At 49.9% G+C, this 115,343-nt stretch carries 110 protein-coding genes (2 of these 110 cut by a window edge); 90 read left to right on the top strand and 20 right to left on the bottom strand.

Annotated elements, in window-relative coordinates:
- A protein-coding gene (locus JJQ72_RS03775) for an endonuclease MutS2 (protein WP_208202883.1) crosses the window boundary here: on the bottom strand, positions 1–1,530 show its 5' portion. The gene continues 423 nt to the left of window position 1, outside the view; the window shows 1,530 of its 1,953 coding nt (coding positions 1–1,530); its start codon is at positions 1,528–1,530; its stop codon lies beyond the left edge, outside the window.
- Between the two features lie 697 nt (positions 1,531–2,227).
- On the opposite strand from JJQ72_RS03775, the gene JJQ72_RS20415 reads away from it, so the two are divergent.
- Positions 2,228–3,088, top strand: a complete 861-nt coding sequence (locus JJQ72_RS20415) for a C40 family peptidase (protein ID WP_243895847.1) — start codon at positions 2,228–2,230, stop codon at positions 3,086–3,088.
- 53 nt (positions 3,089–3,141) lie between these two features.
- On the opposite strand, the gene JJQ72_RS03765 is transcribed toward JJQ72_RS20415, so the two are convergent.
- Complete coding sequence (locus JJQ72_RS03765) at positions 3,142–3,417, bottom strand: GNAT family N-acetyltransferase (RefSeq protein ID WP_233281187.1); 276 nt, start codon at positions 3,415–3,417, stop codon at positions 3,142–3,144.
- A 153-nt stretch (positions 3,418–3,570) separates the two neighbouring features.
- On the opposite strand from JJQ72_RS03765, the gene JJQ72_RS03760 reads away from it, so the two are divergent.
- From JJQ72_RS03760 to JJQ72_RS03715, 10 genes are all read left to right on the top strand, one after another.
- On the top strand, positions 3,571–3,909 hold the full coding sequence (locus tag JJQ72_RS03760; RefSeq protein ID WP_138225643.1) for an LSm family protein: 339 nt from the start codon (positions 3,571–3,573) through the stop codon (positions 3,907–3,909).
- Positions 3,910–4,156: 247 nt separating this feature from the next.
- Positions 4,157–5,167, top strand: a complete 1,011-nt coding sequence (locus JJQ72_RS03755) for a PstS family phosphate ABC transporter substrate-binding protein (RefSeq protein ID WP_347880717.1) — start codon at positions 4,157–4,159, stop codon at positions 5,165–5,167.
- A gap of 86 nt (positions 5,168–5,253) precedes the next feature.
- On the top strand, positions 5,254–6,171 hold the full coding sequence (pstC, locus tag JJQ72_RS03750) for a phosphate ABC transporter permease subunit PstC (protein ID WP_397330940.1): 918 nt from the start codon (positions 5,254–5,256) through the stop codon (positions 6,169–6,171).
- Positions 6,172–6,181: 10 nt separating this feature from the next.
- Entirely contained in the window at positions 6,182–7,069 is an 888-nt protein-coding gene (gene pstA / locus JJQ72_RS03745; RefSeq protein ID WP_138227719.1) for a phosphate ABC transporter permease PstA, read from the top strand.
- A gap of 18 nt (positions 7,070–7,087) precedes the next feature.
- Positions 7,088–7,840, top strand: coding sequence for a phosphate ABC transporter ATP-binding protein PstB (pstB, locus tag JJQ72_RS03740; RefSeq protein WP_138225645.1), 753 nt, complete (start codon positions 7,088–7,090; stop codon positions 7,838–7,840).
- 107 nt (positions 7,841–7,947) lie between these two features.
- Positions 7,948–8,271, top strand: a complete 324-nt coding sequence (locus JJQ72_RS03735) for an ArsR/SmtB family transcription factor (RefSeq protein ID WP_138225646.1) — start codon at positions 7,948–7,950, stop codon at positions 8,269–8,271.
- A gap of 211 nt (positions 8,272–8,482) precedes the next feature.
- Positions 8,483–9,781: an arsenic transporter gene (locus JJQ72_RS03730; RefSeq protein ID WP_208202817.1), complete on the top strand. Its 1,299-nt coding sequence runs from the start codon at positions 8,483–8,485 to the stop codon at positions 9,779–9,781.
- A gap of 27 nt (positions 9,782–9,808) precedes the next feature.
- Complete coding sequence (gene arsC / locus JJQ72_RS03725) at positions 9,809–10,228, top strand: arsenate reductase (thioredoxin) (RefSeq protein ID WP_138225648.1); 420 nt, start codon at positions 9,809–9,811, stop codon at positions 10,226–10,228.
- Positions 10,229–10,471: 243 nt separating this feature from the next.
- A complete protein-coding gene (locus JJQ72_RS03720; RefSeq protein ID WP_138227720.1) occupies positions 10,472–11,113 on the top strand; it encodes an HAD family hydrolase in 642 nt (213 codons plus the stop codon).
- Positions 11,114–11,135: 22 nt separating this feature from the next.
- Positions 11,136–12,761, top strand: coding sequence for a glycoside hydrolase family 9 protein (locus JJQ72_RS03715; protein WP_208202816.1), 1,626 nt, complete (start codon positions 11,136–11,138; stop codon positions 12,759–12,761).
- Between the two features lie 179 nt (positions 12,762–12,940).
- Here the strand turns inward: JJQ72_RS03715 and JJQ72_RS03710 are convergent, their stop codons facing one another.
- Entirely contained in the window at positions 12,941–13,423 is a 483-nt protein-coding gene (locus JJQ72_RS03710; protein ID WP_208202815.1) for a pilus assembly protein, read from the bottom strand.
- A gap of 435 nt (positions 13,424–13,858) precedes the next feature.
- Positions 13,859–14,179, bottom strand: a complete 321-nt coding sequence (locus JJQ72_RS03705) for a cupin domain-containing protein (RefSeq protein WP_208202880.1) — start codon at positions 14,177–14,179, stop codon at positions 13,859–13,861.
- 283 nt (positions 14,180–14,462) lie between these two features.
- Here JJQ72_RS03705 and JJQ72_RS03700 point away from each other — a divergent pair, with 283 nt between their 5' ends.
- Genes JJQ72_RS03700 through JJQ72_RS03665 form a run of 8 tightly spaced genes read left to right on the top strand, consistent with a single transcriptional unit; the run spans position 14,463 to position 22,986 of the window.
- Positions 14,463–16,004 (top strand): phytoene desaturase family protein, encoded by a 1,542-nt coding sequence (locus JJQ72_RS03700; protein ID WP_481856816.1) that lies wholly within the window; start codon positions 14,463–14,465, stop codon positions 16,002–16,004.
- Positions 15,995–17,515, top strand: coding sequence for a phytoene desaturase family protein (locus JJQ72_RS03695; protein WP_208202813.1), 1,521 nt, complete (start codon positions 15,995–15,997; stop codon positions 17,513–17,515). The genes JJQ72_RS03700 and JJQ72_RS03695 overlap by 10 nt, the downstream gene beginning before the upstream one ends.
- Positions 17,494–18,369, top strand: coding sequence for a phytoene/squalene synthase family protein (locus JJQ72_RS03690; protein WP_208202812.1), 876 nt, complete (start codon positions 17,494–17,496; stop codon positions 18,367–18,369). Before JJQ72_RS03695 ends, JJQ72_RS03690 begins: the two co-directional genes overlap by 22 nt.
- Positions 18,366–19,118, top strand: a complete 753-nt coding sequence (locus JJQ72_RS03685; RefSeq protein WP_233281189.1) for a carotenoid biosynthesis protein — start codon at positions 18,366–18,368, stop codon at positions 19,116–19,118. The genes JJQ72_RS03690 and JJQ72_RS03685 overlap by 4 nt, the downstream gene beginning before the upstream one ends.
- Positions 19,087–19,845 (top strand): lysophospholipid acyltransferase family protein, encoded by a 759-nt coding sequence (locus JJQ72_RS03680; RefSeq protein ID WP_208202811.1) that lies wholly within the window; start codon positions 19,087–19,089, stop codon positions 19,843–19,845. Before JJQ72_RS03685 ends, JJQ72_RS03680 begins: the two co-directional genes overlap by 32 nt.
- Positions 19,818–20,975, top strand: a complete 1,158-nt coding sequence (locus JJQ72_RS03675) for a glycosyltransferase (RefSeq protein ID WP_208202810.1) — start codon at positions 19,818–19,820, stop codon at positions 20,973–20,975. The genes JJQ72_RS03680 and JJQ72_RS03675 overlap by 28 nt, the downstream gene beginning before the upstream one ends.
- Positions 20,972–22,444 carry a phytoene desaturase family protein gene (locus JJQ72_RS03670; RefSeq protein ID WP_208202809.1) on the top strand — a complete coding sequence of 491 codons (1,473 nt, stop codon included), beginning with the start codon at positions 20,972–20,974 and terminating at the stop codon, positions 22,442–22,444. The genes JJQ72_RS03675 and JJQ72_RS03670 overlap by 4 nt, the downstream gene beginning before the upstream one ends.
- 26 nt (positions 22,445–22,470) lie before the next feature.
- The gene (locus tag JJQ72_RS03665) at positions 22,471–22,986 is read left to right on the top strand and encodes a DinB family protein (RefSeq protein WP_208202808.1); all 516 of its coding nucleotides are present in this window, start codon (positions 22,471–22,473) and stop codon (positions 22,984–22,986) included.
- Positions 22,987–22,999: 13 nt separating this feature from the next.
- On the opposite strand, the gene JJQ72_RS03660 is transcribed toward JJQ72_RS03665, so the two are convergent.
- The 6 genes from JJQ72_RS03660 to JJQ72_RS03635 all read right to left on the bottom strand — a co-directional run bounded on the left by JJQ72_RS03660 (position 23,000) and on the right by JJQ72_RS03635 (position 26,286).
- Positions 23,000–23,728 carry a DUF6199 family natural product biosynthesis protein gene (locus JJQ72_RS03660; RefSeq protein WP_208202807.1) on the bottom strand — a complete coding sequence of 243 codons (729 nt, stop codon included), beginning with the start codon at positions 23,726–23,728 and terminating at the stop codon, positions 23,000–23,002.
- 79 nt (positions 23,729–23,807) lie between these two features.
- Positions 23,808–24,086 carry a YxcD family protein gene (locus JJQ72_RS03655; RefSeq protein WP_208202806.1) on the bottom strand — a complete coding sequence of 93 codons (279 nt, stop codon included), beginning with the start codon at positions 24,084–24,086 and terminating at the stop codon, positions 23,808–23,810.
- A 2-nt stretch (positions 24,087–24,088) separates the two neighbouring features.
- Complete coding sequence (locus tag JJQ72_RS03650) at positions 24,089–24,526, bottom strand: hypothetical protein (RefSeq protein WP_208202805.1); 438 nt, start codon at positions 24,524–24,526, stop codon at positions 24,089–24,091.
- Positions 24,527–24,609: 83 nt separating this feature from the next.
- Complete coding sequence (locus tag JJQ72_RS03645) at positions 24,610–25,161, bottom strand: PadR family transcriptional regulator (RefSeq protein WP_138225661.1); 552 nt, start codon at positions 25,159–25,161, stop codon at positions 24,610–24,612.
- Between the two features lie 174 nt (positions 25,162–25,335).
- A complete protein-coding gene (locus JJQ72_RS03640; RefSeq protein WP_208202804.1) occupies positions 25,336–25,905 on the bottom strand; it encodes a beta-class carbonic anhydrase in 570 nt (189 codons plus the stop codon).
- A gap of 45 nt (positions 25,906–25,950) precedes the next feature.
- On the bottom strand, positions 25,951–26,286 hold the full coding sequence (locus JJQ72_RS03635; protein WP_208202803.1) for an iron-sulfur cluster biosynthesis family protein: 336 nt from the start codon (positions 26,284–26,286) through the stop codon (positions 25,951–25,953).
- A 125-nt stretch (positions 26,287–26,411) separates the two neighbouring features.
- Here JJQ72_RS03635 and JJQ72_RS03630 point away from each other — a divergent pair, with 125 nt between their 5' ends.
- From JJQ72_RS03630 to JJQ72_RS03530, 21 genes are all read left to right on the top strand, one after another.
- Positions 26,412–27,929 (top strand): carboxypeptidase M32, encoded by a 1,518-nt coding sequence (locus JJQ72_RS03630; RefSeq protein ID WP_208202802.1) that lies wholly within the window; start codon positions 26,412–26,414, stop codon positions 27,927–27,929.
- Between the two features lie 181 nt (positions 27,930–28,110).
- Positions 28,111–29,115 carry an ABC transporter substrate-binding protein gene (locus JJQ72_RS03625; RefSeq protein WP_208202801.1) on the top strand — a complete coding sequence of 335 codons (1,005 nt, stop codon included), beginning with the start codon at positions 28,111–28,113 and terminating at the stop codon, positions 29,113–29,115.
- A 38-nt stretch (positions 29,116–29,153) separates the two neighbouring features.
- The gene (locus JJQ72_RS03620) at positions 29,154–29,930 is read left to right on the top strand and encodes an ABC transporter ATP-binding protein (RefSeq protein ID WP_208202800.1); all 777 of its coding nucleotides are present in this window, start codon (positions 29,154–29,156) and stop codon (positions 29,928–29,930) included.
- Between the two features lie 68 nt (positions 29,931–29,998).
- Positions 29,999–30,778 (top strand): ABC transporter permease, encoded by a 780-nt coding sequence (locus tag JJQ72_RS03615; protein WP_243895863.1) that lies wholly within the window; start codon positions 29,999–30,001, stop codon positions 30,776–30,778.
- Positions 30,779–30,860: 82 nt separating this feature from the next.
- A complete protein-coding gene (locus JJQ72_RS03610; protein WP_138227724.1) occupies positions 30,861–31,826 on the top strand; it encodes an aromatic acid exporter family protein in 966 nt (321 codons plus the stop codon).
- Positions 31,827–31,933: 107 nt separating this feature from the next.
- Positions 31,934–32,497 (top strand): outer spore coat protein CotE, encoded by a 564-nt coding sequence (locus JJQ72_RS03605; protein WP_138225667.1) that lies wholly within the window; start codon positions 31,934–31,936, stop codon positions 32,495–32,497.
- A 135-nt stretch (positions 32,498–32,632) separates the two neighbouring features.
- Positions 32,633–33,883, top strand: coding sequence for a putative amidoligase domain-containing protein (locus JJQ72_RS03600; RefSeq protein WP_208202798.1), 1,251 nt, complete (start codon positions 32,633–32,635; stop codon positions 33,881–33,883).
- A gap of 57 nt (positions 33,884–33,940) precedes the next feature.
- The gene (gene mutS, locus JJQ72_RS03595; RefSeq protein WP_208202797.1) at positions 33,941–36,625 is read left to right on the top strand and encodes a DNA mismatch repair protein MutS; all 2,685 of its coding nucleotides are present in this window, start codon (positions 33,941–33,943) and stop codon (positions 36,623–36,625) included.
- 33 nt (positions 36,626–36,658) lie between these two features.
- Entirely contained in the window at positions 36,659–38,647 is a 1,989-nt protein-coding gene (gene mutL, locus JJQ72_RS03590; protein ID WP_208202796.1) for a DNA mismatch repair endonuclease MutL, read from the top strand.
- Positions 38,648–38,664: 17 nt separating this feature from the next.
- Positions 38,665–39,441, top strand: a complete 777-nt coding sequence (locus tag JJQ72_RS03585) for a class I SAM-dependent methyltransferase (protein ID WP_208202795.1) — start codon at positions 38,665–38,667, stop codon at positions 39,439–39,441.
- Entirely contained in the window at positions 39,434–40,393 is a 960-nt protein-coding gene (gene miaA / locus JJQ72_RS03580; RefSeq protein WP_208202794.1) for a tRNA (adenosine(37)-N6)-dimethylallyltransferase MiaA, read from the top strand. Before JJQ72_RS03585 ends, miaA begins: the two co-directional genes overlap by 8 nt.
- Before the next feature lie 40 nt (positions 40,394–40,433).
- Positions 40,434–40,673 (top strand): RNA chaperone Hfq, encoded by a 240-nt coding sequence (gene hfq, locus JJQ72_RS03575; protein WP_138225673.1) that lies wholly within the window; start codon positions 40,434–40,436, stop codon positions 40,671–40,673.
- Positions 40,674–40,823: 150 nt separating this feature from the next.
- The gene (locus tag JJQ72_RS03570) at positions 40,824–43,559 is read left to right on the top strand and encodes a transglycosylase domain-containing protein (protein WP_208202793.1); all 2,736 of its coding nucleotides are present in this window, start codon (positions 40,824–40,826) and stop codon (positions 43,557–43,559) included.
- Between the two features lie 168 nt (positions 43,560–43,727).
- Entirely contained in the window at positions 43,728–44,285 is a 558-nt protein-coding gene (locus JJQ72_RS03565) for a ribonuclease FAU-1 family protein (protein ID WP_138225675.1), read from the top strand.
- Between the two features lie 28 nt (positions 44,286–44,313).
- A complete protein-coding gene (locus tag JJQ72_RS03560) occupies positions 44,314–44,973 on the top strand; it encodes a YdcF family protein (RefSeq protein ID WP_208202792.1) in 660 nt (219 codons plus the stop codon).
- Between the two features lie 74 nt (positions 44,974–45,047).
- On the top strand, positions 45,048–46,019 hold the full coding sequence (locus JJQ72_RS03555) for an AAA family ATPase (RefSeq protein ID WP_138225677.1): 972 nt from the start codon (positions 45,048–45,050) through the stop codon (positions 46,017–46,019).
- Positions 46,020–46,073: 54 nt separating this feature from the next.
- Entirely contained in the window at positions 46,074–47,360 is a 1,287-nt protein-coding gene (gene hflX / locus JJQ72_RS03550) for a GTPase HflX (protein WP_208202791.1), read from the top strand.
- A gap of 95 nt (positions 47,361–47,455) precedes the next feature.
- Positions 47,456–48,709, top strand: a complete 1,254-nt coding sequence (locus JJQ72_RS03545) for a methionine gamma-lyase family protein (protein WP_208202790.1) — start codon at positions 47,456–47,458, stop codon at positions 48,707–48,709.
- 83 nt (positions 48,710–48,792) lie between these two features.
- Entirely contained in the window at positions 48,793–49,203 is a 411-nt protein-coding gene (locus tag JJQ72_RS03540) for a MerR family transcriptional regulator (protein WP_138225680.1), read from the top strand.
- Between the two features lie 27 nt (positions 49,204–49,230).
- Entirely contained in the window at positions 49,231–50,559 is a 1,329-nt protein-coding gene (gene glnA / locus JJQ72_RS03535; RefSeq protein ID WP_138225681.1) for a type I glutamate--ammonia ligase, read from the top strand.
- 932 nt (positions 50,560–51,491) lie between these two features.
- Positions 51,492–52,100 (top strand): hypothetical protein, encoded by a 609-nt coding sequence (locus tag JJQ72_RS03530; protein WP_208202789.1) that lies wholly within the window; start codon positions 51,492–51,494, stop codon positions 52,098–52,100.
- A 128-nt stretch (positions 52,101–52,228) separates the two neighbouring features.
- On the opposite strand, the gene lexA is transcribed toward JJQ72_RS03530, so the two are convergent.
- A complete protein-coding gene (gene lexA / locus JJQ72_RS03525; protein ID WP_138225735.1) occupies positions 52,229–52,855 on the bottom strand; it encodes a transcriptional repressor LexA in 627 nt (208 codons plus the stop codon).
- A 179-nt stretch (positions 52,856–53,034) separates the two neighbouring features.
- Between lexA and JJQ72_RS03520 the strand changes: the two genes are divergently transcribed.
- The 6 genes from JJQ72_RS03520 to JJQ72_RS03495 all read left to right on the top strand — a co-directional run bounded on the left by JJQ72_RS03520 (position 53,035) and on the right by JJQ72_RS03495 (position 56,654).
- A complete protein-coding gene (locus JJQ72_RS03520) occupies positions 53,035–53,409 on the top strand; it encodes a LysM peptidoglycan-binding domain-containing protein (protein WP_208202788.1) in 375 nt (124 codons plus the stop codon).
- A gap of 199 nt (positions 53,410–53,608) precedes the next feature.
- Positions 53,609–53,812 (top strand): DUF896 domain-containing protein, encoded by a 204-nt coding sequence (locus JJQ72_RS03515; RefSeq protein ID WP_138225737.1) that lies wholly within the window; start codon positions 53,609–53,611, stop codon positions 53,810–53,812.
- 39 nt (positions 53,813–53,851) lie between these two features.
- Positions 53,852–54,373: a hypothetical protein gene (locus tag JJQ72_RS03510; RefSeq protein ID WP_208202787.1), complete on the top strand. Its 522-nt coding sequence runs from the start codon at positions 53,852–53,854 to the stop codon at positions 54,371–54,373.
- 35 nt (positions 54,374–54,408) lie between these two features.
- Positions 54,409–55,209, top strand: a complete 801-nt coding sequence (locus tag JJQ72_RS03505; protein WP_208202786.1) for an HAD family hydrolase — start codon at positions 54,409–54,411, stop codon at positions 55,207–55,209.
- 178 nt (positions 55,210–55,387) lie between these two features.
- A complete protein-coding gene (locus JJQ72_RS03500) occupies positions 55,388–56,032 on the top strand; it encodes an SDR family oxidoreductase (protein ID WP_208202785.1) in 645 nt (214 codons plus the stop codon).
- Between the two features lie 187 nt (positions 56,033–56,219).
- A complete protein-coding gene (locus JJQ72_RS03495) occupies positions 56,220–56,654 on the top strand; it encodes a FixH family protein (RefSeq protein WP_208202784.1) in 435 nt (144 codons plus the stop codon).
- 96 nt (positions 56,655–56,750) lie between these two features.
- Here JJQ72_RS03495 and JJQ72_RS03490 read toward each other — a convergent pair whose 3' ends face one another.
- Positions 56,751–57,284 (bottom strand): cupin domain-containing protein, encoded by a 534-nt coding sequence (locus JJQ72_RS03490; RefSeq protein ID WP_138225742.1) that lies wholly within the window; start codon positions 57,282–57,284, stop codon positions 56,751–56,753.
- A gap of 179 nt (positions 57,285–57,463) precedes the next feature.
- Here JJQ72_RS03490 and metH point away from each other — a divergent pair, with 179 nt between their 5' ends.
- From metH to JJQ72_RS20705, 21 genes are all read left to right on the top strand, one after another.
- Positions 57,464–60,904, top strand: coding sequence for a methionine synthase (metH, locus tag JJQ72_RS03485; protein WP_208202783.1), 3,441 nt, complete (start codon positions 57,464–57,466; stop codon positions 60,902–60,904).
- 93 nt (positions 60,905–60,997) lie between these two features.
- Positions 60,998–61,927, top strand: a complete 930-nt coding sequence (gene rnz, locus JJQ72_RS03480; protein WP_208202782.1) for a ribonuclease Z — start codon at positions 60,998–61,000, stop codon at positions 61,925–61,927.
- A gap of 150 nt (positions 61,928–62,077) precedes the next feature.
- On the top strand, positions 62,078–62,884 hold the full coding sequence (locus JJQ72_RS03475; protein ID WP_208202879.1) for a TIGR01457 family HAD-type hydrolase: 807 nt from the start codon (positions 62,078–62,080) through the stop codon (positions 62,882–62,884).
- Positions 62,885–62,911: 27 nt separating this feature from the next.
- Positions 62,912–63,724, top strand: coding sequence for a DNA-formamidopyrimidine glycosylase (mutM, locus tag JJQ72_RS03470; RefSeq protein ID WP_208202781.1), 813 nt, complete (start codon positions 62,912–62,914; stop codon positions 63,722–63,724).
- A gap of 6 nt (positions 63,725–63,730) precedes the next feature.
- A complete protein-coding gene (locus tag JJQ72_RS03465) occupies positions 63,731–64,591 on the top strand; it encodes a deoxyribonuclease IV (protein WP_208202780.1) in 861 nt (286 codons plus the stop codon).
- Positions 64,592–64,604: 13 nt separating this feature from the next.
- Positions 64,605–64,943, top strand: a complete 339-nt coding sequence (locus JJQ72_RS03460) for a cyclic-phosphate processing receiver domain-containing protein (protein ID WP_208202878.1) — start codon at positions 64,605–64,607, stop codon at positions 64,941–64,943.
- Positions 64,940–65,290: a thioredoxin family protein gene (locus tag JJQ72_RS03455; protein WP_208202779.1), complete on the top strand. Its 351-nt coding sequence runs from the start codon at positions 64,940–64,942 to the stop codon at positions 65,288–65,290. The genes JJQ72_RS03460 and JJQ72_RS03455 overlap by 4 nt, the downstream gene beginning before the upstream one ends.
- Complete coding sequence (locus JJQ72_RS03450) at positions 65,287–66,060, top strand: ABC transporter ATP-binding protein (protein ID WP_208202778.1); 774 nt, start codon at positions 65,287–65,289, stop codon at positions 66,058–66,060. Before JJQ72_RS03455 ends, JJQ72_RS03450 begins: the two co-directional genes overlap by 4 nt.
- A 50-nt stretch (positions 66,061–66,110) precedes the next feature.
- Positions 66,111–67,136, top strand: coding sequence for an SAM-dependent methyltransferase (locus tag JJQ72_RS03445; RefSeq protein WP_208202877.1), 1,026 nt, complete (start codon positions 66,111–66,113; stop codon positions 67,134–67,136).
- Positions 67,137–67,308: 172 nt separating this feature from the next.
- Positions 67,309–68,790, top strand: coding sequence for a serine/threonine-protein kinase (locus JJQ72_RS03440; protein WP_243895844.1), 1,482 nt, complete (start codon positions 67,309–67,311; stop codon positions 68,788–68,790).
- Positions 68,791–68,809: 19 nt separating this feature from the next.
- A complete protein-coding gene (locus JJQ72_RS03435) occupies positions 68,810–69,898 on the top strand; it encodes an SAF domain-containing protein (protein ID WP_208202777.1) in 1,089 nt (362 codons plus the stop codon).
- Between the two features lie 25 nt (positions 69,899–69,923).
- Positions 69,924–70,631, top strand: coding sequence for a hypothetical protein (locus tag JJQ72_RS03430; RefSeq protein ID WP_208202776.1), 708 nt, complete (start codon positions 69,924–69,926; stop codon positions 70,629–70,631).
- Entirely contained in the window at positions 70,628–71,461 is an 834-nt protein-coding gene (locus JJQ72_RS03425; RefSeq protein ID WP_208202775.1) for a hypothetical protein, read from the top strand. Before JJQ72_RS03430 ends, JJQ72_RS03425 begins: the two co-directional genes overlap by 4 nt.
- Positions 71,461–73,254 (top strand): ATPase, T2SS/T4P/T4SS family, encoded by a 1,794-nt coding sequence (locus tag JJQ72_RS03420; protein WP_208202774.1) that lies wholly within the window; start codon positions 71,461–71,463, stop codon positions 73,252–73,254. The genes JJQ72_RS03425 and JJQ72_RS03420 overlap by 1 nt, the downstream gene beginning before the upstream one ends.
- Positions 73,251–75,323 (top strand): hypothetical protein, encoded by a 2,073-nt coding sequence (locus JJQ72_RS03415; RefSeq protein WP_243895843.1) that lies wholly within the window; start codon positions 73,251–73,253, stop codon positions 75,321–75,323. The genes JJQ72_RS03420 and JJQ72_RS03415 overlap by 4 nt, the downstream gene beginning before the upstream one ends.
- Positions 75,324–75,343: 20 nt before the next feature.
- Positions 75,344–75,802 (top strand): ABC transporter permease, encoded by a 459-nt coding sequence (locus JJQ72_RS03410; RefSeq protein WP_138225754.1) that lies wholly within the window; start codon positions 75,344–75,346, stop codon positions 75,800–75,802.
- A gap of 51 nt (positions 75,803–75,853) precedes the next feature.
- Positions 75,854–76,210 carry a hypothetical protein gene (locus JJQ72_RS03405; protein WP_208202772.1) on the top strand — a complete coding sequence of 119 codons (357 nt, stop codon included), beginning with the start codon at positions 75,854–75,856 and terminating at the stop codon, positions 76,208–76,210.
- A gap of 10 nt (positions 76,211–76,220) precedes the next feature.
- A complete protein-coding gene (locus JJQ72_RS03400) occupies positions 76,221–76,769 on the top strand; it encodes a hypothetical protein (protein WP_208202771.1) in 549 nt (182 codons plus the stop codon).
- Positions 76,756–77,748, top strand: a complete 993-nt coding sequence (locus JJQ72_RS03395) for a hypothetical protein (protein ID WP_208202770.1) — start codon at positions 76,756–76,758, stop codon at positions 77,746–77,748. The genes JJQ72_RS03400 and JJQ72_RS03395 overlap by 14 nt, the downstream gene beginning before the upstream one ends.
- Positions 77,749–77,865: 117 nt before the next feature.
- The gene (locus JJQ72_RS03390) at positions 77,866–79,416 is read left to right on the top strand and encodes an ABC-F family ATP-binding cassette domain-containing protein (RefSeq protein WP_138225758.1); all 1,551 of its coding nucleotides are present in this window, start codon (positions 77,866–77,868) and stop codon (positions 79,414–79,416) included.
- Positions 79,417–79,592: 176 nt separating this feature from the next.
- Positions 79,593–80,297 carry a response regulator transcription factor gene (locus tag JJQ72_RS20705; RefSeq protein WP_208202769.1) on the top strand — a complete coding sequence of 235 codons (705 nt, stop codon included), beginning with the start codon at positions 79,593–79,595 and terminating at the stop codon, positions 80,295–80,297.
- A gap of 94 nt (positions 80,298–80,391) precedes the next feature.
- On the opposite strand, the gene JJQ72_RS03380 is transcribed toward JJQ72_RS20705, so the two are convergent.
- Both JJQ72_RS03380 and JJQ72_RS03375 read right to left on the bottom strand, forming a co-directional pair.
- On the bottom strand, positions 80,392–80,898 hold the full coding sequence (locus JJQ72_RS03380) for a C40 family peptidase (RefSeq protein ID WP_208202768.1): 507 nt from the start codon (positions 80,896–80,898) through the stop codon (positions 80,392–80,394).
- A 256-nt stretch (positions 80,899–81,154) separates the two neighbouring features.
- Positions 81,155–81,799, bottom strand: a complete 645-nt coding sequence (locus JJQ72_RS03375) for a thiamine diphosphokinase (RefSeq protein ID WP_208202767.1) — start codon at positions 81,797–81,799, stop codon at positions 81,155–81,157.
- A gap of 152 nt (positions 81,800–81,951) precedes the next feature.
- Here JJQ72_RS03375 and JJQ72_RS03370 point away from each other — a divergent pair, with 152 nt between their 5' ends.
- A complete protein-coding gene (locus JJQ72_RS03370) occupies positions 81,952–82,590 on the top strand; it encodes a trimeric intracellular cation channel family protein (RefSeq protein WP_138227733.1) in 639 nt (212 codons plus the stop codon).
- Positions 82,591–82,646: 56 nt separating this feature from the next.
- Positions 82,647–83,111 (top strand): low molecular weight protein-tyrosine-phosphatase, encoded by a 465-nt coding sequence (locus JJQ72_RS03365; protein ID WP_138225762.1) that lies wholly within the window; start codon positions 82,647–82,649, stop codon positions 83,109–83,111.
- 167 nt (positions 83,112–83,278) lie between these two features.
- Here the strand turns inward: JJQ72_RS03365 and JJQ72_RS03360 are convergent, their stop codons facing one another.
- Positions 83,279–84,007 carry an alpha/beta hydrolase gene (locus JJQ72_RS03360; protein ID WP_208202766.1) on the bottom strand — a complete coding sequence of 243 codons (729 nt, stop codon included), beginning with the start codon at positions 84,005–84,007 and terminating at the stop codon, positions 83,279–83,281.
- Positions 84,008–84,262: 255 nt separating this feature from the next.
- Between JJQ72_RS03360 and pdhA the strand changes: the two genes are divergently transcribed.
- The 8 genes from pdhA (at position 84,263) to JJQ72_RS03320 (ending at position 94,934) form a co-directional block, all read left to right on the top strand.
- Positions 84,263–85,330 carry a pyruvate dehydrogenase (acetyl-transferring) E1 component subunit alpha gene (pdhA, locus tag JJQ72_RS03355; RefSeq protein WP_138227734.1) on the top strand — a complete coding sequence of 356 codons (1,068 nt, stop codon included), beginning with the start codon at positions 84,263–84,265 and terminating at the stop codon, positions 85,328–85,330.
- A gap of 82 nt (positions 85,331–85,412) precedes the next feature.
- Positions 85,413–86,390 (top strand): alpha-ketoacid dehydrogenase subunit beta, encoded by a 978-nt coding sequence (locus tag JJQ72_RS03350; protein WP_208202765.1) that lies wholly within the window; start codon positions 85,413–85,415, stop codon positions 86,388–86,390.
- Between the two features lie 29 nt (positions 86,391–86,419).
- Entirely contained in the window at positions 86,420–87,745 is a 1,326-nt protein-coding gene (locus tag JJQ72_RS03345; RefSeq protein WP_138225765.1) for a dihydrolipoamide acetyltransferase family protein, read from the top strand.
- Positions 87,746–87,748: 3 nt separating this feature from the next.
- The gene (gene lpdA / locus JJQ72_RS03340) at positions 87,749–89,170 is read left to right on the top strand and encodes a dihydrolipoyl dehydrogenase (RefSeq protein ID WP_138225766.1); all 1,422 of its coding nucleotides are present in this window, start codon (positions 87,749–87,751) and stop codon (positions 89,168–89,170) included.
- 184 nt (positions 89,171–89,354) lie between these two features.
- Positions 89,355–90,149 (top strand): thymidylate synthase, encoded by a 795-nt coding sequence (gene thyA, locus JJQ72_RS03335; protein WP_208202764.1) that lies wholly within the window; start codon positions 89,355–89,357, stop codon positions 90,147–90,149.
- Between the two features lie 59 nt (positions 90,150–90,208).
- Positions 90,209–90,706: a dihydrofolate reductase gene (locus JJQ72_RS03330; protein ID WP_208202763.1), complete on the top strand. Its 498-nt coding sequence runs from the start codon at positions 90,209–90,211 to the stop codon at positions 90,704–90,706.
- Between the two features lie 311 nt (positions 90,707–91,017).
- Positions 91,018–92,505: a glutamate synthase subunit beta gene (locus JJQ72_RS03325; protein WP_138225769.1), complete on the top strand. Its 1,488-nt coding sequence runs from the start codon at positions 91,018–91,020 to the stop codon at positions 92,503–92,505.
- 137 nt (positions 92,506–92,642) lie between these two features.
- The gene (locus JJQ72_RS03320; RefSeq protein WP_208202762.1) at positions 92,643–94,934 is read left to right on the top strand and encodes a type IA DNA topoisomerase; all 2,292 of its coding nucleotides are present in this window, start codon (positions 92,643–92,645) and stop codon (positions 94,932–94,934) included.
- 79 nt (positions 94,935–95,013) lie between these two features.
- Here JJQ72_RS03320 and JJQ72_RS03315 read toward each other — a convergent pair whose 3' ends face one another.
- Entirely contained in the window at positions 95,014–95,763 is a 750-nt protein-coding gene (locus tag JJQ72_RS03315) for an HAD family hydrolase (RefSeq protein WP_138225771.1), read from the bottom strand.
- 49 nt (positions 95,764–95,812) lie between these two features.
- The gene (locus tag JJQ72_RS03310; protein WP_208202760.1) at positions 95,813–96,739 is read right to left on the bottom strand and encodes an ArsR/SmtB family transcription factor; all 927 of its coding nucleotides are present in this window, start codon (positions 96,737–96,739) and stop codon (positions 95,813–95,815) included.
- A gap of 147 nt (positions 96,740–96,886) precedes the next feature.
- Between JJQ72_RS03310 and JJQ72_RS03305 the strand changes: the two genes are divergently transcribed.
- The 6 genes from JJQ72_RS03305 (at position 96,887) to JJQ72_RS03280 (ending at position 102,955) form a co-directional block, all read left to right on the top strand.
- Positions 96,887–98,062, top strand: a complete 1,176-nt coding sequence (locus JJQ72_RS03305; RefSeq protein WP_208202759.1) for an MFS transporter — start codon at positions 96,887–96,889, stop codon at positions 98,060–98,062.
- An 81-nt stretch (positions 98,063–98,143) separates the two neighbouring features.
- The gene (locus tag JJQ72_RS03300; protein ID WP_208202758.1) at positions 98,144–98,863 is read left to right on the top strand and encodes a phosphonate ABC transporter ATP-binding protein; all 720 of its coding nucleotides are present in this window, start codon (positions 98,144–98,146) and stop codon (positions 98,861–98,863) included.
- 53 nt (positions 98,864–98,916) lie between these two features.
- On the top strand, positions 98,917–100,230 hold the full coding sequence (locus JJQ72_RS03295; RefSeq protein ID WP_243895842.1) for a hypothetical protein: 1,314 nt from the start codon (positions 98,917–98,919) through the stop codon (positions 100,228–100,230).
- A gap of 3 nt (positions 100,231–100,233) precedes the next feature.
- Complete coding sequence (locus tag JJQ72_RS03290; protein ID WP_208202756.1) at positions 100,234–100,932, top strand: response regulator transcription factor; 699 nt, start codon at positions 100,234–100,236, stop codon at positions 100,930–100,932.
- Positions 100,929–102,395 carry a sensor histidine kinase gene (locus JJQ72_RS03285; RefSeq protein ID WP_208202755.1) on the top strand — a complete coding sequence of 489 codons (1,467 nt, stop codon included), beginning with the start codon at positions 100,929–100,931 and terminating at the stop codon, positions 102,393–102,395. Before JJQ72_RS03290 ends, JJQ72_RS03285 begins: the two co-directional genes overlap by 4 nt.
- A 32-nt stretch (positions 102,396–102,427) precedes the next feature.
- Positions 102,428–102,955 (top strand): GNAT family N-acetyltransferase, encoded by a 528-nt coding sequence (locus tag JJQ72_RS03280; RefSeq protein ID WP_208202753.1) that lies wholly within the window; start codon positions 102,428–102,430, stop codon positions 102,953–102,955.
- Positions 102,956–103,029: 74 nt separating this feature from the next.
- Here the strand turns inward: JJQ72_RS03280 and JJQ72_RS03275 are convergent, their stop codons facing one another.
- Positions 103,030–104,244, bottom strand: a complete 1,215-nt coding sequence (locus tag JJQ72_RS03275) for a glucose-1-phosphate adenylyltransferase (protein WP_243895841.1) — start codon at positions 104,242–104,244, stop codon at positions 103,030–103,032.
- Positions 104,245–104,486: 242 nt separating this feature from the next.
- Here JJQ72_RS03275 and glgB point away from each other — a divergent pair, with 242 nt between their 5' ends.
- Both glgB and glgA read left to right on the top strand, forming a co-directional pair.
- The gene (glgB, locus tag JJQ72_RS03270) at positions 104,487–106,409 is read left to right on the top strand and encodes a 1,4-alpha-glucan branching protein GlgB (protein ID WP_208202874.1); all 1,923 of its coding nucleotides are present in this window, start codon (positions 104,487–104,489) and stop codon (positions 106,407–106,409) included.
- 46 nt (positions 106,410–106,455) lie between these two features.
- Positions 106,456–107,892 (top strand): glycogen synthase GlgA, encoded by a 1,437-nt coding sequence (gene glgA, locus JJQ72_RS03265; protein ID WP_138225779.1) that lies wholly within the window; start codon positions 106,456–106,458, stop codon positions 107,890–107,892.
- Between the two features lie 81 nt (positions 107,893–107,973).
- On the opposite strand, the gene JJQ72_RS03260 is transcribed toward glgA, so the two are convergent.
- Entirely contained in the window at positions 107,974–109,731 is a 1,758-nt protein-coding gene (locus JJQ72_RS03260; protein ID WP_208202750.1) for an alpha-glycosidase, read from the bottom strand.
- Between the two features lie 305 nt (positions 109,732–110,036).
- On the opposite strand from JJQ72_RS03260, the gene JJQ72_RS03255 reads away from it, so the two are divergent.
- The 3 genes from JJQ72_RS03255 (at position 110,037) to JJQ72_RS03245 (ending at position 112,984) form a co-directional block, all read left to right on the top strand.
- Positions 110,037–111,461, top strand: a complete 1,425-nt coding sequence (locus tag JJQ72_RS03255; RefSeq protein ID WP_208202873.1) for an ABC transporter substrate-binding protein/permease — start codon at positions 110,037–110,039, stop codon at positions 111,459–111,461.
- Complete coding sequence (locus JJQ72_RS03250) at positions 111,448–112,170, top strand: amino acid ABC transporter ATP-binding protein (RefSeq protein ID WP_208202749.1); 723 nt, start codon at positions 111,448–111,450, stop codon at positions 112,168–112,170. Before JJQ72_RS03255 ends, JJQ72_RS03250 begins: the two co-directional genes overlap by 14 nt.
- A 145-nt stretch (positions 112,171–112,315) precedes the next feature.
- Complete coding sequence (locus JJQ72_RS03245) at positions 112,316–112,984, top strand: 3D domain-containing protein (protein WP_208202748.1); 669 nt, start codon at positions 112,316–112,318, stop codon at positions 112,982–112,984.
- A gap of 72 nt (positions 112,985–113,056) precedes the next feature.
- Here JJQ72_RS03245 and JJQ72_RS03240 read toward each other — a convergent pair whose 3' ends face one another.
- Entirely contained in the window at positions 113,057–113,761 is a 705-nt protein-coding gene (locus JJQ72_RS03240) for a polysaccharide deacetylase family protein (protein ID WP_243895859.1), read from the bottom strand.
- Between the two features lie 234 nt (positions 113,762–113,995).
- Between JJQ72_RS03240 and JJQ72_RS03235 the strand changes: the two genes are divergently transcribed.
- Both JJQ72_RS03235 and JJQ72_RS03230 read left to right on the top strand, forming a co-directional pair.
- Positions 113,996–115,027, top strand: coding sequence for an NADH:flavin oxidoreductase/NADH oxidase (locus JJQ72_RS03235; protein ID WP_208202871.1), 1,032 nt, complete (start codon positions 113,996–113,998; stop codon positions 115,025–115,027).
- A gap of 98 nt (positions 115,028–115,125) precedes the next feature.
- Positions 115,126–115,343, top strand: the 5' portion of a protein-coding gene (locus JJQ72_RS03230; RefSeq protein ID WP_138225782.1) for a PspA/IM30 family protein. The gene runs 457 nt beyond the window's last position; the window shows 218 of its 675 coding nt (coding positions 1–218); it begins with the start codon at positions 115,126–115,128; its stop codon lies off the right edge, out of view.

Raw genomic sequence — 115,343 nt, 5'->3', positions numbered from 1 at the left:
TACCTGATGGCTGCTGCGAAGTTCAAGCGATCTGGTAATAATGTCCTTCGAGATGCCAAGCCGGGCCGCTATGATTAGTGCATAGCTTTCTCCGGCTTCGCCAATGCGCAGCCTGTACGTTGGAGCGAGTGTATGGAGATCAAATTCCATTCGTGCGTTCTGAAAGCCGTGCGTATTTGCGGCAAAATGCTTAAGCTCATTAAAATGAGTAGTCGCCATAATAATACAGCGTCGTCGATGAAGCTCTTCTAATATCGCGATGGACAACCCGATGCCTTCTCCAGGATCGGTTCCGGAAGCCATTTCATCTAGCAGAATCAAAGAACGATGATCTGCCGAGTCGAGGATCCGCTTCATCTGTGCCAAATGGGCAGAAAAGGTGCTCAGTGCATGCTCCAGGCTCTGTCCGTCTCCAATGTCTACAAAAATTTCACGAAATATACTGCACATACTGCCTTCATCAGCAGGGATGAATAAACCGGATTGAGCCATTAATGTGACGAGGCCGACCGTTTTGAGTGTCATCGTCTTGCCGCCGGTATTGGGTCCGGTAATGATGAGAGCGCGGCAGGTGCCGCCCATTTCAACATCTAACGGAATCATACTGTTATGAAGCAAGGGGTGACGAACTTGGCGTAAGGAGATCACGCCCTCATCATTTAGCTTTACGGGTTGACCTCCGATTGACAATCCGTATTTACCGCGGGCCAGGATATAATCGTATTGTCCGACCGCCTCTGCATTGTGAGCCAGCTCCGTCAGATGCGCTTCTGCTTTGGCGGTCAATAGACTTAATATTATATTTTCCTCTCTAGCTTCATCCGCTTGCAGCAAGCTAAGCTCCCCGCTGAGCGCCGCGGCATCGGCCGGTTCGATGTACACGGTCTGTCCGCTGGCTGATTCATCCATAACGACACCCGGGATCAGGCGGCGATGCTCTTTTTTGACCGGAATGACGTATTTACCATTTCTTTGACTGACGAGGCTTTCCTGGAGGAGCTCCCGGTGCTTAAGCAAGAGAGAACTGAGCTTTCGCTTTAGTTTATCTTCGGTAAGCAGAAGCTTTTTACGAATCTTGGACAGCTCCTTGCTGGCGTGATCCTGGATACGTCCGGCATAAATACATCGCTCAATTTCCATGAGCAGCCCAGGCAGCTCCGACATGGATGCGGCATAGGAGCTGATCACCGGCGCAATTCCGCGCTTTGTCTCCATGTACCGAAGCAGCTGCTTGACGCTTCTGAGAAACTGCTGCAGCTGCATCCAGTCTCCTTCTTGCAAAATGTATCCTGTGCCTAGCAGCTGTAAAATCTGTTCCATTCCTTCCATAGCCGGCAGCGGTACGCTGGCCCCGGACTTGAGCAGAGCAGCGGCTTCTTCGGTTTCCTCCATGACATTCTTTGCTGCCCGAAGGTTTTGCTGGGGTGACATTGCCGTTACATATTGTGCACCGCGATAAGATTGAGCGTAACGCAGAACTTCTTCCTTCATCTGTTCGTATTGCAGGGCTTGATTGGTGGTGATTGTCATCATAGATCCTCCTTAATTTAATCATTGAGCTAGTCTTAACCGATATTTAGACAACAAAAAAAGGGCAGAGAAATGAACAAAGGTTCATTTTCTGCCCTCTCGGTTAAGGATTCCAATCAGCAGCTGTCCGTTGACTCCGCTCCTGAAGAAGGAGCAGGGGGTACAAAAAATCCGCACTGCTAAGCAGCACGGATGGACAATCTGCCAGATTAAAACACACCTTCCTGGCTTCAATGGGTTTCCGTTGTTCTTAACTACATTGCACAGCTCATCAGAATGGAAAAACAAATACAGCCTGTCCCAAAGGGCACAAGCGCCATGTTAATTCATCAGAGCATATGAAATTGGGTTAGTTAAGAACATTCACCAACATTAAAATCTCTCCTTAAAGAAGGTTTGGTCAATATTTTAATTCCTGGGTTCTGCCAAGTCAAGGGCTGTCTATCTCCAAACTTATCCAATGAATTTCCAGTTGTTTCAAAATAGTATCAAAATGAATCATAAAGGTTACAAAACATTCATTAATTCACTATTTAGACACATTTGAAATCTGCACACCTAATCCCCGTATGTTACTTTAAGTGGGTAGACTTGGTTAAAAAGAGCTGGAACCATACATACAGCACGTATGGTACAGGGACTCCATCATTTACTGCTGGAGCTGCCTGGAAGCTGCGGGGGAGGATTTTTTAAAACGATGAATAAGTGGTTCAAGCAAGTGATGGTTGCAGGAACGATTGCTGTAACCAGTATGTCACTATTACCTAACACAACACATGCTGCAATGTCATCTATACAGGTACAAATCAACGACGCATTGGTTTCATTTACGGGAGTGGGACCTTTCGTTGATGATCAGGGCTTCACCCAGGTTCCGATTCGAATGGTTGCGGAGGATCTAGGAGCCGAGGTTCATTTTGAGAAGAGTCAAGAGCTGACGAAAGTGACCATTGTCAAAGGCGATTGGAAAGCCGTCTTGCACGCGGGCTCCAGCTATGCACAGATCGGATCTGACAAGGTAAAGATGGATACGATGATGCGAATTGTAAACGGAGTGACTTACGTGCCGGTTCGGTTTGTATCGGAGGCCTTTGGACATGAAGTGTCCTGGAATGCAGCCAATCAGATTGCCATGATCAATACCGATGGAGGCAGCTACAAGCCGGCCTATATTGCACCTGAGCCGGAAGCATCCAAGGGAGCCGAGGTCATCTCTATTTCCAAGCAGTATTTGGGAACGAAATATGTGTGGGGAGGAACCTCTCCGTCCGGATTCGACTGCTCAGGGTTCGTTCAGTATGTATTTGCCAAGCAGGGGATCTCCTTGCCGCATAGTTCACTTGGAATGCATAAGAATGTAGGAACGCCTGTAGCTAAAAGCGATCTTCAGCCAGGAGATCTCGTATTCTTTATTACAAATAAGGTTTCAACATCGCATGTTGGCATTTATATTGGAAATAATCAGTTTATTTCTGCAGCCAGCAGCGGAGTCAAAGTGGACAGCCTCGGCAGTTCATATTGGGGACCGAAATATAACGGTGCTAACCGGATCTTATAGTAGAGTCAAAGCTGTTTCTCAGCCCTCAGAGGCGAGAGACAGCTTTTTTTGTGTCAGGAGTGAAGCACGTCCTGGTCCTGCGGATGAGTTTCAAAATGATGCTGCGCATAAGCACAGGCAGGAATAATCTTCAGATGATTCTTCCGGGCATGCTGAATGACCTCCTGTATGAGCTTTCCTGCGAGACCTTGTCCCCGAAATTTCGGGTCTACATAAGTATGATCAATGCTGATTGTTCCTTCTCCCTGAGAAGAGTAGGTTACCTCTGCTTGAGTCATATCTTGATCATGGATCGCAAAGCGACCCTCTTCGGCGATCATGTCAGCCATAAATATCCCTCCCGTTGTATAAATGACAGATGGTTAGGCAGATGAATCATTACCCTCCATAAACAAAAACGAAACCTTAATCACATAGGCATTCACCCTATGGAGGCTAACCGCATACAATGCCCACATAGGAAACTTGAAGGAGTGATGTTCATGTCTACACATACCGGCCATCAACTGCTGTATCAGTGTGACCAGCACATGGCGCAGCAAATGAAGCAGCACAAGTCCAAGGTTCATCATGCGCTGCAGAATGCTGTAAACCGTAAGGTTCGTATTGAAACGGTGGATCAAGAGGTGCTGGAGGGGACACTGGTCGGTTATGACAAAACGTTTATTTACATTAGTATGGAGCCGGTTCAATCCCGCGGCTATTATCCGTATCCGGGAGGCTATTATCCGCCTAGACCCCGGCCGCCCTATTACCCTTCGAATGTGATTTTGCCGTTAGCGCTTTTTGACCTGCTGACGTTGACGCTGCTCCTTGTCTGAGTTGGTCTGAGTAAAACTGCATCTATAATGGGATGTATGACATGTCCGCATAGCAGCAAAAACACACTGTTCCCGGTACAGTGTGTTTTTGCTGCTATGAGCTAGACAAATGCTGTTCGCTTTCGAGCCCCTTCAACATTAAATTCACAATTTACATAACGTTAACAAAAGTATGGATTGTCGCTAACATAAACGTTCGATAATGGGACATGTAGATAGCAATTAAAAATATTTAGGAGTGATGGGGATCGTGAAGAAGGGGAAACGGTTTTACATGGTAATGCTGCTGGCTGCGGCGGTGTCGCTGACTGCATGTTCAGAGGGGACAGAAAGTACAGAGAGTACTGGAGGTACTAACACGAACACAGAGAGCACGGGTACTGCCAATACCGAAACAACTAAAGTTGAAGAACCTGCAAAACTGTCTGGTACCATTGAAATTGACGGTTCCAGTACCGTATATCCGATCACTGAAGCTGTTGCAGAGGAATTTGGTAAAGAGAACGGCGACGTACGTGTAACTGTAGGTGTATCCGGAACTGGCGGCGGATTTAAGCGCTTTGCCAACGGTGAAACAGCAATGAACAATGCTTCCCGTCCAATCAAGGATGAAGAGGCTGAAACTGCTAAAGCTCAAGGCGTTGAATACGTAGAGCTGGAAGTGGCATATGACGGCTTGTCCGTACTCGTGAACCCGCAGAACGACTGGGTAGATCACCTGACTGTCGAAGAGCTGCACAGCATCTTCAAGCCAGGCAGCACAGTAACCAAGTGGAGCGACGTTCGCAGCGAGTGGCCTGCTGAAGAGATCAAAATCTTTTCTCCAGGTGCTGACTCCGGAACCTTCGACTATTTCACAGAAACGATTAACGAGGAAGCACAGCAAAGCCGTAACGACGCACAGGTGACATTCAGTGAAGACGATAACACCCTGGTACAAGGCATCGCTGGTGAAAAGTATGCACTGGGCTACTTCGGATTCGCTTACTACGAAGAAAATAAGGACAAGCTGAAGGTTGTTCCAATCGACGGCGGCAGTGGTCCAATCGAACCTACACACGAAACGATTAATGATGGCTCATATGCACCGCTCTCCAGACCGTTGTTCGTTTATGTAAACAAGGAAATGCTGGAGAAGCCAGAGCTGAAAGCATTCATCGAATACTACTTGAACAACGCTGCAGAATTGTCCGAAGAAGTAGGATACATTCGACTGCCTGAAGAAATGTACCAGGAGAACCTTGCGAAGTTAAAGTAAATCGGTAACTTAAAACGTGTGTGATCTCTCTTGGCGACAAGAGAGCTGTCACACACGCTTTAGTTTTTTTGAAGAGGAGAGCTATGATGAATAAGGAATTGTCAGGAGAGCATCCATTTCGCTCGAACAAGCCTAGATCTATTGAGTATGCTATGCCTGTTTTATTATTTTTATGTGCACTCGTATCTATTTTTACCACAATCGGTATCGTCTACACGCTTGTGACAGAATCTGTTGCCTTTTTTAAAGAAGTCAATGTATTCAAATTTCTGTCGGGCACCACTTGGGCGCCGTTGATCCAGCCTGTCAGCTTCGGAGTCATTCCGCTGTTGTTCGGTACGCTGCTGGTAACGTTGATAGCCTGCTGTATTGCTCTGCCAGTAGGTTTGGCAACTGCGATTTATTTGAGTGAATATGCTTCCCCGAAGGTTGCCAAGATCGTCAAGCCGGTTCTGGAGGTTCTGGCTGGAGTGCCGACGATTGTATACGGTTATTTCGCTTTAAGCTTTATTACACCGGTGCTTCAAACCTTGCTGCCGGGTACGAGCCTGTTTAATGCACTTAGTGCCGGGATCGCGGTCGGTATTATGATTATTCCGATGGTTTCCTCCTTGAGCGAGGACGCCATGAAGGCTGTACCGAAAAGCTTGAGACACGGAGCCTATGCTTTGGGAGCGACTCGATTCGAGGTAGCGATTCAGGTTGTATTGCCGGCCGCGCTGTCCGGGATTATCTCCTCCTTTGTTCTGGCTTTCTCACGGGCAATCGGTGAAACGATGATCGTTACAGTTGCAGCGGGGGCGACACCTCAGCTGACTGCAAGTCCCTTGGAGAGTATCCAGACGATGACCGCTTACATTGTACAGGTCAGCCTGGGAGATACACCGCATGGCTCACTGGCATACGGCTCGATTTTTGCAGTCGGTCTTACCTTGTTTGTTATTACACTTCTGCTGAATATTGTTGCTGCAGCAGTATCTAAACGATTTAGGGAGGTTTACTAACATGGCCGGCATGGCATTGCAACCGGGCGGACAGCCTTCTAAAGCACATCAGCAGGTACGCGGAAGAAAGAAAAGAGATCAATGGACCAAGATCCTGTTTCTCGGAGCCACCTCAATCGGAATATTGGCACTGATGGTCTTGATTATTGATATTTTAATAGACGGACTGGCTACGCTTCGTCCCGAGCTGCTCACGAATTATCCTTCTCGCCGAGCATCCGGCTCCGGATTGAAGTCGGCACTCATCGGAACGTTCTATATGGTTTGTATCATGGCGCCGATATCCTTCCTGATTGGGGTAGGAGCCGCCATCTTCATGGAAGAGTATGCGAAGAAAAATAAGCTGACACGGCTCATTCAGCTGAATATCAGCACACTTGCTGGCGTCCCATCCATTGTTTACGGTATTCTGGGTCTTGCCATTTTTGTCAGAGGGATGAATCTGGAGCGTAGTTTGCTTTCCGGCGCACTGACAATGACCCTGCTTGTGCTTCCAGTTATTATTGTATCGGCGCAGGAGGCCATTAAGGCAGTTCCTTCTTCCCGCAGAGATGCTTCATTGGCATTAGGAGCAACGAAGTGGCAAACCGTACAGCGGTCTGTGCTGCCATCTGCGTTTCCTGGTATTTTGACCGGTATTATTTTGGCTATTTCACGCGCAATCGGAGAGACGGCTCCGCTCGTCATGATCGGTGCGTTAACCTATGTTGCCTTTTTGCCGAACAGCTTGCTGGATCAATTTACAGTGCTTCCGATTCAGATTTATAACTGGATTTCTAAGCCGCAAACCGAGTTCCATGATCTGGCTGCGAGCGGTATCATCATTTTGCTAATTATGCTGCTGAGCCTGAACATGCTGGCGGTTGTGCTGAGAAATAGATTCCAGAAAAACCTGTAAGATAAGGAGATTCATACTATGAGTGCCATCGAGATGAAAGATTTGATTGTTTCCTACGGGCAGCAGCCCGCGGTCAAAAGCGTCACTATGGATGTTCCCAAGCAGTCAATCACAGCGTTTATCGGACCTTCGGGCTGCGGTAAATCGACGCTGCTGCGAACCATTAACCGGATGAACGATTCCATTGCGGATGTAAATATTACAGGCAGTATTCGCATTATGGGTCATGAGATTTATGATGATCAGATTAGTGTGGAAATGCTGCGCAAACGGGTTGGTATGGTGTTTCAGCAGCCCAATCCGTTCCCTAAGTCCATTTACGATAATATTGCTTACGGTCCTCGGCTGCATGGCATTACGAAGAAAGCGGAATTGGATCAGATTGTCGAGAGCAGCCTTAAATCGGCGGTGCTGTGGGATGAAGTTAAGGATCTGTTGAAAAAGCCGGCGCTTCAGCTTTCAGGTGGACAGCAGCAACGGCTATGCATTGCCCGTGCTCTGGCTGTCAATCCTGATATCCTGCTTATGGATGAATCCACCGCTGCTCTCGATCCGTTATCGACGCTCAAGATCGAAGAGCTGGTTAAGACACTGCGTCATACGTATACGATCGTCATGGTGACGCACAACCTGCATCAGGCTGCACGTGTTTCTGATCAGTGCGGATTTTTTCTCAACGGAGAATTGGTGGAGTATGATCAGACGGAGAAGCTGTTCCGAAATCCGGAAGACGAAAGAACCGAAAGATACATCGAAGGTCGCTTCGGTTAATCTTATTGTTGATTTTCATCCCGTTCATCTTGTAGTATATAATCATACGCTTATAAGTCTTGTGGAGCTAGCGGTTTTAGTTCCCTGCAAAAGAGGGGGGATGAGACATGGAGTCCATCGAACAAATGGCTGACCGAATCAAGCTGCTCGGAGACAAAACACGTCTGACAATGCTTATTCTCCTGAAGGAGAAGGAGTGGTGTGTGTGCGATTTGGTGGATTTACTGGACGTCTCCCAGCCCGGCATCAGCCAGCATCTCCGCAAGCTGAAGTCTCAGGGCATTGTCAGTGAGGCACGTCGCGGCCAATGGGTACACTATTCCCTCAATGTGGAAGATAAGCCGTATCTGAAAGCTGTGCTCGATCAAATGCCGGATTATGAAGCGGTTATGTCATCTCTCGGCAAGAAAGAACCCAGCTCTCAATGCTAATACAACCATGCAAGACAGCAGGACCATCCGGAAACTGGAGGCGCTGAAGGCTAAGAATAGTGCTCAGTGTATGCTTCCTTCGTCCAGGGTTCTGAACGCCCTACGTATAAGTATATTATGATATGGTAATTTAGGAGACCGCATACGTGAGGGTAAACAGGTACAAATTAATGTTGGAGGTACGGGGATTACAAACTAGGGGGAAAGCATTGTGTTATCTGTTGTTCTGGCAAGTCTCATCTTTATCATTACGCTAGTCCTTATTATTTGGCAGCCTAAAAATCTGTCGATCGGCTGGTCCGCCTGTGGTGGTGCGGTGCTGGCGCTTTTGGTCGGTGTGGTTGATTTTCACGATGTTTGGGCCGTCACTCAAATTGTCTGGAATGCGACATTGGCTTTTATCGCGATCATTATCATTTCCTTGATCCTGGATAAAATCGGATTCTTTGAATGGGCAGCGCTCCATATGGCGAGAGCGGCCGACGGCAGAGGCATCCGGATGTTCGTATATGTAACATTGCTTGGCGCGGTGGTAGCCGCCTTTTTCGCCAATGATGGTGCTGCTCTGATCCTGACCCCGATTGTCCTGGCGATGGTGCGGGCATTGAACCTGGATGAAAAGAATGTATTTCCATTTATTATCGCGAGTGGATTTATCGCCGATACCACCTCCTTGCCGCTGGTAGTCAGCAACCTGGTCAACATTGTGTCTGCTGACTTTTTCGGGATAACGTTCATCGAATATGCCAGCCGAATGTTTGTGCCAAATCTGTTTGCGCTTGGAGCCAGTATTCTCGTGCTATATTTGTTCTTCCGCAAAAGTATTCCGCGTACCTTTGACGGCACACAGCTGAAATCACCAGCGTCTGCTATACAGGACCCGGCAATGTTCCGGTTATCCTGGATCGTATTGAGCGTGCTCCTGGCCGGATATTTTGTATGTGAATTTATAGGGATTCCGGTATCCATTGTAGCGGGCTTTATCGCGATCTTCTTCCTGCTGATGGCTTCAAAAAGTCCGGTTGTACAAACCAAAGAAGTGATCAAAGGAGCACCATGGGCGATCGTGTTTTTCTCCATCGGTATGTATGTGGTCGTATACGGCCTGCGCAATGTCGGTTTGACGGATGTGCTGGCGCAGCAGATTCAAGGCATTGCAGATCAGGGATTGCTCGCGGCAACGTTCGGCATGGGCTTCATTGCAGCGATTCTATCTTCCATTATGAATAACATGCCTACTGTTATGATTGACGCACTGGCGATTGAGGCCACGAACACCACCGCGGCAATCAAGGAAGCCTTGATTTATGCTAACGTTATTGGCTCGGATTTGGGTCCGAAGATCACGCCGATTGGCTCGCTCGCAACGCTGCTCTGGCTGCATGTGCTCTCCAGCAAAGGAGTCAAAATCAGTTGGGGCACGTACTTCAAGACGGGGATTACATTGACCATTCCGACCTTGTGCATTACCCTTTTGGGATTATGTATATGGCTAGCTATACTTCAATGAAATAAGACATGTGAAGGAGAGAGTAAAATGGATAAGAAAACACTTTATTTTTTATGCACAGGTAATTCCTGCAGAAGTCAGATGGCAGAAGGCTGGGCGAAAAAGCATCTCGGAGAGGAATGGAATGTGTACAGCGCAGGCATTGAGGCTCATGGCCTGAATCCCAACGCAGTCAAAGCTATGGCTGAAGTCGGAATCGACATCTCGAATCAAACCTCAGATATTATTGATATGGATCTCCTTAACCGTGCCGACTTCGTTGTTACCTTATGCGGGGATGCTGCGGATAAGTGCCCCATGACGCCTCCGCATGTCCGCCGTGAGCACTGGGGCTTTGATGATCCTGCCAAGGCACAGGGGAATGAAGAAGAGAAATGGGCGGTATTCCAGCGTGTGCGCGATCAGATCGGCAGCCGTATTCAGCAGTTTGCAACAACGGGTCAATAAAAACAGACTTAAGAAGCGGGGAGCTATTCCCTGCTTTTTTTTTCGGTCAAAAAACGCTCGTAATTATAGATGTTGAAACAGAGAAACGATAATGATTACTAGCAATCCATAGTACAATGGATAGTAAAGAAACAAGACCTTCAGTTATAGGAGTCACCACTTTTGCAATGCTTTGTCAGGTTTATAAAGGATACAGAGTTGAACCCATGGTAACATATTAGGAGAGAGGATGAAAAAAAAGTGATGCATGGCCAAGGCATTATATTTGATATGGACAATACCTTATTGCAATCCCGGATTGATTTTGAGTCCATGAAGTCTCACACCTACCAATTCTGTGTGGAGCAGGGGCTGTTATCCCCGGAATGCCTGTTATCAGAGCATACAACCTCTACACTGATTGAGGAAGCCAAAGCATCCGGCTTGATGACGGAAGAGCGGTTAGCGGCGCTATGGGGCATTGCGGAGCGTTATGAGACCGAGGGAATGCTGCAGGCTGAATTGGAGCCGGGGGCGAAGGAGCTCCTGCAGTCCTTGAAAGGGAAATATCACCTGGTCGTCGTTACAAATAATGCAACACAGGCGGCGATAAAGGCTTTGAAAAATTATGAGATCCAGGTAGAATTTGAATATGTTGTGGGAAGGGAATATATGGAGGCCTTAAAGCCTGCACCCGGTGGATTTCAGTATGTGCTGAACCAATATCATCACCTGAAGCCTTCCGACTGGCTCTCGGTTGGAGACAGCTGGATTGATGGAAAAGCTTCGCAGGCAGCTGGTATTCCTTTTGTGGCCTACCGCAGCGATCCTGTTCAGCTAAAATCCAAGGGCGTGCTTCCGCTTGGCGTGATTTCCCATCTTGCCGAGCTTCCGCAATGGCTGTAAAGAAGATGAAGGAGGGCTCATCATGTCCAAGGTAAAAAGTAGAGGGATTCTCGTGAACCAGATTGGATATGCCGCGCATCATGTAAAAGGCTTGTTGCTTACCGGCCCGGAGCCGACGTTTCACATTTATAACGAAATGACGGAGGAGCTTGTCTATTCCGGTGAAGCAGAAGGACCGGTGCAGGACGATGACAGTGGGAGTGTAGTGTTTCAAGGAGATTTCACGGAGCTGCAGACGCCTGGCCGATATTATGCCGTCGCATCGGGAATGGAGCGTTCCGCTTCTTTTATTATTGAGGAGAAGCCGTATGAAGAGCTCCAGCAGGGCTTATTAAAAGCGTTCTATTATTTTCGCTGTGGCACGGAGCTGGAAGAGGAATTCGCCGGACCTTGGGGACATCCAGCATGTCACACCGAGCCAGGGGTGATCTATGATCAAGCGTCGCAGAAGCTGGATGGGAATGGAGGATGGCATGATGCCGGAGATTATGGCAAATACGTCGTTCCCGGGGCTAAGGCGGTCGCGGATCTGCTGCTTGCCTTTGAGCTGTATCCGGCAGCCTTTACAGCTGCTCTGCCTCTTCCGGAAAGTGACAGAATCATGCCGGATGTGCTTCATGAATGCAAAGTAGAGCTGGAGTGGCTGTTCAAGATGCAGAATCAAGAAAGTGGCGGCTCCTATCATAAACTGACCACTCGCAGCTTTCCCGATCTGCATGTGATGCCGGAAGAGGATGAAGGAGAGCTGGTATTCTCACCGATCAGCGCCACAGCTACAGCGTGTCACACTGCTGTTATGGCTCTGGCTGCCCGGCTATATCAGCCTTATGATGCTGCCTTTGCTATAGAATGTCTTCGCTCCAGCTTGAGCGGCTATCGGTGGCTGGACAACCATCCGCAAGCTCCGGGGTTTACCAATCCCGAAGGGATTACAACCGGTGAGTACGGCGACGATCAGGATGTCGATGAACGTTTCTGGGCCGCAGCCGAGCTTTATCGAACAACAGGCGATGAAATGTATCATAAGCAGCTGCGGAAGCTGGCGGAAGAGGAATTCTCCAAGACGGAGCTGGGCTGGGCGGATATGGGTGGATATGGCACCTTCAGCTATTTACTGAACGGGGAAGGCGGAAGCGATCCTCAAGTATACGCTCTTCTGAAACAGCAGGTGCTAGCTGAGGCAGATAGGCTGCTTAAGGTGGCGAGCCATAACGGCTATCAGATTGCTATGGAGGAACAGGATTATATATGGGGCAGCAATATGGTGCTGATGAATAGAGCAATGTTCGTGCTGCTTGCCTGCGAGCTTGAGCCTGATTTGCGCTATATTGAACTGGCCGATTCCCACTTGCACTATCTGCTGGGTCGTAATGTGCTGGATGTTTGCTATGTCACCGGATTTGGTGATCGGCCGATTCTTTATCCGCATCATCGTCCTTCTGCTGCAGATGCAGTAATAGAGCCGGTTCTGGGGCTCGTATCCGGTGGCCCGAACAGACATTTGAATGACGAATGCTTAAAAGAGCAAGTTTCCGGTCAGCCTGCCGCAGCTTGCTTTATCGATCATGAGGCCAGCTACGCGGGTAATGAGGTTACGATTTATTGGAATTCGCCGGCTGTTTTTGTAACAGCAGGCATGAATCGCTGACATCAGGAATTAGTGATGAATAATGTAACATTTGTCACCGTAATCAACAATGGAACTTCTTACGGTCGCTTTGCTGACATTGAACTCGATATCGGATGACTTCGGAACAGAAAGAGTATAAGGCCCCAAGTTTAACTGGGACCTCCTTAGTGGGAAACAGCAAAATTTTCAAAAGTTTTTTAAAAATCGCTCGTGCTGGAAGCCAGTTTGCCAAATGTTTCTCCATTAACGTTATATGAGCCACCGATCCATTGAAGTACATAGTTGCCGCCGCGCATGCCTTGCGGGTATCCTTCATCAAAATCCTTCCAATCCAGAGAACCGCCTGCAGGAATAGTTTTGGTGAAATATACCAAAGTACTATCTAGGTGCGTTAAATTGACAGTCACTGAATTACTACTGTAGTTCTTCATAAACAGTTTAAGATGGCCGTATCCCGCATTTACGCTAAAGTATTGAGGTACATTTGCACCTCCAATTGCCTTAGCATTCCAAGTCTTATCAACATTAAAAGGAGTGATGCCCCCATCTTCCTTAGTATCACTCGCCTCCACAGGCTGGTCAGATGATTCTTGATGGGTGCTTGAAGAAGCCAAAGCTGTCATCGCCGTTGTTGCTAAAGCTAAAGATAGAATCACAGAAAGAGCCACTTTCTTTTCCATACACTAGTGCCCCCTAAATATTGGAAAATTTTTCTACATTGTGGCTTGCTGTTTCCCAATATTTATAACAATTTAAAAATATAAAAGCTACATTTATTTTTGAAAACACGATTCTTCCAATCCTATAAATTGTTCTTACACCCGAAGAGGTCGAATCCATCGTCCAAACGGTGGGCTACGTAGATAAGGCGCGAAATTCACGCTCTATCATTTGTTTGAGTATTGGTGCGTTGAAGCCAGAGAAGAATGGTCAGGGCACCGTTTCGGTGCGGATCATGCCGCTTGTAGCGGCTTGTCTCAAGTTCACATCACGCGGTGACGATGCTTGGAGCGACACTGAGGCGTTCCAAGCTGGCAGGTGATATTGAAGCTAATCATCCCCATGCCGCTGGCATCAGGAGTCTTATATCCTGGTGCCGCGGCATTTTAATTTTGTTAGGAACGCAGGAGGTCTTCCCGGATCGGTGTAAACGCATCCAATAGTGCAGAATCCTCTTCCAAAGCTGTAACGCCATGCTTGGCATGACTTGGAATGGCAATGGATTGTCCCGCAGACAAGCGATGAACTTGTCCCTCTATGACAAAGTCAAAGCTGCCCTTAAGGCAGTAGCTCATCTGCTCATGGGGATGGCTATGCTCATACCCTTGAGCACCTTCCTTAAAATGAACCTCCATCATCATCAAGCTTCCTTCAGCGTTTAAAATGCAACGTTTCACGCCAGGCTCCGCATCTTCCCAAATCCCGATTTTGCTCATCATAATCCCTCCAGTTCCATTATTTTCTGGCAACGCTAAAAATAGCTTACCTGTTCCCAAAAGGGAATTCAATGGGTAGATTGATTATATTCATCATGCATGTAATTATTACAGGTAATGAAAAATTCACAATAGTTAAGAAAAAAATCGGTCGCAAGGCCAACATTACGCAAACCTTACCATTTGCAAACCTTATACAAATAAAGTATAATGTTTGTAAATTTACCGATGGGTTAATTATATTATATCTTATGTTGGGTTTTATTTATATGGAGGGATGATCTTGACTTCAAAACGAAAAGCGATCGTGATCGGCGCAGGTCCTGGTGGACTCGCATCTGCTATGCTTCTGGCCGGAGGGGGCTATGATGTGGCCGTGTATGAGAAGCAGCCGTACATCGGCGGCAGAACATCCCGACTGGAGTTTGAAGGCTATGCATTTGATCGGGGAGCGACCTTCCTGATGATGCCGCAGCTGCTGGAGGAGCTGTTCGAATCTGTCGGACGCTCATTGCACCAATATGTTGATTTAGTGGAGCTCGATCCTTTATATCAGCTCCGGTTTGGGGAGACCCGGATGGACGCTACCCGTAATAGAGAAGTCATGAAAGAGCGGATTGAGGAGCTGTTCCCAGGTAACGGCGAAGGCTATGTGCGTTTCATGAAAGAAGAGAAGCTCAAGTTTGATGCCATTGCACCGCTGTTGAAGCGTCCGATATCCAGAATTACGGATTACATACGGACAGATGTTGTAAAAGCATTACCCAAACTGAACGCTTTCGACACGGTGTACGGACGGCTGTCGAAATATTATAACGATGAACGTCTAAAATACGCATTTACGTTTCAAGCGAAGTATCTCGGAATGTCTCCATGGGAGTGCCCGGGCACCTTTTCCATATTGTCTTATCTGGAGCACGAGTATGGTCTGTTTCACCCGATCGGGGGCGTCAATGCCGTCTGTGAAGCCATGGCTGCCGTTGTTCAGGAATACGGCGGTACGGTCAATACTTCGACAGGCGTGAAGAAAGTATTGTCTCAGCATGGCCGAGCCAACGGTGTATTGCTGGAGAATGGAGAGAAGATTGAAGCTGATCATGTGGTCATCAATGCCGATTTTGCGACCGCGGCAAGCAAGCTGTTTGAAGATGGACAACTGAAGAAATACACACCGGAGTACATTTCGTCGCGAAAATACTCCTGTTCGACCTTTATGCTGTACCTGGGCATTGACGGTGCTGTTGATCTCCCCCATCATACGGTCGTGTTCTCCGAGGATTATCCGAAGAATGTTGATGAAATCACCCGCCAGGGCGTACTGTCCGCAGATCCATCCATTTATGTGCATAATCCGAGCGCTCTTGATCCCACACTGGCCCCGGCCGGACAATCTGCACTGTATGTGCTGATGCCCGTTCCTAATCTGGCAGGAGTCAGCAACTGGGAAGATATTCAACAGGAAATTCGCAGCTCTGTCCTATCCAGGCTGGAGCAGGAGCCGGAGCTTGCCGGGCTGTCCTCCCGCATACGGGCCGAGAAGATGATTACGCCTTTGGATTGGCAGGAGCAATATCATGTGTATCGGGGAGCCACGTTTAACCTGGCTCATTCCCTGGATCAAATGATGCACCGCCGTCCGCACAACCGCTTTGAAGAGCTGGAGCACTGCTGGCTTGTTGGCGGCGGCACGCATCCCGGCAGTGGTCTGCCAACCATTTGGGAATCGGCGCGGATTAGTGTCAAGCTATTGATGGAGCAGGATGTTAGTGAAGGCGTCAAGATGGCACCAAGATATTCAGCACAGGAGGTGCCGGTATGGAAGTAGGCATTATTGGATCAGGCATCGGCGGTTTAACGGCAGCGCTGCTGCTGTCCCAACGCGGCGTAGATGTTACCGTGTATGAGAAGGCAGAGCGACTGGGCGGAAGGCTCGCTTACCAGAGAGATGAGGATGGACATTTCCAGATTGATCAAGGACCGACGATTGTACTGCTGCCCAACATGCTGCTGGACATTTTAGAAGAGGGCGGTATGGATCCAGCGGAGCTGCCATTGATGGAATGTGATCCGCTGTATGCGATTCATTATGCGGACGGCACCGTGTTCAAGAAATACCGGCAGCTGGATCTTCAGCTCCAGGAGCTGGACCGGGTGTTCCCGGGGGAGAAGAACGGGTTTCTGAGATATATGTCTGATATGGAGCAGGCGTTTGAGCAAGGCGTTCATTCGTTCCTGAAACAACCCTTCTTTCGCAAAGGACAGTTCTACACCTGGAGTAATATGAAGCTGCTGATGAAGATGAAGGCTTACAAAAGTGTACGCCGGCTGGCGGCGGATTATTTTCGGGATGAACGTCTGCAGGACGCCTTCTCGCTTCAGACGCTGTACATTGGAGGAGCGCCCTTCAGCGCCCCTGCGCTGTATACGCTCATTCCCTACGCAGAGCATGCATTCGGTGTATGGTACCTAAAAGGAGGCTACGCAGGCCTTGTGGACCGGCTGCAGTCCATATTGGAGAGCCGTGGTGTCAGGTTCGTAACCGGGTGTAAAGCGGAACAGCTGCTGATCGAGGGCGGGAGCTGCACCGGCTTTGTTTCGGCAGAGGGAGCGGTATATAGGCATGAGTCCGTCGTCTTTAACGGAGATTTCCCGCATCTTGTGAATCTGCTGCCGGCGGGACAAAGCTCGAAATCTGTCACCCATTCTGTTGAAATATCTGATAAAATACGCAATAAGGAATACGAGCCGTCATCCGGATGCTTTTTGATTTATCTTGGCTTAAACAAACGCTATGAGCATGCCAATATCCACCAGTTCTTTCTGCCATCCTCTTTAAACCAGGGTCTCAAGCAATTGTTTACGGAGCAGAAGGTTCCTGACGAGCCTTCCTTCTACACGTTTTATCCGACTGCCTTGGATGCTAGTGCCGCACCGAAGGACCAGAGTGTGATGTATATTCTGGTGCCAGTGCCGCCAGCGGGAGAGGTGAACTGGAACGAGCTTAAATATAAGCTCGCAGACAAAATAATGGCTGAAGCGGAGGAACGTGGCTTTGATGGATTGCGGGAATCGGTGCTCTGGATGGATATTCGCACTCCGGATGACGCTGTGAACGACGGCTTGTACCGGGGTGGAAGCTTCGGAATCGCACCGAGCCTGAAGCAGTCTGCTGTCTTCCGGCCGCAGATTGTACCCTTTCCGGAGCTGAGCGGCTTATACAGTGTTGGAGCTTCAATACACCCTGGGGGCGGCATTCCCATCGTAATGCAGGGGGCTAAACTCCTTGCCGATCATCTGACAAAGGAGAGAATCGAATGCATGCCACAAACTGTTTAGTCCAATGTGAAGAAATGATTCGTGAAGGCTCCTCTACCTTTTACAAAGCTTTTGGATACTTGCCTTCACCACGAAAAGAAGCGGTTTATGTCATTTATGCGTTTTGCCGTATGATTGACGATTCGGTCGATGAGCCTGAACGCTCGTTATACAGCATTGATGAGCTGGAGCATCATCTGGATGAGCTGGCCACGGCTGAGGGGCATTTTATCTGGCCGGCGCTTCGCTGGCTGTTTCAGCAGTTTCCGAATTTACAGAAGGCTCCCTTTTACAAGCAGATGGAAGGGCAGCGCCGGGATCTTGTTCAAACGGAATACAACACGATGGAAGAGCTGGAGCATTATTGTTATCTTGTAGCGGGTACCGTCGGTGAAATGCTGCTGCCCGTGCTGCATGAGTCACCCGATGAGAAGGTCGTGGAATCGGGAGTATATCTCGGCAAGGCCATGCAGATTGTGAACATCGTGCGGGATATCGGAGAGGACAAAAGACGTGGACGCCGCTATGTTCCGCTGGATTGGATGCAGGAGTGCGGATACAGTGAGGAATGTTTTCAGGCTGAGGACGTTAATGAAGGACTTAAGCAGCTGATTCTCAAGCTGGAGCAGAAGGCGAAGGAATGGTTCGCGCTTGGCCTTCGGGATTTGGATACGTATCCGACATCCAGCGCATTCAGCGTGGAGCTGGCAGCGCTTTTCTACGGCAGTATTCTCGACGCTGTAAAAAGCAATGAGTATCAGGTATTCAGAAAGCGCGCCTATGTCAGCGGCGTTCAGAAGGCGTCCATGCTGCTTTCCATAATGAGGAGATATAATATGAACAACCATAAAGCCGAAAGCAGTGCAGTCTCATGAAAATGGGTTATTTGTTCTGGGGCTGGTACACCATTGGATTGATCCTCATGCTGACCTATGAGGTACCAGATCTCCTTCATTTCTCCAACGGACTTTTTCTTGTTTTCTTCGCCATGTACGCGTTGACACTAGAACGTCAGGAGCTTCGCTCCAAAAATTTGCAAAGACATGCTTCGCTCTCGATCTGGGCTCGAGCTGGCATCGTAGCGGTGTCCACTTATATTCTGGAATGGTTTGGAACCGAAACAGGATATCCGTTTGGAACCTATGAGTACACGGACACGCTGAGCATTTTTGGAGAGGCTGTCCCGATTGCGATCGGCTTTGCCTGGATTGGAGTCATGGTCATGTCGGTGCTGATGTCTACAGGCAAGACCCTGCTGACCCGGGCGCTGCAAACCGGCTTCTGGGCCATGCTGCTAGATTTGGTACTGGATCCTGCTGCTTTCGCGAATGAGTTCTGGCTGTGGAGCGGAACTGGCTTTTATGCCGGAATTCCACTGCAGAATTTCATCAGCTGGTTCGGGGCTGCATTCCTGCTGTCCTTTTTATTTCCACTCTATCATGAGGGCCGTGACAGCCGTCCGTCCCGTTCTACCGTTTTTCTATATCAAGGGATGCTGGCGATGTTCGGTCTCTTGTCTCTGAAGGAGGGCCTGGTCGTTCCAGCTCTGATCTCTGTCTTGGGGATCGCAGCCGCGGAGGGGGTGCACCGGTATGCTTCAAGCCCGAAAAAGCAAATGGTTTAATGCTCTTTTTCACGCTTATAATAAGCACTATTTGCTTCCCCGGCACTTTGATCAAATTTTGCTTCGGGGAGAGCTGGATCCACCGGATCTCCGCCGGCCGGCCCTTTATGCCATGAATCACAGCTCCTGGTGGGACGGATTGCTGATGTATCATGCGGTCAAGGAGCGCTCAGCTGGTGATCATTTCATCATGATGGATGAGCGGCAGCTTAGCAAATTCCGTTTTTTTCAGAAGCTGGGCGCATTCTCGATACATAAGCAATCGATGAAAGGGATTCTGAGATCCCTTCACTATGCCTCTGAGCTGATGGAGCAGGGGAAGAGCGTCTGGATCTTTCCACAGGGCGACATTTATCACAATGATGTCCGGCCGCTGCATTTTCAGCCGGGCATCGGTTACTTGCTCTCACGCTCCCCCTCTCCCATTGTGATTCCGGTAACGACGGTGTTCTCGATGACCTATGTACAGAAGCCGGTGGCTACGATGTGGGCAGGCACCCCGATTGAAGAGGATTGGTCTTCTACAAGGCGCAGAGAGTCCTCAGCTTGGCTGGCGGCGCGGCTAGAGCAACAGCTGGACCGTCATAAGGCTTTGGTGGTCGAGGATCAATGTGGTCCCCAAAGCGGCTTTAACTCGATTCTAAAAAAAAGCTCCTCCACGGATGCTTTGTTTGAGGACTTCCAGAGGAGGACACAGTGGTGGAAACGTTTCTTCAAATCCTCTTAATTATACTGATGGTGCAATTTTTGTACGTCTTGTGGAACGGCTGGGGCTGGTTCACTTCCGGCTTAAGCAGCGTCAGCCGCCGGGATGCCAGTGCTGCGCCCGCTGCTCTCATCTCTGTTCTGATTCCTGCCCGTAATGAGGAACGCAACATAGATGATGCCTTGCGATCTGTACTGGCAAGCGATTATCCCCATCTGGAAGTGCTCGTGCTGGATGACCGCTCGGAGGATGGTACAGCAGAGGCTGTTCGAAGAATAAGCGGCATGGATTCGCGCGTTAAACTTCTTGAGGGCAAAGAAATGCCAGACGGCTGGAGTGGAAAAGTTCATGCCTGCCATCAGCTATCGGAAGCAGCGGCAGGGGAATGGTGGCTGTTTATGGATGCCGATGCCCGTCTGAAGCCAGGTGCCCTGACATGGGCTATGCAGGTCGCAGAGCGACAGGGAAGAGGAATGATTACAGGATTTCCGTTTCAGGTCGTTGGAACCTGGATGGAAAAACTGATTGTACCGCTGATGACCTTTACAATTTTATGCCATTTGCCCATACGCTGGATCAAGCGAACCTCGCATCCGCTGCTTGCTGCTGCACATGGCGCCTTTATCTTGGTGGAGCGGGACAGCTATCAGCGGGTCGGCGGTCATCTCGGAATCCGAAATGAGCTGGTCGACGATATGGCCCTCGTCCGCAGCTTCAAGCGAGGCAAGGAGCCGGTTCAGCTTGCGGATATTCATCGACATGTGACCATGAGAATGTATCATACCAGTGCCGAGGTCTGGAGCGGCTACCGCAAAAATATTTTTGAAGGACTGGGCAGAAGCATTCCCTTACTGACAGCCATGAGCTTGTTCTATTTTATTCTGTATGTATTTCCTGTCTTGATGCTGGCTTACAGTCTCATTCTTGCAGGTACAGACTTGGGATCATCAGAGCTTATGATATGGTCCGCCTGCTGCGTACTGACTGGGATGACAGTCAAAATGGCAGCGGATGTGAATCAAGGCCAGCCGGCCTGGCTGTCTATTTTCCAGCCGATCAGTATGCTGCTGGTTATACTTCTGGCACTGGACTCATGCCGAACCGCTTACACCAGCCGGGGCTACCAATGGAAGGGACGTTATTATTCATGAAAAGAACAGCCATTATTGTAGGCGCTGGACTAGGCGGACTCTCCTGCGCAATCAAGCTTGCGTCTTCCGGCTACCAGGTTACGGTTCTGGAGCAGCAGGACCAGGTTGGCGGAAAGCTGCAGCGTGTGCAGGAGAACGGATATTATTTTGACCGTGGTCCCAGTACAATAACGATGCCACAAGCCTTTGAACGGGTGTTTGCGGACAGCGGACGAAAGATGGAGGACTACCTTCAGCTCATTCCGCTGGATCCGCACACCCGTAATTTTTTTGCAGACGGATTGACTGTAGATATGACCTCAGACATTGCGAGCCTGGAGCAGCAGATCGCCAAGTACAGCCCGGAAGACGCTTCCCGGCTGAGAGGATTTCTGTCTGAATCTGCGGCTCTTTATCATCAGGCGGATCGGCATTTTCTAAATACGCTTATGCTGGATACCTCATCGAAGCTGTCGCCCTCCCTGGTCTCAGCCTTCCTTAGAATCCGGCCGCTGACCTCGCTGCAAAAGCTTCTTGCCCGTTACTTCCGTCATCCCAATACGTTAATGATGTTCGGAAGATATGCGACCTATGTCGGGGCATCTCCATATCGGGCGCCAGCGATCTTTGGCATGATGGCCCATCTGGAAGGCATGGGGGTTTATGGAGTCAAGGGCGGAACCTACAGCATTCCACAGGCCTTTCGCAAGGTTGCCGAAGAGCTCGGCGTTGATATCGCGACGGGCGTCAGGGTTCAGCAGCTGATCATCGAGGGTAAACGTGTTACAGGAGTGGAAACGGAAGAGAAGACATACAGGGCAGATGTTGTTGTGATGAATGGAGACGTGCTCAGTGCGTGCCGGGATTTAATTCCAGAACTACAGCGTCCAGGAATGCGGAATGCGCGGATTGCTTCCTATGAGCCCTCCATTTCCGGTCTTACGGCGCTCATTGGCGTGAGGCGCAAATATGATCATCTGCTGCATCATAATGTGTTTTTTCCAGAACGGTATGCAGCAGAGTTTGAGCATATTTTTGACCAGAGGAAGCCGCCTCAAGAGCCTACAGCATATATTTGCTATTCTGGCTATACGGAGGCCGGGATGACCCCGGAAGGAGGCAGTAACCTGTTTCTGCTGCTGAATGCTCCGTACACCTCTCCCGAATGGAGCTGGGAGCAGGATGGCAAGGCATATCAGGCCTCCATACTAACGCGGCTGGACTCGCTGGGCTTGGACGGCATCCAGGAGGCGGAGGTGCTGCGCTGGTATACGCCGGAGGACCTGGAGCGAGATACCAGCGCATTCCGGGGCGCTATTTATGGCATTTCGTCTAATTCAGCGAGACAGACCTTTGCTCGTCCATCCAATCGGTTGAAGGGACTAGATTGTCTCTGGTTTGTAGGAGGAACGACCAACCCGGGTGGAGGGACGCCTCTGGTTACCCTATCGGGGCAGCTTGTCGCACAGGAGATCATCAATCAAGGCTGACTACATGGTTGAAGGAGGAGACATAGATGAAGGGAAGACCACAGGCTAAGGATTATCCGGAATATTATGAGAAATATATTGGGCTCATTCAAGAACCCCAAATTGTTGAGGTGCTGGCAGCACAGCAGGCTGAAGCTGCAGAGCTGTTCGGTGCACTCAATGAGCATCAGGCTAATGGCTGTTATGAGGAGGGAAAGTGGACCGTTAAAGAGGTGTTTGGTCATATCTTTGATCATGAACGCCTGTTAAGCTATTGGCTGTACCGGTTTGCACGAGGGGATGCCATGCCTTTGACGAGCTCCGATCGGGAAAGCTTCGTGAAGCTGGCAGATTACAAGCATAGAGAGCTTGACTCCATGATCGACGAATATAAAGCTGTTCGTCAGTCCACGATTCAGCTCCTTAAGGGGCTTCCTGAAGAGGCTTGGGAACGCCATGGCTTCGCAGGTGAGGTGCTACTCTCTGTGCGGGCGATGGCATACATTATTGCAGGTCATGAAAAATATCATTTAAAGATCATCCGGGAGCGGTATCTATCCTAGTGCATACCGTGAACTACAGCGATTTATAGAACATCACAAATGAGACTGCAACGGTAAATATACCTCCCAACTTGGTACAGAAGTAGTAGAAATCACTCGGTTGAGGGTTTTTGACATAAATCCATTCAAAGGACATCCAGAACCAAAACGTCTGATAACGCTCGAATAAAAAGAGACAGCAGCCATGAATCAGCAATAGAATGGAGAGCACATACAGCCATCGCTGGCCTTGTAACGGCTGATGCTTCTCGTACGCGGCCTGAACGAATGCTACGGGATGATAGTACGGCTCGTCTTCTGCCAGCTTTCTGACACCGCCAATATAAACGCTATGTCTGTTGACTGTATTGCCGTAAGAGTCCTCAGCAGTTAATCGGCCCGCAGACTCGCTGACTCTGTAGACTTCACCGTCAGGGTATGTTACGAGGTACTCGGCGCTGCTGTCTTCTTGAGAGTCAGGGCTGTCCGTATGTTCGAAAAGCTTCTCTACCACATATTCTTCTTTAGCGATGGTAATTTGAACCTGATCATCCTGCCCGGGTTGTACTTCAATAAGTGGACCAGTGCTTGATATGTATTGGAGACGGTTAGGATGTGAAGCAGATGACAGCTTGTATTTGTGATCTGCTGCGTGAAAAATATGCTGACTATAATATGTAGCTCCAAATATCCAAACGGCCACAATGCCAGCCATAAGCAAAAGCACAATGATCATAGGTTTGTAGGATCGAAGCACGCTCATTCACACCTCTCTGACATTGCAGATATTATAAAAGGCGCTCACCGACAACGTCTAGTGAGCGCCTTAGCTATGCTGTAGTTTATTGCGATACTACGGCAATAATTTCGTCTTCCAGCTCCAGGCGTACCTGTTCCCGGTAGGCCCGGATGTTGTACTCGGAGTTGAGGTAGCGCAGAATAGCCTCCATAAGGTTGGCTTCGATCAGATACTGACTGCGATCATGCACCCATACCTCAGCAGTGTAGCCGGTGTCTTCGTCCCATCTGAGTTCAACAATAACGTCTGTAGGCTTTACGCCTTTACGTTCAGCCTGGTGAAGACATACGGCATTGATAATCTCGTCCATGCTTAAGACCATAATTAGTACCTTCTGTTACGATCGTCCACGTCAGTGTCTACGTTGCGGCGGCGATGCTTAACAGCTCTCACTACAGCCATCACAATCATAATCAAAGCCCATACGGCAATCAGGTTAATCAGAAGTCCCATGATTTCACCCATGAAGCCCATACCAGCGAACATCCCGCCGAAGAGCAGACCTGCCAGGCCACCGATCATAAGACCTTTCATAAGGCTGCCGCCGCTGAAGAAGCCGCGGTTCTGTGTAGCTGCACCCGTTGTGTTATTCGTGTTGTTCGTCGTGGATTTCTGTACATTATTGTCCGCTTTCTTCGGCGTGGACTGGAAGCTTTTCTTACTTGAGCTAAATCCGCCGCTTCTTCTTGCATCTACAGAATCCGGAGCAATGGTTACCAGAAACATGGTAAGCACGACTAAGATCGCGAGTAGTTTTTTCATCGTGTTCTTTCGAACCTCCCAAAAATAAAATTAGTGATCATACTTTAGTATACGGACTAGCTCATGATTCGTTTCAAAAATATTTACTCACGTCCGGCAGCAGCGTAGCTGTGCTCAGTCAGCAGCTTCAGGACCCAATCACACCACTTCAGCTCGGCATCGACTGTCATTAAGGCTTTGGTAGCCAAAATATAACTGCCGAACTCTTTGGAGCCGGGGTGGCACTGTCCTTGCGGAATGCCTGCCAAGAGCTCTTCATAATACCGCTTCTTCTCCGTATAAAGCTCCCGGCGTTCCTGGTAAATCTCAACGGATACGCCAATCTCGCTTAACCAGAGTGAAAAGGTTCGAAGAGACAGCTCATCCTTGGTGACAGAGGGAGCGATCGGCTGATGCATCCATTCCCGGAGTTTGCTTATACCGTCTTCCGTGATGGCATAAATCTTCTTGTCAGGCTTGTCGCTCTGCTGAACCCAGTAGGAGCTGAGTAGGCCTTTCTCTTCCATTCGGGCAAGCAGCGGATAAATCTGACTATGCTTTGCCTGCCAGAAGGGCTGAATTCGAAGCATCAGCTCGTAGCCGGAGGATTCCTTCCGGGCGAGTAAACCAAGCAGGCCGTATGACAACGTATTCATGTTCATGACCCCTTTTGGAACTGTATCAGTGAGCCGAAAGCCAGGTGCTCCCGTCTTCCGGGTCCGTTCATTAAAAGTGTACACCATGACTGTATGGTTTGACAAATAAGTCACAGAAAATACAAAAAAACATGAGCCGCAGTGCGGCTCATGCCAGGGGATGAAAGATACTGATCAGGGTGCGCTGTAGCCTTCAACGACCAGATCAAGAGCGCCTGTTGCCGGATGGATCACCATTCCATGAACTGGGGTGTTTCGTGGCAGCAGCGGATGATTCTTGATCAGGCTGACTGTATTCTCAACCGCAGAGGTTACGTTATCGAAGCCGCGCAGCCATTCATCCAGCTTGATTCCGGAATGATCCAGGGTGGAGAGCACTTCATCGGAAACGCCGCGCTCTTTCATGGAGCTGACCATTCGTTCGGAATTGAGAGAGGCCATACCGCACTCATGATGTCCAACGACGATGACTTCCTCAACATTAAGCTCATAAAGTCCTACTAGAATGGAGCGCATCGCGCTGCCAAACGGGTTGGAGACAATGGCGCCTGCCGTCTTGATGATCTTGATGTCGCCATTCTTGAAATTCATAGCTTTAGGAAGCAGTTCAACCAAACGAGTGTCCATACAGGTTACGATCAAGGTTTTCTTGTCGGGAAGCTTGCTCGTTTCGTAAGCTTCATACTGCTTGTCCTGAACAAATTTGCGGTTGTGCTCCATAATACTGCTAAGCTGAGTCGTCATGATACAATTCCTCCTTGATAATAGATAATGTGCTGGGCATGTAACCTACGCCTTCAGGCGGCGGTCCACAAGCTTGACGTTCGTGCTGTAGGTCTGGCCCGTGCTTGACAATCGGAAATGAAGTCCGCTCGAATTCAGGTCCAGCATCAGCGCTTCCTCGAAAAATACCTCATGATTGCGGCTCATGTAAATAGGGTAAGAAGCTTTCGTGTCCAACGCGACGTCATTCTCGCCCGGTTGTTCGATAATTTCCAGCCCCGGAACGGCACTCATCACACAGCCGCAGCCTTCAGAGTCGTGGATCAGCCTGATGACGCCGGGGGAATGGCTAAGCTTTCCTTTAAGTTTCTGTTCTGCTGCCTCGGTCAGTTGGATCATCATGGCTGTAACACACTCCTTTTGCTATGTAAACACAGATGTGCCTTCTCAAAAGTTGATTATAAACCTGAAGAAAAGTATCATCAAGTAGAAGGTGTAAACCATATTTAAAAAGCAGGTGAAGTTCGATGGAAAAACAATGGAGTGAGGAATGGTCACGCTTTGAAGCGTTATTCCGCCAAATTTCCAGTTATAATGAAGCGGTCGGGCTGCTCGCTTGGGATCTGCGCACCGGAGCTCCCAAGAAAGGAGTTGCTTCCCGGTCAGAAACCTTGGGCATGCTCTCTACGGAAGCTTTCAAGCTGTTGACCTCCGCTGAGATGGGAGAGCTGATCCAAGCGCTGTCCGCTCCAAGCGTTCAAGAGCAGCTAAATGAGCTGCAGCGCCGAATGGTTCAGGAAGCGGGCAAGGAGTATGACCGCAACAAGTCTTTGCCAGCAGAACGCTTCAAGGAGTATACAGTACTGGCGGCTCAATCGGAATCGATGTGGGAGGACGCCAAGAAGAATGACGATTTTGTTGGCTTTGAGCCTTACTTGAGCCGCATTGTGGAGTTCAAAAAGGAGTTTATCGGTTATTGGGGTGCGAAGCAGACTCCCTATGATACCCTGCTGGATATGTATGAACCGGATATGACCGTGGCGGAGCTGGATGATGTGTTTCAGCGCCTGACCGCAAGGCTTGTTCCGCTGGCTCAAACCATCAGAGAACGTGGCAAGCAGCCAGAAACGGCGTTTATGCATCAATTGTTCGATGTAGGTCAGCAGGAAAAGTTCGGCCTGTTTATTCTGGAGCAGATGGGCTACGATTTTGAAGCCGGCCGTCTGGACGAGAGTGTTCACCCGTTTGCCATCGGGCTGAACAACGGTGATGTCCGGATTACAACTCACTATTTACAGGATGAAGTGACGAGCGCGGTATTCAGCTCGCTGCACGAAGGCGGTCACGCTCTCTATGAGCAAAATATTGAAGCTGCGCTGCACGGCACTCCGTTATCCGGCGGCACCTCAATGGGTATTCATGAATCCCAATCCCGCCTGTGGGAGAATATGATTGGCCGCAGCCGCGCCTTCTGGAAGCGGTATTTCCGCGATCTACAGCAGCATTTTCCGCAGCAGTTTGGAGATGTCGAGGCAGAAGCCTTCTATCGTGCAGTCAATCGCGTGGAGAATTCGTTCATTCGCATTGAAGCCGACGAGCTGACCTACAATCTTCATATCATTATCCGGTATGAAATCGAGAAGATGCTGTTTAATGAAGGCCTCTCCGTAAAGGAGCTCCCGGAAATCTGGAATGCGAAGTACAAAGAATACCTTGGAATCATGCCGCCTGATGACCGGATGGGTGTTCTGCAGGATGTTCACTGGTCCGGTGGAGATTTCGGATATTTTGCCTCCTATTCGCTTGGAAATATGTATGCAGCACAATTTATGCACACGATGCGTAAGGAAATGCCAGACTTGGATCAGCTTATTGAGGAAGGGAATCTGACGCCCATCAAGGAGTGGCTGACGGACAAGATCCTCCGCTACGGCAAAAGCGAGAAGCCTTCCGAGATTATTGTCCGTGTAACTGGTGAACCGCTGAATCCGGATTATTTGGCCGATTATTTGGAAGCGAAGTATAAGGACGTTTATCAGCTTTAATAGAATAGAATTTGATATGGGCTTTACGCCTGACAGCCGAAAGGTGATCAGACGTAAAGCCCTTTTTTTCATGGGCGTCCTAAGACTGTGTTGGTATGGGCCCTCAAGGCCTTTAACCATCCTCACGGCTGCTGCATAAATTAGGGAAAGAAAAGAATCATTCACAGGTGGAGGGGTAGCGATGATAAGAAAAGGCTGGTTCATGACCCTGTCCATCCTGATGGTATGTACGCTAGTACTGTCCGGATGCAGCGGAAAGAGTGAAACGATGAAGGTCAAGATCGGCGAGGTCACGCGTTCGGTGTTCTATGCACCGCAGTATGTCGCGATGGAGAAAGGCTTTTTTGAAGATCAGGGACTGGAGGTAGAGCTGCAAACGACCTTTGGCGGGGACAAAACGATGACTGCACTGTTATCAGGGGGCATTGATGTCGCGCTGGTAGGATCTGAGACCTCGATTTATGTGTATCAGCAAGGTGCGGAGGATCCGGTCATTAACTTCGGGCAGCTGACACAAACAGACGGGACCTTTTTGATGGCAAGAGAGTCCTCGGGAGCCTTTGAATGGGATCAATTAAAAGGAAAGGTGTTCCTGGGCCAGCGCAAGGGCGGTATGCCGCAGATGGCGGGCGAGTTTGCATTGCGGGGCAAAAGCATTGATCCCAGGCAGGATCTGGAGCTGATTCAGAATATCGACTTCGCCAATATCGCATCTGCTTACGCTTCGGGGACCGGAGAATATGTGCAGCTGTTTGAGCCGCAGGCATCCATCTTCGAACAGGAGGGCAAAGGAAAGGTCGTCGCCTCCTTCGGGGTAGAGAGCGGCCATCTGCCTTATACCGTGTTTATGACAAAAGAAAGCTATATGAATGAGAATGCTGATACGGTCCAGCGGTTTACAAATGCTTTGTACCAAGCTCAGCAGTGGGTAAACACGCATTCACCGGAAGAGGTGGCGGAGGTCATCATGCCGTTTTTCAAGGATACAGATCCCGAAATTGTCATTTCTTCCGTCAAGCGCTACATGGAGCAGGGCACGTACGCTACGGACCCCATTGTAGATGATCAGGAGTGGAATAATTTGCTGGATGTCATGGAGCAGGCGGGCGAGCTCAAAGAGCGGGTGGCTGCAGAGGAAATCGTCAATAATCGTTTTGCAGAGCAGGCAAAGCGGAGCGGAGAATGAACCAAGACGGCCGCCTGCCGGGGAAGGAGGAATCAGGAATGAAGCCGGCTGTGGAGCTGAAGCAAATTACACATGCTTATGTTAGTGACCGGGAAGCTTCCTTGGCTATTGAGGACATTAATCTCACCGTTCATCCTGGTGAATTTGTCAGTCTCATCGGGCCTAGCGGCTGCGGCAAAACGACCCTTTTGTCGATCATTGCCGGGCTGCTGCAGCCTTCAAAGGGCACAGTAACCGTGAACGGCCATGCGGTAGAGGGAACCTCCCCCGAGGTAGGCTATATGCTGCAGCAGGATTATCTGTTCCCTTGGCTTAGCATTCAGAAGAATGCGCTGCTCGGACTGGAGCTGACAGGCGGACTGAATGAGGCTTCGGCTGTGCTGACCGAAGAGCTGCTGAAGGAGATGGACTTGGCGGGCTACGGTAGCTTTTATCCCCAGCAGCTGTCCGGCGGGATGCGTCAGCGTGTGGCCCTGGTCCGCACGCTGGCTGCCGATCCATCCTTGCTGCTTCTGGATGAGCCGTTCTCTGCGCTGGATTACCAGACAAAGCTGAAGCTGGAGAACCTCATCGTCAAAACGCTGAAGGAGCGCCGCAAAACGGCTGTGCTGGTCACGCATGACTTGTCGGAGGCCATTGCTATGAGTGATCGGGTGGTGCTGTTAAATCGAAACCCGGGCCGGGTTCACTATGTGTTTGACGTCCCTGAGCCTGTGCGCAGCACGGAGCCGTTTCTGGCCCGGAAGGAGCCGGGCTTTAACGAGCTGTTTCATAGCATATGGCACGAAATGGAGAAGATCAGCGGAAAGGAGTGAATGCCGTGGGAGAACCGGGAAAAGGAGCTTTCTCGAGCCAGGAGAACGGCGGGGCCTGGCTTGATGATATGCATGCCGTGCATCTGCGGCGGAAACGAAAAGAGAGCCGTCTGGTGCTGGCAGTGCAGCTTTTGCTGCTAGCCGTCTTCTTTGCCCTGTGGGAGGTGGCCGGAAGGCTTAGCTGGATTGATGTGCTTCTCTTCAGCTATCCCAGTAAAATTGCGCTCTATCTTTCTCAGCAGGCAGTGACCTTGGAATGGTGGGGGCATATCGGAGTAACTGTAGGCGAGACCGCGGTAGGATTTCTGCTGGGAACGCTGGCGGGGACACTGCTGGCAGTGCTGATCTGGTGGTCCCCTTTTCTGTCGAAGGTGCTGGACCCGTATATGGTCGTGTTTAACAGCATGCCCAAGGTCGCGCTGGGACCGATCTTTATTGTCATGTTTGGAGGCGGCTTTACAGCGATTGTCATGACGACGCTCTCAATTACGGTTATTGTTACTACACTGGTGGTCTATAACAGCTTTTCTGAGGTGGACCCCAATTATGTCAAGGTCGTCCGCACATTCGGAGGAAGCAAGGCCCAGAGGTTTAGGCGGGTCATTCTGCCCGCCTCATTCCCGGCCATAATCTCCACCTTGAAGGTCAATGTAGGGATGGCCTGGGTAGGCGTGATTGTGGGAGAATTTCTCGTTGCGAAATCAGGTCTTGGCTATTTGATTATGTACGGATTTCAGGTGTTTAACTTCACCATTGTGCTCTCCAGTCTGCTCGTAATTGCAGTGGCGGCCACAGGCATGTATCAGCTGGTCGTCTATATAGAAAAGCTGCTGCTTCGCTCCCGTTGAGCCCATGTCAGGTTGTCTCCCCTCCAAAAATGGGATACGATAAATCTGTAAGTTCATCGGGAATGACAGGAGACTGGATATGATGGGATTCCGCGTGATCAAAACAGCGATTGCGGCCTTGCTAGCCATTGTAATTACAGATGCATTAGAGATTCCGGGAGCAACCTCAGCCGGTCTGCTGGCGATACTGGGTGTGGATGTAACGCGCAAGCGCAGCCTGCACTCCGTATCGTCGCGTTTTTTTGCGTCACTGCTCGGTCTTGTGTTTGCGTCAGTGCTGTTTCAGCTGCTGGGCTATCATTACTGGGTACTGGCATTATACATATTGATTGCGTTCCCGGCCATTTCCAAAGCACATTTAAAGGAAGGTATTGTCACGAGCTCTGTGGTCGTATTCCGCGTATTCAGCGGGCAGGAGCTGGACATTCACATTTTTTGGACCGAGGTGCAGCTGCTTATGATCGGGCTGGGCTCGGCGATGGTCGTGAACATGATCTACATGCCCAAGGGTGAGGGGCAGCTGGGTCAAATCAGGCGGCAGGTGGACGGGCTATTCTCGCAGATTTTCACCCAGATTTCCCGCACGCTGCGGGAGCCGTCTCATCTGTGGGATGGCAAGGAAATGATTCAGGCCGGTAAAATGGTCGAGCGCGGCATTGCAGAGAGCAACCGCAATCTGGAGAACCAGATGCTGCACCCGGATCTGGCGTGGAACGTTTACTTCTATATGCGGAAGGAGCAGCTGGACCATATTGCCGCCATGATGCATCTGGTGTCCCAGATCTATGAGAAGCTGCCCACAGGCATTTTCGCCGCCGAGCTGTTCGATCAGATCAGCCAGGATGTGATCGCAGAGGAATACACAGGCAAAACCGAGAAGCTGCTGACAGAGGTCCAAGCCAAATTCCGGGAAATGGAGCTGCCGAAGACCCGGGAGGAGTTCGAGGTCAGGTCGGCGATTTTGCAACTGAGCAAAGAGCTGGAGGATTTCTTGAAAATTTCAAAGCGAAGCAAGGCGCCGACCAGTAAGGTCGCTAAACGCGCTTAGCATCACTATTTTTAGCATAAAGACAATTTATTTGGACCACTTCATTCAACATTCGCCCATGTCGTGCATACACTTGTAGGGAATGATTGTATGGAGGAGGTTCGAAGATGTCATTAAGCAGTAAACACCAATGTAGAGAAATTATCACCAAGGCGATCTGCGGCAAAGGGCGCAAATTCTCTACCGTAACACATACCGTGACTCCGCCCAATAATCCGACCAGTATTTTAGGGGCCTGGATTATACAGCATCAGTATGAGGCGGTGGCCGCCGGAGACGGAATCGAGGTTGTAGGTACTTATGATTTAAACATCTGGTATTCCTATGACAAAAATTCGCAGACCGATGTGGCCAAAGAAACGGTGTCGTATGTAGAGCGCGTGCCTCTCTCTTATCTGGATCCCAAGCACCGTTCCTCCACCGTAGAGGTATCGGCGGAAGCAACCCAGGAACCAAGCTGTGTGGAAGCCAGTGTATCTTCCAACGGGAAAAGCGTAATTTTGAGAGTGGAGAGAGAGTACTCCGTTGAGCTGGTCGCCGAAACCAAGGTGCTGGTGCTGGTGGGTCAAGCAAGTGATCTGGAGGACAAAGAGTTTGAATTTGCCGGGGGAGACAGCGGCGACAGCGATTATGAGGATCTGGAGTTTGACGATCTGGAGGATGAGCTGTAAACCAACCCTGCTGATTCCCATGTTACAAGATAGTCTATGCAGTAGGGGGCGGCTTTGCAGAGGGCAAACGCCCTCTTTTGTTGAAAGCTCCGAGTGCCGGGGCTTTTTTTGTTGGCGTGGAAAGGGTGGTGGATCATGAAGCTGGATGAGGTCGAATGGAAAGGGAGTTCCGGGAATGTGGAGCAGCCGCTCCAAATGAGTCTTGAAGACATTCATCATCGACTGGAGCGTTCCGGCATTCCAAGCCGGATCAAAGGTCCGCTGGAGGGAGATGCCTTGAGCATGCCGTCCAGGTATGCTGCCAGCTACCTGGTGACCGTTTATAGCCTGGAAGACGCAGAGGTCTGCAAGCTGATGGCTTCGAACGCCGGTTATTTGCAGACTTCAATGCAAGGTATGGAGCATTCCGGATCAAGTGATGGCCTCCACGCCCGGCTGTGCCGAGCCGCTATACGGACTCTGTACGTCTTGGGGCTGGAGCGCGGGGAGGTCACAATCTCTTTGCTGCCGGGGCGACGTTACGTTGTGGAGCACATCGCCCGGCGGTCTCATTCCGGTGATGGTAAGCCGAGGCAAGACAGCAGCCTGAAGCCTCAAGGCCCCGGCGCCCCCGTCTTGTTGGGCATGGACCCGGAATTTATTCTGGTGGACCGGGAGGGGAGGGTGGCTGATGCCTCTCAATTTCTGGACCGATATGGCCGGGCGGGCTGTGATGCAGTTCGGATTGGCGAGACCGTGACCTATCCGCTGGCGGAGCTTCGTCCTGAGCCTAAAGCGGAGCCGGAAAGTCTGCTGCTGGAGATGAGAAGGGTGTTCCGCGACGCATGGAGCTTGATCACGGACCGGACGCTGGAGTGGAGAGCGGGCGCCATGCCGGCAGACGGCTATCCGCTGGGCGGGCATCTGCATTTCAGCGGTATTCCTCTCTCGCTTGAGGTGCTGCAGTGCCTGGACAACTACCTTTCACTGCCTTTGGCCGCGCTTGAGGATCCGCGGGGACGCTCCCGCCGTCCGAGATATGGAAGCCTCGGCGATTTCCGTCACCAGAGCCATGGCGGCTTTGAATACCGGACACCCCCCAGCTTTCTCGTGTCTCCTCTGATTACGCGCGGGGTGCTCCACATGGCATATCTGATTGCGCATCATTATAGTGAGCTGAATCTTCGGCCGCTCTCCTATAACGAAGTGCACCGGGCTTATTACGAAGGTGACCGCAGCGTTCTATCTGCATGGGCTGTGCGGCTTCATCAGGATTATGGGAAGCTGAAGGCTTATGAGGCTCACCGGCAATGCATCGACCGATTGTTTAAGCAGATTTATTCCGGGAAAACCTGGAATGAATCGAGGGATATTCGCAGACTTTGGAATCTTCCGGTACTCCCGTGACCTTAACTCGATTTTTGGTATAATAGAGTTCAAGCTGAACACGGCATGGAGGTAAATATGGCAAAATACACGCCGATGATTGAACAATACTTAGGCATTAAAGAACAGGCGCGGGATGCGTTTCTTTTTTTCCGTTTAGGAGATTTTTACGAGATGTTCTTTGACGATGCCATTCTGGCATCCAAAGAGCTGGAGATTACATTAACCGGCCGCGAAGGCGGGGGCGGCGACAAGATTCCGATGTGCGGCGTTCCCTTCCACTCGGCCGAGGGCTATATCGTACGTCTGATTGAAAAAGGCTACAAGGTCGCCATCTGCGAGCAAATGGAGGACGCTTCGGTGACCAAGGGGATGGTGCGGCGGGAAATTGTCCGCGTCGTGACGCCGGGCACCATTATGGAAGGGAAGACGGTCGCCGAGAAGGCGAATAACTACATGGTCTGTATCACGTCTCAGGATGCATTAATGGCAATTGCGGCCTGTGACCTATCCACCGGGGAGCTCTATGTGACCTCCATGCCGGCTTCGGAAGAGTGGCTGCGGGACGAAATCGGAATCTATGAGCCTTCTGAAATTATTGGTGATGAGTCGCTGCTCAGCGCTGTGGCTTCAAGTGTGCTTCCTTCCGGCCGGCCCGTGCTCTATACGTCCTGGGAACGGAGACAGGATGATCTGGTCTCGGCACAGTTCGGGGACTCCACATGGGCCCGGCTGGATCAGGAACGGCAGAAATGCGTGTCGCTGCTTATCTCATACCTGAATGAGACGCAGAAACGAAGCATGGGACAGTTAACCCGGATATCCTCATATGAGCCCGGTCAATTTATGGTTCTGGATCCGTTCACGCGGAGAAACCTGGAGCTGGTTGAAACGGTCCGGGAGCGCTCCAAGAAGGGCTCGCTCCTGTGGCTGCTGGACCGGACGGAGACCTCCATGGGAGCGCGTCTGCTTCGCCGGTGGATCGATAAGCCGCTGCGCTCGCGCAGCCGTATTGAAGAACGTCTGGAGGCTGTAGAGCGGCTGTATCAGCAATATATTGTCCGGGAGGATCTGCGGGCCGCTCTGAAGGAAATTTATGACCTGGAGCGGCTGGTCGGCAGAATTGCCTTTGGCAGCGCCAATGGCAGGGATATGAACGCCCTGAAGCTGTCTTTGCAGCAGATTCCCACATTGAAAGAGCTCTGTCAGGATTCAGGCTCGGAGACATTGCAGCGGCTCGCCCAAAGCATGGATATCTGCGGTGATTTATGCGCCCTGATCGGGGACGCCATTGCGGATGATCCTCCGGTGTCTCTGCGTGATGGCGGCATGATCAAGCCAGGCTATCATGAGCGGCTGGACGAGCTGCGCGAGGCAAGCCGGAACGGCAAGCAGTGGATCGCCGAGCTGGAAGCCAGAGAACGTGCGGCGACAGGCATCAAGTCGCTTAAGATCGGCTTCAATAAAGTGTTCGGGTACTATATCGAAGTGACCAAATCCAATCTGTCTGCGCTGCCTGAGGGGCGGTATGAACGGAAGCAGACGCTTGCGAACGCGGAGCGTTACGTGACTCCGGAGCTGAAGGAGAAGGAAGGCCTTATTCTGGAAGCCCAAGACAAGATGGTGGATCTGGAGTATGCCTTGTTTACAGAGCTGCGTGAAGCGGTCAATGCCGAGATTGCCCGTCTGCAGAAGCTCGCAGAGCAGGTCGCGGAGATGGACGTATACCAATCTCTTGCTGCAGTCAGCGCAGATCAGCGTTATGTCAAGCCGGAGCTGAGCGATGGCTATGATATGAACATTGAGGCCGGCCGGCATCCGGTCGTCGAAGCGGTTATGAAGGATTCTGCCTTTATTTCAAATGGAACCAGTCTCCAGAAGGACGGCTCGTCCATACTGCTGATTACCGGACCGAATATGGCTGGAAAAAGCACCTATATGCGTCAGGTCGCGCTGTTCTCCATCATGGCTCAAATCGGCTGCTTTGTACCTGCAGAGCGGGCTGTGCTGCCGCTGGTGGATCGTATCTTTACGCGGATTGGGGCGGCAGATGACCTGATTGGCGGTCAAAGCACATTTATGGTGGAAATGGCAGATATACAGGTCATGACAGAGAAAGCGACACCGAACAGCCTGATTATCATCGATGAGCTGGGACGAGGCACGTCAACGAGTGAGGGTATGGCGATTGCGCAGGCCGTGATTGAGTATGTACATGATGTCATACGCTGTAAAGCTTTGGTCTCCACGCATTTTCATGAGCTTGCCCATTTGGCGGACAGCCTGGACGGTCTCGTCAATTATTCAATGGCCGTGCAGGAGAGCGGGGATCAGGTTCATTTTCTGAGAAAGCTGGTTTCAGGTGCGGCAGACAGCAGTTATGGAATCTACTGTGCCAGATTGGCTGGCCTGCCCGGCAGCATCATTGACCGTGCCTACGGGCTGCTGCAGGATCTGGAGAAGGCCTCTCTGCATGCTGTAGCAGGAGAAGCGGCTGCTTCCCTGGAGACAGCATGGAAGCGGGATCAAACCAAAGAAAGCCGGGATGTATTCCAGCTCTCGATGTTCGGTGAGGAAGAAGAGGCTTCTACCCGAGCGATGGCCGCAGGCAAGCCTGAGTCCGCCGTGAAGGCGTCGATCCCGGACCCTATGAAGGAGCAGATTCTGGAGGATATAAGGTCAGCCGATATTATGAACATGACCCCGCTGCAGGCCATGCAGCTCTTGAACGAGCTGAGAACGAAAGCGAAGCAATTACTATAATGTAAATCAGCAACAACGATGGAGGTAGAAACGATGGCCAAAATACACATATTGGACGAGCATATCGCAAACCAGATCGCTGCCGGTGAAGTTGTGGAGCGGCCGGCCTCCGTCGTCAAGGAGCTAGTTGAGAACGCGATGGACGCCGGGAGTACCGTGATTGAGGTTTCCGTAGAAGAAGGCGGCCTGCACAGCATTCGCGTCACCGACAACGGCTCCGGCATTGAGCCTGACGATTGCGAAACCGCCTTTTACCGCCATGCTACCAGCAAAATTTCTCAGGGTAGAAATCTGTTTCAGATTACGAGTCTCGGCTTTCGCGGAGAGGCTCTGCCGTCCATTGCAGCTGTGTCCAAGGTGACATTGAAGACATCGAGCAATACTGACGGACGGGGACGAAGGATTGTTATTGAAGGCGGGCAGCTGAAGGTGAACGAGGATACGGCGGCGCCGCGTGGCACAGATTTCATCGTGAAGGAATTGTTTTACAATACGCCGGCAAGGCTGAAATATATGAAAACGATCCAGACCGAGCTGGGCCATATCTCGGATTATATGTACCGCCTCGCCCTGTCTCGGGCCGATATTGCGTTTACGGTGCGGCATAACGGCAATGTGCTGCTTCAGACGATGGGCGGTGGAGATACGCGCAATGTCATTGCAGCGATCTACGGGACGGGTACAGCGAAAGCGATGCTGCCCATTGAAGCGGAGGACATGGATTACCGCATTAGCGGCTTTATCAGCCGGCCGGACTGGACAAGAGCGAACCGCAATGCAATGTCCTTTATTGTGAATGGACGGTATATCCGCAGCTACGCCCTCACACAGGCTGTTCTGCGAGGGTATCATACGATGCTCCCGATCAACCGCTACCCGCTTATGGTCATGAAGCTGGACATGCATCCATCTCTGGTGGATGTCAATGTTCATCCTTCCAAGCTGGAGGTGCGTTTCAGCAAGGAGGCAGAACTGACAGCTCTGATTCAGGAGGCTGTGCAAAAGGTGCTGATGCAGGAGGTGCTAATCCCGCGTCCGGCCAAGCAACATATTGGCAAAGAGGGAACGGCTTATATCCAGGAGCAGCTGTCGTTTCCAAGACAAGGCATGGGTGATCCGCAAGCTGCTGCTCCCCATCACGCAGCCAAGCCTTTTGAACCTGCTGAGGACAGGTCAGTGAAAGAGGCTAAGGCGACCCCATCGAAGCTGCCGGAAGCCACACGGCAGGAGGCGGGGCCCCATGCTCCCGAGCTTCGCGAGGCCGCCGCCGCTTCTTATGACGTACAGAAGCCAGCTTCACGAAGCAGCTCTGGCATGCCGGCTTCAAGCGGACAGAATTTCAAGCATGGAGGGCAAAGAGAGTCGTCGTTATCGCCAGCGGCGAGACAAGTGTCCAAGGACTGGCTGCAAACTGGGGGCGGTGCGGCACCGGAAATCCCGGCTTTTCCCGAGCTGTCTTGGATCGGGCAGCATCACGGAACGTACTTGATTGCCCAAAACGACACCGGACTGTACCTTATTGATCAGCATGCTGCCCATGAGCGCATTAATTATGAGGATTATTTCGAGAAATTCGGCAGGCCGGCGGACGCTTCACAAGAACTGCTGCTGCCGATTACCTTGGAATTCACGCCTTCTGACGCCTTGAAGCTGAAGGAACGTCTGCACTGGTTTGAGCAGGTAGGTGTCTATTTGGAGCATTTCGGCGGTCAGACGTTTCTCGTCCGTTCCCATCCCTACTGGTTTCCCAAGGGGGAGGAACGAGATCTTATCATCGAAATGGCGGAGTGGGTGCTGCAGGAGCGCAATATTGATCTCTCCAAGCTGCGGGAGGCTTCGTCGATTATGGCCTCCTGCAAGGCTTCGATTAAGGCGAACCAGAAGCTGACAGAGGCTGAGTCCGTGAAGCTGCTGGACCGTCTTGCGGCCTGCAAACAGCCGTATACGTGTCCTCATGGACGGCCGATCGTCATTTCTTTTTCAACCTATGATCTGGAAAAATTGTTCAAACGAGTGATGTAACGAAGCAGGAGGATACGATGATTATTACAACAGGTGAGGCTGAAGCGGCACATTTAGTAAGCCGGGCTCAGTGTATTGCAGCAGAAACGGGATGCAGGTACGTGCCCCGCAGCGGACGCTCCTTAGCCCGTCTCGCAGCCAGTAGTGGCGATGAGGATATATTGATACTTCTGGAAGGGCATGTGCGGCTTGGGGGACCCGGGAAGGAAATGCTGGAATTCCATCCCAGCATGGGATTTGTTCGTCTCAAACGCGTCATGCGGGGGGAGGCGGACCTTATGCTTCAGGCAGCGCGGATGGAGGAAGGAGATTCTGTTCTGGACTGCACCGCGGGTCTTGGTACGGATGCCCTCGTGTTTTCGTTTAAAGCAGGGCTTTCCGGGCATGTAACGGCTCTTGAAAGCTCTCATCCATTATATGTGCTGTTGAAGGAGGGCCTGAAGACCTATACTAGTCATTTGGCACGGAGTGATGAAGCGATGCGGCGCATTGAGGTCAAGCATAGCGGACATCTGGAATATTTGCAGAGCCTTCCGGACAAGAGCGTGGATATTGTGTATTTTGACCCCATGTTTCGGGATCCATTGACAGATTCGGCTTCTATTAATCCGCTGCGGCATTATGCAAATGGAAGTGCACTGGATCAACTCAGTGTTCAGGAAGCGGTACGGGTGGCCCGTAAGAGTGTTGTGATGAAAGAAAAGCGGAATAGTCCTGAATTCGAACGTCTCGGGTTTGAGGCAATGGCGCGCGGCAATTCAAAAATAACGTACGGAGTGATTTACATTGACTAGTGCTGCGAGACCCAAATTGCTGGTTCTGATCGGCCCGACAGCTGTCGGAAAAACGAAGCTGAGCATTGAGCTTGCGAAAGCCTTGAACGCCGAGATCATCTCCGGCGATTCCATGCAGGTGTACCGGGGCATGGATATCGGGACGGCCAAAATTACGGCAGAAGAGATGGAGGGCGTCCCGCACCATCTCATTGATATTCATGAACCGGATTATCCCTATTCCGTAGCGGAATTTCAAGAGGAGAGCGTCAGGCTCATCCATGAGATCAGCGCCCGGGGAAAGCTGCCGTTTATAGTGGGCGGCACGGGGCTGTATATCGAGTCGGTGTGTTACAATTACCAGTTCAGTGAGACAGGCTCTGACGAAGCCTTCCGGCAGGAAAAATTTCAATTTGCCAAGCAGCATGGCGAAGCGGCCCTGCATCAGCAGCTGGTCGAGGCAGACCCTCTGAGCGCGGAGAGGCTGCATCCCAATGATGTCCGCCGCGTGGTGCGGGCTCTCGAAATTGTTCATCTGACCGGGGTTCCTATGTCTGCTTCGCTGCAGCAGCAAAAGAAAGAATCTCCCTATGAGCTCTGTTTGATCGGTTTGACAATGGACCGCCAAATGCTATATAACCGTATTGAGGAACGAATCGATATCATGCTGCGACAAGGGCTTGTTGAAGAGGTTGCGGCATTGATGGACCGAGGCTTTGAACCCGGAATGGTGGCCATGCAAGGGCTGGGTTATAAGGAAATGGTGTCGTACTTACGCCATGAGCTGACGTGGGAGGAAGCTGTCACCCTGCTGAAGCGGGATACCCGCCGATTTGCCAAACGTCAGCTGTCCTGGTTCCGCCATATGAAGGATATCCAGTGGGTCGATGTGGGAGAAGCCGGAAATTTTATTGAAAGCTATGAAAAAATCCATGCTATAATAGCAGGAAAGCTTCACATTCATATGGAATAACATGATAACAATCTAATTGAACCATTGGGGGTACGGCTAAATGAACAAGTCCATCAACATCCAAGATACGTTCTTGAACCAGCTTCGCAAAGAGAACATTCCCGCTACCGTTTACTTAACGAACGGCTTCCAAATCCGCGGAACCATCAAGGCTTTTGACAACTTTACGATTGTGATCGACAGCGACGGCCGTCAGCAAATGGTGTATAAGCATGCGATTTCAACCTTTATGCCGCAGCGCAATGTTTCTCTGATGCAGGAGCAGCAGGGAGAGCAATAAGATTGGCTTCATGTTTAAGCTGAAACTTTTTGGTGTATATTTCGTTTAGTTGTATAAGAAGTGTGGAGGACAACCTGAGAAGGTTGTTCTTTTCTTTCCGAAGAAGTCTTCACATTTCCACAGTACCAGGGAGTCAGGAGGGGGCCGCATATGGCTGGCAAGGATAATAACGGAATTTCAAGGGTAAACAAAAATAACAATGCCCGAAAAACAACGAAGCCCGCAGGCAAATCCAAGAGCAAGGGGAAAAAAGTGTGGTGGATCTTATTTTTTACCGGCGTTTTTGCCGTGTTCTGTGCGCTGGCGGGATACCTGTTTATCATGGTCAGCGGCGAGAGGCTGCTGGAGGAGAACAAAGACAAATTAACGGCATACGGCACATCTAAGGTTTATGATCGTAACGGGCAGCTTATGGGTGAGCTCTCCATTCAAAAGAGTGATCCGGTCGACATTGATCAGATCCCGGAGCTGCTGCAGCAGGCATTTATCGCCACCGAGGACAAACGCTTTTATGATCACAGCGGCGTGGATATTTGGTCGATCGGGCGCGCTGCCGTGAAGGATATTATGGCAAGAGCGATGGTTGAAGGGGGAAGCACCATTACCCAGCAGCTGGCCAAAAATATTTTCCTTACCCGGGATAAGACTTTCTTCCGAAAGGCCACAGAGGTTTCCATTGCGCTGGCGCTGGAGCGTCAGCACACGAAGGACGAAATTATGGAAATGTACCTGAACCGGATCAACTTTGGCGGCCCTTATTATGGAATTAAGGCTGCGTCGCAGCATTATTTCGGCAAGAGTGACTTGAATAAGCTGGAGCTCTGGGAAATGGCGACACTCGCTGCAATGCCCAAGGGACCTTCCAAATACAATCCGATTCGAAATCCGGAGCTCAGTATGGAACGCCGAGCAGTCGTGCTGACGCTGATGGAGCAGCAGGGCTATATCAGCGCGGCGGATGCCGAGAAAGCCAAAAATGTTGAGTATACCTACGAGCCGCCTGCGACACAGCAGAAATATACCGCGTTCATTGACTATGTCATCGAGGAAGCCGAGGAGAAATACGGCCTGACCGAGGATGACCTGAATGTTGGCGGCTACTCTATTTATACCACGATGGATGCGTCTGCTCAGCAGGCGGTTGAAGATGAATTCAATAATGACAGCAACTTTGAAAAAGGTGTCGGTGAAGACATTGTGCAGGGCTCTATGGTGATTATGAACCAGCATAATGGCAGCATCGTAGCCATTGGCGGGGGGCGGAATTATCAGCGCGCCAGCTTCAACCGGGCTTTTGACAGTAAGGTGCGGCAGCCGGGATCTTCACTGAAGCCGGTAGCTGTGTACGCTCCCGCACTGGAGAGTGATCCCGAACTGTCAAAAGACACCAGGATCACAAATGAAAAGCAGTGCTTCGGGGAGTATTGCCCGAACAACCTGAATGGATACTCCAAAAGTGTCAGCATGGCAGAAGCAATTCAGCGTTCTGAGAACATCCCGGCTGTTTGGATGCTGAACAAGATCGGGGTCAAGACCGGCTTTCAATTTGCTCAGAAGCTGGGCATCAGTGTGAAAGAAAGCGATCAGAATCTGTCTCTGGCTCTGGGAGCAACGGGCACCAATACCTTTGAAATGGCACGCGCCTTCACGGCCTTTGCCAATGGCGGTGAGCTGAAAGAGGCTTATGCTATCAAGCAGATTAAGAACAGCAATGGCAAAGTGGTTCATGAGAATAAGGGGATGACATCGGAGCGTGTCATGTCACCGGAGACGGCATCGGAGATCACAGATATGATGCAGCTGGTGGTGAATGAAGGGACTGGCCGAAACGCGAGAATCAGCCGCCCTGTTGCCGGCAAGACGGGCACGACGCAGAGCGGGATAACCGGGGTCAGCGGAATCCGGGATGTATGGTTTGTGGGATATACCCCGGAGCTGACTGCAGCAGTCTGGATGGGGTACGATGAACCCAGCGCTGAACGCATGCTGAAGCAGAGCAGCCCGATGGCTGCGGCACTGTGGGGCAAGATTATGGACAAGGCCGTTCAGAACTATGATCCGCAAAGCTTCCCGGTTCTGGATCAGCCCCAGGCGCCCGTTGAGCCGGAGCAGCCGGAGTTGTCCGCAGTCCGGAATGTATCCGGTTATTACAATGAAGAGGGGAATGCAGTTAACCTGACATGGAGTGCTTCCGAGGTTAGCGGAGCAGAGTACCGTGTGTACCGGAAGGAAGCGTCAGAAACAGATTATACCCGGATTATGAATGAGCTGGCCGGCACGTCTACCGATGATATCAGCGTGCTTGCAGGTCTGACCTACAGCTATTATGTCACCGCATATGATCCGGAAAGCGATCAGGAAAGTGAGCCTTCAAATACTGTTGAGGTGGTCATTACCGGTCCGGCACCACCAGAGGAGGAGCCGGAAGCGGAACCTAATGATGAGAACGAGCAGGAAGAGGAAGATCGCGAGGAGAGTGATCAGGAAGAAGACAATGCGGAAGAGAATGAGGAGCCTGGCAACGGGGAAGGAAATTCTGGCAGCGGGAGCGGTTCGGGTCAAGGAAATGGCTCAGAGCAGCCGAGTCCGGGTCAGAACGGTACCTCGAACAGACCAGGCGGTGAGAGTGGAGAAGGCGAAGGCGCTGGCGAAGAAGATGAAGGGGAGGGCGATTCGGGAGAAACAGCACCCAGCGGTGACACCGGCAGCACGCCTGTCCCAGGCGGCACTGAAGGCCGCAGCAGTACAGGCACCGGCAGAAACGGCATGGGCACGGGTACTACAGGTGAAAGCGGAGGCAGCGGTGGGAACACATCTGTCCCTGGCACCACAACGCCTCAAAGCAGTCCATCTTCAGGCAATAATACGGCACAGCCTCAGCCTTAGCACAGTCCTGTCAGGCAGCAGGCACCTTATACTACCGTATTCAAGCAGCTGCTGCAGCAGCTTAGCAGGCGCGGCTGAGATCTACTCTCGGCTGCGCCTGCTTTGTTTATTTTGAGTGTATTTAACAAATGTGGTAAGCTGAATTTACGATATGGGGAGGAAAATTCCATGAAACGTAAATTCGGAGACCGGGCGAATTGGCGGCGCATTACGAGGCGGCATTTCACTTCCCGGTATGTGGAAGGAGAGCAGTTCACGGGATATCTCACCTTATACACCATCTACGGTTTGAAAGAGCCTTTGTGGAAGACGTATGGAAGGCATACATACCGTATTGCGGATCGAGGCTATTCGTGGCTGCAGTATTACCCGAAGGACAGCCATTTTATTGTCACGGCGATGTTTGATGAGAAGCGGAGAATTGTACAGTGGTACATCGATATCTGCAAGAAGCAGGGGGTTACGGACCAGGGTGTGCCGTGGTTTGATGATTTATACCTTGACGTCGTCGTGAACAAGGATGGGGAAGTCTTTTTGCTGGACGAGGATGAACTGGAGGATGCGCTTCGGCGCAGCGACATTACCCGCGATGATTACAGGCAGGCCAAGGTAACGGCCCGCGAAGTGCTGAGAGCGATTGATGCTCATGAGTTTCCTTACTTTATGATGTCGCTGGATCATCGAGACCGGCTGTTTCATAATGGAGAGTTTCGCAGGAAACGCTAACAGGTGAAGAAGGAGAGGATGAAGTAATATGTGGGAGTCGAAGGCTGTACAGCCCTCGTCTGCTCGTCCTCGGCATCTAAGACTTCACATGAAGATATGGACGCGCTTGGGTCTGGTTGTGATCCTGCTGGGAGTGATATGGTGCGGTTATGTTTACACAAGAATTGGCCAAGCCGAATCTACACTGGATGACACTGTGGAGGTTGGAATTATTCTGGGAGCCTCAATGTGGGGAGAGAAGCCGAGCCCGGGACTGAAGGAGCGACTTGATTATGCCCGAACGCTGTATGATCAGGGGTACTTTGAGGAGTTTATCGTGACGGGTGGATTGGATGCGCCAGAATATCCTTACACAGAGGCAGAAGGCATGCGCAACGATTTAGTAAGTCAGGGGATCCCTGAGGAGAACATCCACCTGGAGAATGAAGCGACCAGCACGTACGAGAACTTGCTCTTTAGCCGCGCAATCATGGAAGAGCAGGGCTGGGAGCAGGCTGTTATCATCACTCATGATTACCATGGTGCCCGTGCTATGGAAATCGCTGAGGTTCTGGATTACAGAAACCCCAAGCTTGCAGTCACAACCTCGAACGTGCTGCCGCTGACTCAGCAAAAGGGCCGCGAAATTCTAGCGTTCAGCAAATGGAGACTAGACCGGATGCTGCTTGCTATGGGATGGAAGGAATAAGTCTTCTAATAACCGAAGTCCAAAGAGAATACATATGAAGGGATAGTGAGCCCTTTGGATTGAGGTGAGGAGCAATGAACGGGAGAACTAACGCTGCCGGCAGCCGATCGGAGTCGAGGCCTTCGAGACAAATTAATGTCGTGCTCCGAAGCAGCGAGGCCCCGCTGGTCAGCAGTGCCGTACCCGCAAGTGAGCCGGCAGCCTTGAATACGCCGGTACAAGGCCTGTTTCAGGAGATTCAGAAGGAGCTGGACCAATTGGTCGGGCTGGAGCAGATTAAAGAGCTCGTTTACGAGATTTATGCGCTGCTTCAGGTGGCAAGAATGCGATCAGACGCCGGGCTCCATAGCGGCGGTCAGGTTTTTCATATGATTTTCAAAGGCAATCCGGGGACCGGAAAGACGACGGTAGCCCGGATCGTTGCGAAGCTGTTTCAGAAGATGGGTGTGCTGAGCAAAGGACATCTTGTCGAGGTAGAACGTGCAGATCTGGTTGGTGAATACATCGGACATACGGCCCAGAAAACGCGGGATCTGGTTAAGAAAGCGATCGGTGGGATTCTGTTCATTGACGAAGCCTACAGTCTAGCCAGAGGCGGGGAGAAGGATTTCGGTAAGGAAGCTATCGATACCCTGGTCAAAGCGATGGAAGACCATAAGAATCAGTTTGTTCTGATTCTCGCCGGTTATTGTGATGAAATTGATTTTTTTATGTGCAGTAATCCCGGGCTGCATTCCCGATTTCCGATCCAGATGAATTTCCCGGACTATAACCTGGATCAGCTGATTCAGATCACTGAGCTCATGGCAAAGGAACGGGATTATATTCTGATGCCGCAATCCATGAGCCGGCTGCGTGAGCATCTGCAAAGTGAGAAAGAGGACGGCAGTCATGCCTTCAGCAATGCGAGATACGTGCGAAATTTAATAGAGAAGGGTATCCGGAATCAGGCTGTGCGTTTGCTAAATCAATATGTTACCGGGAATCCGGGCAAGCTGGAATTGATGACGCTGCGGCCTGAGGACTTTCGTATGCAGCTTCCTTAAATGATTTTCTACAGATTTGATGCAATTACCTAACCTCTAAAAGGAGTACTATCTATGGCAAATCATTTACATGAGACGAATTCAGAGATGAAGGATCGGGCAATATTGGTCAGCCTCGTAACAGATCAGGTAAAGCGCTCCGGTCTGAATACCGAGCATTCTCTGCAGGAGCTGGTTCAGCTGTCAGAGACGGCTGGCGTCGAGGTGCTGGAGGTGATTACCCAGAATCGCGAGACCCCGGACTCCCGGTGGTTTATCGGCAAAGGCAAGGTCGAGGAGCTACGCATGGCTATTGACGGTCTGGGAGCAAACACCGCTATTTTTGATCAGGAGCTGTCGGGTGCTCAGGTTCGCAATCTGGAGGAGACGCTGGACGTCAAAATTATCGACAGGACTCAGCTCATTCTTGATATTTTTGCTCAGCGAGCCAAGACGCGTGAAGGGATTATCCAGGTTGAGCTGGCGCAGCACAGCTATTTACTGCCCAGGTTATCAGGTCATGGCAAAAATTTATCCCGGCTCGGCGGTGGAATCGGCACCCGGGGTCCCGGCGAGAGCAAGCTGGAAACGGATCGCAGGCATATCCGTGACCGCATCAGTGATTTGAAGCGGCAGCTGGATGAGATTACGAAGCATCGCGTGCTGCACCGCGAACGCAGAAAGAAATCCGGAGCCATTCAGGTTGCTCTGGTGGGATATACGAATGCCGGCAAATCAACCTTGCTCAACCGACTGACCGCTGCGGACGTATATATTGAGAATCAGCTGTTTGCAACGCTGGATCCGACGTCCAGAGTGCTGGAGCTGCCGAGTGGCAAGGAGGTCGTGCTGACCGATACCGTTGGATTTATTCAGAACCTTCCTCATGACCTGGTTGCGGCCTTTCGTGCGACCCTTGAGGAAGCGAATGAAGCGGAGCTTATCCTTCATGTGGTGGATGCTTCCTCGCCGATGCGGGATGAGCAGATGCAGGTCGTGTCCAAGATTTTGCAGGAGCTTGGAGCCGGTGATACGGACCAGCTTACCATTTTTAACAAGATCGATGCCTGTGAGCCGCAGCAACAGGAGATGCTTCCGGCAGGTGAGGGGAATCTAAAGATCAGCGCATTCAATGAATCGGATTTGGAGCGGGTAAAGCTTGCCATTCAGAATCATTTGTCCGGGGGAGCGGTCAAGTTCCGAATTCCGGCGGAGCGAGGCGATCTCAGCTCTCTCATTTATCGAATCGGCGATGTGGTAGAGCAATCGGTAGAGGATCATGATCTCCTCTATGAGGTGCACGTCAACAGAGCCGACTATGAGAAGCATGGGTATCAGCTGAAAGAGTATCTGATTCCTTAAGGATGACATCGATCTGTTACAGCGGCTGGCTTCGTGCCGGCCGTTTGCAGGTTATATGCGCTATAGTGCAGCATGAATAGTTAGGAGAGAGAGACATGGCAAGGTTTGCAGAAGAAATTACGGCATTAAGTATCGCCGCAGAGGAGCAGATTTCTTCCCGGCACCGGGAGATCGATGAGCTTGTAGATTTTAATCAATGGAAAGTGATTGATGCATTTCAGCGTCATAAGGTTAGCGACTATCATTTCGCAGCATCTACAGGCTATGCTTATAACGATCGGGGACGTGAAGTACTGGATGAGGTGTACGCGGATGTGTTCGGAGCAGAGGCTGCTCTGGTAAGGCCTCACTTTGCTTCAGGGACGCATACGATTTCAACAGCGCTGTTTGGGGTATTAAGACCTGGGGATGAGCTGTTATCGATCACCGGACGACCTTATGACACGCTTCACAAGGTCATCGGCAAGGAGCAGGACGGTACGGGCTCGCTGCGTGACTTCGGCATAACCTACTCGGAGGTGGCTCTGACGGAGGAAGGCGAGGTAGATTGGCCTGCCGTGGCAGCCGCCATTCAGCCCAACACCAAGGTGATCGCCATTCAGCGGTCGCGTGGCTATTCCTGGAGATCTTCTTTTACTATTTCTCATCTTAAAGATATGGTTGAACAGCTTCGGCGGATCCGAGAGGATCTTATCATCTTTGTCGATAATTGCTACGGAGAATTTACAGAGCGGCTGGAGCCAACAGAGGTCGGAGCCGATCTGATCGCGGGTTCGCTGATCAAGAATCCGGGCGGCGGGATTGCGGAAACCGGAGGCTATATCTGTGGCCGCAAGAAGCTGGTGGATCAGGCAGCCTACCGCTTGACAGCCCCAGGCATCGGCCGGGACGTCGGAGCTATGCTGGGAACCACCCGCGCCATTTATCAAGGCTTGTTTCTGGCCCCGCATACCGTTGGACAGGCCTTGAAGGGCAGTATATTTGCAGCGGCCGTATTTCAAGCCATCGGATTTCAAACACGTCCTGCCTGGAACGAACCGCGGACAGATCTAATCCAGGCCGTTCAATTCTCGGGACCGGAGCATTTGATCGCTTTTGTACAGGGTATTCAGCAGGCAGCTGCGGTGGATAGCCATGTGGTACCGGAGCCTTGGGATATGCCGGGATACGAGCATCCGGTCATTATGGCGGCGGGAACCTTTATTCAAGGAGGGAGTCTGGAGCTGTCTGCAGATGCGCCTATTCGGGAGCCTTATATCGGATATATGCAGGGAGGACTCACCTATTCTCATGTCAAATACGGCGTTTTATCGGCTCTTCAAACCCTAAAGGATCGAAATTTATTGTGAGTTTATCTCACATATGGTTGACATAAGAGATCAGGAAATATACAATGGGAGGAAGAAAAGATCACTTGGAAGGTTGATGAGTTATGGGTGATGATATCCGAAGAAATATGGCGCTGTTTCCGATTGGGATTGTCATGAAGCTCACGGATCTATCTGCAAGACAGATTCGCTACTACGAGCAGCATCACTTAATAGTACCTGCCCGTACTTCAGGCAACCAGAGACTGTTCTCCTTCAATGATGTTGAACGATTACTGGAAATTAAAGCTTTAATCGAGAAAGGCGTAAACATTGCGGGCATCAAGCAAGTGATGAATCCCGTGACGAAGGAGTCGGAGGAAGCCACGGTGCTGACCCCGGATACGGAGAGCAAGCGCCGGGAGATGTCTGAGTCCCAATTGCGGCGTCTGCTGAAGCAGGAACTGATTTCGGCTAAAAGACCGGGTCAAGTATCCTTGATCCAGGGCGAATTGTCCCGGTTTTTTAATAAATAAACCAAAGATGAAAAGGGAGAGGATATAGTGAGTTATTCGAAAGATGATATTCTTCGTATTGCCAAGGAAGAAAACGTACGTTTTATCCGCTTGCAGTTTACCGACCTTCTGGGGACGATCAAGAACGTTGAAATTCCAGTAAGTCAGCTGCCAAAGGCGTTAGACAATAAAATGATGTTTGACGGATCTTCCATCGAAGGCTATGTTCGGATTGAAGAGTCGGATATGTATCTGTATCCGGATCTTGACACTTGGGTTATTTTCCCATGGCATTCCGAAGATCGTGTTGCGCGTCTGATCTGTGATATTTATCTGCCGGACGGCACTCCGTTCCCTGGCGATCCGCGCGGCATTCTGAAGAGAAACCTGAAGGAAGCCGAAGAGATGGGCTTCACTTCGATGAATGTTGGTCCAGAGCCGGAATTCTTCCTCTTCAAGACAGACGAGAAGGGTAACCCGACTATGGAGCTGAATGACCAAGGCGGATACTTTGACCTTGCTCCTACCGATCTGGGTGAGAACTGCCGCCGTGATATCGTACTGACACTGGAAGAGATGGGCTTCGAAATTGAAGCTTCTCACCATGAAGTGGCTCCAGGACAGCACGAAATCGACTTTAAATATGCGGACGCGGTTAAAGCCGCTGACCAGATCCAGACGTTCAAGCTGGTAGTTAAGACGATTGCTCGTCAGCACGGTTTGATCGCAACCTTCATGCCGAAGCCGTTGTTTGGTGTGAACGGTTCCGGTATGCACTGTAACCAATCCCTCTTTAATGGCAAAGAGAACGCATTTGTCGATGAGAGTGATGAGCTTGGCCTGAGCGCTACGGCACGTCATTTCATGGCAGGAATTATGAAGCATGCCCGCGCATTTGCAGCCATTACAAACCCTACAGTGAACTCTTACAAGCGTCTGGTTCCTGGCTACGAAGCTCCATGCTATGTAGCATGGTCTGCAAGTAACCGGAGCCCGATGATCCGAATTCCGGCATCCCGCGGCCTGAGCACGCGTGTTGAGGCTCGTAATCCGGATCCGGCAGCGAATCCTTACCTGGCTCTGGCTGTTATGCTGAAGGCTGGTCTGGACGGCATTAAGCGTAAGCTTCCTTTGCCAGCGCCTATCGACCGTAACATCTATGTGATGACGGAAGAAGAGCGTATCGAAGAAGGAATCCCTAGCTTGCCTTCTAACCTGAAGGAAGCGCTGAACGAATTGATTCGCAATGAAACGATCTGCGAAGCATTGGGTGAGCACGCCCTGTCCCATTTCTACGAACTGAAAGAAATCGAGTGGGATATGTACCGCACACAGGTTCACGGATGGGAACGCGATCAATACATGACCATGTACTAAAAGAGGAATCCCTTGCGCCGTATGGCGTGAGGGGTTTTTGTTTTGGGGGGCAACACGAATCGGTATAAGGAATATATTTGAACACCCACAATTCACCCACAAATTACTCGAAAATGTTTTTAATGTGACACTCGTACTTATACATATTCGTAGCCTCAAGTTTTTTAGACACGTGAGCGTACGCAGTAGATGTGATTTTCATCCTTCCGTGACCTAAGCGTTCTTATACATGTTTGAGAGTAAACGGGGATTTCCAATAATTAAATATAAAAACGATATTTAGGCTCAAAACCGAACTATAAAATTTAAATCCAAACAAGCAAGTGATCCAAATAATCTGATAGATGGAAAATTTATCTTCCTCATAAAGAGCTAGTATATATGTGGTAGAATTAACTGAATAATACACAGTGAACGACGTCCTGTTTTAAGTACTTCTACAAACCTTCATCAGGGTTCAACTCAGGAATGTACTCGGGCAAAAAACTTAAGACAGTCAGCCGTGGTTTGCTTCAAGGGACACCAGTTGTATTGTAAGGCGGTCAGGTAAGTAGGAATTATTGACTCATTCTCAAATTGCAGATGATCGATACGCCCGTCCACCATTTGTTTTTTAGCGCTGGCATGCTTTCCTCGTGAAACGGAGCTTTTTTAGGGATCGGCTTTTGCCATCTTGTAGGTCGTTTTCGCAGAATTGAAGCCCAGCGTGACAGTAGTTTAGACACCTTTTTCCGCATTGTGTTCTCATCAAATTGGATGGTTGTTAGTTTAACGAAACCTCTGCGACTTGGCGTATCTGTTCATCCTTGTGCATCAAAGTAAGGCACGGGAAACAGTGTGAATTTGGGACATTACATAATGTCTTCCTTAATATGATGTGCAATCATAGGATAGAAGAATACAAATAGAAAAATTGTTTTCTAGGAGGAGAGATGATGAGAAAGTTACGTGTTTTGCTTATATTAATTACGACGCTATTATTCATTATGGGTTGTAAGGGGGAGGTTGAAGTTACGAAGGATACTCATGAAGTTAATAAACCTGTACCAGATAACAATGCATTATCAAATCAAGTGATAACGTATGAAAATTTTGACAAACTATTTTTTGATTCTGCTAAAACTTTAAAAATTGAAGGATTTGACTTAAAAAACGGAACTTTTGAAGAGGAGTTAGTAATAGTCGATAAGGATTTATCGTTTAACACACGAGAGATTTTATCTTTGGAAGGAAAGATAGAAAATAACACACCAATACGAACAACTCAAAGAATGCTAATTTTTGAAGATGAAGATACCACTAAGCAAGTAATTATAAAGTTTGCCTACACTAAAAATTTTATAGGAAACGACATTATTGAATATAGTAAAACTAAAGGTCTATCTGACATTGATCAGAACCTATCTCAAAAAACAGATATTTTAACTTTTAGCTATAAAAACTTGATAATTATTGTCCACCAGAATGCAGAGGCTAAAATAGATAGCGAAATAACAAAAAAAGCTACAAGAGCCATTCAGTCTTATCTAAAGAATTTCTAAACTCCAAAATTTATGTTTTATAATTTTATGATACAGTGGCAGCTTTTTTATATCGGAAGCAACAACAAAAAAGATAACCCTGCACAAAGTACAGAGGTCATCTTCTCTTAATTAGATGGTGAATATTCCTAATGAATATCTCTAAAAATGCCTACTACTTTACCTAAAATCGACACATGATTCAAGCGAAGCGGCTCGTACGCCGAGTTCTCTGGCTGAAGACGGATATGATCCTTTTCCTTATAGAAGGTCTTGACTGTAGCTTCGTCCTCTTCGGTCATGGCGACGACAATATCTCCATTGTCCGCGGTCTGCTGCTGTCTTACGATCACGTAATCTCCATTGATGATTCCGGCCTCAACCATACTGTCGCCAGCGACGGAAAGCATGAAAATCTTGTCATCGCCAACAAAATGCTGAGGCAGCGGGAAGTAATCTTCAATATTCTCCGTAGCGGTGATCGGAACGCCGGCGGTAACCTTACCGACTACAGGCACTCTGGAAATCGTATGCGTGAAAAGATTGCTGCTCTCTGACTCTTCCTGGCCCAGCAGTTCAATCGCTCTAGGCTTAGTAGGGTCTCGGCGAATCAGGCCCTTCTTCTCCAGACGGTCTAAATGACCGTGTACCGTAGAGCTGGAGGCCAGTCCGACGGCTTCGCCAATCTCACGAACTGAAGGCGGATACCCTTTACTGCGTACTTCTGTACGGATAAATTCCAATATGGCCAATTGGCGGCTGGATATCTTCGACATTCCTTATCAACCCCATTTATGTAACGTTTGGTAAAAGTATAACATAGAACTACCGTTCGTACAAACATTAGTTCTAAATAATTTTTCTCGGAACAATTGTTCGTAAAAAACGCTTGAAACAAACAAGTGTTCTTGTTATAGTAGATTCAAACAGAACATTTGTTTGGGAGATGATCGACATGCTGAAATATAGTACTTATCGGAGTATTTATGACCACCCGGCGCAGCCGCAAGCTAGTGCACAGGGGAGGAAGTCCTTATCTCAAGCTTTGAATTACATAATGTCTTTAAACCGCAACAAGCTGTTAGGCATTCTGTTCGTGTTCTTTCTGGGCTTTAGCAGCGCATTGACTGTATTTGCAAACGGGGAAGAGGAACCTGCTGAGGTGAGGGAGATCGTTGTGCAGTCAGGTGACACCTTATGGAGCATTGCAGCTAGTCACAAGCCGGATTCCATGGACATCCGTGACTATATTCATACCATTGCGAAGTTTAACGGACTGAATAGCCATGATATTAAATTCGGAGAGGTTCTGAGTTTACCCCTCTACTAAACTGTCATAGGAAATAGGCTTATCTTATACTCATTCCCCTTGATCTGCATTATTTAAAATGACGTATCTGTTTCTTCACAGATGATGATATAATATATCTGACTCTTTCATAATAAAGAGCTTGGTCAAGGCCGCTTTCTTGACAAGCTCTTTTTCTCATGTCACAGTTAGAAATGAACATATAAGTGGAGGTATTCAGATGGACATTGATGCATTGGTGGAGCGTATTAACGTTCTCGCGAGAAAGAATAAGACGGAGGGGTTAACGGAGCAGGAGCAGCAGGAGCGTGCTGAGCTTCGTGAAATCTATCTCAATAATATAAGAAGAAATTTCCGGCAGCAGCTGGATTCCATTGAATTTGTTGATGAAGAGCCCGGTAAAGGGAAAGGCTTAAAGCATTAAGTCTGCTTTTTAAATAAACATGAATAAAGGGGTAAGGACATGTCTCGTTCATGGGAAAGAAAAGTAAGCAAGAACCTGGCCCAGGTCAATAAACAGCGTAAGAAGCAGGGCCAGACCTCTATTGGCGGTAACGGTACAGCGGCTGATGGACACATTTTTAAGGGTCGTAAATATGTACTGCCGATTGTGCTTCTGGCCCTGGCAGGTCTGTACGCTTTGTTGGGCAGAGCTACAGCGAGCGCGGCTGGAGCAAGCGACGTTCTGAACTGGGTAGGAGTTAGTCTGTATGTGCTGCTTGCGATCATGATTTTTTTGAGAAAGCCGTTCTTGAAGGTTGGCCGAAATACGCTGTCAACGTTCAAATTCAATCGCGAACGGAAGCTATCACCTTCCGAAATTAGCAAGATTCGGCTTTTGAACGGCTCTGTCGTTATTGAGACGTCAGCAAAGGGCGGCAATTGGGTGTTTTCCCGTCTGATTAACCGATATGATACGGATGCTATGGGGAAAAGGCTGGAGGAATTCGCCAGCATGCACCAAATTGCGGTGGAGCGGAAGTAACCGACAAATTACAGAAGATTGAAGGGGAGAGGGACATGTCTACTGCTGCTGTGTTGTTTGATTTGGATGATACCCTGCTATGGGATGAGCGAAGTGTAGAAGAGGCCTTTACAGCTACCTGCAAAGCGGCTGCCGACGCTGTCTCCATTAATGCCGGGGAGCTGCTTGCAGCTGTTCGTGAAGAAGCTCGTAAGCTTTATGAAACCTATGATACATTTGCTTTTACTCAAATGATCGGCATTAATCCTTACGAAGGCTTGTGGGCGAACTTCACGGCAGGGGAACAGCCAGAGTTTCGCCGGCTGCAGGAGCTGGCGCCAGGCTACCGCAAATCGTCCTGGGACAAGGCACTGAACAGGCTCGGAGTGCAGAATGAGGAGCTGGCCGCTGCACTGGCGGAACAGTTCGCCGCGGAACGAAGAAAGCGCCCTTACGTGTACGCAGAAACGTTTGAAGTGTTGAAGTCGCTGCAAGGTAAGGTCAAGCTGCTGCTGCTGACGAACGGCAGTCCGGATTTGCAGCAAGAGAAGCTGGATGGAGTGCCTGATCTGGCTCCGTACTTTGATCACATTGTAATCTCAGGCAGCTTCGGTAAGGGTAAACCTGATCCTTCCATTTTCCTGCATGCGCTCAGCATGCTGGAGGTCGATCCACAGCGGGCTGTAATGGTAGGGGATAAGCTGACAACTGACATTAAGGGCGGTAATGCGGCCGGACTGACAACCGTCTGGATTAATCGAACCGACCGTCCTAAAGATCCTGCAATCCTTCCGAATTACGAAATTCAGGATTTGAAGGAGCTGCACCCCATCTTAAATGAGCTGCAGCTTACATAAACAATCCTTATATGCTGCGCTATTGAAGTCCCGAATATGATTCGGGGCTTTTTAGCGTTCCCTTTTTACTTCGTGCCTCTAAAGCTGTGTTTCACATTCTCTCATTCAGGTAATTATACAGGTAGACCATGATGACCATGATGACCATGAGATCTAAACCTAGAGAGGAGAATTCACGATGAAGACAGCAGTGTTTGGAGCAAACGGACAAATTGGAAGAATCTTCACAGACCTCTGGATTCGAGAGCAGCATGGTGAGGTAAGAGCTTTGATACGAAGCAGTGATCAGGCAGGGTATTTTGAAGAACTCGGTGCAGATCCTGTGCTGCTTAATCTGGAGGATGATGTCAACACACTGGCGAAGGCGCTTGAAGGCTGTGAAGCAGTTGTTTTTGCTGCAGGCTCTGGAGGGGATACCGGGGCAGATATGACGCTGCTGATCGACCTCGACGGGGCGGTGAAAGCCTCCGAGGCAGCCATGAAAGCAGGCATTGACCGGTTTGTGCTGGTGAGTGCTATGGGTGCAGGTGAACGGGAGCGCTGGAGCGACAGCATCAAGCCATATTATGTGGCCAAGCACTATGCCGATCAGGCCGTTGAATCCAGCGGACTTTCTTATACGATATTGCGTCCAGGTGCGCTAACCAATGACGAGGGCAGCGGAAACATTGAAGCGGGGACAAGTCTTGAGCCTGGAAGCATTCCAAGAGCAGATGTTGCTGCTGCCATTGTGACTGCATTATTAGAGCCTAACACACAGGGCAAATTGTTTGAGCTGATTGAGGGCAGTACACCAATCTCAGAAGCTTTATCAAAGCTCTGATTGAATACAGCAAATGAAGAATGCCTGGAGACACTTTCCTCAATTGAAGGTGGTCTCCAGGTCTTTTTATAACTCCGGCGGGTTGAATCGTCACATAATTGTAAGTCTTCCGCAATGCATCGAAGGAGAGGAATCATGTATAATGACCTTACGGATGTAGAACCGATACTAAAGCAGGTGAATTTATATGAAGAGCACTGGCACGAAGTTGTCTTTGAAGAGAAATGCTGCTCTATGGTCCGCGCTCCTGCTCGCCGCGATTGCACTGGCTGGCTGCAGTGGGGAGTCCGTCAAAGGGAGTGGCGGGGAATGGGTGCTAGAGGATCCGATCCTCGTTGAATTATCTTTGAGCAAAGAGGTGGCCGCTGCCGGCGAGGCTGTGTCCATGATCGCGAAGGTCACTCAATCGGGCGAACCGGTGGATGATGCGGATACCGTAGAATTCGAAATTACGCAGGAGGGCGGAGGCATGCAGGTAAAGGTCCCGGCACAGCACTCCGGCAACGGAAATTATGAACTTCAGAAGAGGTTTACGGATACGGGTACATACCGAATTATCTCTCACGTTACCGCGAGGGGAATGCATTCCATGCCTGTTAAGGAACTACAGGTTACCCCATAGCGCACATGCTGGTCACCGCCATACTATGAATATTGTACAATGCAAAAGCAGCAAGACCTCTGAGGCCTTGCTGCTTTTGCTGGTTCCTGATCGTTTTTACAGGCCTGGGTTAGGCACGGGTGTCGCGATCCAGCCATTGGCTTCAATGAACAAACGAACGGCTACAATTTGCTTGTTATCCATTAATGTAAAGAAGTGCGGCGTATTCTCAGGTACGGAAATAACGTCCCCCGGCTCCAATTCCACATTGAAATAACCTACATCCTCTGCACCTTTAATAATGAAAATGCCTTTACCGCCAACAATAGCGCGGATTTCATCTTCAGTATGAGTGTGAACCTCTTCAAATTTTTGCAGAAGCTCTTCCAGGTTAGGGGTAGATTCAGACAGGGTGATGACGTCCCAGATTTTATAGCCGCGGCGGGCAGCCAGATCCCGAATTTCTTCATCAAAAATATCAAGAATTCGTTTCTTGTCATCATCAGAAAGTGAAAACTGCTCCTGCAGCTCCTGTGGAAGCTTATCCATATTCCAATGCTCGTATACGACCTCTTGCGAGTTTAGGAATTGACGAACATTTTCCTCGCCGGAGATTCTTTCGTTCGTGTTGCGAATTACAATTTCAGCCATGATTATATCCCTCTTTCTCCACTTGGAATAATAAGTATTATAAGGTTTTACAAGCAGCTTGTCATCCCTTTACCTGTATTTTATATGATTGCGCCGCATAATTCACGTTATAATCATTCTTTCCTAATGAATTTAATTCTGTTACACTAAGATTTAACGTTTTACGGGGAGGGGTAGCTTTGAGTAAGCCAAGTTTACAAGATATGCTAAAAGAACGAATATTAATCCTCGATGGTGCAATGGGCACCATGATTCAGCAGGAGGACCTCTCTCCAGAGGATTTTGGTGGAGAAGAACTGGATGGCTGTAACGAAATGCTGGTGCTTGAGCGGCCGGACGTGATTCAATATATACATGAAAAATACCTCGAGGCGGGTGCAGATCTGATCGAGACCAATACCTTTGGCGCGACATCCGTGGTATTGGCCGAATACGATATCCCGCATTTAGCCAAAGAAATCAATTTGGAGGCTGCTCGCTTAGCGCGTGCTGCTGTAGATAAATATTCGACACCAGAGCGCCCGCGCTACGTAATCGGGGCCCTAGGACCCACGACGAAGACGCTGTCGGTGACCGGAGGCGTGACGTTTGCCGAGCTGATTGAGAGCTACGAAGAGCAGGTTGTTGCTCTCATTGAGGGCGGGGTTGACGCGCTGCTGCTGGAAACATCGCAGGATACGCTGAATGTTAAGGCGGGTACGATTGGCATTCGTCAGGCTTTTGAGTCATGTGGCGTTCAGCTGCCAATTATGATATCAGGTACGATTGAGCCAATGGGAACCACACTCGCCGGTCAGAATATTGAGGCCTTCTGCATTTCATTAGAGCATATACAGCCGATTTCCATCGGGCTCAACTGTGCTACGGGTCCGGAGTTTATGAGAGACCACATTCGTTCGCTGTCAGATATGTCGAGTGCGGCGATTAGCTGCTATCCAAACGCAGGACTGCCAGATGAGAATGGTCACTATCATGAGTCTCCGGAATCCTTGGCGCAAAAAATGGGTGCTTTTGCCGAAAAAGGCTGGCTGAACATTGCCGGAGGGTGCTGCGGAACGACACCGGAGCATATCCGGGCATTAAGTGAGGTAATGAGCCGCTATGCACCGCGCCCGCTGTCAGGCAGCCATCTGCCCGCGCTTTCCGGAATTGATCCCGTCTACATTGAACAGGATAACCGTCCATATATGGTCGGCGAGCGGACGAATGTGCTCGGCTCGCGGAAGTTCAAGCGTCTTATTGTAGAAGGCAAGTATGAAGAGGCCTCGGAAATAGCCAGGGCGCAGGTCAAGAACGGTGCACATATTATTGATGTCTGCGTTCAGGACCCCGATCGGGAGGAGAAGGCCGATATGATCGCGTTCCTGGAGCTTGTCGTCAAAAAGGTCAAGGTGCCCTTGATGATTGACACAACCGATCCGGAAGTGATTGATCTGGCCTTGAGCTACTCCCAGGGGAAAGCGATTATTAACTCCATTAACCTTGAGGATGGCGAAGAAAAGTTTGAGCATGTAACTCCATTGATTCATAAGTACGGTGCTGCGGTGGTCGTGGGTACCATTGACGAGAGCGGCCAGGCCATACACCGGGAGGATAAATTAAACGTTGCAAAGCGCTCCTATGAGCTCTTGGTTCATAAATACGGAATCAAGCCGGAGGATATCATTTTTGACACGCTGGTGTTCCCGGTAGGTACCGGGGATGAGCAGTATATTGGCTCGGCCAAAGAAACGATTGAAGGAATTCGTCTCATTAAAGAGGCAATGCCGGAGTGCCATACGATTCTGGGGATTAGTAATGTCTCGTTTGGCTTGCCGGAGGCGGGCAGAGAGGTGCTGAACTCGGTTTTTTTATATGAATGCACAAAGGCAGGCCTCGATTATGCCATCGTCAATACCGAGAAGCTGGAGCGTTATGCTTCTATCTCCGATGAGGAAAAGCGCCTTGCGGAGGATCTGATCTACCGGACCAATGATGATACCCTTTCCGCTTTTGTAGCTGCATTCCGGAATAAGAAGGTTGAGAAGAAGGAAAAGATCTCGAACCTTTCTCTAGAAGAGCGTCTAGCATCTTACGTGGTTGAAGGCTCCAAGGAAGGCTTGATCCCGGATCTGGATGAAGCCCTCAAAAAAAGCTCACCGCTGCAAATTATCAATGGTCCCCTGATGGAAGGGATGTCCGAGGTTGGGAGACTGTTTAATAATAACGAGCTGATCGTTGCCGAGGTGCTGCAGAGTGCGGAAGTCATGAAGGCTTCAGTAGCTTATCTGGAGCCATTTATGGAGAAGAACGAATCGTCAGTTAAGGGGAAAATCATGCTCGCCACAGTCAAGGGTGATGTGCATGATATTGGAAAAAATCTGGTAGAAATCATCCTTGCGAACAATGGTTACCATATTGTTAACTTGGGTATAAAAGTACCACCGGAGCAGATCATTGAAGCGTATCGCAGAGAACAGCCCGATGCAATCGGGTTATCCGGTCTGCTGGTGAAGTCGGCCCAACAGATGGTTCTGACGGCACAGGATTTAAAAACGGCGGGCATCAGCGTTCCGATCATGGTGGGCGGAGCAGCGTTAACACGCAAATTTACCCGGACGCGGATTCGTCCCGAATACGAAGGTATGGTGTTATATGCCAAGGATGCGATGGACGGCCTTGATCTTGCCAACAAGCTGAGTGATCCGGTTAACCGCTCCAGCCTGCAGCTGCAGCTTGAACAGGAGCGCGAGGAGGATGCACAGGTCCAAACTGTCGTTAAGGTAATGCCAGAGCCGGTGCGGATTAAGCGTTCTGAGGTTTCTACGGAAGCGCCGGTATACATGCCGCCGGATTTGGATCGTCATATTATTCGTAACTACCCGATTCCCCACATTCTTCCTTATGTAAACATGCAGATGCTGTTAGGTCATCACCTCGGCCTGCGGGGATCGGTAGAGCAGCTCTTGGCAGCACAGGATCCCAAAGCAGTTTCATTAAAGGAGACGGTAGACAGCATTTTTGACGAAGCGATTCGCAACGGGATTATTCAAGCACACGCTATGTACCGCTTCTTCCCGGCGCAGTCGGAGGGCAATGATATTCTCATCTATGATCCAGCGGACTCCAAAACGGTGCTTCATCGTTTTAGCTTCCCAAGGCAGCAGGTTGAGCCTTATCTGTGTTTGTCTGACTTCTTGAAGTCTACAGACAGCGGTATTATGGATTATGTCGGCTTTCTCGTCGTTACGGCCGGGCATGGGGTTAACAAGCTGTCAACGGAGTGGAAGGACAAAGGCGATTATTTGAGATCTCATGCGCTCCAGGCAGTTGCTCTGGAAACCGCAGAGGGACTGGCGGAACGTGTCCATCATATGATGCGGGATTCCTGGGGCTTCCCGGATCCGGAGGATATGACCATGAAGCGTCGACTGGGTGCTCGTTATCAAGGTATTCGCGTCTCCTTTGGATATCCGGCATGTCCGGATCTGGAGGATCAGGGACCGCTGTTCCAGCTATTGAAGCCGGAAGACATGGGTGTGGAATTGACGGAAGGCTTTATGATGGAGCCGGAAGCTTCGGTATCGGCCATGGTGTTTAGTCACCCTGAGGCTAAATATTTTAATGTGGATAAAGCTTAACATCATATGCGGTGTACAGCCGCTGGAAATCCTCCGAGTATTCGGAGGATTTCTACGGTTTACATCCCTGCATAAGTAGAAGGGAGAAACGACATGGAGCTCTATTTTCTAGGGACGAACGCAGGAGTTCCTTCCTTGCAGCGTAACGTCACCTCAGTTGCCTTAAGACTGCTGGAAGAGCGCGGGACCATCTGGCTGTTTGATTGCGGCGAAGGAACGCAGCATCAGATTCTCCGCTCTCCGCTGAAGCTGAGCAAGCTGGAATATATTTTTGTTACACATATGCATGGTGACCATATTTTTGGCTTGCCCGGCCTGCTATCGAGCCGTGGAGCGCAGGGAGCATCCACCAAGGTGACTGTATTCGGACCTGTAGGAATACAGTCGTTTCTTCAAACAGCGCTGACGCTTAGTCAATCAAGAGTGAATTATCCGCTCGACATTGTGGAGCATGATGGAGGCGTATTACACGAAGACGATACCTTCAAGGTCGAGGCCGCTAGATTAGAGCATCGGGTAGACAGCTATGGCTACCGGATCACCGAGAAGGACCGCCCCGGCAGTCTCGATTTGGATCAGCTGCAGGCGCTTGGCCTAAAGCCCGGCCCGTTATACGGTCGTCTAAAGCGCGGGGAAAGCGTCGAGCTCCGCGAAGGGGAGATGCTGCATCCGTCTCAGGTGCTTCTGGCTCCCAAGAAGGGACGGATCGTAACGATTCTGGGGGACACTAGACCCTGCGAGAATGTGGTGCCGCTCGCCCAAGATGCCGATGTGTTGCTGCACGAGGCAACTTTCATGCATGAGCTTGCGGATACCGCGGCTGAATATTTTCACAGCACCTCGACGCAAGCCGCAGAGGCTGCGCTCCAAGCTAACGCGCGTCAGCTTCTGCTGACTCATTTCAGCTCCAGATACAAGGATGTAGAGCATCTACAGCCTCTGCTGGAGGAAGCCAAGGCGGTGTTTCCTAACACCAAGCTGGCGGAAGACTTTGCTTTATTTCCTGTCGCTCGCAGGGAATAAGAAAATTATTTTCCGGGAAAGCGCAGGAAATGACAAGGGAATACATTCGATGTAGATTGTTGTCAATTGTAAGTCTGTTAGACCTGAAGCAGACATTATGATCGTTAACCTTATAAATATTTAATGGGATGAAGGAAGGGTGTGATCGTGATGAGCATACACACAACAGGGATCTTGATTGATTTGGACGGAACCTTGTATCACGGTAAGCGCCGCATTCCCGGAGCGGATCAATTCGTATCCCGGCTGAGGGAGCGTCAGCTGCCATTCCTGTTTGTGACGAACAATTCTTCACGAACTCCGGAGCAGGTTGCAGACCACCTGAAGGAAATGGGGATTGATGCTGCAGCGGATGAGGTGTGTACTTCATCTCTTGCCGCGGCGAGTTATATTTCCCGTGAATCACCGGGCGCAAAAGTGGCGATTCTGGGAGAAGAGGGACTTCACGCGGCTATCGAACAGGCTGGCCTGCAGGTTACAGAAGATCAGCCGGATTATTGTGTTCAAGGCATATACCGTTCCTTCAGCTATGATTCGCTGGCCCGCGCAGTCCAGTGGATTCATGGCGGTGCGGTATCCGTGCTGACTAATCCGGACCTGCTCCTGCCTTCGGACGATGGCCTGTCTCCTGGCGCCGGCTCACTGGGAGCAGCCATTGAAGCTGCTTCGGGCGTCAAGCCGATTGTCATTGGCAAGCCTTCGTCGATTCTGATGAACTATGCGGCTGACCGCCTGGGCATTTCACCAAGACAGGCTGTTGTGGTTGGTGATAATATGAGGACCGATATTGCGGCAGGGGCTCAGGCAGGCTGCAAGACCATACTCGTCATGACGGGAATTACGACACCGTATAATATCGAGGAGCACCGTACATCTGCAGGCGTGTCGCCAGACTACATTTGCGAAACGCTATCGCAGGCTGCCGACTTATTATGCAGCGGGGAGCTATTTACATAAAGCTGGAATGGAAAGGGAAGATGCATCATGCCGGAGCTTCCGGAAATGGAGAACTATCGCAGGCTGCTGTCAGAAGTAATCTTGAATACCCCAATTACGGATGTTACCGTTCAGCGGGAGAAATCCATTAACATGGCACCTGAGCTGTTTGCCAGTACTTTAATGGGCTCACGCTTCATTTTTATTGAACGCAGAGGCAAATACCTCATCTTCCACTTAAGCGACGGCAAACGGCTGCTGCTGCATCTGATGCTTGGAGGATTGCTGTACTTGGGACATGGACATGAAGACAAGCCGTCCCGAAATACACAAATTGAAATTTCATTCGGGTCTGCTACGCTATACTTTATCGGATTGAGACTCGGCTATTTGCATCTGCTCTCTGCCAAAGAAAGTGATCTTGCACTGGAAGGTCTGGGCCCGGATCTGTTTAGCCGAAAGCTCACCCGGGAGCGCTTCACAGCGATTCTCCAGAGTCGCAGGGGAACCTTGAAAAGCTTGCTCGTCAATCAGCAGGCTATTGCCGGGATCGGTAACAGCTATGCGGATGAGATTGCATTTGCAGCGGGGTTGCATCCTTCAACCAAGGTTCAGCAATTGACTGAGTCCGAGATCTCCAGGCTTTATGATGCTGCAATGAGCGTATTAACTGACGCTCTGGAGGCTGGCGGTTATATGGAGCTGCCTCTATTTCAGGGAGATGAACGAACGGGCGGCTTTGACGAATCCTTCAGGATTTATGATCGCGAAGGACAGCCCTGCGTCAGATGTGGCAGCACAATTGTTAAGACAGAGCTGAGCGGTAGAAAAGTATTTTATTGTCCGGTTTGTCAGCCGTAAAGGGATATGAATTCCACACATACCACACCTAAAGTTGGCGGACACGGAAGCACTCAAGGCGGATATGCTGCCGCTGCTCGGCGAGCCTTGCAGATGGGCGGTGACGCCTTTCAATATTTCCCGAAGAACCCGCGCCGGCTGCACGTGAAAATCCCTGATTTTCACGACTGCCTGTCATGCAGAGCCTTTTGCGAGGAGCATGGACTTGTTTCTGTTGCGCACACGCCTTATCCTGTGAATATGGCTGCTGGTCTGTCAAAGGGAAAAGAGCATTACCGGCTGACTGTGGATTGTCTGATCAATGACTTGATCATTGCGGAAGCTTGCGGCTCCCTCGGAATCGTGGTGCATTTTGGTCACGGCAGCAGTCAGGATCAGCTTACTGCCTACCAGAATATGATTCACTGCATGAATGAGGTGCTGCGTGAGTGGAACGGACAAGCCAAGCTGCTGATTGAGAACCAGGCGGGTGACCATGGCGATATGGGTATCACGCTTGAAGAATGCGTGAAGGTGAGAGAGCTGTCTTCGTCTCCGGACCAAATCGGCTTCTGTCTGGATACCTGTCATTGGTTTGCCTCGGGACAGTGGCAGGGGGAGAATACGGCTCAGCTTTTAAAGCGGGGCTCAGAGCTCGGGTATTGGGAGTCACTGGCTCTCGTTCACCTGAATGACTCCAAATACGGAGCCGGCTCCCGGAAGGATCGTCATGAGCGTGTGGGGCGCGGCAGGATTGGAAAAGAGTGTCTGCAAAGCTTGCTGCAGAGCAGGGAGCTGGCTGATAAAGTGTTTATTTTGGAAACGGAAAAAGGCGAGGACGGAACTCACCGGCAAGATATTGCCAAAGTGAGATCCTGGCTGAACTAAGGAGGGAATGACCATAATTCATGTATATTTGGATGATTGGCGTGCCTGTCCCCCAGGCTTTGCTCTCGCTAGAAACGGGGAAGAATGCCTAATGCTGCTGCGAGAGTGCAAGGTGGGTATTCTATCTCTCGATTATGAGCTGGGGCCGGATGTGATGAACGGCGGAGATGTGGCCGCGGCCATTGTACGGGAGCAGCTGTATCCGGAAGAAATTTTTCTTCACACTTCAAGTCCATCCGGACGCACGCGAATGTACGAGATGCTCTATCAGCACAAGCCTCTGGGCGTGAAGGTTCATCATGGTCCCATGCCGGCAGAGTATCTTAAGACTGCAGGGAATTCAGAAGCATGATTGCTATTTCAGAACGGGAGTTCAAGGAGCGTCTGGCCTGGCAGCAGCAGCTGCGGAAGCAGGGACGGAATGGGGTACAGCCGGTTATTGTCTTTTTACACACTCCGTTCTGTGGAACCTGCAAGGCTGCACGTAAAATGCTGGAGGTTGCAGAGGCGATGCTTCCGGACGGAGTGCTGCTGGAGAGCGATGTGAATTTTCTGCCTGACCTGGTCCAGCAGCTACAAGTGCGAAGTGTGCCAGCCCTATTGGCCGTCACTGATCATGACGCAGAGCCTTACAAGATATTGTACCGGATGGGCTCGGTTCAGGATATTTTGAGTTTTGTCAGAGGAGTGATGAGATGATCTCATTGCAGCATATTCACTACAAAAGGGAAGACCGCCTGATCCTTAACGATATTTCCCTCGACATGAAGCCCGGGGAGCACTGGGTCATACTTGGCCGAAACGGCTGTGGAAAGACGACGCTGCTTGAAATGATTACAGGCTATTTTTTTCCCAGCTCTGGGCAGATTGAGGTGCTCGGGAATCTGTATGGCCGGTGTGATGTCAGAGAGGTTCGCAAGAGCATTGGTTATATCAGTCAGTCCTTGATGGAAAAGCTGTCTCTGCGTGATCCGGTATGGGAGGTTGTAGCCACGGGAGCGTATGCATTTCTTCGCTTTTATCAGCAGATTCCGGAGCAGGTGGAGAAACAGGCCCGTGAATTGCTTGAAGATATGAATTTTGGTCATCTGGCTAATCATCCGCTCGGCACGTTGTCCCAAGGTGAACGTAAGAAGGTGATGCTGGCTCGTTCTCTGATGGCTGATCCTCAGCTGCTCATTATGGATGAGCCGTGTGCAGGGCTGGATCTGTATGAGCGTGAAAAAATGCTGCTTGAAATTGACCGGCTTCGTAAACGGAACGTAATGGTTGTCTATGTCACTCATCATATTGAAGAAATTGTTCCTCTGTTCACCCATGTTGCGTTAATGAAGGATGGACAGCTAGCAGGAGCTGGACGCAAAGAAGAGGTATTAAATAAAGAACTTATAAAAGCTGCTTATGATATTGATGCCGAGCTGGAATGGGACGGCGGGCGTCCGTGGATTAAAGTGAAATCTGGAGGGTAACCCCATTGCGAGACATTGAGCATGAAATTAGGAATGAACAAGCCGGTCACATGAAGCAGGTGAAGCTGGTATGTACAGCCAACCATGGCTTTGCACCTTATGCCCAGGAGGAGCTTCGCCGCTTGTTCGGCAAGCTGAAAAGCACTGTGCTAATTCCGGGAGAAGTATTCATCGTTACCCTGGAAGCCGAAAGTATCGAGCAGGTGATCCGCAAAATTAAAGAAGCGTCGCTGATTTTTTTGCGGCATCTATTTCCTGTCCATCTTGAAATGAAGGCTGAAGACGCTGAAGCTGCTGCCAGAGAGCTGGAGCGTTATGCACTTGGCCGGGAGGAGCTGGGCGAGAGCCGTGTAGCCCTTCAAATACGAAAAACAGCAGATAGCAGCTGGAAGGAGCACCCTTCTGCTCTTAGAGACAGGCTGCAGCAGTCGATGACTCCCCTTGCTTCAGCGTTTGCAGTTCAGCATTCGGAGTGGATTCTGTCCGTATTTGCGGCAGCTGATCATTGGTATGCAGGCGTCGCTAGACCCGAAGATCAATTGTCGGATTGGAACGGTGGAGCGATTCGATTCCAGCGGGAGGAGGGTCAAATCTCCAGAGCCAAATTCAAGCTGCTAGAAGCAGAGCATCAATTCTCGATTCCGTTTGACTCCTTCCACAATGCGCTGGATATCGGGGCAGCCCCCGGCGGCTGGACCTCGTTCCTGCTGGAGCGCGGGCTGCGAGTTACGGCAGTGGACCCTGCTCAAATGCATGACTCTTTAAAGAGACATCCGCAGCTCCGAATTCTGAACAAGAACGCTTCAGATGTGAAATTTAAAGAGCATGAGTTCGATCTGCTTGTGTGTGATATGAGCTGGAGTCCCAAGCAAATGGCTAGGCTCGTGACGGACCTGCTCTATAGTCTGACTCCCGGCGGAACAGCTATTGTGACGGTGAAGCTGCTGACCAAGAAGCCAATGGCGCTGGTTACTGAAATGCTGAATTGGTTCGAGGATGCTCATATGCAGGTCCAGGGAGCCAAACAGCTGTTTCACAATCGCGATGAGATTACGCTGTATATGATTAAATACTAAATAAAAAAAACTCTTTACAAAGTTCGGCCTGGCAAGCTATAATGATTCCAAAATTAACCAATAGATCGGGAAAGCATCCTGCTCTGTTCACTGCGTTACTGCAGAGAACAGTCGGGGTGCTTTTTTTTTGTAATGTCGTAATCATGTCAGGAAATTAGGAAGGGCGAGAAGAATGCTGAAACAGCCAAGTAAGCTTAGGCCAGGCTCTGTGCTGGGTGAACGATACGAAATACTGACCCGGATTGGTGAAGGCGGTATGGGCTATGTGTATCTAGCGGATGATGCCAAGCTGCCAGGGAAGCAATGGGCGGTGAAGGAAAGCCTGCATGCAGAAGGGCAGGCAGGACATGTGCAGGCTGAGGCCGATGTGTTAATTGGACTTAATCACCCCATGCTGCCTGGGATCATAGATTTTTTCAAACCGGATCCAGATGGATATGCCTACTTGATTATGGATTATATCCATGGACAAACGCTGGAGCAGTTTATTAGGGGTGAGGGTGGTCAAGTCAGCAACAGCTTTATCTTTGCCGCTGCAAATCAACTGCTGGAGGTGCTGGGTTACCTGCACCAGCAGACGCCGGCTATCATCTACCGCGACCTGAAGCCATCGAATATTATGCTGACTCCGGACCATCTAATCAGACTTGTCGATTTCGGGATTGCCAGGAGCTACAAAGGCCTTCAAGGCGAGGATACCGTCAAGCTAGGAACGATCGGATTTGCGGCTCCCGAGCAATATGGCGGAGGGGAAAGTGATGAGAGATCGGATTTGTACGGTCTGGGCGCGCTGCTGCTTTACATGCTTACTAATGGGCGGGCGAGTGAATGGAGACCTGGAATCAAATCTTTTATCCGGGAAGGTGCACCCCCAGAGATGGTCTCCATGGTTCGCCGGCTATTAGAGCAACAGCCGCAGGATCGCTACCAGTCTGCTGCAGAGGTGCTTCGAGTTCTGAGGGAAAGCCAGCACTCCGGGGGAGGCGGCTCCTCTTCCGGCCGTTTCTCTTCATTCTCCGGGAGCCTGGTGACTGCTGTACTGGGTGCTGCTCCCGGAATCGGAGTGACACACTGCTGCATTATGATGGCACATTATTTGGCGAAGAGCTTCAAGCGGGTAGCAATTGTAGAAATGGGACTCAAATCAACAGCGTTTAAGCAAATTCAAGAAATTGCAGTGGATGCATCCAGGCAGCACGAACGCAAGTTTGTCATTCAAGGTATCGATTACTGGAGGCAGGCGGCAAGAAGTGACATCATTTCACTTCTTGCAGGGAGCTATGATGCCGTTGTGCTCGATCTTGGAGCTTACCGTGACAGCGATAGGCTGGAGGAATTTTTCCGGGCGCAGATTCCGGTTGTGGTCTGTCCCTCAGCAGAATGGCGCTGGAAGGATGTGCAGGCTGTAACTCAAGCATTGTCTCGCTACAGCCAGCCCGGAAGGGTCTATGCGCTTCCTTGTTCAGATGAAGGTGAAGCAGAGAGAATGAGCAGAAAGCTGGGAGGAAGCCAGGTCGTACCTCTGCCATTGTTGAAGGACCCTTTTCAATATACAGACACTACCCGTCAGGCTATGGATCAAATCTATGCTGCGGTTATTCCTGCAGGGATCAGAAGGCCGTGGTTCTCATTTGCAAAACGATGGATGCATTAGAAGGAGGTAGATTCAGCACATGCCAATATTAACTGCCCGAAACCGAAGGCTGCTGCTAGCGGGGCTGACTGGCGCCGGGGTTACTGCTTTTTTCGCTGCGGGAGGCTTATATTTTGCGCAAGATCATTTCCAAAGCCAGTATCGTGAGGAGAAGCAGCAATATTTGGATCAGATTGAGGAACTGCAAGTTTTGGCTTCGGCCGGCGGACAAGGCATGAAGACCTTGTGGGTGCCGGATCAGGATGTTCCTGCAGGAGAGCTGCTAAGTATGAAGAAGATGAAGCAGGTTCAGGTTCCGGCTGAAATGCTGCCTGAAAATGTGCCGGCGTCCCTGGAGGAGCTTCAGGGAAAAGGAGCCAAGATCGAGCTTCGGAAAGGAACACCCATCACGCTGTCTATGCTGTTTGATCAGGAGATGACACCCGATGATCTCCGGCACCGGGAGCTGAAATCGGTGTGGCTGCCCAGCAACCTCAAGCTGCAGGATCAGATAGACATTCGTATTCAATTTCCGACGGGACAGGATTTTATCGTTCTTGCCAAGAAAAAAGTGGATCGCTTGGCTGCGCCTGCTTTTTGGACGACGTTGAATGAAGAAGAGATCTTACTGCTATCCAGTGCGATGGTGGATGCCTATCTGAATGGTGCCTCGCTGTACGCTCTGACCTACGTTGAGCCTGGAATTCAGGATCGGGCCATTCCCAATTACCCGCCTAACGTAAAAGTGAATTCTCTCATTAGAAGTGACCCTAACATTATTAGGGCAGCGGAGAGAGCTTTAGAAGTCTCTATAAGGCAGGCTCTGGAGAAGGATCTGGCACCGCTGAATACAGGTGACAGCCCGAACAGCTACGGCAGTAGTTTTGGCAGCAGCTCTAGTATCAGACATGACGGCGGTAGCAGCGGGACTCAGGATTTTGCTACCTGGATTCCGGCGGGTGGACCGTCGCAGCCTGATTTAGGAACGGGTACTCTGCCGAGTAATGAGTTCATGCAGGAGCGTGCAGATCAGGAAACTGAGTCTAGTCGTATACTGGGAGCCCCTCATGAAGGGCAAGCCTCCGGTTCTACGGAGAAGGAAGCTGATCTGATATTTTCAGCTCCATAAATGAAGCTAAGGAGGACTTATTGTTGTGAAAACATGGATATTTGCAGGTGTGAGTGAAAAAAACGATTTTCTGCTCTATATGGCTAAAGTGCTTAGCTGCAGCGGTTATCGGGTGCTCCTGGTAGACGGGACTTTCCAACACAATTATGCCCATCACATTGGGGCGGCAGGGCAAGATCAAGGCATTTATGAATTTAGCGGCTTTGATGTTGCGTGTTACTTCCGGCACGGGGAGGATCTGATGACTTGGCTGAACCACTCGGAGGAAGAAGCATATGATTATTGGCTATGGGATGTTGGAAGTTTAGATTATATTCTAGATCATCGTTGGAAGGAGGCGGACGCATGCGTATGGTGCAGCAGCTTCAGCCTTACCAATCTGTTGAGCGATCAACGGTGGCTGAACGAGCTCTCAAGAAGCAGCGCATGGAGCAGCGAAATCGCCTTTCACCAGCTGTATTTAAACGTTATCGAAGATAGAACTGCAGATTCCTATATTACAAGCATTATGAGCCAGGTGTCAGTGCACTGGCTGGCTGATCCAATCCGCATTCCCTGGGATGAGACCGCAGCAGCACTAAAAATTGATAACGAGCACACCTCCCGGCTGCGAATCAAGCCGCTAAGCCGCAGATACAAGCGGGCATTAGCTCAATTTATTCAAAGATTGAGCGATATGGAGGATCACCATATTCATAAAGCATTCAAGCAGGCGGAAAGGAGAAGAGCATGAGCTTGATTACCGTTTGGAGTCCGTTGCCAAGTGGCAGCGGGAGTACGATCCTGGCTGCTTGCCTGCCGGCGATGCTCTGTACAGCCTATCCATCCAGCTGCTTGCTGCTGCATGGTGGTGCTTTAGGTGACAGGGTTGAAGCAGGCTTGCTGCCATTTAATAAGCTAGAGGGCTTTAGGACTGAAGAAGAGGACTCAGGTATGAGGGCACTTCAGCGAATGTACCTAAGCGGCCGACTGGATTCACGGAACATTAAGGATTACACCGCCTCATTAATACCGGGCAAGCTGGATCTGATCAGGGGCGATCAGGATGGGGAATCGGGCTCTTACGGAGCGATTCAATTATTGCAATACAGCGGCATCCTTACAGCGGCGCTGGGTGGTTATGATGTTGTCATAGCCGATGCTGGTAATGGCTTGCCGAATGCTTTAGACATGGAGCTTATATCAAGATCTGATTTGTTAATTATTGGACTGAACCAAAACCTTCATGCGATCGATCAGTGCTTTAGAGATCAGCTTCCGGCAATGGTTGAGCATGTCAAACAGTATTGTTTCGTTACAGGTAAATACGATGCTTCAAGTCACGCCTCATTGCTAAATATGAAGCGCAGGTATGGAGTGAAATCGTGGGCTGGCACCATACCCTACTGTACGGAAATACAGGATGCCTGGAATTCTAGAAGCCTGCTAGCAGCAATGCTTCGGAGTGGTGGTGTGATGCGGAGAAGCCGTACACCATTCGGAGAAGCTGTGACAGTCATAGCTGCACATGTCGCTAAACAGCTGGGTCTGCCGGGTGCCGCCGCAGAAGGGAAGGGTGCTTGATGCATGGGGAGTGGTTACGAAACGCTCTGGCGATGGCGGCGGTCATTGTGCTGCTCTTGATTTACATGTTCATTCGTGTTTCTTCCAAAACATTCAAGAGCCGTACACCTGAACAGGGGGCCGCCACATATACGCTGGATTCATTGACGGATGGAGTGAAAGAGCAGCTTCATCAGCTGACTCATGGACAGCTGGCAGACCTGGGACTCCACGATGTAGAGTACCGTAAAAGGCTGAATAAGCAAAATGAGCTCAAAAGGGCGCTGAAAGGCTGCGTAACCGGTGATATTTCTGACAAGCAGTATGTTAAATCTTTTATCCGTGAGCTGTTAAGAACCAAACTGCGCCTGGACGAGCAGGCTATGAACTTGATCATTCCATTCGATCATCACGAACAGCTAACCTCAGCAGACAAATTCGATATTATCCTTTTTCTATTCAAGCAAGAGCATCAGGATGACGCACTTTCCAGATTGCTGGAGAAATATGAATTAGCAGTCCCGAGAGTGCTGGAGGGTTATGGGGAGGACCCTGTCTACGCAGTCATTGCTGCAGATATTGATTTGATTTACGAGCATGAAATACGAATGCTGACGGCAGGTGAGAAGCTGGATCTCATTGTACAGCGGTTATATCAGCATTACAAAGGCTTTTCGGTCATTGATGAGCTTCGAGAGCAGCGTATTGATGGAATCAGTGGAGGTGTAAGCGGTGTAGTCGGCAGACTGCTGCAGAGTCCGATTCAGGATTCTTATCGTTTGGATGAGATCCCGATGTCCACGGAGCGGGAGAGTATCTGGCTGTTCTACAAAGGTGTATCTATCCATTTAAGCTTTCTGTCTTTTGATCAGCCTAATGAGCTGCGCCGGGTATGTCAGAACATTTATAAATTCAACCATCCCGGTCAGCTAACCGAGGCAGTAGGCTACAAAGTCAATGAAATGAAGGACGGCTCCAGAGTTGTTGTCGTTCGTCCACCTTTCTCAGAGGGCTGGGCTTTCTTCGTACGGAAGTTTGATGTCCAGAAGGCTACGCTTGCGCAATTGATTCAGGGTGATAATGCGGAGATGGCGGTAAAGCTGCTAGCGTTTCTAATGAAGGGCAGCCGAATCACAGCGGTCACCGGATCGCAGGGCTCTGGTAAAACAACATTGCTCATGGCTATGATTCAGCATATTTACGCGACCTATCCCATTCGGGTGCAGGAGATGTCCTTTGAGCTGCAGCTGCGCAAGCTGTACAGCCGGCGAAATATCTTGAGCTTCCGGGAGACAGCTCATATCTCAGGACAGCAGGGCCTGGACTTGCAGAAAAAGACAGATGGCACGGTCAACATTCTCGGGGAGGTTGCCAGCGATGAGGTTGCAGCATGGATGATTCAGATGTCACAGGTAGCGAGCTTGTTTACCGTGTTCACTCATCATGCCAAGACATTCCCTGATTTAATCTTATCGCTGCGCAATTCCCTGCTAAAGTGCGGCATATTCCAGCAGGAGCAGCTGGCGGAGGAGCAGGTGGTTCAGGTGGTTCACTTTGACGTTCATCTGAAGCGCACCCATGATGGCCGTCGGTTTATTGAACGGGTGACAGAATGTCTTCCCGGTGAGCCGGACACCCACGGTATAGTAAAAGCAGGGTCATCCCGTAATGTGCTGGAGTATCGCGATGGAGCCTATTATGCGATGAATCCGCTGTCGCGGCGCTCTATTCAGGATATGGAGCAGCAAATGCAGCCACAGGATCTTGAGGCGTTCAGGGCTTTTGTGCTGGATGCATGGGGGGAATCCGCTTGAGCCAGCAGCTGCTAATCGGCATTTTGGTATGCTCTCTTGTCATCTGCGTTATTCTGACGATAGCTTCTGTCCGTATTCAGCGCCGCTATGAGGCGCTATATGGCATGAACAGCAAGACGTTGGGACCGGGCGGCTCTCTGAAGGATGTTAGGCTCAAGCTGAAGCAATGGCTGCAATCCTTGTATCTTGCTGCGATCAACATCCCTGGGATCTCTAACTATGTAAGAAGGATCCGAAGGAAGATCAAGCTGCTTCATCCGTATGACGAGGTTGCTTTAAGATACGAGACGATGAAGCTTATTCTACTTGTCATTACGGCGTCTACTCTCTCCGGAGCCTTACTGTTCATGCATAATCCCGGTCCGGTCTTTATCATAACTTCAGTGCTGGCTGCGGTCATTATCCATCATTTAATGATTGATTTATTTCTCCACCGCCTGGAGCTGAAGCTGATGCATCAAACGGTAGAGCTGTTCTCCTCAGTCAGGCATCATTACCAGCAGCACGGTATGGTGGAAGAAGCGATCTACGAAGCAGCAACGACCTCAGGTCATGAAATTTCTATCCATGGACACCGCATACATCAGGCATTAATTTCCCGGGATGCAGAGGAAGAGCTCAATCATATATACAATACCTCACCGAATCGGTATATTCAGGCTTTCGCGGGTATTTCGCATTTAGTGCTTGAGCTTGGAGATCACGAGGATAAGAGCCATTCCGTATTTTTGAAGGGATTAAGCAGCCTGACTAAAGAGCTGCATCTAGATATTTTGAAAAGACAACGCCTTGATTACCTGCTGAAAGGCCTGCATGCTATTGCGCTGGTTCCGGTATTTTTCACCTCTCCCATTGAGCAATGGGCTCGAGCCAGCTTTCCGGCTATGGATGTCTTTTATATGAGCAAGCTCGGTATTCTGACCAAGCTATCCGTATACGTTGTTATTTTAGCTGCCTATATTCTGCTTCAAAAATTGTACTTGAATGATGAAGAAGAGGTTAAAGTCGGGTTTCGAAAAAAAAATTGGGGTGCCAGCCTGCTCCGAAATGTGATCGTTTACCGAATAGTGATCGCCTTGCTCCCTTCTCCTGGAACACCTAAATATGAACAGCGTACTGGGCTCTTAAAAGACAGCAGCCGCCGTATTCATTTGGAAGTGTTCTATTTAAGGCGGCTTCTCTTAGCTCTGGGAATAACCTTTAGTATGCTGGTCATATTTATATCTCTTCATCTATTTGCAAAGCATCAGCTTCTCCATGGTCAGTCTGTAGAGGCAGGCTGGTTCGGACGGGGGAATCCGGAGGTCACTCTTTCCGTGAACACTATCAGAGTCAGTGATTCGGAAATTATGGCCGCCATGCTAGGTAACGACAAAGTGGAGGCAGACCAGCTCATTGACTGGATTTCTAAGGCGTCAGAAGGACGATGGAGCAAAGACCAGCTGCGAGAGACCGCAATGAGAGTACAGGATAAGCTGAATCGGTATCAGCATGAATATTTGAAATGGTGGGAGGTTCTTCTTGCCGCCGCCGCAGGCTACGCCGGTGCTTATTTTCCGCTAGGGCTGCTTTACTTTCATCGCAAGGTTCGAAGAATGGAGATGAAGCACGAGGTGTATCAGCTATACACCGTCATATCAGTGCTCCGGGATATGAAGCGGATTTCGGTCGAGGAATTGCTGGAGTGGCTCAGCCGGTTCAGCGTGATTTTCAAAATTCCAATCCAAAAGGCCGTGCTGCATTACGAGCATGGTGCCGAGCTTGCGCTGCATGAGCTGAGGGACGAAGTATGGTTTGCTGATTTTCGCCGGCTGGTGGACAAGCTGCTGCTCGCCGAAGAGAAGGTGTCGATCTCTGAAGCTTTTGATGACCTGGACGGGGAAATGAGCTTTATGTTTGAGCAGCGCCGACAAGAGTATGAGGTCATGATCGAAACCAAGGCAGCGTGGGGCCGGATGATCGGCTTTGCACCGATGTATGCATTAGTGTTTCTTTATCTGGTTATCCCTTTGATCGGGATGAGCTTTGCCCAGATGAATGATTATTACGAACAAATTCAAAACATTTAAATTTTGAGAGGACGATACCTATGAATAATGCTTCATCGGCTTTAAAAGTAGCGGCTGGTATTTTTTTAACGATTGCCTTGATCACGATTGTTGTCATTTTGTTTATTTCAGCCCAGGAAGCCACGAAGACAGCGCAGAACAATTTCTCGGACATCCAGACCGAGCTCTCTCAGGCTGCATTTACCGTATATGACGGGACCACGATCAGCGGGTCACAGGTGACAAATGCGCTGCGTAAATATAAAGATAAGGATCAGTTCGGCATTATGATTATGACAGGAAAGAACCCGGGCGGACAGTGGTACGGTAATGTGCTTCGAAACGATGGCTCTGTCGATTCACCGGATATTAGACAAGGTGTCATTACGGAAACCTGGAATGAACGAAGTGCGGAGTATGTGAACCCGAGCGGGAAATTTAAAGCGACGATTGTCAAGGATCATTCCAATGTGATCCGGGGCATTATTTTTGCTCAATAAGTGATGACTAACCAGACCCTTGGTATGCTGGAGGTGGCTGCTTACGCCGCTATGTTTATCGCTGCCTGCAGCCTGGCCTTCAATCTTCAGCAGGAAATTGGTACAACGCAAAAGTCTTATTATGAAGCCAAGTTTATGCAAAAGAACAATCTTACCGCCTATGAGATCCATGACGCTGGAGCACCACGATCAGCCTTATTGAAGTTAACCAGTGCACAGGTATATTATATGCTGACGCATGCCGAAGAAGCTTGCCTGATTGAGCTCGAAGGACATAGCTTTGTCTCTGGCAGACAAGCAGCCTCCCCAGTGATTCTCCAGAATCTAGCTGATAATGCCATGTATGAGACTGAGTATGAGTACGACGCTGAGGGCAGGGTTAAGCTGATCAAATTGAGTAAGGAATAAGGAGAAAGCCATGGTAAATTCATTAACCAAATGGTTCGCCGCTTTGCTGGCGGTGCTTCTCCTGTATATGGTGCCCGCATGGGAGGGGGCGCGGAGACAGGAGGATTTGTCGCGGCTGATGATTATGCAGACCACTGTAAAGTTTGTGGACCATGTCAGGACGAAGGGGTATGTAACACCGGGAATGTACAATGATTTTCTGCAGGAGCTGTCGAATTCAGGAGGCGCTATGCAAGTGGAGCTGGAGCATGAGCACAAGAGGTATCACCCGGAATATGGTGACCCGGCAGACCCCGGAACCTTTCTCCAGTCTTTTGCCGTGGTGTATGATGGCTATTATAACGAGGAAATACTTGGCGTCCTGTTCCCGAATCAGGTAATGGATCTGGACGCTCCTGAACGCACCTACAAATTGACATCCGGGGATCGTTTCTCGATTCAGGTATACAGAAGCAGCAGCAGTCCCTATGGCCTTCTTTCCAACTTCATATTTGGAGCATCCTCTGACGCTGAACCCGGATACCATTATGGCGGGGTGGTGCTGAATGAAGATTACTGATTTTGCAATTTTGTTCACTGCTGTGTTTGCCCCTTTTTTTCTTGGCCTGAGTCTCCAGGGACATGAGCTGGAAGAGACAGCTTATCTAGAAATGAAATACAATGCTGCCTTGAAAGCTGCTGTTCAAGATGCTGGCTACATGCTCCATGACAATGCGGAGCCACAGTATGAAGCTGGCTACGAGTCACTTAAAACTCTGAAGATTAATAAAGAGAAAGCCTTAGATACATTTAGTCAAACCTTGTACAGAAATTTCGGCATTCATGAGGATGTATTGGCTCAGGGTGCGCTTTGGACGTATATTCCTGCCGTTGCAGTTATAGATGATGACGGGTTTTACATTTACTCTACAGAGTTAATTCCATCTGCTGCAGGCGAGACCCTGCTTAAACAGGTTTGGTCTAGCAAAATTCCTTTTGCGTATACGGATGATCACGGCAATTATATTCAATTTACGCTTGATCGTCAGGTGAAGGCATATCAGGCCGGCAGCGGCATTTTATACGAAGGCATGCAGGATGAGCTGCTTGGTCAGAGCAGCATCCCATTGCTGAATGATTCTGTTCAATTCGAAGCTGTTCGCCGTACTACGATTGTTCATACTCTGCAAAGCTGTCTAGCTTCCTTAATCGCCAGACATAATGAGGCAGCGAGATCCTATGGGATCACGTATCAGTTTACACTTCCGCTTCTTTCCGAGGAGGATTGGCTGAATACGATCGATGATATCGGTGTGATGGCTTTTATTCAAGGATTGCCGCTCGGGAGCGGCTACTTCAACAATTATGCATTCGGAGGCGGAAGACTGATCAAGAAGCCTGTATATTTCGGTACGAGTGATCCTGTTTATGGCCAAAGGCTGTTTTACAGGGACAGCTGCATTGTCCCCTATTCACCTCAAGAGGTATTCTTCTCTCGAAAAGCGGCTGCAAAGGCAGGCTACAAGGAAGTGGATTGTACCTCTTCTATCATTCCTTGACAAAAATACAGTTTCAGCTTAGCTTCTCTCTGTGATACAATAAATTCTTGATTGCGAGCCGATACATTGCCCGCTATTCAAGGGCTTATTCCATATAGACAGGAGTTACCTAAAGATATGAGCTTATTGACTGTTGAAGACGTATCCCATAATTTCGGAGATCGTGTACTATTCAAAAATGTTTCCTTCCGTCTGCTGGCCGGTGAACATGTCGGGCTGGTAGGTGCCAACGGCGTCGGTAAATCGACGTTGATGAACATTTTAACAGGCCAGCTGCTGAAGGACAGCGGTAAAGTAGAATGGACGCCAAAGCTGCGCTACGGCTACCTGGATCAGCATACCAAGCTGACGCCGGGCAAGACCATCCGCGACGTCTTGAAGGACGCATTTCTGCCGCTGCTGGAGCTGGAGCAAGAGATGATGAAGATCACCGACCGCATGGGTGAGGCATCTCCGGAAGAGCTGGAGCTGTTGCTGGAGCAGATGGGTGAAATACAGGAGCAGCTGGAGATTGGCGACTTCTACTTGCTTGATGTAAAGGTCGAGGAAATGGCAAATGGCCTCGGGCTGTCCGTAATAGGACTTGATCGCGATGTGGCAAGCCTGAGCGGCGGGCAGCGTACGAAGGTTCTGCTGGCCAAGCTGCTGCTTGAGAAGCCGAATGTGCTGCTGCTGGACGAGCCAACGAACTATCTGGATGTAGAGCACATCGAATGGCTGACTCAATATTTGAAGGATTATCCGTACGCGTTCATACTTATTTCTCATGATACTGAATTTATGAATCAGGTTGTCAATGTGATTTATCATTTGGAATTTGCGAAGCTGACAAGATACACGGCGAATTACGAGAAATTCCTGGAAATGGCGGATATCAACAAGAATCAGCACATTGACGCTTATGAGAAGCAGCAGGAGTTCATTAAGAAGCAAGAAGATTTTATTCAGCGAAATAAGGCGAGATACTCAACCTCAGGCCGTGCCAAGAGCCGGGAGAAGCAGCTGAATCGTCTGGAGCGCATTGATCGTCCGGAGGAAGCGGCCAAGCCGGTGTTCCAGTTTAAAGAATCCCGAGCAAGCGGCAAGACCGTCTTTGAAGGCATTGATTTTGAGATCGGCTACGATCGTCCGCTGCTTCCTAAGATGTCGATTACGATTGAGCGCGGCGAGAAAATTGCAATTGTTGGCTGCAACGGCGTCGGTAAGTCAACTCTGCTTAAGACGATTTTGGGTAAGATCAAGCCCTTCAGCGGCAAGACCTATCAAGGTGATTTTCTTGAGCCGGCTTATTTCGAGCAGGAGGTTCGGGCCGGAAATCTGACGCCAATAGATGAGGTTTGGAACGAGTTTTCACATCTGAATCAGCATGAGGTTCGTGCCCATCTAGCCCGTTGCGGTTTAAAGAATGAGCACATTACACGTCCGATGAAGGCGCTCAGCGGCGGTGAACAAGCGAAGGTAAGATTGTGTAAGCTGCTGATGCGGGAGAGCAACTGGATTTTGTTTGACGAGCCGACCAATCATTTGGATGTCGCGGCCAAAGAAGAGCTGAGAAGAGCGCTCAAGGAATATAAAGGCACCGTACTGCTCGTCTCTCACGAGCCGGAGTTCTATGAGGATTGGGTCACCAAGACCTGGAATGTTGAGGATTGGTCTCATCGTTCTTAGAATAATCAAGCTGTAGATATGCTGAGCCACTCTTCGGAGTGGTTTTTTCTTTATAACCAATCAGTTCAGAGTGGATGATATCGTGTGGAAGCTTGAAGCTTAAAGCATAAGCCTCCTTGCTCCTTGGCAAGCTATGAATTGAGAGTTCAAGATGAAATGAGAAGGCGGTGCGCACTGTGACGGGAGAGGTGCTATGGATTGTGTCTCACGCGGAGCGCAGGCTATGCATTGAAGAATGGCTTCAAGAAGCTGGATATGAAGTCATTGTTGCACAGCAGCTGTCCACAGCGTTCATCCAGGCTGCACAAGCATCTGTTGATTTAATCATTCTCGACAGCTTGCAGGAGCAGGCGAATCTGATCGCGGTGATCCACGAGCTTCATGCCTTGAGGGAAGGAGTCCCGATCGTGATTTATGGACCTGGCAGTACGGTTGAGGCTGCGGATGCGTTAGAAGCTGGAGCTAATGACTATATCTTTGAATATGCAGATCAAAGAGAGTTTATCGCGCGAGTACGGAACATGATCACGTTGTTTCGAAGCAAAGCCTCATCTGCTGCTGCCAATGATAATGGGTTTATCAAGATTGGCGATTTATGCATTAATGCTCAAACACGCCATGTCAAGCGAGCGGGAAAAACCATTGAATTGACAAGAAAAGAATATGACCTTCTGCTATATTTGGCTATCCGGAAGGACGAGGTTTGTTTACGAGAGGATATCTTAGGACAGGTATGGAATTTTGATTTTCATACAGGAACAAATGTGGTTGATGTGTACATTCTTCATTTGCGCGAGAAAATGGACAAGGGTCATAAGTGGAAGCTAATACGCACGGTGCGCGGAGCGGGATACCTTCTTCAGAGCCCCGTCACTTCATAGCGCCAATGACCACATGGGTTGAAATATGAAAAGGCCGCCTCCCAGCAGCTTACTGCAGGAGAGACAGCCTATAAGGCGATGAATCCAATTCGATTTACAGCACGCGGCGTGCTTTCACATATGTCTTGCTCCAATGCCCTGAAGTTAGGGAAGAAACCATAACGCCAGGCTTGCCGTACGTGTGAAGGAATTTGCCGCTGCCAATATAAACGCCAACATGCGTCACATTTTTGCCTGTAGAGCGGCTGCCACTGGAGAAGAAGACCAGATCACCTGTCCGCAGGTTGGATTTGGATACGTAGGTACCCACCTTGGATTGAGCCGAAGAAGTACGCGGCAGGTAAACGCCGTATTTTTTGAAAATATGCTTCATCAGAGACGAGCAGTCGAACACTCTAGTTGTGCTTGTGGAAGCGCCAAATTTATAAGGAGTACCCATAAATTGTTTGCCGTAATTGACGACCTTCTTGGCCGTGGAATAACTGGAGCTTACAGCCGCTTCAGCTTGTCCGACAGGACCTGCTGCCAGCAGAGTACCAAAGCCCACCGATGCGCTAAGGCTGACAATAATCGCTTTTTTGACCCAAGTATGTTTGTTCATGTTGTAATTACCTCCAAAGGGTTTATTGTTTTGCCGATGAACCGAGTATAACAGATATGAAACTATACATATTTTTCCTTTACCTGTAAAAAGCTTGCTGTGACTGTATTGATAGCGATTTATTAAAAGTTGATTAAAAGTTACAAATCTTTAAAAATAATGATTGTAAAAGAAATAAAAAGAGCCACAACCCCTTGTCAAACAAGGGGTTGCAGCTACGAGGCTATGAATTTATTAAGTTACAAAAAAGTAATAACTATGCGTCCTTGCTCTGAATAATCAGCAGCAGACCACTCTCAATGCTGACATGTCCCACCTTATCTAAGAAACGGTTGCTAATTCCGAGGGATTGTCCGAGCTTAACGGTCGCATTGTGAAGAGGATACTGAAACCCTTCTAAATGAATGCCAGTGACCTCATGAGTAATTGGTAAAATAGATACGTAGGTATAGCCTCGATCCACGAGCGAGCAAGAGGAGCCGGTTAATGTAATGAAATTATGCAGATCCAGGATGGAGCAGTCGATGTGATGCTGGACCCCGCGAACGAGCATCTGAATATTGGCAAGCGTGTGATCCATTCGGGTTCCCGTGCCTCCAATTATCAGAATCTGTTTAGGGCTGCGGTCAATAGCCAGGTTGAAGGCCATCTCGGTATCCGTTAAATCCTTGGAGATGGGATCACAGCTCCATACCTCACCGCTGTTCTTCTGGATCACCATCATTTCCTCTTTCGTCACAGAGTCAAAATCACCAAGAGCGATATGAGGTGTCAAGCCGTGCTCAATTAAATAGAGAGCGCCGCGGTCAGCGCCTATCAGAAAATCATCGTCTTCAATGTGCTCCAGTAAAGCAGGAGACATTTGGCCGCCGGTGACGATTACAATTCGGTCCGAGCTCATGTTATACCCTCCAATGTACGATCAATGTATCGGAAGCTGTCGTATTATACAGTATAAAGAAGTTTTTCATCTTGCACAATTGAATCGGCGGCGGATAAAATGGAAGAGCGATGTGAGGATGATGAGAGAAAGCGGGATGAAGGATTTTGGACATGCACGTTTTTGAGTGGTTCAGCATTATCGGTACGGTAGCTTTTGCGATGTCCGGCGCATTTGTAGCGATGGAAGAGGATTATGACATTTTGGGGATCGTGGTGCTGGGCCTTGTAACTGCCTTTGGCGGCGGTGTGGTCCGAAATGTATTAATCGGGGTTCCAGTTACGACCTTATGGAGCCAAGGTGATCTTATTCTGCTGGCCATCATTTCAGTTTTTGTTGCTTTTGTGCTGCCGATGGCTTGGATCAAGCATTGGAAGCGGACCGAGGCTCTTTTTGATGCTATTGGATTATCAGCCTTTGCGGTACAAGGCGGCATTTATGCCACGCAAATGAATCATCCGCTTAGTGCGGTCGTCGTTGCCGCGGCTTTGACCGGAATTGGCGGCGGAATTATCCGCGACCTGCTTGCAGGACGCAAGCCGCTCGTGCTTCGAGATGAGATTTATGCCGTCTGGGCGATGGCCGCGGGAGCAGCCATCGGCCTGGGACTGACCCAGTCCACATGGCAGCTGCTGCTGTTATTTCTGCTCGTTATTGTGTTTCGTATGCTTTCTGTACATTACAAATGGCGCTTGCCAAGAAGGCTGCTTCAGGCAGAATCGGCACCGACCGGTAAGGATACAGCCGCTTAGCTTTGGAATAAAGCTTGAGAGGGTAATCAGTAATAATGAAAGAAAGGATGAGGACCATGATCACAGTGCTATTCGTATGTCTCGGGAACATTTGCCGCTCGCCCATGGCGGAGGCCGTGTTCCGTCACAAGGTGAATCAAAGAGGACTGAGTGAGCAGATTGAAGTAGATTCAGCTGGAACAGGAGATTGGCATATCGGCAAAATACCTCATGAGGGCACGCGCAAGCTGCTGGACAGCTGGAGAATCAGCTATGAGGGCATGAGTGCAAGGCAGGTGCAGCATGAGGACTTGTCCGACTTTGATTATGTTATTGCAATGGATAACACAAACGCCGAGAATCTTAGCGCTCTGCCTGGAGGTTCGGAGGCGGACATTCTCAAATTTATGGACCTGCTTCCGGAAGAGAAGCTGAGAGAAGTGCCAGACCCGTACTTTACAGGAAACTTTGAAGAGGTTTATCGCCTGATCGATTCAGGCTGTGATGTATTGCTGGACAGAATTGTGAATGAAAAGTTATAATCATGTTCGTGTAAAGGGATGCGGCAGCATTCCTCATTAGTTCTTATTGAAAGCGGAATCATGAATAAGTTGAGAGCATCAGCTACTAAAAAAAGATGAACAAGGCACATTGAGAAAGAATGCGCACGCTGTTCATCTTTTTTGCAAGGATTTGTATAGTGGAGCCTTTATTGAAGGAAGTATTTCAAAGCCGCCGGCAGCTCCTGCTGCCAAAAGCCCCAAATATGACGGCCGTCCTTCTCTTCATAATGGACTGTAGCACCCCGTTCCTCTAATAAATCCCGCGTGTTCCGATTGAGCTCAACAAAATTGTATACGCCCGTATCCGTGGTGTAGCTGTCCTCCTGCAGTCCGACAATCATAAAGATATTCAGCCAGGATAGATCGGTTTCGAGTGCCGTATGATGCTGCGTCTGCTCGTAGTAGGCGCCGGACAAGCTGATAATTTGTTGAAAGAGCTCGGGATAGGAAAGCGCGAGATGCAGTGACACGCTGCCTCCGAGTGAGTCTCCGGCAAGCACACGCTGAGAGGGCTCGGGCCGCACAGGATATTTCCCTTCTATATAGGGAACAATTTCTTCGGCGAAGCACGACAAATAATGGTCAAACCGGTTGCCAAATGGCGCATACTCCTCGGTCCGGACTTTCGTATTCACTTCCACGCCGACAATGATGAATGGCTCAATTCCTTCTTCAAGTATAAGCTGGTTAGCCCAGGTTGCGATTCGCCCGAAATTGAAAAATTCCTCGCCATCCTGGCAGTAGACAGCACGGTAGCTGAGCTTGGGATCATAGCCTGGAGGCAGATAAATCCGCAGGGCTCTGGATTCCTTTAAATGAGCGCTCTGAATTTCTTCTTTGACAATGGTACGCTTCAATAAAGAACGGTCTGTCATATTTCGTCACCTTTCGAGGGTAAGTTTTTGAAAAGATGTCCACAATAAGTTAAGATTAACCTGCAGCCAGGAAAAAAGAAATGGAAACCCCGTTACCTGTTAAACTGTTATACTAATTATCTTAACCTGTTACATATACAAAGTGAATTAAATTCACTTTTGTTCAGTAATTCTTTGACGAACATAGTGAAACAGGTGTATAATAATTCTATAACAGCGGAACTTGATATTCAAATATTTATTGAGGTGAAAAAAATGACCAAGGTTCCTTACGAAGTATATTCCGAGGAAGTTGAAGCGCTATCCGTACTTTCTCCGGAAGGCGAGATTGTAAACCAGGATCTGATGCCTGAGCTTACCGATGAGCAGTTGAAGGAAATTATGTACCGCATGGTATTTACCCGCACCTGGGATGACCGCGCCGTTAACCTCGGCCGCCAAGGACGTCTCGGGTTTTACGCGCCTGTATCCGGTCAAGAAGCTACGATGGTCGGCAGTGTGTACGCTCTGGATAAAGAAGATTTTGTATGTCCGGGCTACCGTGATATGCCGCAGATCGTCTGGCATGGACTCCCGCTTTACCAAGCATTTCTGTACTCCCGTGGACATCAGCATGGCGGCCAGATTCCAGATGGCGTAAACGTTCTGATGCCGCAGATCATTATCGGCGCACAGATTCTGCATGCTATGGGGATTGCCATGGGCTATAAGCTGAAGAAACAGAAGCAGGTTGTTATTACTTATACCGGTGATGGCGGCTCCTCTGAAGGCGACTTCTACGAGGGCTTGAACTTTGCAGGCGTATATAAGCTTCCAACCATTTTCTTCGTTCAAAACAACGGCTATGCTATCACAACTCCGTTCTCTAAACAGACGGCTGCATTGTCCATCGCGCACAAGGCTGTAGCTGCCGGCATCAAGGGTGTTAAGGTAGACGGTATGGACGTGCTGGCTGTCATTAAGGCTGTTCGTGACGCTGCTGAGCGCGGCCGCAACGGTGAAGGTGCGACGCTGATCGAGGCTGTCACTTACCGTTTCCGTCCTCACTCCATGTCTGACGATGCTTCGAAGTATCGGAGCAAAGAAGAAGAAGCAGAGTGGAACGCGAAAGATCCGATCGTTCGTATGGCTAAATTCCTGGAGAAGAAGGGACTTTGGTCAGAAGAAGATACGGCTCGTGTGAAGGAAGAAGCGAAGGCAACGGTGAATGAACAGATCAAGAAGGCGGAGAAGACCGAGAAAATGACGGTTTCGGGCCTGATCGACAGCATGTTCGAGCAAACACCGAAGCACCTGGAAGAGCAAAAGGCTGATTTCCAATAAGATTATGCAGCTCTCGGCTGCGCTATAAATACGGTACTGTCAACCTGATGTGACTTGTAATGTCTAAGGAGGAAATGAAGCAATGGCACAAATGAACATGAAAGAAGCGATTCGCGACGCTATGCGCGTCGAATTGAACCGTGACCCTAACGTTGTCATCTTCGGTGAGGACGTGGGTAATGTAGGCGGTGTTTTCCGGGTAACGGAAGGCCTGCAGAAGGAGTTCGGTGAGGAGCGCGTATTTGATACACCGCTGGCTGAATCCGCAATTGGCGGTATGGCTGTCGGTCTCGGTATTCAGGGCTTCCGCCCGATCGCTGAGATTCAGTTCGTCGGATTTATTTTTGAAGCATTGGATCAGATTCTGGTTCAAGCTGCCCGGATGCGTTACCGTTCCGGCGGCAAATATACGTCCCCAATCGTATTCCGTACTCCTTTTGGCGGCGGTGTTAAAGCAGCTGAGCTTCACACCGATGCGCTGGAGGGTTTGATTACACAATCCCCGGGTATTAAAGTCGTAGTTCCTTCCAATCCTTATGATGCCAAGGGACTGATGATTGCGGCGATCCGTGATAACGACCCGGTCTTTTTCATGGAGCATTTGAATCTGTATCATGCATTCCGTGCTGAAGTGCCGGAGGGTGAATATACCGTTGAGATCGGCAAGGCTAATATTGTGCGTGAGGGCTCTGATGTGACTATTATCGCTTATGGCATGATGGTTCATACCGCGACGAAGGCTGCAGATGAGCTGGAGAAGCAGGGCATTAAAGCTGAGATTATCGACCTGCGCACCGTATCTCCGATCGACATTGATACGATCGTAAACTCTGTGAAGAAAACGAACCGTGCGATTGTTGTGCAGGAAGCTCAAAAGTCTGCCGGCGTAGCTGCTGAGGTTATCGCTCAGATCAATGAAAGAGCTATTCTGCATCTGGAAGCTCCTGTCCTTCGGGTAGCTGCTCCGGATACGGTATATCCTTTTGCCCAGGTTGAGGATGCCTGGCTGCCGACGCCTGCCCGTATTGCAGCGGCGGTCAAGAAAGTTATGGAATTTTAATCGCAGAATTATCTAGGGAGGTTATACAGTTGGCAAAATTCGAATATCGTTTCCCCGAGCTGGGCGAAGGTCTGCATGAAGGTGAAATCATCAAAATGCACATCAAGCCGGGTGACAAAGTAACAGACGACGACATCATCATGGAAGTGCAGAACGACAAGGCCGTCGTTGAAGTTCCTTGTCCCGTAAATGGTACGGTTCAGGAGGTATTTGCCAAGGACGGTCAGGTATGCCGTGTAGGTGAAGTGGTTGCCATCATTGATGCGGAGGGTGAAATTCCTGAACAGGAAGTCCAGGAAAATGAACAATCCGCTCAAGAGGTTGACGCTTCCCAAGGCGGAGTGGATACCGATTCCTCCCCAGCAGCGGATGCGCCTGCCGATTCGAAGCAAGGTGGAGCGGAGTCATCTGCACCTGCAGCACCGAACAAAGACGTGCTTGCTACCCCAAGCGTACGTAAATTTGCACGGGAACAGGGCGTAGACCTGTCGCAGGTATCCGGTTCCGGCAACAACGGCAAGATTACCCGCGAGGATGTAGAAGCGTTCAAGAACGGCGGAGGTCAAGCTCCTGCCCAGAAGGCTGAGGCTGCTCCAGTAGAAGAAGCGGCTGAAGCGGCAGTACCTGCAGCGGCGGCTCCTTCCGATGCACGTGCTGAAGAAGAGCGCGTTCCGTTCAAAGGGATTCGCAAGGCAATTTCAAACGCAATGGTGAAGTCAGCCTATACTGCACCTCACGTAACCATCATGGATGAAGTGGACGTTACCGAGCTGGTTGCATTCCGCACCCGGATGAAGCCGATTGCTGAGAAGAAGGGTACGAAGGTAACCTACCTGCCATTCATCGTGAAGGCATTGGTAGCGGCATGCCGTCAGTTCCCGGCCCTGAATGCCATGATCGACGAAGAGTCCAATGAAATTGTGTACAAGAAGTACTACAACATCGGAATTGCAACAGATACAGACAGCGGTTTGATCGTTCCTGTAATTAAGGACGCGGATCGTAAGAGCATCTGGATGATCGCGGACAGCATCCGTGATCTGGCAAGCCGTGGTCGTGATGGCAAGCTGAGCCCTAATGAAATGAGAGGCTCGACCATCTCCATCACGAACATTGGATCTGCTGGCGGTATGTTCTTTACTCCGATTATCAATTTCCCTGAGGTTGCTATTCTGGGTACAGGCCGGATTTCCGAGAAGCCGGTTGTGAAGAACGGAGAAATTGTAGCTGCACCTGTCATGGCTCTTTCCCTGAGCTTTGACCACCGTATTATTGATGGAGCAACTGCCCAAAACTTTATGAATTACATTAAACAACTGCTCGCTAACCCTGAGCTGCTTGTGATGGAGGTGTAACACATGGTAGTAGGAGACGCTTCTCTGGATATTGATACATTAGTTATTGGTGCTGGTCCCGGCGGCTATGTGGCGGCAATTCGTGCGGCCCAGCTGGGCCAAAAAGTTCTGATTGTGGACAAGGCTGAGGTTGGCGGCGTGTGCTTGAACAGAGGATGTATTCCTTCAAAAGCACTGATCTCTGCGGCACACAGCTTTGAATCCGCGAAGCATGCAGATGCTTTCGGTGTTCAGGTTGGTGACGTGACGGTTGACTTTGCCAAGACTCAAGAGTTCAAGAGCGGTGTGGTCAAGAAGCTGACCGGCGGAGTTGGCGCGCTGCTTAAGGGCAACAAGGTTGAAATATTCAACGGCGAGTGCATGTTCATTAATGAAAACGAAGCTCGTGTATTCAATGAGCATGAATCTCCACGTTATCGTTTCAAAAACTGTATCATTGCTACCGGCTCCCGTCCGATTGAGCTGAAAGCATTCCCGTTCGGTGGACGCATTATGTCTTCCACGGAAGCTCTGGAGCTGCAAGAGCTGCCGAAGAGCCTCGTTGTAATCGGCGGTGGCTACATCGGCGCTGAGCTGGGTCAAATGTTCTCCAAATTCGGCACGAAGGTTACGATCCTGGAAGGTCTGGACTCGATCCTGAACGGATTTGATCCTGATATGACGAAGCTGGTTGCTAAGAACATGCAAAAAACCGGCGTTGAAATTATTACGAATGCTAAAGCTGAAAGTGCGGAGCAGACGGATAAAGACGTCACTGTGAAGTACACTGTCAACGGTGAGAACAAAGAAATCACTGCAGATTATCTGCTTGTAACCGTTGGACGCCGTCCGAACACCGACGGTGAGCTCGGTCTGGATCTGATCGATATTGAAATGACAGACCGCGGTCTGATCAAGGTGGATCACCAGGGACGTACCAACCATCCGCATATCTTTGCGATTGGTGATATCGTGCCAGGTCCTGCATTGGCGCACAAAGCTTCTTATGAAGGTAAAGTAGCTGCTGAAGCGATTTCCGGTCTTCCATCCGTAGTAGACTACAAATGTGTACCCGCCGTTGCGTTTACAGATCCGGAATGCTCCAGCGTAGGCTTGACAGAAGCACAGGCTAAAGAGCAAGGCTACAAGCCGAAGTCCGGGAAGTTCCCGTTTGCGGGTAACGGCCGAGCCCTGTCCCTGAACAGCCCTGAAGGCTTCGTGAAGATTGTTGCTGATGAAGATACCGGTTTGGTGCTGGGCGCTCATATTGCCGGGATCGAAGCTTCCAATCTGATTGCTGAGCTTGGTCTTGCTATCGAAATGGGAGCTACCCTGGAAGATATCGCCCTGACCATTCATGCACATCCTACGCTTGGCGAAATCGTTGCGGAAGGCGCTGAGCTGGTGCTCGGTCATCCAATTCACGCCATGGCACCGCGCAAATAAAGAATTCATATCACTTTCATGATAAAATGGCCGGCGGACTCCATTAGGACTCTGCCGGTTTTTTCTTTTTCACCTGGTTAGCTTGTGGTCAAAGTTCCACTTGATTTCACTTGATAGGAATACATGGATCACATAAACTAAATGAGAGAAGCTAAATTAAAAGAGATATAAGGTGGGAATCCGGTTGAAAAGTTACCTGGAATTATTACAGGATATTCTAGATCATGGAGTGGAAAAAGAGGACCGCACCGGTACGGGAACCTTGTCCGTATTTGGTCGCCAGCTTCGCTTTAATCTCGCTGAAGGCTTTCCACTGGTAACAACAAAGCGTATCCATCTAAAATCTGTCGTCCACGAGCTGCTATGGTTCCTGAGCGGAGACACGAATATCCGTTATCTGAAGGAAAATAAGGTGCGGATCTGGGACGAATGGGCAGACGAGCAAGGCGAGCTTGGGCCTGTATACGGCTCACAGTGGCGTCATTGGGAAGCGCCGGACGGTCGACAGATTGATCAGATTGCGAATGTGATTGAATCCATCCGACAGAACCCAGACTCTCGCCGGCATATTGTAAGTGCATGGAATGTCGCGGAGATTGAGCAAATGAAGCTGCCGCCATGCCATTTCGTCTTTCAATTCTATGTAGCCGGCGGGAAGCTATCCTGCATGCTGACGATGAGATCCGTGGATACGTTTCTGGGACTGCCCTTTAACATTGCGAGCTATGCATTATTGACGCACATGGTCGCTCAGCAATGCGATTTAGAGCCTGGAGAATTCATCTGGTCCGGCGGTGATGTTCATATCTACTCCAACCACTTGGAACAGGTAAAAACCCAGCTGGAAAGAGAGCCATATGCTCCGCCGCAGCTCTTGATCAAGCGCAAGCCAGACAGTATTTTTCAGTACGAATTTGAAGATTTTGAATTCCAGAATTACGAGCATCATCCGACAATTAAGGCAACCGTCGCCATTTAACGATATCTCTACTGTAGCAGGTCTGAGCGTAATTTAAGGCAAAGGAGCGTCTTTAAAGGATGAGCATTTCAATGATTTGGGCTATGGGCCGAAACGGAGTGATCGGCAGGGACAATGACATCCCTTGGCGTTTGCCGCGGGATCTGGCCTACTTTAAGAAAATGACACTGCAAAAAACGATTCTCATGGGCAGAAAAACGTGGGAGTCGTTCGGTGGCCGGCCGCTGCCTCAGCGTCGCCATTTAGTAGTGACCGGAGATCATAATTATTCGGTTCCTTTTGAAGAGGTGCACATCCTTCATGATTTAGAGGAGGCGATGCCTTATTCTCAGGATCAGGAGCTTATGGTTATTGGCGGATCTCAAATCTACAAGCAGATGCTGCCAAAAGCGGATCGATTGTATGTAACATTTATTGAAGAAGATTTTGAGGGAGACACGTATTTCCCCGAGGTTGATTGGAGTCAGTGGACGCTTGTGAGCAATGAGGCCGGAATTATGGATGAGAACAATCCGTACAGCTATCGATTTGCAATTTATGAGCGGGCTGAGAGCTAGAAACGATTTCCTGTGGTGACTCTTCGTGCTGAGATGGTTGTAGGAAAACACAAATGATTATGCATATAATCCATTTAACAGCAGAAAGAACTAATGCTACGATATTTTTACACTGTGAACCGGTAAAGATGCTGACAAGCCAGCGGACAAGCGGTGATAAAAGTTTTTCTTAACAGGCATAGAAAAAATAAATCGCGATTTTCACGGTTTATTCCTTCTTTCACAGATAGATAGCTCACATTTTATGATATGATTAAAAATACAATCACACGAATGACTCAGCATGACTAGAACGGATGGGGGAAAGCAGGATGTCAACACCAACTGGATTTATGGAATATAACCGTCAGCTGCCGGCAGATCGGGAACCGGCGGAGCGGATTAAAGACTGGGAAGAGTTTCACAAACATATGGAAGAAGAAGAGCTTCAAACCCAGGGAGCTCGCTGTATGGATTGCGGAACGCCATATTGTCATACGGGCATCGACATGGTTGGAGGTACGGCAGGCTGTCCTGTGCACAACCTGATTCCGGAGTGGAATAATCTTGTCTATCGCGGCTTGTGGAGAGATGCGCTGGAGCGTCTTCATAAGACGAACAATTTTCCGGAGTTTACGGGACGAATCTGTCCGGCGCCTTGTGAAGGCTCTTGTACAGTAGGCTTGATTGGTCAGCCTGTGACAATTAAGACCATTGAACAGGCCATTATTGATAAAGGCTTTGAAGAGGGCTGGGTAGTTCCAGAGCCGCCGGAGAAGCGGACAGGGCGCCGTGTTGCCGTAGTAGGCTCCGGTCCTGCCGGTCTGGCGGCGGCGGCGCAGCTGAATAAGGCTGGACATACCGTTACAGTTTACGAGCGTTCTGACCGTGTTGGAGGACTGCTTATGTACGGTATTCCATCTATGAAGCTGGATAAAGCAGTTGTTCAGCGCCGTGTGGACCTTCTCGCTGCAGAGGGTGTAGAGTTCATTGTGAACACGGAGATTGGGAAGGACATTCCTGCCCAGCAGCTGGTGGATGATTACGATGCGGTTGTCCTGTGCGGCGGAGCCACAAAGCCCCGTCAGTTCAACATTGAAGGCAGTGACTTGAAGGGTGTTCACTATGCGATGGATTACCTCAACGGTACAATCAAGAGCTATCTGGATTCCAACCTGGAGGATGGCAATTATATCTCCGCTAAGGATCAGGATGTAATCGTGATTGGCGGCGGCGATACAGGCTCTGACTGTGTGGCTACTGCTCTGCGTCACGGCTGCAGAAGCATTACGCAGTTCGGTACACACAAGAAAGCGCCATTAGAGCGTGATACCATGAACAATCCGTGGCCGCAATTCCCGAACGTGTACACGCTGGATTATGCACACGAAGAAGCCAAGGCTATGTTTGGACAGGATCCGCGTGAATTCTCCATTATGACGACGAAATTTGTCGGGGATGAAGAAGGCAATCTGAAAGAGCTCCATACGATTCAGATTGAACGGATTGTAGATGAAACAGGACGTAAGGTATACCAGCCGGTACCGGGCACAGAGCGGATTTTTCCGGCTCAGAAGGCGTTTATTGCCATCGGTTTTGACGGACCGGAATCTACGATTCTGGATCAGCTCGGTCTGGAAGCCGACCGCCGCTCTAATGTAAAAGCGAAATACGGCAAATATACAACGAACGTTGACAAGGTTTTTGCAGCAGGTGATATGCGTCGGGGACAGAGCTTGGTTGTATGGGCAATTAATGAGGGCCGTGAGGCTGCCCGTGAAGTGGATAAGTTTTTGATGGGCAGCACGGTGCTGGTTTAATCACTCTGTCATCTATGCTATAATTAAATATCATGTTGAGAAGGACTTCGCCTGGGCGGAGTCCTTTTTTAGAGTCCAGCGGGAGTCTGTAAGTGGTAGATTCAGCTGAAGAGTCGGCGGATAGGAGGGTCTTGCTATTGAAGACACTGGTCATTGCGGAGAAGCCGGATATGGGCAGAAATATCGCTGCGGTCATGGAGCCGCGAGCAAAGAATAACCGGACATATATCGAAGGAGAGCAGTATATCATTACCTGGGCGATCGGCCACTTGGTTGGACTGGCAGAGCCGGATGCCTATGATCCCAAATACAAACGCTGGAATATCAAGGATCTGCCGATTATTCCGGAGTCCTTCAAGATTGTTCCAAACCCCAAAACCAAGGATCAGCTTAAGGTCATCGGTGAACTGGCGAAGAAGTGCAACCAGATTATTAACGCCTGTGATGCAGGGCGGGAAGGGCAGTACATTTTTGCACTCATTCAGCAGCAGTTGAAGCTTAAGCAGCCGGTTAAACGCCTGTGGATCTCGGATCTGACACCAGAGAGTATTGCGAATGGCTTCAAAGGGCTAAAGGACGGGGCGGAATTTGATAATTTAACGAAGGCGGCACGGGCACGAAGCGAGGCAGATTGGCTGATCGGAATGAATGCATCCCGGGCGTTCACAACGAAGCATCAGACCCTGCTGTCTGTAGGCAGAGTACAGACTCCGGTGCTGGCGTTAATCTATGACCGGCAGAAGGAAATTGAAGCCTTTGAATCTCAAACCTTTTATGAAGTAAAGGCGGCTTTTTCTCAAGGCACGCTGCAGTACACCGGGGTCTGGCAAGGAGACCGTTTGACCTCCAAAGAGCTTGCGGAGGACATTGCCGCTCGCGTACAAGGCCGAATAGGCCGTATTGCTTCTTATGAGGTTAAGGACACGCGGGATTATCCCTTCAAGCTCTACGACCTGACACTGCTTCAGCGGGAGGCAAATGCGAAGCTGGGCTTCTCAGCCAAAAAAACACTGGATATTGCTCAGGCATTGTACGAGCGGCACAAGGTTATCTCTTATCCTCGTACGAACTCCAACTATGTGACGGAGCAGAACATCGAGCCGATGCACAAGGCGTTAAATATGCTGAAAGCTACAGCTTATCAAGCCATGGCGGAGAATGCGGATCCATCCCGGGTGCATAAGAATAATAAATCTATATGCAATCCGCAGCGGGTCGAGGATCACCATGCCATTCTTCCGACCCTGAAGAAGCCAGGAACATTAAGCAAGGAAGAGCAGCAGCTGTATGACCTGATCATCATCCGCTTCTTATCACAATTTTACCCTCCGGCAGAATATAAACAGCATACGGTCATTACGCAAGTGGAACGCGATGCTTTTAAGACCAGCATCAAGGAGCTTGTCTCTTTAGGGTGGAAGGTACTGATTCAGCAGGATGCAGAGCGAAAGCCAGCGCGTTCATCAAAGAAAGCTAAGGACGATGAGGAAGAAGAGACACAGGAATGGAGCGGCAAATCATTCGGTCTAGAAGAAGACAAGCCGGTGCAATGTGTGCAGAGCGAAGCGAAGGAGAAGGCGACACAGCCTCCAAAAAGCTTTACGGAAGGAACCCTATTAAAGGCCATGGAGAGCGCCGGCAAAAGCATGGAAAATGAAGAGCTGCGCGATATTATGAAGGATAGCGGCCTCGGCACGCCGGCAACACGAGCAGCTACGATCGAACGGCTGAAGAAGGTTGGCTACATTACGATGCAGGGGAAAAAGATTACCGTGACGCAAAAGGGCAGATCCGCTATTGAGCTGATCCGTCACGCCGGCGTTGAACTGCTGGCTTCCCCGGAAATGACCGGACAATGGGAGCGCCGATTAAATCAGATCTCTAAAGGCGAGGCTTCCTCCGAGCAATTTATGAGCAATGTGCAGCGCTTTGCGGTTTCCATCATTCAGAAGGTGTCCACGCAGCAGGCAGCGCCGCCTTCCATGTTTGGAGATGAGCACAGCCCAAGCTCACCGCGTACCGGGAAGCGAAGTGAAGGGCCTACAGGGACGCGGACCAAGGCAGCTTCAGGCACAGCGGGATCCTCTAAAGCTGCCAAGACGGGGCGAACATCATCAGCAGCCTCCACCGTGGACACGAGAGTGAAGACGACGTTAGGCAGTTGTCCTGTTGAGGGCTGTGGCGGACACATTATTGAGGGACGCAAAGGCTATGGCTGCTCCAGCTTTAAATCCGGCTGTACATTTGTCATCTGGAAGGAGTTTGCCGGCAAAACGATCTCACAGGCAATGCTGAAATCACTCCTGAGCCAGGGGCGAACACAGCTCTTGTCCTTTAAGGATGAGCGGGGTCATCCCTTTAAAGCGAGAATTGTGCAGCAGCGTCCCGACAGCGGACAGCTTCGGGTGGAGCGGGAGCAAGGATCATGAAGCAGTACGTTTATCAAATGTCAAACAGGCAGAAGGCGCTCTCTATTAGAGTGCCTTCTGCCTGTTTGTAGTGAGGAAATTAAAGGGAGGTCTGTGTGAGATGGCTCGTAATAATTTCTGGCACCTCTGTCAGGGCCTCCACGGTGTATAAAATATTGTGGGGCTGCTTCTTTAACTCCACCATATTGTACTGCCATTCCGTTTCCTGCTTCAAATAAATGGTGTTAATGCCTGCCGTCAAAGCCGGCATAACATCCGTACGCAGGGAGTTGCCGACCATCCAGGTACGGGTGCGCTCGAAGCTTCGCATCTGGAGAATTTCCTCCAGGGCATGAATATTTTTGTGCTGACGAATGTAGATCCGGTCGTCAAAATACTGGAAAAGCTTCATCTGCTGAATCTTGCGCTGCTGAATCTTTGTCTCACCTCCTGTGTACAAGTAGAGGTGATGACCGGATTCCTGCAAAGCGTTCAGCGTTTCGACCATCCCGGGATAGGCCTCAACCTCCTGATCGTAGACGCTCAGTCCCAGCTGATACAGCTCCTGCTCCTCTGAGGTGACCGGCGTTCTGCGGTGCCGCTTGCTGAAGAAGCGATAAGTGGCAATCAGCGATTCCGGAAAGTTGCTGCTGGCAAAGCCCAGCTTGTTAATCCCCTCGACATCAATTTCGATCTGCTTGGAACGCACTTCCTCTGTGGTCACGCCGTAATCCCGAAACCAGTCTGTGATCTGCTCGAAGTAGGCGGCCAGAATCAAATCAAAATACTTATTGCAATGAATTAACGTATCATCCATGTCAAAAATAATATGCTGGTTCATGCTGTTCATGCTGTTCATGCTCTCACTCCTCACAACATCTCTCTCTAGTATACCGCTATTAGGTTAACCGCATGTAAGATTCCAGAAACATTTGTAGCTCCGCGGCTCCATCCGGTCTTAAGCTAAAACGGCCATTCTCATCGGTAGTATCAACATGAGAACGCAGCAGTCCTGCTGCTCTCAGAATAACCAGATGATGAAGCAGCCTTTCGTCGGATAAGGCCAGGTGCTTTCCGATTTCGCCGACGGTCTTGGGCTCATGCGCCACAAATCGCAGCAGGCGGAGACGTTCCGGATGGGCGAGGGCGTCGGTCATGCGAAGCAGCACCATCGGCGGGTCGTCCTCATTGTCCTCTGGCACATCGACCGGATACTGAATCAGCAGCAGGTTTTCATAAAAGCAGTATGTATTAATGGGACGAAAATGAACACCCGGAAACAAAATGACGCTCGTGACAGGCAAATTGTCAAGAATTACGCCGCCGGTTGCATATTCAACCAGGCTCTCCGGCTCCATCTTGCTTAGCAAAATACTCTTTTCTTGAGCGTCCTCTTCCAGCAGAAGGCGGTATTCATGTTCAGCCTCTTGAAAATAATGATGGTACCATAGGCGTATCAGGGCAGGATAAGTATCAATCACGCGCTGCAGCTCATCCTGAGACAGGACGGGCATATAGGTTATCAGGCGAGAATACAGCTCTTCCACAGGGGTGCTGTCCAGCCAATCCAGGAACGCCGCGGGCTGATCGTCCATATGAGGGTCGCGTAGCATAATCAGGGCGTACAGAACATCGAAATCTAGAAACGGCCAGTCACGGGCTTCATTCAGCTTAGACTTGACCTCTTCAGGAAGACGCTGATCCAGATCCTGCATAAATGAAGGGCCGATGTCGAGATTGTCCGTCCACTTCTTGGTTACATAGATCATAAAGCTGCTGAGGCATTCATAGACCACCGATACATCAACGCTTACTTTGTACTTCATAAACTAAAGTACCCTCCTGATAAATGACATTATTTTATTATGGCTTGTAAGGAATAGGCTTGTCTACTATAATGTTTCTTTGGCTTTTTTTATTTTAAGGCTAAGAACATAAATGTACAGCATACGCTGGAAGGGGAATATCCTGAAATGTCAATGACCCGCACGGTCAGTCAGAATTCAACACACTATATCATTCTCATCGCTGTCATTATTGCGGCGGGAATTAGCCAGGGACTGCTGCTGCCAGTACTGGCTATATTTTTGGAACGCATGGGTGTCTCCTCCGGGATGAACGGCCTGAACGCGGCTGCTCTGTATGTCGGCTCCTTCGGCATGACCCTCGTAGCTGAACGGATTCTCGGAAGACTAGGCTTCAAAAAACTGATTATCGGCGGGCTTCTGCTCGTGATGGCAGCACTTATGGCATTTCCGTTGTTTCCAAGCCTGGGTCTGTGGTTCGTCCTGCGCATTCTGGTCGGTATTGGCGACAGTGCCCTTCACTACGCCTCTCAGCTATGGGTGCTGATGATGTCCACGGACCGCAACCGCGGCAGAAGCATTTCCATATACGGAATGTCTTATGGCATCGGATTCAGCATCGGTCCGCTGGGAATTAATCTCTTGAATTACGGCACAGCGGTACCCTTCTTCGCACTGGCTGCCTTGTATGCTGCCCTGCTCGTGGTGGTTCTGCTTAGATTGCCGGATGCACGTCCGGAGAAGCACTCAGGCAGCGCCGCCGAAACCAGAGGAAGATACCGTTTAAGCTACCGGCTTGCCTGGTTTGCACTTATTCCCGCCTTTTTGTACGGATATATGGAGGCGGGCCTGCATAGTAACTTCCCGGTTTACGGGCTTCGTAGCGGCTTTACACTGGAGCAGATTTCGTCCCTGCTTCCTTTTATCGGCATTGGTGGACTGATCCTGCAGCTTCCGCTAGGCATCTGGAGTGACCGATTCGGCAGAAAAAGAGTGCTTACGCTTTCCGGCTTCATTGGCGGAATCAGCTTTCTGCTCATTCCGTTCGCGGGAACGAACTTTTGGATGGTTCTGATTCTTCTTACCCTTGCCGGGGGCATGGTAGGTTCATTCTTCTCGCTTGGTCTCGCCTATGCAGCGGATATCTTGCCAAGGGCTATACTTCCGGCAGCGAATGTTGTCGCTTCCTTCCATTTTAACATGGGAAGCATCCTTGGACCGAATATTGGAGGAGCGGTCATGCAGACCGGCTGGATCGGCGGCGTGTTTGTTCTGCTGGGGCTGTTTTATCTGATCTTTTCCAGCCTTAGCCCCTGGTTTAAAGGAAGCCCGCTCAAGCTATAGGGAACATGTGTTCTCATGGCAATTAAGGGTAGTTTCTTCTAAACTAGAGGTATGGAATGTAACGCGACGGGAGAGAGACAAATGATAAAAGTGGATCGCCTGATCAAGAAAATTGTCACCGAGCCCAAGCCGGTGCTAAAAGATATAAGCATTCAAATGGAGCCAGGAGAAATGATCGGCCTGATCGGCGGCAGCGGCAGCGGGAAGAGTCTGCTGCTCAGCTGTCTGGCACTGCGCCAAAAATGGGACGGCGGACGCTTTCTCATTGACGGAGAGGATGTGCTTAAGGCTGGCGGCCGGCGCAGAATCCGCCGGGAGTGGGCTTATCTGGAGCAAAATCCGGAGCTGAACCGTAACCGTACAGCCCTAAAAAATGTTCTGGTAGGACAGTCCAGCCAAACGCCGCTGTGGCGCATGATCACCGGTATGGTCCGCTCGGATGATTATATGGGAGCGATGGATACGATTGAGCATTTAGGTTTGCTGGACAAGGCCAAACGCAAGACAGGAGAGCTGAGTGGTGGCGAGAAGCAAAGAATTGCGATTGCACGGGCGCTCGTCCATGGTGCGAAGGTCATTCTCGCAGATGAGCCGGTTATGGGCCTTGATCCAAAGTCAGCCGAGCATGTCCTGCAAACGCTGCGTTCTCTGTGCGAAGAGGAGCGCCTTACCGTCATCGCAGTGATCCCGCTGGAGCTTGCTGAGAAATATTGTACTCGCATACTGGGTCTTGCCGGCGGGGAGATTGCCGTAGATGTGACCGGAAGACGTCTTACCCACGGTGAAAAAAGCAGACTGTAATTTAAGTGTATTCTCAGGAACAGGTACGTTATAGAAAGGTGATGCATGGAACATTGAAATGGATAAAGCAGACGACAGCCGGTCTGATGGCGCTTCTGCTCAGCGGATGCAGCTTTATTAGCGACCCGGTATCGCTCATGACGACACCGGATCTGCCTGCTGATAAGGCGACGCTGATGGGGGCTGTCAGCTCGGCTCTGAGTGCCAAAGGCTCTGAGAAGGGGGATATTATTCGCCCCCGCCGCGATCCGGATCCCAGCTCGATTCGAATCGAGGATTTGAACGGTGACGGTGTCATGGAGGCCGTGGTGTTCTACAAGACTCCGAATCAAGAGGTGCAGATTCACGGCATGATTATGCAGGAGCAGGGCAGCTCATGGGTGAAAAAGCTGGATTTTGACGGGGAAGGCACTGTTCTTGAATCCTTCGAGCTCATTGATATTACGAATGACGGCAAGCTGGATATTGTCGCAGGGTTCTCCAGAGGACAGGAGGAGCTGCAAAACGGTCTGGCTGTATACAGCTTCACAGGAGACTCACTTCGCAAAATTTTGACAATCCCATTCACGCAGGTGGAGATTACTGACCTTAACGGTGACCGGGTGGATGAGCTTACCGTCGTCTCGCTGCAGCGATATGAGCTGTCCTTTATTGCAACGTATCAGTATGACAGCAGTGAAGATGATTTCAAGGAGCTCTCGAAGCTGGACCTAGGCCAAAACATTGAGAGTTATTACAATATTGTCTCAGGAAACGTGTCGAAGGACAAAGAAGGAGTCATTCTGGATACGACGATTGTGTCCAATTCCTCTACCTCCAAGATGATTGTGATGGAGAATGGCGAGCTGATTGATGTGCTGAAGGAGGATGCAGCGTATAAAGAGCTGCCTGTGCTCAGCCAGGATGTAAATGGCGATGGAATTCTGGAAATCGGACTGCTGGAGGAGCCCGCAGGCTGGAAGGATGCCCGATATGAGGAAATTCCGTTTCTCAGCTCTTACTATCAATGGGATGGTGAGACAAGGCTGGCCAGCAAGAAAGAGGGCTTGTCCTTCGTATCACAGCGGTATGAGGATATGGAGCGCCGATTTTTTCTGAATTTTCCTGTCGAATGGCATAACCTGATTACGATTGATCCTGCGTCGGATAAAGATGAGTATCTGCGGTTTGTGATGACGGATACCGGCAAGACCGTAGCGGAAGTGAAGTTTTTCCCGGCTGCAGAGTGGGAGCAGGAGAAGCAGGAATGGAAGCTGCTGGTCAAGGACGACGATCAGATTATTGGCTATAAAGGGGACATGAAGCTGATTAAAAATGAGAAAAAGGCCAGCAGCGAGGTTGCGCCTATTGAGAGAAAGGGGAATTAACCATTGAGCAAAGTTCTCATATTGGAAGATGAAGAATCCATCCGCAGCTTTATTGTGATCAATTTGAAGCGTAACGGTCTGGAGGTTCTGGAAGCGGGAGACGGAAATGAAGCGCTGCATCTGCTGCAGACTGTACCGGACATTGATATTGCGCTTCTGGATGTGATGGTGCCTGGCATTGACGGGTTTGAGGTATGCCGCAGAATCCGCGAAACGAATGAGCGAATCGGGATTATTTTCCTCACAGCCAAGGTGCAGGAGCAGGATAAGGTATACGCGCTTTCGGTCGGCGCCGACGATCATGTCAGCAAGCCGTTCAGTCCGACCGAGCTGATCGCGAGGCTGCAGTCACTCCTTCGCCGTGTCAATGTACAGCGTGCCGGAAGCGCCAAGGTTAGCTTTCAGTCGGGGCCGTTTACGCTGGACCTCATATCCAAGCTGTTTAAGAAGAACGGCAAGACGCTAGAGCTGACGCCGACTGAATTCTCTCTGGTGCAGTTTTTCCTGGAAAAGGAGAATACGCCGCTGAGCCGGGACGTGCTGCTGGATCATGTATGGGGCAAGGAATATATGGGCGATCCCAAAATTGTGGACGTGAACATCCGCAGATTACGCCAGAAAATCGAAGACAATCCTTCCGAGCCGGAATTCCTGCAAACGGTATGGGGACATGGCTACAAGTGGAAGGGTAAGGGCCAATGATCAAAAAAGGGATCCGGCGGGAGATCGTTGTTCACTACTTTTTGGTAGTGTTTATGGCGCTCCTGCTGGTCGAGGTTATATTTCTTTTGGCGGTAAGGACTTATTACTATGACAGTGTCTACAGCCATATCGCCTCCCATATCGTGCTAGCGGATGAATATTATCAAACCTATGCGCTGCGGGATAAAAATACATCGATCATCAATCAGGTCATTTCCTACTTCGAGCTATACGGGACAGAGCTGCAGGTGCTGAATCTCGATGGAAGAATACTGTCCAGCTCTAATGATTTTGATACGGATAATGTGATTCAGACCAGTGATGTGACCCAGGCGCTGGCCGGTGAAACGAGCCGGTGGGTAGGGAAACAGCCCGGAACGAATCAGATTGTCATGTCCGTCTCCAAAACCTTGAAAAACGCAGGTGAGAATCAATACATACTTCGCTATGTAACCTCCCTGGAGAAGATCAACGACAAGCTGCTGAATCTCACGATGCTGTCCATTCTGATCGGAACTGCCGTGCTGGCTACCGTGCTGGCCTTCAGTATTGGCTTGGCGAACTCGATTGTTAAGCCCATTAACAATATTCGTGCTGTGTCTGCCCAGATGGCAAAGGGGCGCTTCAACGTACGAGTAAAGGGCGATTACAAATATGAGCTGGGTGAGCTGGCTTCAACGCTGAATTATATGGCACAAGAAATTGTACGCAGTAACCAGGTCAAGGATGATTTCATATCCTCCATCTCCCATGAGCTTCGGACACCGCTCACGAGCATTAAAGGCTGGAGTGAAACACTCAATTCTGGCGGGTACGATCCCGAAGAGACGCGCATCGGAATGCAGATCATTACGAAGGAAACCGATCGGCTTATCGGCCTCGTAGAAGAAATTCTGGACTTCTCCAAGCTGCAGCAAAACGAGATGAAGCTCGTAACCAGCTCAGTCAATCTGAAAGAGCTGCTGCAGGAAATCATGCTGAATATGTGGGCCAAGGCGGAGAAAAAAGGCATCAAGCTGAATCTGGCCGCGGATTGGAAGCCAGTCATTCAGGGAGATGCCAACCGGTTGAAGCAGGTATTCCTCAACCTGGTGGACAATGCCGTCAAATTCTCGCATGAGCACGGCACTGTCGATCTCACCTTTGAGATGGAAGAGGGCTTTGTGGCCGTTGTCGTGCGCGACTATGGCATTGGCATTAGCGAGGAGCATATCCAAAGAGTTAAGGATCGGTTTTTCCAGGTGAACCCTGTCAATGGTGGAACCGGGCTGGGTCTGGCAATTACGCAGCAGCTCGTGGAACTGCATCGCGGGACGCTGCAGATGGCCAGTGAGCTGGGTCAAGGCACTACTGTGACCGTGCGGCTGCCGCTGCTTGAGCCGCAGCCGCAGGACATGTCCGTAAATGATCAGCAGACAGAGATCGAAGCAACGGCTTCTCCGTCACAGCAGGATCATACGTAATCAGGTTTACGCAGAGACAGGAGGAGCCTGTAATGTTCAATAATTCAACAGCATATCTAGAAACCTCATCTGGTGTATTCACGCTGGCCCCGGCGGAAGCAGGGGAAGAGGGCATGATGCTTCAGGTTCTGGTCTCTACCGCGGAGGAGATGGTTCGGCAAGCGCGTCATCAATGGACGCCGGCCTTATTTGATCTCAACCTGATGGAGCAGTACCTGAGCGAAAGATCCGTGTTTCTGCTCAAACATGAGGGGGAGCCTGCTGGCATGTTTACGATCCAGGAGAGCGACCCCTCCTATTGGCAGGATCGGAACGACACCCGTTATCATTATTTACACCGTCTCGCTGTTCTTCCCAGGTATCGGGGCTTCGAGCTGGGGCGTCAGATGATCGCCTTCGCCGAGAGGCGCTCCAGAGAGCAAGGGAAGGCAGGCTTACGCCTGGATTGTGTAACACACCTCCAGGGGTTAAATGATTATTACCTAAGACTAGGCTATCAATTTGTTGCTATGCATGATATGGGTGGCCGTACGGTTAATTTATATCAGAAGCAGTGGTAGTCCTAATGATCTAAGCTAAAGAGGGCATCAAAAAAGCGATCCGAGTCATCGGATCGCTTTTTGTATAAGGATAATTAAGAAGAGGAGACGTTGGCGCGCAGACGGCCTTTCTCATAGACCTCCAGCAGACGCGCAGGCTGAGTACGAACCGTCGGCTTCGGTGTCACGGTTTCGTGAGGGGCAACGACAACAACATTGCCTAGTGTTCCTTTTACGCTGGCACCGTCTTTAATCACAGCACCTTCGCCAATGATGGCATGCTCGATGTGAACATTTTTCCCGATTTTTGCATTCGGCATAATAATGCTGTCCTTGACGATCGCATTCTTTCCGATCTCAGCGCCGCAGAAAATGACGGACCGCTTCGCTTTACCTTCAAATTGACAGGATTTATGAAGCAGGCTGTCACTGCTGTAATCGTATTGACGACCACTGTGAGCAGACAGCTTTGTGCGCCACGGGCGGGTGTACATAGGCCATTCAGGCTTCTCCAGAACGAGCTCTGTTTGATCCAGAACGTCCATATGAGCTTCCCACAAGCTCTCCACCGTACCCACATCTCTCCAGTAGCCTTTAAACCGGAACGCGTACAGCGGATTCTGCTCGGCCAGCATCTTTGGAATAACATCCTTGCCAAAGTCATGACTGGACTGATGATCCTGTGCATCCTCTTCGAGGTGGCGTTTCAGGTAATCCCATTGGAACAAGTAGATGCCCATTGAGGCCAAATTGCTTTCCGGCTTTTCGGGCTTTTCAGCAAATTCAGTAATTTTCAAATTCTCATCTACACTCATCACGCCAAAACGGCTGGCCTGCTCCCAAGGCACCTCCATCACAGAGATGGTTGCTGAGGCTCCTTGTTCGATATGGCTTTCCAGCATTTCACGGTAGTTCATATGATAAATGTGATCACCGGAGAGAACGAGCACATGCTCCGGATTCTGACCGTCAATGTAAGTCATGTTTTTGTAAATCGCATCTGCCGTTCCCAGGTATTGACCCTGTGAAATCTCGTCAGAGGATAATAGCGCAACTCCACCTGCTTCACTGCGCGTCATACCCCAAGGTGCTCCGTCCCCGATGTGCTCGTGCAGCGAGCTGCTCTCGTATTGAGTCAATACACCTACGGTATCGATTCCCGAGTTCACACAGTTGCTGAGAGGAAAATCGATAATACGGTAATGGCCCCCAAACGGAACGGCTGGTTTGGCAAGCTTTGAGGTCAGTGGAGCGAGTCGTTTACCTTCTCCTCCGGCCAACAGCATAGCGATGCATTCTTTTCTCTTCATCACGTTTCCCTCCCAAAAATTTTCAACGTAATACATTAATAAACGACTGCTCCAGGGTTTGAAACGATTATATTGAGCAATTTTTATGAAAATTACAAAATAATTTTTCAGTATCATTTTTATTTTCAACATGGTTAAAATGGGGTAATAGTGTTATATTGTTTAACCATAAGATCTATTCTAAAGCAGGTGATAATTTGATCGGTAAAACCTTTTGGGAAGGAAACGCAAGCTTGGAAGCCATGTATTTGTTTCATGAAGGCACTTCGTTTCACAGCTACCGATTTATGGGCGCGCATCCGCGTATAGAAAACGGTCAGGAGGGTGTCCGGTTTACGGTATGGGCTCCGAATGCCTCTCATGTGGGGCTTGCAGGCGATTGGAACGCCTGGGATGGCTCCAAGGATTCATTACATAAGATACCCGAAACGGGCATTTGGACTCGCTTTTTCCCCGGACTTACGGTTGGTACTTTATACAAATATGAAATCACGGGGCCTCATCAAGAAATGTTTCTAAAAGCAGATCCTTATGCGTTTGCCTCCGAGCTCCGCCCGGCAACAGCCTCAGCGGTGACGGATCTTACCGGCTATAAGTGGAGCGATGCAGCCTACCGCCGCAAGAAATCCGCTGGCTACCGCAAGCCGGTCAATATTTACGAAATGCACTTTGGTACCTGGCGCCAGCATGAGGACGGAAGCTTCCTGACATACCGTGAAATGGCAGATCATCTCATTCCTTACTTGCTGGACATGAACTACACGCATGTAGAATTTATGCCCTTGGCGGAGCACCCTTATGATCTATCCTGGGGCTATCAGGGCACCGGGTTTTACTCCTTGACGAGCCGTTACGGCTCCCCGCACGATTTCATGTATCTGGTGGATCAGCTGCATCAGGCAGATATCGGGGTATTGCTGGACTGGGTACCTGCGCATTTTGCCAAGGACGCGCATGGCCTGCGTCAGTTTGATGGGGGTCCGCTGTATGAGTATGAAGATCCCTCAAAAGCCGAAAAGCCGGGATGGGGCACACTCTCCTTCGATTATTCCAAGCCAGAAGTGGTTTCATTCCTCATTTCTAACGCTATTTTCTGGATGGAAATGTATCATATTGACGGTCTTCGAGTGGATGCCGTCACAAGCATGATTCGTCTCGATTTTGAGAAGGAAGAGTGGCAATATCATCCCAATGAGCAGGGCACACTGGAGAACCTGGAAGCCATCTCCTTCCTGCAGCAGCTTAACAAGACGGTATTTGAGTACTACCCGAATGCACTTATGATGGCAGAGGAATCCAGTGCTTGGCCTGGTGTAACATCCCCTGCGCACGAAGGCGGACTCGGCTTTAATTACAAATGGAACATGGGCTGGATGAACGATACGCTTTCTTACATAGAAGAAGATTTCGACCAGCGGCCGGGCAAGCATCATCTGCTGACGTTCCCGATCTGCTATGCGTATTCCGAGAACTTTGCGCTTCCCTTTTCCCATGATGAGGTTGTGCATGGCAAGAAATCACTGCTGGACAAATGTCCAGGGTCGTATGAGCAGAAATTTGCCGGACTGCGGGGGCTTCTGGGCTACCAGATGACCCAGCCGGGCAAGAAGCTTCTGTTCATGGGAGGAGAATTTGGCCAGTTTATCGAATGGAAGGATCAGGAGCAGCTGGACTGGCTGCTGCTGGATTATGAAGCCCATCGTCAGCTGCACACCTATACAGCGTCATTGAACAAGCTGTATAAAGAGCAACGCGCGCTATGGGAGCTGGATCATGATATGGACGGCTTTCAATGGATCTGTGCGGATGATGCGGGGCAGAGCGTAGTCACGTATTTAAGGAAGAGCACCAAGCCAGGCGACACCTTGATCGTAATCATCAACTTTCAGCCTCAGCAGCATGAGCGTTACCGCATCGGCGTTCCGAAGCCGGGACAGTATGAAGAGATTTTTAATTCCGATGACGTGCTGTACGGCGGGGAAGGCCGCAGGAATAATGAGACGTTGAAGACGGACAAGGTCCCATGGCACAATCAGCATCAGAGCCTCGAGGTGAGGGTTCCGCCACTGGGCATGCTCGTACTCAAAAAAAAACCGCCTCGTCCCCGTAAAACAACTGCCTCAAGCAAGCCGGGCACGAAGGGGACTACTGCAGCGAACAAGTAGAACACAAACACCATATAAAAATCAGGAGATCAGGGGGAGAGAAACCATGAAGCTGTTATTTGCCGCGGCAGAAGGTGTACCTTTTGTCAAAACAGGCGGACTTGCCGACGTGATTGGGGCTTTGCCCAAAGCGCTGCAAAAGGCCGGTGCTGACATCCGTATCGTGATGCCGAAGTATGGATCCATTTCCGAGGAGTATGTCTCCCAGATGGAGCACGTCGGGGAGACCCGGGTGCAGGTAGGCTGGAGACGACAGTTTTGTGGTGTGGAAAAGATCGTGGAGGACGGAATTACGATCTATTTCATCGACAATGAGTATTATTTCAAACGGGATGGCATTTACGGCTATATGGACGATGGCGAACGTTTTTCCTTTTTCAATCGGGCCGTACTTGAAATGCTGCCGCTTGTCGATTTCATGCCGGATGTCGTTCACTGTCATGACTGGCATGCAGGCATGATCCCGCTGCTGCTGGAGGCAGATTATCGGCATCGGGAGGGCTATGGTAATATCCGCTCTGTATTTACGATCCACAACCTGCTGTACCAAGGTGTATTTCCGTATGAGGTACTGGTGGATACATTGGGACTGCATAGCCGTTACTTCCATGCTGAAGGTGTCGAGTACTACGGAAATGTGAATTTCCTGAAGGCCGGCATTGTCTATTCTGATCACGTTACAACCGTAAGTCCGACATATGCCCGTGAAATTCAGACCTCGTACTATGGCTATGGTCTCGATGGCATGCTGTCGTCCTGCGGTGACCGTTTAAGCGGCATTGTGAACGGCATCGATACCAAGAGCTATAATCCTGCTACCGATCCTCACATTGCGGTGAAATACCGCAGCAATCTGGGGAAAAAGGTCAAAAACAAGCTGCAGCTGCAGCAGGAACTGGGCTTACCGGAATCCAGTACTGTTCCATTGATGGCGATGGTCACCCGATTGGTGGACTCCAAAGGACTGGATCTTGTCGTTCGTATTCTGGACGAGCTGTTATATTACGACGATATTCAGATTGTTATTCTGGGTACCGGTGACCCGTCTTATGAGCACTGGTTCCGCGAGGCAGCCATTCGCTTTCCGAATAAATGCTCCGCACAGATCTCCTTCAGTGAGCCCTTGTCCCGCAAGCTGTATGCCGCCAGTGACTTGTTCTTAATGCCATCGAAGTTCGAGCCGTGCGGCATCAGCCAGCTGATTGCGCTTCGTTACGGAAGCATTCCCATCGTTCGTGAAACCGGAGGGCTGAATGATACGGTACAGGCTTATAATGAATTTACCGGCGAGGGTAACGGCTTCTCATTTACGAATTATAATGCCCACGATATGTTGAACACGATCCGCCGAGCGGAAGACATCTACCGGAAGCCGGAGCATTGGAAAAAGGTTACCAAGAACGCTATGTCCGGAGATTACAGCTGGCTGGTGTCCGCAAAGCAATACATGGATATTTATGATCTCATTAACAGCTCAGAGTAAGACGGCATGAATACAAAAACTTCCGAAGCAGGGAAAGGGCGAAAGCGCCTGTCTGCTTCGGAAGTTTTTTTGGTTTATTGTTCATGAAGTTTGTTCATGAAGATTTCGGCAGAGAATACGGAAGCCATAGGGATCCAGGCTAATCTTCATGATGCCGCCCTCGGTATCTACCTTTTCATTCGTAAAGGAGTCGTACCAGTCATTCTTGACGAGCGGATGAGACAGGGTGCAGGGCTGGTCGGTATTGTTCATCCAGATGATGAAATGAACCTTGTCATCGACGCGCTCATATACCACGCATGGGTCATGAGGGTCAGCCTTGAGGAATCGGAAGCGGCCTTCGCGCAGTGCTTTATGCTTGCGCCGTAACCCGATCATAAGCTGGTAGAAATCATACAGCTCCCGCTGCTGCTTGTCGGGATCCCATTCCATACATTTACGGCAATCGGGATCATCGCCACCGGTCAAGCCAATCTCATCGCCGTAGAAGATACATGGGGTTCCCATATATGTAAACAGAAATACGACGGTCAGCTTCATTTTGCGGATGTCATGTCCGACCCGGGTAAGCAAGCGCGGTGTATCATGGCTGCACAGCATATTGAATACAACTTCATTCGTTTGCTGCGGGTAGCGCATGATCAAGGAGGCCATATTATCAGCAAACGTACGCCCATCCAGTTCTCCATTGAAGAAGCTGAGCACCTTGTCAGCGAACGGATAATTCATGACGGAATCAAACTCGTCGCCCATCAGCCAGTTCAGGGAATCGGACCAGACCTCGCCGACAATATAAGCCTCCGGGTTCGCACCCTTTACAACCTTGCGGAAGTCTCGCCAGAACTCATGGTCAATCTCATTCGCGACATCGAGCCTCCAGCCATCCAGCTTGATTTCCTTGATCCAATATTCGGCGACATCAAGCAGGTACTGCTTGACCTCCGGATTCGCTGTATTGAATTTAGGCATATTGGCAAAAAATCCGAACGTATCGTAGGTTGGTATGCCTTCATGCACTGTACATGGAAACTCATTCACATGAAACCAGTCTGCATAGCGGGAGTTCTCTCCGTTCTCCATTACATCCTTGAACGGCCCGAATTGATCACTGCAATGATTGAACACCGCGTCCAGCATGACACGAATTCCTCGCTCATGGCAGGCTTCCACCAGCTCCTTCAACAGCTCATTACTGCCAAGATGAGGGTCTACCTGCTTATAGTCTACAATGTCATATTTATGGTTGGAGGGGGAGAGGAATAAGGGGGTAAAATAGATTGCATTAATGCCGAGATCCAACAGGTCATCCAGGTGATCCATTACGCCCTGCAGGTCGCCGCCAAAAAAATTGTCCAGCTGAGGCTGACCGCCCCAAGGCTCCGTTCCCTCAGGGTCATTAGAGGGATCTCCATTGGCAAAGCGCTCCGGCATGATCTGATAAAATACTGCCTCCTTGGCCCAGGCCGGAACCTTAAATACATCAATCTCATGGATGTAAGGAAACTCGAAATAGCCCCCTGGAGGGTAAGGGTAATCAGAGCAGAAGCCATTGTCGATGAGATAGACGGCTTCATCCCCTTTATGGAAGCGGAAGCCGTAAGACAAACGTTTGTACATTGGATTTACGGCACACTCCCAATAATCAAACATCCCGTCAGACGCTGCTTTTTCCATCGTAATCTCAAAATACGTACGATCCCAGTCATATTTATCGCCGGTCAGTGCCATCACACTGTCCACGTCATCCTTCTGGGTGCGGACACGCAGGTGAATGGTTGAAGTATCATAAGCGTAAGCCCACTTGTCTCGGGGAACATGGTAGATTGCTTCGAGCAGCATGGCAGCACCTCCAATACATTTATTCAGTCAGTAGGGTTTAATAACCAGCCAGCTTGTCTATTGAATCAAAACAGGAATTTTTTTCTTCATATAAAAAGAAGGAGGCTGGAATCAGAGAATTGACCATGGTTAAGATAAAATATGCCTGAAATCACTCGTTAATACACAGGTCCAACATTTTTTCATGAAAATAAATGGAAGAGGATTGAATAATCATACACACTGGTCTATAATAACTCAGTCATCAAGATCACCTACAGATACAATGAAGAGGAGAGAGTGCAAACGTGAGAACCAAAATAAAAATGTCCATGCTTATGCTTCTGGTTATGTTGCTGTCTTTTGGCAGCGTGGCTGGCGCTGAGGGTGTGAAAAAGACAATCATTCTGGGCACAAGCGCAGACTATATGCCTTATGAATTTCACAAAACCATTGATGGCGTCGATACCATCGTTGGCTTTGATATTGAAATTGCCAAGGAGATCGCCAAGGATCTGGGTGCGGAGCTGATCATCAAGGATACGTCCTTTGATGCGCTGTTACCGGAGTTAACCAGCGGCCGGGTCGATTTCGTTATTTCTGGCATGAATCCGACGGAGGAGCGCCGCCAGAGCATTGACTTCTCCATCCCGTATTATCGGGCAGAGCAGTCGGTCATCGTCCGCAAGGAGGACGAAGAGAAGTACAGCACTATTGAGAGCCTGGAAGGCGCAAGAATTGGTGTTCAGAAGGCGTCGGTTCAAGAGGGCATCGCCTCAAAGATTTCAAATGCCACGGTAACGTCGCTGGACAAAATCCCGGATCTCCTTCTGCAGCTGGAAAGCGGCCGGGTGGATGCGGTCATCGCCGAGTATCCCATTGCCAACGCCAATATGAATGCTGAAACGATGGCGATCACGGCTGCTGTGCCACAAAGTGAAAATGACGAGTATGCCGTCGGTGTGCGCAAGAACAATGAGGAGCTGCTGAACAGCATTAATCAGACGCTGCAGCGCCTGATCGAGAATGATCTGGTGCAGCAGTATGTGGATGAAGCAGGCGATCTTGCCGCAGGACGCGTGAAGGAGCAGCTGAACACCGTTGAATTTTTTTGGAAATATCGCGACTATTACCTGAAAGGCATCCAATACACTTTGCTGATATCCGCGCTTGGAGTATTTTTCGGCTTTATTCTGGGCCTGCTTCTGGCACTGATGAGAATGTCCGGCATGGCTGTTCTGCGCTGGATTGCTGTCAGCTATATTGAGGTGCTCCGGGGGACGCCGATGCTGGTGCAGCTCTTCATCATTCATTACAGTTTGACCTCATTTGGCATTAACTTCACGCCGATCCAGTCCGGTGTATTGACGCTTTCTTTGAATAGCGCAGCCTATCTTGCTGAAATATTCCGGGCAGGCATTCAGGGAGTGGACCGGGGACAGCTGGAAGCCGCGAGGTCCCTCGGGATGAGCCGCAAGCAAGCGATGAGGCATGTCATTCTTCCGCAGGCATTTAAGGGCGTTCTGCCGGCCATTGGCAACGAGTTTATTGTCATCATTAAGGAATCGTCAATCGTGTCTTTTATCGGCGTATTCGATTTGATGTATCAAGCGCAAATTTTGCGGGGCAGCACCTTTGCTCCATTAAATCCGCTGCTGGTTGCGGCCATCATATACTTTATACTCACCTTCACGCTCTCGAAGCTGATGGGTGTGCTGGAAAGGAAGCTGAGCTCAAGTGATCAACGTTAAGAATTTGCATAAATCCTTCGGTAAAGTTGATATTTTGAAAGGCATGGATGTGGAGATTCAAAAGGGTGAGGTTGTCGTTGTCATCGGTCCCAGCGGCTCGGGCAAGAGCACCTTTCTCCGCTGCCTGAATCTGCTGGAGGAGCCGACGTCCGGTGAAATTATGTTTGAAGGCAAGAATATTACCGCGAAGAATCATAACATCAATGAAACCCGGGAAAAGATGGGGATGGTATTTCAGCAATTTAATTTGTTCCCGCATAAAAGCGTGTTAGAGAACATTACCCTGGCACCGATTCAGGTTCAAGGCATGTCATCCGCAGAAGCAGAAGCCATTGCAGATGAGCTGCTCACAACCGTGGGTCTGCTGGACAAGAAAGGGGCGTATCCGTCACAATTGTCCGGCGGCCAAAAGCAGCGGATTGCTATTGCAAGGGCACTCGCCATGCGTCCGCATGTCATGCTGTTTGATGAGCCGACCTCAGCGCTGGACCCTGAAATGGTCGGTGAAGTGCTGGAGGTGATGAAGAAGCTTGCGATGAACGGCATGACCATGGTGATCGTCACGCATGAGATGGGCTTCGCCCGGGAGGTTGGCGACCGCATTCTGTTTATTGACCAGGGCAGCATTGCCGAGGAAGGGACCCCGGAGCAGATTTTCACCCAGGCGCAGCATCCTCGTACCCGGGAATTTCTGAGTAAGGTTCTGTAATATGGTGGTGTTTCGATTCTAAGCCGGTTCCTCTATTGGAGGATCCGGCTTCTTTTCGTTTCGCTTAGATTGGCAGCATTTTCATGCGGAATTAGTTACAAAATCGTGATATATTTGTAACCAACTTACCACAGGAGGCAGCTAGATGAACAGACGTTTGCGAAACAAAAGGATGCAGAGCAGTAAAGCATTAAAATGGTTTACCGCCGCCATGATGGCATGCACCATGACCGCTGGACTTGCAATTCCGAAAGCAGAAGCAGCACGGATACATACAGCCAAGCAGGGAGATACCTTTTATTTGTTATCCAAGCAGTATAACGTGAATCTGACTACGCTGATGAAGGAGAATCCTTCCATTCACGCCCTGAACATTTATCCCGGTCTAAAGATTACAATTCCTGGCATCAGCGCGAAGCCAGGTGTGTTTGTACCAAGCCTGAATGTCTTCCCAGACCAAAAGATCGTCGAGGCTTGGGGAAAAACCTTTAGCTACAGTAAGACGCTGGGGGTCAGAGCGACGGCCTATTCCTCGGACGCTGCCGAGAACGGGGGCTGGGGGGCTGTGGATTACTTCGGCAACCCTCTTGTGCTGGGCACTATTGCTGTAGACCCCAAGGTCATTCCCTTAGGCACCAAGGTGCTGGTGACCGGACATGCGCATCCTGGACTGCCTAAAAAAGCCTTTGTAGCTGTTGCACGGGATATTGGCGGAGCGATTAAAGGCAATAAGATCGACATCTTTATCCCTGGTTCTCAGCAGTCAGTCAGAATGTTCGGATTTCAGGATATCAAGCTTTATTTCATTCAATAATTCAAACAAGGCCGCTTCCGTGGATGCTCTGGAAGCGGCCTTATGATGTTATGAGGCGCAGATCGGTTCGGTTCAACGCGGCTCAGACAAAGACAATAGCTCAGGTAAGGTAACAAACTCATAGCCTTGGCTGCGAAGCTCGGTAATAATCTCCGGCAAAGCCTCAATCGTTCCACTCAAATCTGAGCCGGTTCCTCCGCCTGCATGCTGCAGCACGATGGCCCCCGGACCGGCTGCTGACAATACATTGCTCTTCACCTCATCTTTGCCGAGCCCTTTCCAGTCCAGGGAGTCCACGTTCCAATTTACAATCTTGTATTGGTGCTTACGTGCCCAAAGCAGCTGTTCTTCAGTAATATCGCCGTAAGGGGGACGAATGAGCAAGGTGGCCTCGCCAGTAATCTTCTGAATGATCTCATTCGTACGTTGAATCTGATCCTGAAATTGGGCCAGGCTCAGCTTGCCGAACTGAGCGTGATTGTATGAATGGTTGCCGATGGCATGCCCTTCCTGCTTCATTCGAAGAACAAGCTCGGGATGCTTTTCGGCCCGGCTGCCGACCACGAAGAAGGTCGCTTTGACGCCATGCTCTTTCAAGGCATCCAGCACCTGCGGGGTGAAGCGCGGATCAGGCACATCATCAAAAGTTAAAGCGATTTGCTGTGAAGAGAGCCCCTTAGTACGAAAGGTGTCCGGATACTTTTTGATCAACTGACTTAAGGTCAGAGGATCTGACCGTCCGCTCCGCGGGTTGGTGTCCATGCTGCTGGAAGCCATAGCAGCTTCCGGTGATGACATCAGCAACATGACCAGGAGCATCAGACATCTGCTGATGAAGGCAGTGTATTTCACAAGACTCCGCTCCTTTTTATTTTTTTATGGTATTCCCTGGCAGCGGTGAAAATATGCTATGGGGATGAATATTAAAGCATTCCAGCGTTTTGGATGCCTGGTTTAAAGGGTGTATAATAAAGGAGCGTGAACTATTTAAGCACGGAAGGAATGAATGTTGTGGCTGACTTATTTACACCATATAGCTTTCATAATTTAACGTTAAAAAACCGGATCGTCATGCCTCCCATGTGTCAATATTCCGTTCAGGCGGAGGATGGCAAGCCTAATGACTGGCATTTCGTCCATTATGTCAGCCGTGCTGTCGGTGGAACGGGTCTCATTATCGTAGAAATGACGGCAGTCGAGCCGGACGGCCGAATTACGAATCGGGATACCGGTATATGGAGTGATGAGCATATTCCGGCATATCGCAGGATTGTGGAAAGTGTTCATACCTATGGCACCAAGATCGGAATTCAACTCGGTCATGCGGGACGAAAGGCGCAGGATGCGGATCCGCCAGCAGCTCCTTCCAATATTCCGTTTAGCTCCACCTATAAAATGCCTGCAGCGATGTCAGCTGAGGACATTGAGAACGTGATCAACTCTTTTCGGGAGGGGGCCAGACGGGCGGTGGAAGCGGGCTTTGATACGGTGGAAATACACGGTGCCCACGGATACTTGATCCATCAGTTTCATTCGCCGCTTAGCAACGAGCGCGAGGATGAATACGGACAGAATTACGCTCTCTTCGGTGAGCGCGTAGTTCAAGCGGTCAAAGAAGTTGTGCCTGCCGGCATGCCGATTATGATGCGGGTGTCTGCAATGGAATATGTGGATGGCGGCTATGGCTTGGATTACTGCGCAGAAATATGTCAAAGGTACAAGGCTGCGGGAGTTGATCTCTTTCATGTGACTTCCGGAGGAGAGGGTCCCATTGGCTCCGACGGAGGGCCGAAGGCGGTGCCGGGGTACCAGGTGGAGATGGCCTCTGCATTGAAGCAGAAGCTGCAGGTGCCAGTGATCGCCGTCGGGCTGCTTGATGAATATCAGGCGGCGCAGGAGGTGGTATTGTCCGGTAAAGCGGATCTGGTAGCCGTAGGCCGGGGGATGCTAAACGACCCGTACTGGGCGCTGCATGCCTCCCATGCACTGCAGGGTGAACAGAAGGTGCCTAAAGCCTACGAGCGTGGCTTTCCCAAAAAATAATGAATTCTCGTGCATTTTCGTGAAACCATGCGCAGCCTGCTGCGTATTCATTTAGCAAGTGAACCTACTAATAAGAAAATTTCAGGAGGAACAATACCATGTCCATTTTCAAAAGACTGCGTGATCTGACCATGTCCAATATCAATGCGATGATCGATAAGGCCGAGGATCCCATCAAGCTGACGGATCAATACATTCGGGATATGACAGAAGACCTGGAGGATGCCGAGAAGGCCGTAGCAGCACAGATCGCGATTGAGAAGCGCTTTAAGGCTCTGTTCGAAGAGCAGCAGGCGCTGGCCGAGAAGCGTACGCA

The organism is Paenibacillus sp. F411, from assembly GCF_017582705.1.
Lineage (GTDB): Bacteria > Bacillota > Bacilli > Paenibacillales > Paenibacillaceae > Paenibacillus_AQ > Paenibacillus_AQ algicola.
This window is presented reverse-complemented; position numbering and strand designations above follow the sequence as displayed.

What these genes read in the sequence shown, in the direction of transcription:
- JJQ72_RS03420 (WP_208202774.1), top strand. Translation starts at nt 71,461, where the DNA reads ATGCATGGGGAGTGGTTACGAAACGCTCTGGCGATGGCGGCGGTCATT.
- JJQ72_RS03450 (WP_208202778.1), top strand. Translation starts at nt 65,287, where the DNA reads ATGATCTCATTGCAGCATATTCACTACAAAAGGGAAGACCGCCTGATC.
- JJQ72_RS03665 (WP_208202808.1), top strand. Translation starts at nt 22,471, where the DNA reads ATGAAGGGAAGACCACAGGCTAAGGATTATCCGGAATATTATGAGAAA.
- JJQ72_RS03285 (WP_208202755.1), top strand. Translation starts at nt 100,929, where the DNA reads ATGATCAAAAAAGGGATCCGGCGGGAGATCGTTGTTCACTACTTTTTG.
- JJQ72_RS03425 (WP_208202775.1), top strand. Translation starts at nt 70,628, where the DNA reads ATGAGCTTGATTACCGTTTGGAGTCCGTTGCCAAGTGGCAGCGGGAGT.
- JJQ72_RS03625 (WP_208202801.1), top strand. Translation starts at nt 28,111, where the DNA reads ATGATAAGAAAAGGCTGGTTCATGACCCTGTCCATCCTGATGGTATGT.
- mutM (WP_208202781.1), top strand. Translation starts at nt 62,912, where the DNA reads ATGCCGGAGCTTCCGGAAATGGAGAACTATCGCAGGCTGCTGTCAGAA.
- JJQ72_RS03505 (WP_208202786.1), top strand. Translation starts at nt 54,409, where the DNA reads ATGTCTACTGCTGCTGTGTTGTTTGATTTGGATGATACCCTGCTATGG.
- JJQ72_RS03765 (WP_233281187.1), bottom strand. Translation starts at nt 3,417, where the DNA reads ATGGCTGACATGATCGCCGAAGAGGGTCGCTTTGCGATCCATGATCAA.
- rnz (WP_208202782.1), top strand. Translation starts at nt 60,998, where the DNA reads ATGGAGCTCTATTTTCTAGGGACGAACGCAGGAGTTCCTTCCTTGCAG.
- JJQ72_RS03690 (WP_208202812.1), top strand. Translation starts at nt 17,494, where the DNA reads ATGCATGCCACAAACTGTTTAGTCCAATGTGAAGAAATGATTCGTGAA.
- JJQ72_RS03300 (WP_208202758.1), top strand. Translation starts at nt 98,144, where the DNA reads ATGATAAAAGTGGATCGCCTGATCAAGAAAATTGTCACCGAGCCCAAG.
- JJQ72_RS03370 (WP_138227733.1), top strand. Translation starts at nt 81,952, where the DNA reads ATGCACGTTTTTGAGTGGTTCAGCATTATCGGTACGGTAGCTTTTGCG.
- JJQ72_RS03515 (WP_138225737.1), top strand. Translation starts at nt 53,609, where the DNA reads ATGGACATTGATGCATTGGTGGAGCGTATTAACGTTCTCGCGAGAAAG.
- JJQ72_RS03715 (WP_208202816.1), top strand. Translation starts at nt 11,136, where the DNA reads ATGTCCAAGGTAAAAAGTAGAGGGATTCTCGTGAACCAGATTGGATAT.
- JJQ72_RS03600 (WP_208202798.1), top strand. Translation starts at nt 32,633, where the DNA reads ATGAAGCTGGATGAGGTCGAATGGAAAGGGAGTTCCGGGAATGTGGAG.
- pdhA (WP_138227734.1), top strand. Translation starts at nt 84,263, where the DNA reads ATGACCAAGGTTCCTTACGAAGTATATTCCGAGGAAGTTGAAGCGCTA.
- JJQ72_RS03530 (WP_208202789.1), top strand. Translation starts at nt 51,492, where the DNA reads ATGATGAGAAAGTTACGTGTTTTGCTTATATTAATTACGACGCTATTA.
- JJQ72_RS03490 (WP_138225742.1), bottom strand. Translation starts at nt 57,284, where the DNA reads ATGGCTGAAATTGTAATTCGCAACACGAACGAAAGAATCTCCGGCGAG.
- JJQ72_RS03405 (WP_208202772.1), top strand. Translation starts at nt 75,854, where the DNA reads ATGTTTATCGCTGCCTGCAGCCTGGCCTTCAATCTTCAGCAGGAAATT.
- JJQ72_RS03390 (WP_138225758.1), top strand. Translation starts at nt 77,866, where the DNA reads ATGAGCTTATTGACTGTTGAAGACGTATCCCATAATTTCGGAGATCGT.
- JJQ72_RS03760 (WP_138225643.1), top strand. Translation starts at nt 3,571, where the DNA reads ATGTCTACACATACCGGCCATCAACTGCTGTATCAGTGTGACCAGCAC.
- JJQ72_RS03260 (WP_208202750.1), bottom strand. Translation starts at nt 109,731, where the DNA reads ATGCTGCTCGAAGCAATCTACCATGTTCCCCGAGACAAGTGGGCTTAC.
- JJQ72_RS03475 (WP_208202879.1), top strand. Translation starts at nt 62,078, where the DNA reads ATGAGCATACACACAACAGGGATCTTGATTGATTTGGACGGAACCTTG.
- JJQ72_RS03255 (WP_208202873.1), top strand. Translation starts at nt 110,037, where the DNA reads ATGTCCATGCTTATGCTTCTGGTTATGTTGCTGTCTTTTGGCAGCGTG.
- JJQ72_RS03245 (WP_208202748.1), top strand. Translation starts at nt 112,316, where the DNA reads ATGAACAGACGTTTGCGAAACAAAAGGATGCAGAGCAGTAAAGCATTA.
- lpdA (WP_138225766.1), top strand. Translation starts at nt 87,749, where the DNA reads ATGGTAGTAGGAGACGCTTCTCTGGATATTGATACATTAGTTATTGGT.
- JJQ72_RS03655 (WP_208202806.1), bottom strand. Translation starts at nt 24,086, where the DNA reads ATGGTCTTAAGCATGGACGAGATTATCAATGCCGTATGTCTTCACCAG.
- JJQ72_RS03455 (WP_208202779.1), top strand. Translation starts at nt 64,940, where the DNA reads ATGATTGCTATTTCAGAACGGGAGTTCAAGGAGCGTCTGGCCTGGCAG.
- pstC (WP_397330940.1), top strand. Translation starts at nt 5,254, where the DNA reads ATGAATAAGGAATTGTCAGGAGAGCATCCATTTCGCTCGAACAAGCCT.
- JJQ72_RS03435 (WP_208202777.1), top strand. Translation starts at nt 68,810, where the DNA reads ATGCCAATATTAACTGCCCGAAACCGAAGGCTGCTGCTAGCGGGGCTG.
- pstB (WP_138225645.1), top strand. Translation starts at nt 7,088, where the DNA reads ATGAGTGCCATCGAGATGAAAGATTTGATTGTTTCCTACGGGCAGCAG.
- JJQ72_RS03610 (WP_138227724.1), top strand. Translation starts at nt 30,861, where the DNA reads ATGGGATTCCGCGTGATCAAAACAGCGATTGCGGCCTTGCTAGCCATT.
- JJQ72_RS20415 (WP_243895847.1), top strand. Translation starts at nt 2,228, where the DNA reads ATGAATAAGTGGTTCAAGCAAGTGATGGTTGCAGGAACGATTGCTGTA.
- hfq (WP_138225673.1), top strand. Translation starts at nt 40,434, where the DNA reads ATGAACAAGTCCATCAACATCCAAGATACGTTCTTGAACCAGCTTCGC.
- JJQ72_RS03560 (WP_208202792.1), top strand. Translation starts at nt 44,314, where the DNA reads ATGTGGGAGTCGAAGGCTGTACAGCCCTCGTCTGCTCGTCCTCGGCAT.
- JJQ72_RS03585 (WP_208202795.1), top strand. Translation starts at nt 38,665, where the DNA reads ATGATTATTACAACAGGTGAGGCTGAAGCGGCACATTTAGTAAGCCGG.
- JJQ72_RS03640 (WP_208202804.1), bottom strand. Translation starts at nt 25,905, where the DNA reads ATGACGACTCAGCTTAGCAGTATTATGGAGCACAACCGCAAATTTGTT.
- glgA (WP_138225779.1), top strand. Translation starts at nt 106,456, where the DNA reads ATGAAGCTGTTATTTGCCGCGGCAGAAGGTGTACCTTTTGTCAAAACA.
- JJQ72_RS03615 (WP_243895863.1), top strand. Translation starts at nt 29,999, where the DNA reads ATGCATGCCGTGCATCTGCGGCGGAAACGAAAAGAGAGCCGTCTGGTG.
- JJQ72_RS03350 (WP_208202765.1), top strand. Translation starts at nt 85,413, where the DNA reads ATGGCACAAATGAACATGAAAGAAGCGATTCGCGACGCTATGCGCGTC.
- JJQ72_RS03540 (WP_138225680.1), top strand. Translation starts at nt 48,793, where the DNA reads ATGGGTGATGATATCCGAAGAAATATGGCGCTGTTTCCGATTGGGATT.
- JJQ72_RS03680 (WP_208202811.1), top strand. Translation starts at nt 19,087, where the DNA reads ATGCTTCAAGCCCGAAAAAGCAAATGGTTTAATGCTCTTTTTCACGCT.
- JJQ72_RS03650 (WP_208202805.1), bottom strand. Translation starts at nt 24,526, where the DNA reads ATGAAAAAACTACTCGCGATCTTAGTCGTGCTTACCATGTTTCTGGTA.
- JJQ72_RS03685 (WP_233281189.1), top strand. Translation starts at nt 18,366, where the DNA reads ATGAAAATGGGTTATTTGTTCTGGGGCTGGTACACCATTGGATTGATC.
- JJQ72_RS03275 (WP_243895841.1), bottom strand. Translation starts at nt 104,244, where the DNA reads ATGAAGAGAAAAGAATGCATCGCTATGCTGTTGGCCGGAGGAGAAGGT.
- JJQ72_RS03495 (WP_208202784.1), top strand. Translation starts at nt 56,220, where the DNA reads ATGAAGAGCACTGGCACGAAGTTGTCTTTGAAGAGAAATGCTGCTCTA.
- mutL (WP_208202796.1), top strand. Translation starts at nt 36,659, where the DNA reads ATGGCCAAAATACACATATTGGACGAGCATATCGCAAACCAGATCGCT.
- hflX (WP_208202791.1), top strand. Translation starts at nt 46,074, where the DNA reads ATGGCAAATCATTTACATGAGACGAATTCAGAGATGAAGGATCGGGCA.
- glgB (WP_208202874.1), top strand. Translation starts at nt 104,487, where the DNA reads ATGTATTTGTTTCATGAAGGCACTTCGTTTCACAGCTACCGATTTATG.
- JJQ72_RS03280 (WP_208202753.1), top strand. Translation starts at nt 102,428, where the DNA reads ATGTTCAATAATTCAACAGCATATCTAGAAACCTCATCTGGTGTATTC.
- pstA (WP_138227719.1), top strand. Translation starts at nt 6,182, where the DNA reads ATGGCATTGCAACCGGGCGGACAGCCTTCTAAAGCACATCAGCAGGTA.
- JJQ72_RS03440 (WP_243895844.1), top strand. Translation starts at nt 67,309, where the DNA reads ATGCTGAAACAGCCAAGTAAGCTTAGGCCAGGCTCTGTGCTGGGTGAA.
- JJQ72_RS03360 (WP_208202766.1), bottom strand. Translation starts at nt 84,007, where the DNA reads ATGACAGACCGTTCTTTATTGAAGCGTACCATTGTCAAAGAAGAAATT.
- JJQ72_RS03325 (WP_138225769.1), top strand. Translation starts at nt 91,018, where the DNA reads ATGTCAACACCAACTGGATTTATGGAATATAACCGTCAGCTGCCGGCA.
- JJQ72_RS03520 (WP_208202788.1), top strand. Translation starts at nt 53,035, where the DNA reads ATGCTGAAATATAGTACTTATCGGAGTATTTATGACCACCCGGCGCAG.
- JJQ72_RS03570 (WP_208202793.1), top strand. Translation starts at nt 40,824, where the DNA reads ATGGCTGGCAAGGATAATAACGGAATTTCAAGGGTAAACAAAAATAAC.
- JJQ72_RS03240 (WP_243895859.1), bottom strand. Translation starts at nt 113,761, where the DNA reads ATGGCTTCCAGCAGCATGGACACCAACCCGCGGAGCGGACGGTCAGAT.
- JJQ72_RS03630 (WP_208202802.1), top strand. Translation starts at nt 26,412, where the DNA reads ATGGAAAAACAATGGAGTGAGGAATGGTCACGCTTTGAAGCGTTATTC.
- JJQ72_RS03710 (WP_208202815.1), bottom strand. Translation starts at nt 13,423, where the DNA reads ATGGAAAAGAAAGTGGCTCTTTCTGTGATTCTATCTTTAGCTTTAGCA.
- JJQ72_RS03375 (WP_208202767.1), bottom strand. Translation starts at nt 81,799, where the DNA reads ATGAGCTCGGACCGAATTGTAATCGTCACCGGCGGCCAAATGTCTCCT.
- arsC (WP_138225648.1), top strand. Translation starts at nt 9,809, where the DNA reads ATGGATAAGAAAACACTTTATTTTTTATGCACAGGTAATTCCTGCAGA.
- JJQ72_RS03400 (WP_208202771.1), top strand. Translation starts at nt 76,221, where the DNA reads ATGGTAAATTCATTAACCAAATGGTTCGCCGCTTTGCTGGCGGTGCTT.
- JJQ72_RS03510 (WP_208202787.1), top strand. Translation starts at nt 53,852, where the DNA reads ATGTCTCGTTCATGGGAAAGAAAAGTAAGCAAGAACCTGGCCCAGGTC.
- JJQ72_RS03645 (WP_138225661.1), bottom strand. Translation starts at nt 25,161, where the DNA reads ATGAATACGTTGTCATACGGCCTGCTTGGTTTACTCGCCCGGAAGGAA.
- JJQ72_RS03445 (WP_208202877.1), top strand. Translation starts at nt 66,111, where the DNA reads ATGAAGCAGGTGAAGCTGGTATGTACAGCCAACCATGGCTTTGCACCT.
- lexA (WP_138225735.1), bottom strand. Translation starts at nt 52,855, where the DNA reads ATGTCGAAGATATCCAGCCGCCAATTGGCCATATTGGAATTTATCCGT.
- JJQ72_RS03310 (WP_208202760.1), bottom strand. Translation starts at nt 96,739, where the DNA reads ATGAAGTACAAAGTAAGCGTTGATGTATCGGTGGTCTATGAATGCCTC.
- JJQ72_RS03500 (WP_208202785.1), top strand. Translation starts at nt 55,388, where the DNA reads ATGAAGACAGCAGTGTTTGGAGCAAACGGACAAATTGGAAGAATCTTC.
- JJQ72_RS03670 (WP_208202809.1), top strand. Translation starts at nt 20,972, where the DNA reads ATGAAAAGAACAGCCATTATTGTAGGCGCTGGACTAGGCGGACTCTCC.
- JJQ72_RS03395 (WP_208202770.1), top strand. Translation starts at nt 76,756, where the DNA reads ATGAAGATTACTGATTTTGCAATTTTGTTCACTGCTGTGTTTGCCCCT.
- JJQ72_RS03620 (WP_208202800.1), top strand. Translation starts at nt 29,154, where the DNA reads ATGAAGCCGGCTGTGGAGCTGAAGCAAATTACACATGCTTATGTTAGT.
- mutS (WP_208202797.1), top strand. Translation starts at nt 33,941, where the DNA reads ATGGCAAAATACACGCCGATGATTGAACAATACTTAGGCATTAAAGAA.
- JJQ72_RS03410 (WP_138225754.1), top strand. Translation starts at nt 75,344, where the DNA reads ATGAATAATGCTTCATCGGCTTTAAAAGTAGCGGCTGGTATTTTTTTA.
- JJQ72_RS03305 (WP_208202759.1), top strand. Translation starts at nt 96,887, where the DNA reads ATGTCAATGACCCGCACGGTCAGTCAGAATTCAACACACTATATCATT.
- JJQ72_RS03695 (WP_208202813.1), top strand. Translation starts at nt 15,995, where the DNA reads ATGGAAGTAGGCATTATTGGATCAGGCATCGGCGGTTTAACGGCAGCG.
- JJQ72_RS03720 (WP_138227720.1), top strand. Translation starts at nt 10,472, where the DNA reads ATGCATGGCCAAGGCATTATATTTGATATGGACAATACCTTATTGCAA.
- JJQ72_RS03605 (WP_138225667.1), top strand. Translation starts at nt 31,934, where the DNA reads ATGTCATTAAGCAGTAAACACCAATGTAGAGAAATTATCACCAAGGCG.
- JJQ72_RS03735 (WP_138225646.1), top strand. Translation starts at nt 7,948, where the DNA reads ATGGAGTCCATCGAACAAATGGCTGACCGAATCAAGCTGCTCGGAGAC.
- JJQ72_RS03330 (WP_208202763.1), top strand. Translation starts at nt 90,209, where the DNA reads ATGAGCATTTCAATGATTTGGGCTATGGGCCGAAACGGAGTGATCGGC.
- JJQ72_RS03545 (WP_208202790.1), top strand. Translation starts at nt 47,456, where the DNA reads ATGGCAAGGTTTGCAGAAGAAATTACGGCATTAAGTATCGCCGCAGAG.
- JJQ72_RS03565 (WP_138225675.1), top strand. Translation starts at nt 43,728, where the DNA reads ATGAAACGTAAATTCGGAGACCGGGCGAATTGGCGGCGCATTACGAGG.
- JJQ72_RS03315 (WP_138225771.1), bottom strand. Translation starts at nt 95,763, where the DNA reads ATGAACAGCATGAACCAGCATATTATTTTTGACATGGATGATACGTTA.
- JJQ72_RS03660 (WP_208202807.1), bottom strand. Translation starts at nt 23,728, where the DNA reads ATGAGCGTGCTTCGATCCTACAAACCTATGATCATTGTGCTTTTGCTT.
- JJQ72_RS03465 (WP_208202780.1), top strand. Translation starts at nt 63,731, where the DNA reads ATGAATTCCACACATACCACACCTAAAGTTGGCGGACACGGAAGCACT.
- JJQ72_RS03555 (WP_138225677.1), top strand. Translation starts at nt 45,048, where the DNA reads ATGAACGGGAGAACTAACGCTGCCGGCAGCCGATCGGAGTCGAGGCCT.
- JJQ72_RS03705 (WP_208202880.1), bottom strand. Translation starts at nt 14,179, where the DNA reads ATGAGCAAAATCGGGATTTGGGAAGATGCGGAGCCTGGCGTGAAACGT.
- JJQ72_RS03380 (WP_208202768.1), bottom strand. Translation starts at nt 80,898, where the DNA reads ATGAACAAACATACTTGGGTCAAAAAAGCGATTATTGTCAGCCTTAGC.
- JJQ72_RS03635 (WP_208202803.1), bottom strand. Translation starts at nt 26,286, where the DNA reads ATGATGATCCAACTGACCGAGGCAGCAGAACAGAAACTTAAAGGAAAG.
- JJQ72_RS03365 (WP_138225762.1), top strand. Translation starts at nt 82,647, where the DNA reads ATGATCACAGTGCTATTCGTATGTCTCGGGAACATTTGCCGCTCGCCC.